Origin of the sequence: Streptomyces prunicolor, from assembly GCF_045162825.1 — a bacterium.
Lineage (GTDB): Bacteria > Actinomycetota > Actinomycetes > Streptomycetales > Streptomycetaceae > Streptomyces > Streptomyces prunicolor.
Map to the genome: position 1 here is coordinate 9,649,475 of NZ_CP108676.1, position 115,343 is coordinate 9,764,817.

General features: G+C 70.0%; 92 protein-coding genes, 1 tRNA gene, 2 pseudogenes and 1 riboswitch (2 of these 96 running past the window's edge). Of the genes and pseudogenes, 63 read left to right on the plus strand and 32 right to left on the minus strand.

Annotated elements, in window-relative coordinates; translation table 11 throughout:
* Window positions 1-842, minus strand: partial view of a 5-dehydro-2-deoxygluconokinase gene (gene iolC / locus OG588_RS43720; RefSeq protein WP_405952103.1) — the 5' portion only. It extends 127 nt beyond the left edge of the window; the window shows 842 of its 969 coding nt (coding positions 1-842); the start codon lies at window positions 840-842; the stop codon falls past the left edge of the window.
* 287 nt (window positions 843-1,129) lie between these two features.
* On the opposite strand from iolC, the gene OG588_RS43725 reads away from it, so the two are divergent.
* Genes OG588_RS43725 through OG588_RS43745 form a run of 5 tightly spaced genes read left to right on the plus strand, consistent with a single transcriptional unit; the run spans window position 1,130 to window position 6,119 of the window.
* Entirely contained in the window at window positions 1,130-2,149 is a 1,020-nt protein-coding gene (locus tag OG588_RS43725) for a sugar ABC transporter substrate-binding protein (RefSeq protein ID WP_405952104.1), read from the plus strand.
* A complete protein-coding gene (locus OG588_RS43730; protein WP_405953362.1) occupies window positions 2,149-3,225 on the plus strand; it encodes an ABC transporter permease in 1,077 nt (358 codons plus the stop codon). The genes OG588_RS43725 and OG588_RS43730 overlap by 1 nt, the downstream gene beginning before the upstream one ends.
* 5 nt (window positions 3,226-3,230) lie before the next feature.
* Complete coding sequence (locus tag OG588_RS43735; RefSeq protein ID WP_405952105.1) at window positions 3,231-4,145, plus strand: ATP-binding cassette domain-containing protein; 915 nt, start codon at window positions 3,231-3,233, stop codon at window positions 4,143-4,145.
* Window position 4,146: 1 nt separating this feature from the next.
* Entirely contained in the window at window positions 4,147-5,055 is a 909-nt protein-coding gene (locus OG588_RS43740) for a sugar phosphate isomerase/epimerase family protein (protein WP_405952106.1), read from the plus strand.
* Between the two features lie 44 nt (window positions 5,056-5,099).
* On the plus strand, window positions 5,100-6,119 hold the full coding sequence (locus tag OG588_RS43745; protein ID WP_405953363.1) for a Gfo/Idh/MocA family protein: 1,020 nt from the start codon (window positions 5,100-5,102) through the stop codon (window positions 6,117-6,119).
* A 52-nt stretch (window positions 6,120-6,171) separates the two neighbouring features.
* On the opposite strand, the gene OG588_RS43750 is transcribed toward OG588_RS43745, so the two are convergent.
* From OG588_RS43750 to OG588_RS43765, 4 genes are all read right to left on the minus strand, one after another.
* Window positions 6,172-7,194 (minus strand): Gfo/Idh/MocA family protein, encoded by a 1,023-nt coding sequence (locus tag OG588_RS43750; RefSeq protein WP_405952107.1) that lies wholly within the window; start codon window positions 7,192-7,194, stop codon window positions 6,172-6,174.
* Window positions 7,191-8,195 carry a Gfo/Idh/MocA family oxidoreductase gene (locus OG588_RS43755; protein WP_405952108.1) on the minus strand — a complete coding sequence of 335 codons (1,005 nt, stop codon included), beginning with the start codon at window positions 8,193-8,195 and terminating at the stop codon, window positions 7,191-7,193. Before OG588_RS43755 ends, OG588_RS43750 begins: the two co-directional genes overlap by 4 nt.
* Before the next feature lie 79 nt (window positions 8,196-8,274).
* Complete coding sequence (locus OG588_RS43760; RefSeq protein ID WP_405952109.1) at window positions 8,275-9,063, minus strand: SDR family oxidoreductase; 789 nt, start codon at window positions 9,061-9,063, stop codon at window positions 8,275-8,277.
* A gap of 8 nt (window positions 9,064-9,071) precedes the next feature.
* A complete protein-coding gene (locus tag OG588_RS43765; protein WP_405952110.1) occupies window positions 9,072-10,247 on the minus strand; it encodes a phytanoyl-CoA dioxygenase family protein in 1,176 nt (391 codons plus the stop codon).
* Between the two features lie 107 nt (window positions 10,248-10,354).
* Here OG588_RS43765 and OG588_RS43770 point away from each other — a divergent pair, with 107 nt between their 5' ends.
* Window positions 10,355-11,386 carry a LacI family DNA-binding transcriptional regulator gene (locus OG588_RS43770; RefSeq protein ID WP_405952111.1) on the plus strand — a complete coding sequence of 344 codons (1,032 nt, stop codon included), beginning with the start codon at window positions 10,355-10,357 and terminating at the stop codon, window positions 11,384-11,386.
* A 23-nt stretch (window positions 11,387-11,409) separates the two neighbouring features.
* Here OG588_RS43770 and OG588_RS43775 read toward each other — a convergent pair whose 3' ends face one another.
* A complete protein-coding gene (locus OG588_RS43775) occupies window positions 11,410-11,754 on the minus strand; it encodes a cupin domain-containing protein (RefSeq protein WP_033279190.1) in 345 nt (114 codons plus the stop codon).
* A 122-nt stretch (window positions 11,755-11,876) separates the two neighbouring features.
* On the opposite strand from OG588_RS43775, the gene OG588_RS43780 reads away from it, so the two are divergent.
* On the plus strand, window positions 11,877-12,407 hold the full coding sequence (locus tag OG588_RS43780) for a hypothetical protein (RefSeq protein WP_405952112.1): 531 nt from the start codon (window positions 11,877-11,879) through the stop codon (window positions 12,405-12,407).
* Window positions 12,408-12,493: 86 nt separating this feature from the next.
* Here the strand turns inward: OG588_RS43780 and OG588_RS43785 are convergent, their stop codons facing one another.
* Entirely contained in the window at window positions 12,494-14,464 is a 1,971-nt protein-coding gene (locus OG588_RS43785) for a helix-turn-helix domain-containing protein (protein ID WP_405952113.1), read from the minus strand.
* 203 nt (window positions 14,465-14,667) lie between these two features.
* Between OG588_RS43785 and OG588_RS43790 the strand changes: the two genes are divergently transcribed.
* From OG588_RS43790 to OG588_RS43800, 3 genes are read left to right on the plus strand one after another with little or no spacing between them, the layout of a single operon-like run.
* Window positions 14,668-16,413 (plus strand): FAD-dependent oxidoreductase, encoded by a 1,746-nt coding sequence (locus tag OG588_RS43790; RefSeq protein WP_405952114.1) that lies wholly within the window; start codon window positions 14,668-14,670, stop codon window positions 16,411-16,413.
* 41 nt (window positions 16,414-16,454) lie between these two features.
* Window positions 16,455-17,312, plus strand: a complete 858-nt coding sequence (locus OG588_RS43795) for an intradiol ring-cleavage dioxygenase (RefSeq protein WP_405952115.1) — start codon at window positions 16,455-16,457, stop codon at window positions 17,310-17,312.
* Window positions 17,309-18,379, plus strand: a complete 1,071-nt coding sequence (locus OG588_RS43800) for a maleylacetate reductase (protein WP_405952116.1) — start codon at window positions 17,309-17,311, stop codon at window positions 18,377-18,379. Before OG588_RS43795 ends, OG588_RS43800 begins: the two co-directional genes overlap by 4 nt.
* 72 nt (window positions 18,380-18,451) lie before the next feature.
* Here the strand turns inward: OG588_RS43800 and OG588_RS43805 are convergent, their stop codons facing one another.
* A complete protein-coding gene (locus OG588_RS43805) occupies window positions 18,452-19,030 on the minus strand; it encodes a TetR/AcrR family transcriptional regulator (RefSeq protein WP_405952117.1) in 579 nt (192 codons plus the stop codon).
* 148 nt (window positions 19,031-19,178) lie between these two features.
* Here OG588_RS43805 and OG588_RS43810 point away from each other — a divergent pair, with 148 nt between their 5' ends.
* From OG588_RS43810 to OG588_RS43830, 5 genes are all read left to right on the plus strand, one after another.
* Window positions 19,179-20,639, plus strand: a complete 1,461-nt coding sequence (locus OG588_RS43810; RefSeq protein ID WP_405952118.1) for an MFS transporter — start codon at window positions 19,179-19,181, stop codon at window positions 20,637-20,639.
* Between the two features lie 26 nt (window positions 20,640-20,665).
* A complete protein-coding gene (locus tag OG588_RS43815; RefSeq protein ID WP_405952119.1) occupies window positions 20,666-21,436 on the plus strand; it encodes an NUDIX domain-containing protein in 771 nt (256 codons plus the stop codon).
* A gap of 69 nt (window positions 21,437-21,505) precedes the next feature.
* Window positions 21,506-22,420, plus strand: a complete 915-nt coding sequence (locus OG588_RS43820) for a YceI family protein (protein WP_405952120.1) — start codon at window positions 21,506-21,508, stop codon at window positions 22,418-22,420.
* Window positions 22,421-22,480: 60 nt separating this feature from the next.
* Window positions 22,481-22,554: transfer RNA gene (locus tag OG588_RS43825), tRNA-Pro, on the plus strand.
* A gap of 280 nt (window positions 22,555-22,834) precedes the next feature.
* On the plus strand, window positions 22,835-23,434 hold the full coding sequence (locus OG588_RS43830) for a hypothetical protein (protein ID WP_405952121.1): 600 nt from the start codon (window positions 22,835-22,837) through the stop codon (window positions 23,432-23,434).
* Window positions 23,435-23,901: 467 nt separating this feature from the next.
* On the opposite strand, the pseudogene OG588_RS43835 reads toward OG588_RS43830, so the two are convergent.
* Both OG588_RS43835 and OG588_RS43840 read right to left on the minus strand, forming a co-directional pair.
* Window positions 23,902-24,483, minus strand: a pseudogene (locus OG588_RS43835) (carbohydrate binding domain-containing protein); the annotation flags it as partial.
* A gap of 340 nt (window positions 24,484-24,823) precedes the next feature.
* The gene (locus tag OG588_RS43840; protein ID WP_405952122.1) at window positions 24,824-25,129 is read right to left on the minus strand and encodes a hypothetical protein; all 306 of its coding nucleotides are present in this window, start codon (window positions 25,127-25,129) and stop codon (window positions 24,824-24,826) included.
* 252 nt (window positions 25,130-25,381) lie between these two features.
* Between OG588_RS43840 and OG588_RS43845 the strand changes: the two genes are divergently transcribed.
* From OG588_RS43845 to OG588_RS43880, 8 genes are all read left to right on the plus strand, one after another.
* Entirely contained in the window at window positions 25,382-25,807 is a 426-nt protein-coding gene (locus OG588_RS43845; RefSeq protein ID WP_405953364.1) for a hypothetical protein, read from the plus strand.
* On the plus strand, window positions 25,807-26,463 hold the full coding sequence (locus OG588_RS43850; protein WP_405952123.1) for a hypothetical protein: 657 nt from the start codon (window positions 25,807-25,809) through the stop codon (window positions 26,461-26,463). The genes OG588_RS43845 and OG588_RS43850 overlap by 1 nt, the downstream gene beginning before the upstream one ends.
* Before the next feature lie 42 nt (window positions 26,464-26,505).
* Window positions 26,506-31,221: a putative T7SS-secreted protein gene (locus OG588_RS43855; protein WP_405952124.1), complete on the plus strand. Its 4,716-nt coding sequence runs from the start codon at window positions 26,506-26,508 to the stop codon at window positions 31,219-31,221.
* 17 nt (window positions 31,222-31,238) lie between these two features.
* Entirely contained in the window at window positions 31,239-31,634 is a 396-nt protein-coding gene (locus tag OG588_RS43860; RefSeq protein ID WP_405952125.1) for an Imm7 family immunity protein, read from the plus strand.
* Between the two features lie 228 nt (window positions 31,635-31,862).
* Entirely contained in the window at window positions 31,863-32,792 is a 930-nt protein-coding gene (locus OG588_RS43865; RefSeq protein ID WP_405952126.1) for a hypothetical protein, read from the plus strand.
* Between the two features lie 78 nt (window positions 32,793-32,870).
* Window positions 32,871-34,679, plus strand: coding sequence for a carbohydrate-binding protein (locus OG588_RS43870; protein WP_405952127.1), 1,809 nt, complete (start codon window positions 32,871-32,873; stop codon window positions 34,677-34,679).
* Window positions 34,680-34,921: 242 nt separating this feature from the next.
* A complete protein-coding gene (locus OG588_RS43875) occupies window positions 34,922-38,482 on the plus strand; it encodes a choice-of-anchor D domain-containing protein (protein ID WP_405952128.1) in 3,561 nt (1,186 codons plus the stop codon).
* A 111-nt stretch (window positions 38,483-38,593) separates the two neighbouring features.
* Window positions 38,594-40,567 (plus strand): discoidin domain-containing protein, encoded by a 1,974-nt coding sequence (locus OG588_RS43880; protein WP_405952129.1) that lies wholly within the window; start codon window positions 38,594-38,596, stop codon window positions 40,565-40,567.
* A gap of 39 nt (window positions 40,568-40,606) precedes the next feature.
* Here OG588_RS43880 and OG588_RS43885 read toward each other — a convergent pair whose 3' ends face one another.
* The 3 genes from OG588_RS43885 to OG588_RS43895 all read right to left on the minus strand — a co-directional run bounded on the left by OG588_RS43885 (window position 40,607) and on the right by OG588_RS43895 (window position 44,834).
* On the minus strand, window positions 40,607-42,259 hold the full coding sequence (locus OG588_RS43885; protein WP_405952130.1) for a glycosyltransferase: 1,653 nt from the start codon (window positions 42,257-42,259) through the stop codon (window positions 40,607-40,609).
* Between the two features lie 143 nt (window positions 42,260-42,402).
* Entirely contained in the window at window positions 42,403-43,404 is a 1,002-nt protein-coding gene (locus OG588_RS43890; protein WP_405952131.1) for a LacI family DNA-binding transcriptional regulator, read from the minus strand.
* A gap of 77 nt (window positions 43,405-43,481) precedes the next feature.
* Window positions 43,482-44,834, minus strand: a complete 1,353-nt coding sequence (locus OG588_RS43895; protein ID WP_405952132.1) for a GH1 family beta-glucosidase — start codon at window positions 44,832-44,834, stop codon at window positions 43,482-43,484.
* 363 nt (window positions 44,835-45,197) lie between these two features.
* Between OG588_RS43895 and OG588_RS43900 the strand changes: the two genes are divergently transcribed.
* Both OG588_RS43900 and OG588_RS43905 read left to right on the plus strand, forming a co-directional pair.
* Window positions 45,198-47,459 carry a glycoside hydrolase family 9 protein gene (locus OG588_RS43900; protein ID WP_405952133.1) on the plus strand — a complete coding sequence of 754 codons (2,262 nt, stop codon included), beginning with the start codon at window positions 45,198-45,200 and terminating at the stop codon, window positions 47,457-47,459.
* Between the two features lie 114 nt (window positions 47,460-47,573).
* Window positions 47,574-48,608 (plus strand): glycoside hydrolase family 6 protein, encoded by a 1,035-nt coding sequence (locus OG588_RS43905; protein WP_405952134.1) that lies wholly within the window; start codon window positions 47,574-47,576, stop codon window positions 48,606-48,608.
* A gap of 54 nt (window positions 48,609-48,662) precedes the next feature.
* On the opposite strand, the gene OG588_RS43910 is transcribed toward OG588_RS43905, so the two are convergent.
* The gene (locus tag OG588_RS43910; protein WP_405952135.1) at window positions 48,663-50,624 is read right to left on the minus strand and encodes a DUF2264 domain-containing protein; all 1,962 of its coding nucleotides are present in this window, start codon (window positions 50,622-50,624) and stop codon (window positions 48,663-48,665) included.
* A complete protein-coding gene (locus OG588_RS43915) occupies window positions 50,621-51,658 on the minus strand; it encodes a LacI family DNA-binding transcriptional regulator (protein ID WP_405952136.1) in 1,038 nt (345 codons plus the stop codon). Before OG588_RS43915 ends, OG588_RS43910 begins: the two co-directional genes overlap by 4 nt.
* A gap of 313 nt (window positions 51,659-51,971) precedes the next feature.
* Between OG588_RS43915 and OG588_RS43920 the strand changes: the two genes are divergently transcribed.
* From OG588_RS43920 to OG588_RS43930, 3 genes are read left to right on the plus strand one after another with little or no spacing between them, the layout of a single operon-like run.
* Window positions 51,972-53,462 (plus strand): ABC transporter substrate-binding protein, encoded by a 1,491-nt coding sequence (locus tag OG588_RS43920; RefSeq protein WP_405952137.1) that lies wholly within the window; start codon window positions 51,972-51,974, stop codon window positions 53,460-53,462.
* A 9-nt stretch (window positions 53,463-53,471) separates the two neighbouring features.
* Window positions 53,472-54,467 (plus strand): carbohydrate ABC transporter permease, encoded by a 996-nt coding sequence (locus tag OG588_RS43925; RefSeq protein WP_405952138.1) that lies wholly within the window; start codon window positions 53,472-53,474, stop codon window positions 54,465-54,467.
* 54 nt (window positions 54,468-54,521) lie between these two features.
* Window positions 54,522-55,391: a carbohydrate ABC transporter permease gene (locus tag OG588_RS43930; RefSeq protein WP_266864936.1), complete on the plus strand. Its 870-nt coding sequence runs from the start codon at window positions 54,522-54,524 to the stop codon at window positions 55,389-55,391.
* Window positions 55,392-55,433: 42 nt separating this feature from the next.
* Here OG588_RS43930 and OG588_RS43935 read toward each other — a convergent pair whose 3' ends face one another.
* On the minus strand, window positions 55,434-56,462 hold the full coding sequence (locus tag OG588_RS43935) for a glycoside hydrolase family 43 protein (protein ID WP_405952139.1): 1,029 nt from the start codon (window positions 56,460-56,462) through the stop codon (window positions 55,434-55,436).
* Between the two features lie 142 nt (window positions 56,463-56,604).
* Between OG588_RS43935 and OG588_RS43940 the strand changes: the two genes are divergently transcribed.
* The 19 genes from OG588_RS43940 to OG588_RS44030 all read left to right on the plus strand — a co-directional run bounded on the left by OG588_RS43940 (window position 56,605) and on the right by OG588_RS44030 (window position 79,229).
* On the plus strand, window positions 56,605-58,422 hold the full coding sequence (locus OG588_RS43940; protein WP_405952140.1) for an ABC transporter ATP-binding protein: 1,818 nt from the start codon (window positions 56,605-56,607) through the stop codon (window positions 58,420-58,422).
* Between the two features lie 225 nt (window positions 58,423-58,647).
* Window positions 58,648-59,997, plus strand: a complete 1,350-nt coding sequence (locus OG588_RS43945) for an extracellular solute-binding protein (RefSeq protein ID WP_405952141.1) — start codon at window positions 58,648-58,650, stop codon at window positions 59,995-59,997.
* A complete protein-coding gene (locus OG588_RS43950; RefSeq protein ID WP_405952142.1) occupies window positions 59,994-60,995 on the plus strand; it encodes a carbohydrate ABC transporter permease in 1,002 nt (333 codons plus the stop codon). The genes OG588_RS43945 and OG588_RS43950 overlap by 4 nt, the downstream gene beginning before the upstream one ends.
* Window positions 60,992-61,870 (plus strand): carbohydrate ABC transporter permease, encoded by an 879-nt coding sequence (locus OG588_RS43955; protein ID WP_405952143.1) that lies wholly within the window; start codon window positions 60,992-60,994, stop codon window positions 61,868-61,870. The genes OG588_RS43950 and OG588_RS43955 overlap by 4 nt, the downstream gene beginning before the upstream one ends.
* Before the next feature lie 32 nt (window positions 61,871-61,902).
* The gene (locus OG588_RS43960) at window positions 61,903-63,432 is read left to right on the plus strand and encodes a glycosyl hydrolase family 28 protein (RefSeq protein ID WP_405952144.1); all 1,530 of its coding nucleotides are present in this window, start codon (window positions 61,903-61,905) and stop codon (window positions 63,430-63,432) included.
* Window positions 63,433-63,608: 176 nt separating this feature from the next.
* Entirely contained in the window at window positions 63,609-66,881 is a 3,273-nt protein-coding gene (locus tag OG588_RS43965; protein WP_405953365.1) for an alginate lyase family protein, read from the plus strand.
* Window positions 66,882-66,908: 27 nt separating this feature from the next.
* Window positions 66,909-68,159 carry an alginate lyase family protein gene (locus tag OG588_RS43970; protein ID WP_405952145.1) on the plus strand — a complete coding sequence of 417 codons (1,251 nt, stop codon included), beginning with the start codon at window positions 66,909-66,911 and terminating at the stop codon, window positions 68,157-68,159.
* Window positions 68,160-68,299: 140 nt separating this feature from the next.
* On the plus strand, window positions 68,300-68,413 hold the full coding sequence (locus tag OG588_RS43975; protein WP_019060122.1) for a putative leader peptide: 114 nt from the start codon (window positions 68,300-68,302) through the stop codon (window positions 68,411-68,413).
* A gap of 68 nt (window positions 68,414-68,481) precedes the next feature.
* A complete protein-coding gene (locus tag OG588_RS43980; RefSeq protein ID WP_405952146.1) occupies window positions 68,482-69,366 on the plus strand; it encodes a glutathione S-transferase C-terminal domain-containing protein in 885 nt (294 codons plus the stop codon).
* A 77-nt stretch (window positions 69,367-69,443) separates the two neighbouring features.
* Window positions 69,444-69,551, plus strand: a riboswitch (SAM riboswitch).
* 334 nt (window positions 69,552-69,885) lie between these two features.
* A complete protein-coding gene (locus OG588_RS43985; RefSeq protein ID WP_405952147.1) occupies window positions 69,886-70,866 on the plus strand; it encodes an amino acid ABC transporter permease in 981 nt (326 codons plus the stop codon).
* Complete coding sequence (locus OG588_RS43990) at window positions 70,863-71,660, plus strand: amino acid ABC transporter ATP-binding protein (protein ID WP_405952148.1); 798 nt, start codon at window positions 70,863-70,865, stop codon at window positions 71,658-71,660. The genes OG588_RS43985 and OG588_RS43990 overlap by 4 nt, the downstream gene beginning before the upstream one ends.
* Before the next feature lie 62 nt (window positions 71,661-71,722).
* Window positions 71,723-72,748: an ABC transporter substrate-binding protein gene (locus tag OG588_RS43995; RefSeq protein WP_405952149.1), complete on the plus strand. Its 1,026-nt coding sequence runs from the start codon at window positions 71,723-71,725 to the stop codon at window positions 72,746-72,748.
* Between the two features lie 79 nt (window positions 72,749-72,827).
* Window positions 72,828-73,583, plus strand: coding sequence for a GNAT family N-acetyltransferase (locus tag OG588_RS44000; protein WP_405952150.1), 756 nt, complete (start codon window positions 72,828-72,830; stop codon window positions 73,581-73,583).
* A 47-nt stretch (window positions 73,584-73,630) separates the two neighbouring features.
* A complete protein-coding gene (locus tag OG588_RS44005) occupies window positions 73,631-73,720 on the plus strand; it encodes a putative leader peptide (RefSeq protein WP_405952151.1) in 90 nt (29 codons plus the stop codon).
* A gap of 113 nt (window positions 73,721-73,833) precedes the next feature.
* Window positions 73,834-75,054 (plus strand): LLM class flavin-dependent oxidoreductase, encoded by a 1,221-nt coding sequence (locus tag OG588_RS44010; RefSeq protein WP_405952152.1) that lies wholly within the window; start codon window positions 73,834-73,836, stop codon window positions 75,052-75,054.
* Window positions 75,055-75,073: 19 nt separating this feature from the next.
* Complete coding sequence (locus OG588_RS44015; protein WP_405952153.1) at window positions 75,074-76,447, plus strand: NtaA/DmoA family FMN-dependent monooxygenase; 1,374 nt, start codon at window positions 75,074-75,076, stop codon at window positions 76,445-76,447.
* Window positions 76,444-77,526, plus strand: a complete 1,083-nt coding sequence (locus OG588_RS44020; protein ID WP_405952154.1) for an LLM class flavin-dependent oxidoreductase — start codon at window positions 76,444-76,446, stop codon at window positions 77,524-77,526. Before OG588_RS44015 ends, OG588_RS44020 begins: the two co-directional genes overlap by 4 nt.
* A 15-nt stretch (window positions 77,527-77,541) precedes the next feature.
* Window positions 77,542-78,681, plus strand: coding sequence for an LLM class flavin-dependent oxidoreductase (locus tag OG588_RS44025; RefSeq protein WP_405952155.1), 1,140 nt, complete (start codon window positions 77,542-77,544; stop codon window positions 78,679-78,681).
* 98 nt (window positions 78,682-78,779) lie between these two features.
* Window positions 78,780-79,229 (plus strand): GNAT family N-acetyltransferase, encoded by a 450-nt coding sequence (locus OG588_RS44030; protein ID WP_405953366.1) that lies wholly within the window; start codon window positions 78,780-78,782, stop codon window positions 79,227-79,229.
* Here the strand turns inward: OG588_RS44030 and OG588_RS44035 are convergent.
* The 5 genes from OG588_RS44035 to OG588_RS44055 all read right to left on the minus strand — a co-directional run bounded on the left by OG588_RS44035 (window position 79,226) and on the right by OG588_RS44055 (window position 83,893).
* On the minus strand, window positions 79,226-80,290 hold the full coding sequence (locus tag OG588_RS44035; protein WP_405952156.1) for a phosphotransferase enzyme family protein: 1,065 nt from the start codon (window positions 80,288-80,290) through the stop codon (window positions 79,226-79,228). The two genes, OG588_RS44030 and OG588_RS44035, sit on opposite strands and share 4 nt — an antisense overlap.
* Window positions 80,287-81,048: an ABC transporter ATP-binding protein gene (locus tag OG588_RS44040; RefSeq protein ID WP_405952157.1), complete on the minus strand. Its 762-nt coding sequence runs from the start codon at window positions 81,046-81,048 to the stop codon at window positions 80,287-80,289. The genes OG588_RS44035 and OG588_RS44040 overlap by 4 nt, the downstream gene beginning before the upstream one ends.
* Window positions 81,045-81,818, minus strand: coding sequence for an ABC transporter permease (locus OG588_RS44045; RefSeq protein WP_405952158.1), 774 nt, complete (start codon window positions 81,816-81,818; stop codon window positions 81,045-81,047). The genes OG588_RS44040 and OG588_RS44045 overlap by 4 nt, the downstream gene beginning before the upstream one ends.
* A complete protein-coding gene (locus OG588_RS44050) occupies window positions 81,815-82,843 on the minus strand; it encodes an ABC transporter substrate-binding protein (protein WP_405952159.1) in 1,029 nt (342 codons plus the stop codon). The genes OG588_RS44045 and OG588_RS44050 overlap by 4 nt, the downstream gene beginning before the upstream one ends.
* Window positions 82,844-82,972: 129 nt before the next feature.
* Window positions 82,973-83,893 carry an ABC transporter substrate-binding protein gene (locus OG588_RS44055; protein WP_405952160.1) on the minus strand — a complete coding sequence of 307 codons (921 nt, stop codon included), beginning with the start codon at window positions 83,891-83,893 and terminating at the stop codon, window positions 82,973-82,975.
* 388 nt (window positions 83,894-84,281) lie between these two features.
* Between OG588_RS44055 and OG588_RS44060 the strand changes: the two genes are divergently transcribed.
* Window positions 84,282-85,166 (plus strand): sulfurtransferase, encoded by an 885-nt coding sequence (locus OG588_RS44060; protein WP_405952161.1) that lies wholly within the window; start codon window positions 84,282-84,284, stop codon window positions 85,164-85,166.
* Between the two features lie 154 nt (window positions 85,167-85,320).
* Here the strand turns inward: OG588_RS44060 and OG588_RS44065 are convergent, their stop codons facing one another.
* Window positions 85,321-86,436 (minus strand): M12 family metallopeptidase, encoded by a 1,116-nt coding sequence (locus OG588_RS44065; RefSeq protein WP_405952162.1) that lies wholly within the window; start codon window positions 86,434-86,436, stop codon window positions 85,321-85,323.
* Window positions 86,437-86,533: 97 nt separating this feature from the next.
* Between OG588_RS44065 and OG588_RS44070 the strand changes: the two genes are divergently transcribed.
* Entirely contained in the window at window positions 86,534-88,429 is a 1,896-nt protein-coding gene (locus OG588_RS44070; protein WP_405952163.1) for a LuxR C-terminal-related transcriptional regulator, read from the plus strand.
* Between the two features lie 87 nt (window positions 88,430-88,516).
* Here the strand turns inward: OG588_RS44070 and OG588_RS44075 are convergent, their stop codons facing one another.
* A complete protein-coding gene (locus OG588_RS44075) occupies window positions 88,517-91,120 on the minus strand; it encodes a CHAT domain-containing protein (RefSeq protein WP_405952164.1) in 2,604 nt (867 codons plus the stop codon).
* 109 nt (window positions 91,121-91,229) lie between these two features.
* On the opposite strand from OG588_RS44075, the gene OG588_RS44080 reads away from it, so the two are divergent.
* From OG588_RS44080 to OG588_RS44090, 3 genes are read left to right on the plus strand one after another with little or no spacing between them, the layout of a single operon-like run.
* Window positions 91,230-92,666 carry a S8/S53 family peptidase gene (locus tag OG588_RS44080; protein ID WP_405952165.1) on the plus strand — a complete coding sequence of 479 codons (1,437 nt, stop codon included), beginning with the start codon at window positions 91,230-91,232 and terminating at the stop codon, window positions 92,664-92,666.
* Window positions 92,663-93,301 (plus strand): RNA polymerase sigma factor, encoded by a 639-nt coding sequence (locus tag OG588_RS44085; RefSeq protein WP_405952166.1) that lies wholly within the window; start codon window positions 92,663-92,665, stop codon window positions 93,299-93,301. Before OG588_RS44080 ends, OG588_RS44085 begins: the two co-directional genes overlap by 4 nt.
* A 5-nt stretch (window positions 93,302-93,306) precedes the next feature.
* A complete protein-coding gene (locus tag OG588_RS44090) occupies window positions 93,307-93,849 on the plus strand; it encodes a hypothetical protein (protein ID WP_405952167.1) in 543 nt (180 codons plus the stop codon).
* An 86-nt stretch (window positions 93,850-93,935) separates the two neighbouring features.
* Here the strand turns inward: OG588_RS44090 and OG588_RS44095 are convergent, their stop codons facing one another.
* Together OG588_RS44095 and OG588_RS44100 are read right to left on the minus strand one after the other, a co-directional pair.
* On the minus strand, window positions 93,936-95,159 hold the full coding sequence (locus tag OG588_RS44095) for a cytochrome P450 (protein ID WP_405952168.1): 1,224 nt from the start codon (window positions 95,157-95,159) through the stop codon (window positions 93,936-93,938).
* Window positions 95,160-95,232: 73 nt separating this feature from the next.
* A complete protein-coding gene (locus OG588_RS44100) occupies window positions 95,233-96,057 on the minus strand; it encodes an N-formylglutamate amidohydrolase (RefSeq protein WP_405952169.1) in 825 nt (274 codons plus the stop codon).
* An 84-nt stretch (window positions 96,058-96,141) separates the two neighbouring features.
* Between OG588_RS44100 and OG588_RS44105 the strand changes: the two genes are divergently transcribed.
* A complete protein-coding gene (locus OG588_RS44105; RefSeq protein ID WP_393037063.1) occupies window positions 96,142-96,483 on the plus strand; it encodes a DUF5713 family protein in 342 nt (113 codons plus the stop codon).
* Window positions 96,484-96,561: 78 nt separating this feature from the next.
* Here OG588_RS44105 and OG588_RS44110 read toward each other — a convergent pair whose 3' ends face one another.
* A complete protein-coding gene (locus tag OG588_RS44110) occupies window positions 96,562-98,781 on the minus strand; it encodes an NADP-dependent isocitrate dehydrogenase (RefSeq protein WP_405952170.1) in 2,220 nt (739 codons plus the stop codon).
* A gap of 210 nt (window positions 98,782-98,991) precedes the next feature.
* On the opposite strand from OG588_RS44110, the gene OG588_RS44115 reads away from it, so the two are divergent.
* Window positions 98,992-100,536, plus strand: coding sequence for a M1 family metallopeptidase (locus OG588_RS44115; protein ID WP_405952171.1), 1,545 nt, complete (start codon window positions 98,992-98,994; stop codon window positions 100,534-100,536).
* Between the two features lie 42 nt (window positions 100,537-100,578).
* Here the strand turns inward: OG588_RS44115 and OG588_RS44120 are convergent, their stop codons facing one another.
* Complete coding sequence (locus OG588_RS44120; RefSeq protein WP_405952172.1) at window positions 100,579-101,706, minus strand: mechanosensitive ion channel family protein; 1,128 nt, start codon at window positions 101,704-101,706, stop codon at window positions 100,579-100,581.
* 302 nt (window positions 101,707-102,008) lie between these two features.
* Between OG588_RS44120 and OG588_RS44125 the strand changes: the two genes are divergently transcribed.
* From OG588_RS44125 to OG588_RS44165, 9 genes and pseudogenes are all read left to right on the plus strand, one after another.
* Window positions 102,009-102,281, plus strand: coding sequence for an ankyrin repeat domain-containing protein (locus tag OG588_RS44125; protein WP_405952173.1), 273 nt, complete (start codon window positions 102,009-102,011; stop codon window positions 102,279-102,281).
* Window positions 102,269-102,601, plus strand: a pseudogene (locus tag OG588_RS44130) (ankyrin repeat domain-containing protein); the annotation flags it as partial. The gene OG588_RS44125 and the pseudogene OG588_RS44130, both read left to right, overlap by 13 nt.
* 211 nt (window positions 102,602-102,812) lie before the next feature.
* The gene (locus tag OG588_RS44135) at window positions 102,813-104,252 is read left to right on the plus strand and encodes an FGGY family carbohydrate kinase (RefSeq protein WP_405952174.1); all 1,440 of its coding nucleotides are present in this window, start codon (window positions 102,813-102,815) and stop codon (window positions 104,250-104,252) included.
* Window positions 104,249-105,652, plus strand: a complete 1,404-nt coding sequence (locus OG588_RS44140; RefSeq protein ID WP_405952175.1) for an NAD(P)/FAD-dependent oxidoreductase — start codon at window positions 104,249-104,251, stop codon at window positions 105,650-105,652. The genes OG588_RS44135 and OG588_RS44140 overlap by 4 nt, the downstream gene beginning before the upstream one ends.
* 92 nt (window positions 105,653-105,744) lie before the next feature.
* Window positions 105,745-106,974, plus strand: a complete 1,230-nt coding sequence (locus OG588_RS44145) for an NAD(P)/FAD-dependent oxidoreductase (protein WP_405952176.1) — start codon at window positions 105,745-105,747, stop codon at window positions 106,972-106,974.
* Window positions 106,975-107,065: 91 nt separating this feature from the next.
* The gene (locus OG588_RS44150) at window positions 107,066-108,235 is read left to right on the plus strand and encodes a low temperature requirement protein A (protein WP_405952177.1); all 1,170 of its coding nucleotides are present in this window, start codon (window positions 107,066-107,068) and stop codon (window positions 108,233-108,235) included.
* A 121-nt stretch (window positions 108,236-108,356) separates the two neighbouring features.
* On the plus strand, window positions 108,357-109,556 hold the full coding sequence (locus OG588_RS44155; protein ID WP_366096879.1) for an MFS transporter: 1,200 nt from the start codon (window positions 108,357-108,359) through the stop codon (window positions 109,554-109,556).
* A 13-nt stretch (window positions 109,557-109,569) separates the two neighbouring features.
* Window positions 109,570-109,944, plus strand: coding sequence for an ester cyclase (locus OG588_RS44160; RefSeq protein WP_019060084.1), 375 nt, complete (start codon window positions 109,570-109,572; stop codon window positions 109,942-109,944).
* A 99-nt stretch (window positions 109,945-110,043) separates the two neighbouring features.
* Window positions 110,044-111,675, plus strand: a complete 1,632-nt coding sequence (locus tag OG588_RS44165; protein WP_405952178.1) for an FAD-binding oxidoreductase — start codon at window positions 110,044-110,046, stop codon at window positions 111,673-111,675.
* A 68-nt stretch (window positions 111,676-111,743) separates the two neighbouring features.
* Here the strand turns inward: OG588_RS44165 and OG588_RS44170 are convergent, their stop codons facing one another.
* The 5 genes in view from OG588_RS44170 to OG588_RS44190 are tightly spaced (at most 43 nt apart) and all read right to left on the minus strand, a layout consistent with a single transcriptional unit that may run on beyond the window.
* Entirely contained in the window at window positions 111,744-112,577 is an 834-nt protein-coding gene (locus tag OG588_RS44170) for an SDR family NAD(P)-dependent oxidoreductase (RefSeq protein ID WP_405952179.1), read from the minus strand.
* 17 nt (window positions 112,578-112,594) lie between these two features.
* On the minus strand, window positions 112,595-113,044 hold the full coding sequence (locus OG588_RS44175; RefSeq protein ID WP_405952180.1) for a VOC family protein: 450 nt from the start codon (window positions 113,042-113,044) through the stop codon (window positions 112,595-112,597).
* Window positions 113,045-113,049: 5 nt separating this feature from the next.
* Window positions 113,050-113,421, minus strand: a complete 372-nt coding sequence (locus OG588_RS44180) for a nuclear transport factor 2 family protein (protein ID WP_405952181.1) — start codon at window positions 113,419-113,421, stop codon at window positions 113,050-113,052.
* 43 nt (window positions 113,422-113,464) lie between these two features.
* Complete coding sequence (locus OG588_RS44185) at window positions 113,465-114,283, minus strand: ester cyclase (RefSeq protein ID WP_405952182.1); 819 nt, start codon at window positions 114,281-114,283, stop codon at window positions 113,465-113,467.
* Between the two features lie 10 nt (window positions 114,284-114,293).
* Window positions 114,294-115,343, minus strand: partial view of a GMC family oxidoreductase gene (locus OG588_RS44190; RefSeq protein WP_405952183.1) — the 3' portion only. It continues 600 nt past the right edge of the window; the window shows 1,050 of its 1,650 coding nt (coding positions 601-1,650); its start codon lies beyond the right edge, outside the window — the gene reads right to left on this strand; its stop codon occupies window positions 114,294-114,296.

Genomic DNA, 115,343 nt, shown 5'->3' on the forward strand with positions numbered 1-115,343 from the left:
AAGTCCCAGCCGGCCAGCAGCCCGTGGCACAGCGAGCCGCCGAACGCGTCGCCCGCGCCGAGGCCGTTGAGGACCTCCACGGGGACCGGCGGTACCTCGGCGGTGGTGCCGTCGCGGTGGAGGGCCAGGACACCCTTGGGGCCCTGCTTGACGACGGCGAGCTCCACGCCCGCGTCGAGCAGTGCCTGGGCGCAGGCGCGGGGCTCGCGGACGCCGGTGGCGACCTCGCACTCGTCGAGGTTGCCGACCGCGACCGTCGCGTGCCGCAGGGCCTCCGCGTAGTACGGGCGGGCCTCTTCCGGGTTCTTCCAGAACATGGGGCGCCAGTCGAGGTCGAAGACCGTGGTGCCCGCCTTGTCGCGCGCCTTGAGGGCGGCGAGCGTGGCGGAGCGGCTCGGCTCCTCGCTCAGACCGGTGCCGGTGATCCAGAAGACGCGGGCCTGGCGGATCGCGAAGTAGTCCAGCTCCTCGGTGCGGATCTCCAGGTCGGGCGCCTTGGGCTGCCGGTAGAAGTACAGCGGGAAGTCGTCCGGCGGGAAGATCTCGCAGAACGTGACCGGCGTCGGGTAGTCCGCGACGGGCGTGACCCAGCGGTCGTCGACCCCGAAGTCCTTGAGGGCCTCGTGCAGATACGTCCCGAAGGGGTCGTCGCCGGTGCGGGTGATCACCGCGGTGCTGCGGCCGAGCCGGGCGGCGGCGACCGCCACATTGCTCGCCGAACCTCCGAGGAACTTGCCGAACGTCTCCACACGGGCCAGCGGTACGCCAGACTGCAACGGGTAGAGATCGACCCCGATGCGGCCCATGGTGATCAGATCGAAGGACTGGGCTGACTCGGCCATGCGCGACACTCCTCTGAGCTGCTGGGGGTGGGCGGGTCCAGAGGCCTGCCGCCTCCCAGGTGTAGGTCTCGGAGGGGCTCCCTGTCAATAGTTTGTACTTACATTCGGACCTGCTCGTGAAATGATGTCTTAACAAAGTATTGACAGCGGACGCGACCGGGGATTTGATTCCGTCCCAGCGCAACAGCCGTGTTTCGCGGCAAACGACCCGGGGCCGACAGGCCCCGAGCCCGGATTTCTGCGATCATGACTCCCTTTCCCCTGAAGCACAGTGAGGTGCAGGAAAGATGGACCGTTCCACTTACTCCCGCTCGCGCAGAATGGCCCCCATCGTGGCGGTGGCCGCGGCAGCGGCCCTGACCCTCGCCGGCTGCTCCAGCAGCTCGGGCGGCAAGAAGTCCACCGAGGACTCCTCCGGCGCCTCCGCGGGCAAGGCGAGCACCCCTCGTATGACGGTCGCCCTGGTCACGCACCAGGCGCCCGGCGACACGTTCTGGGACATCGTCCGCAAGGGCGCCCAGGCCGCCGCCGCCAAGGACAACATCAAGCTCGTCTACTCGGCCGACCCGAACGCGGGCAACCAGTCGAACCTGGTGCAGAACGCGATCGACCAGAAGGTCGACGGCATCGCGGTCACCCTCGCCAAGCCCGACGCCCTGAAGGACGTCATCGCCAAGGCGAAGACCGCGAACATACCCGTCGTGGGCCTCAACTCCGGTCTCAGCGACTGGAAGAAGCTCGGACTGCTGGAGTTCTTCGGCCAGGACGAGACGGTGGCCGGCGAGGCGCTCGGCAAGCGGCTGAACTCGGAAGGCGCCAAGAAGGCCGTCTGTGTCATCCAGGAGCAGGGCAACATCGGTCTGACCCAGCGCTGCGCCGGTGTGAAGAAGACCTTCACCGGCACCACCGAGGTCCTCAACGTCAACGGCACGGACATGCCGTCGGTGAAGTCGACGATCACGGCCAAGCTCACGCAGGACAAGGCCATCGACTACGTCGTCACCCTGGGCGCTCCGTTCGCCATGACGGCCGTGCAGTCGCTGTCCGACGCGGGCAGCAAGGCGAAGGTCGCGACCTTCGACCTCAACAGCACCCTGACGGGCGCCATCAAGGCCGGCACCGTCCAGTTCGCGGTCGACCAGCAGCCGTACCTCCAGGGCTACTTGGCGGTCGACTCCCTGTGGCTCTACAAGAACAACGGCAACTACAGCGGCGGCGGTGAGCAGCCCGTACTGACCGGCCCGGCCTTCGTCGACAAGACCAACGTCGACGCCGTCGCCAAGTACGCCGCCAACGGAACCCGGTGATCAGTATGACCCAGCACGCCGAGCCGGCGGTGACCTCACCGCCGGCCCCCGGCCCCAAGGAATCCGACGGGCGGACCGTCGAACGGCCCCTGGCGCTACGGCTGTTGGCCCGCCCCGAGGTGGGTGTCTTCCTCGGTGCCGCTGCGGTGTACGTGTTCTTCCTGATCGCTGCTCCGCCGGTGCGGGACGGCGCCTCGATGGCGAACATTCTCTACAGTTCGTCGACGATCGGGATCATGGCGTTGCCGGTGGCGCTGTTGATGATCGGTGGGGAGTTCGACCTCTCCGCCGGTGTCGCGGTGATCACCTCGGCGCTGACCGCGAGCATGCTCAGCTATCAGCTGACCATGAACGTGTGGGTCGGTGTGGTCGTCGCGCTGCTGGTGTCGCTGGGGATCGGGTTCCTCAACGGGTGGATGGTCGTCAAGACCGGGCTGCCGAGCTTCCTGGTCACCCTGGGCAGCTTCCTGATCCTGCAGGGTGTCAACCTCGCGGTGACGAAGCTGGTCACCGGGAACGTCGCGACCGACGACATCAGCAACATGGATGGTTTCGGCCAGGCCAAGAAGGTTTTCGCGGCGTCCTTCGACATCGGCGGCGTCGATGTGAAGATCACGATCTTCTACTGGCTGGTGTTCGCGGCGATCGCGACCTGGGTGCTGCTGCGGACGAAGTACGGCAACTGGATCTTCGCGGTCGGTGGGAACAAGGACTCGGCGCGGGCGGTCGGTGTGCCGGTGGCGTTCACGAAGATCTCGCTGTTCATGCTGGTCGGTTTCGGTGCCTGGTTCATCGGTATGCACCAGTTGTTCACGTTCAACACGGTGCAGTCCGGTGAGGGTGTGGGCCAGGAGCTGATCTACATCTCCGCGGCGGTGATCGGTGGTTGTCTGCTGACCGGTGGTGCCGGTTCGGCGATCGGTCCGGTCTTCGGGGCGTTCATGTTCGGCATGGTGCAGCAGGGCATCGTCTATGCCGGCTGGAACCCCGACTGGTTCAAGGCGTTCCTCGGCGTGATGCTGCTCGGCGCCGTCCTCATCAATCTGTGGGTCCAGCGCACCGCGACCCGGAGGTGACCTTCATGGCAAGCAACGAATCCGGCACCCACGGCGCCATTCTCGAAGACACGGCGCCGAGCGACGCGGACGCGCCGATCGTCCAACTGCGCAACGCGGGCAAGTCCTACGGCAATGTCCGTGCCCTGCACGGTGTGGACCTCGCGGTCCGTCCGGGCCAGGTGACCTGCGTGCTGGGTGACAACGGCGCGGGCAAGTCCACGCTGATCAAAATCATCTCAGGGCTGCATCAGCACACGGAGGGCGAGTTCCTCGTCGACGGCGGGGCGGTGCATCTCACCACCCCGCGTCAGGCGTTGGACCGTGGCATCGCGACGGTCTACCAGGATCTGGCGGTCGTGCCGCTGATGCCGGTGTGGCGCAACTTCTTCCTCGGCTCGGAGATGACGAAGGGCCCCTGGCCGTTCCGCCGTCTCGACATCGAGCGGATGAAGAAGACCGCGGACGAGGAACTGCGCAACATGGGCATCGTCCTGGACAACCTGGACCAGCCCATCGGCACCCTGTCGGGCGGCCAGCGCCAGTGTGTGGCGATCGCCCGTGCCGTCTACTTCGGCGCCCGGGTCCTGATCCTGGACGAGCCGACCGCAGCGCTGGGTGTCAAGCAGTCCGGTGTGGTGCTGAAGTACGTGGCCGCGGCGCGGGAGCGCGGGCTCGGGGTCATCTTCATCACCCACAACCCGCACCACGCCTACATGGTCGGCGACCACTTCAGTGTGCTGCGCCTGGGCACCATGGAGCTCTCCGCCGAGCGCAGCGAGATCACCCTCGAAGAGCTCACCAACCACATGGCGGGCGGTACCGAACTCGCCGCGCTCAAGCACGAGTTGTCCCAGGTCCGCGGCCTCGACGTCGACGAACTCCCGGACGAGAAGGCCCTGAAGGCGCCGGTGAGCGCGTCTCCTGAAGGGACCGCCTGACATGTCGGACCGCCCCTTCCTGGACCGCATCCGGGTCGGTTCCGCCCCGGACTCGTGGGGCGTGTGGTTCCCGGACGACCCCCAACAGGTGCCGTGGGAACGGTTCTTGGACGAGGTCGCGCAGGCCGGCTACTCCTGGATCGAGCTGGGCCCGTACGGCTATCTGCCGACCGACCCGGCCCGGCTCACGGACGAGCTCGCCCGACGCGAGCTGAAGGTGTCCGCGGGCACGGTCTTCACCGGCCTGCACCGCGGCCCCTCCGTCTGGGACGCGACATGGGAGCACGTCAGCCAAGTCGCCGCGCTCACCCAGGAGATGGGTGCGCGGCACCTGGTCGTCATCCCCTCCTTCTGGCGGGACGACAAGACCGCCGAGATCCTGGAGCCGCCGGAGCTGACCGGCGAACAGTGGGCCCACTTGACCAAGGGCATGGAGCGGCTCGGGCACGAGGTCAAGGAGGCGTACGGACTCGACCTCGTCGTCCACCCGCACGCCGACACCCACCTCGACACCGAGGACCACGTCGAGCACTTCCTGGACTCGACCGACTCCGAACTGGTCAACCTCTGCCTGGACACCGGGCATTACGCCTACTGCGGCGGCGACAGCGTCAAGCTGATCGAGACGTACGGCGAACGCATCGGCTATCTGCACCTCAAGCAGGTCGACCCGGAGATCCTCGCCGACGTCGTCAAGAACGAGGTGCCGTTCGGACCGGCCGTGGCACGCGGAGTGATGTGTGAACCGCCGTCCGGCGTACCGGAGTTGGAGCCGGTGCTGATCGCGGCGCAGCGCCTGGGTGTGGAGTTGTTCGCGATCGTCGAGCAGGACATGTACCCGTGCGAGCCGGACAAGCCGCTCCCCATCGCGGAGCGCACCCGCAAGTTCCTCCGTTCCTGCGGTGCCTGACCCTTCCCGCGGTGCCTGACGACCCGAAAGGACGGCCGATGGCCATGAACCCGCGCGACCCGCTCGGAGTGGCAGTCGTCGGAACCGGAAAGATGGGAGCCGACCACGTCCGCAGGATCCAGGACGTGGTCAACGGCGCCCGGGTGAGTGCCGTCGTGGACGTCGACGCCGAACGCGCCAAACGGATCGCGTCCGGTGTCGACGGCTGCACGGCGTACACCGACCCGGCCGCGGCGATGGCGGCGGCGGACGTCGACGCGGTCCTGATCGCCTCACCGGGCCCGGCCCACGAGGCGGCCCTGCTGACGGCCTTCGAGCACGACCTCCCGGTCCTGTGCGAGAAGCCGCTCACGCCGGACGCGGCCTCGGCGCTACGGGTGATGGAGGCGGAGGTACGCCTCGGTCACCGCCGGGTGCAGGTCGGCTTCATGCGGCGCTACGACGCCGAGTACATGAAGCTCAAGTCCCTCCTGGGAACAGGCCAGTTGGGCAGACCGCTCATGCTCCACAACCGGCACCGCAACGCCGCCAGCCCGCCCTTCTTCACCAGTTCCATGCTGATCAGCGACTCGGTGGCCCATGAGACGGACGTGACGCGCTGGCTGCTGGGCCACGAGATCACCGCCGTCCAGGTGCTGCGCCCGCGCCCCTCGGCGAGCGCCCCGGACGACCTCCAGGACCCGCAGTTCGTCGTCTTCGAGACCGACGGCGGCGCGATCGTCGACGTCGAGATGTTCGTCAACTGCGGCTTCGGCTACCAGGTCCAGGCCGAGGTCGTCTGCGAACGCGGCACCGCCCGCATCGGCGACGGCCACGCCATGGTCACCAACATGGCCGGCCGCTGGGGCGGCACCATCGCCCAGGACTTCGTCGAACGCTTCGCCGACGCCTACGACCGCGAGATCCAGACCTGGGTCGACGCCACCCGCCGCGGCGAGGTGACCGGCCCGAGCGTGTGGGACGGGTACGCGGCGGCGGCCGTGTGCGAGGCGGGGGTACGGGCGTTGGAGGACGGGGTGCGGGTGGAGGTCGAGCTGGTGGAACGGCCCGCGTTCTACCCGTGACCGACTTCGTCGGGGGCGGCACGTGCGACCACGTGCCGCCCCCGACGTGCGTCTACGACAGAATCGGCACGCGCGGCCGTGCCTCGAACCCCGCCGCGCGGTAGGCCTCGTCGATGAGTGTCATCGTCGCCACCGCGTCGTCCGGGCCGAGAGGCAAGGGTGCGCCCTCCCTCAACCTGGCGGCGAACGCCTCCAGTTGATAGGTGTACGACGACCGTCGGCCCAGCCGTTCCGTGCGCTCGCCGTCCGTCGTGCGGATGACGATCCGGTCGTCCAGCTGGGGGAGCACGAAGTTCGGCGCGAGCGCCTCACCCCGGCTGCCGATGATCCGGCAGCTCATCTCCAGTTTGTCGTACGCCATATGACAGCGGGCGGAGCCCGTGGCGCCGCTGGGGAAGGCGAGGTCGGCGTCCAGCCACTCGTCGACGCCCGGGGCGCCCGCGCGTTCGCCGGCGCGGGCCTTCACCAACTGCGGGGCGCCGCCCGCCCACGGGGCCAGCATCCGCTGGGCGTGCAGGCTGTAGCAGCCCAGGTCCATCACGGCGCCGCCCGCGAGGTCCAGGGACCAACGCGGGTCGGTGTCCGGCGGGGCCGGGATCGCGACGAGCGTCTCGATGTGCCGCAGCTCGCCGAGTTCACCCGAGGCCAGCAGCTCGTGCAGGCGCCGGGTGACCGGGTGGAAGAGGTAGTGGAAGGCCTCCATGAAGACCGTGCCGGACTTCGCGGCGGCCCTCCTTACTTCGGCGGCCTCCTCCGCGTTGCTCGCCGACGGCTTCTCCGACAGGACGTGCTTGCCCGCCGCGAGCGCGGCGAGGTTCCACGGTCCGTGCAGGCCGTTGGCGAGCGGGTTGTAGACGACCTGCACCTCAGGGTCGGCGATCAGGTCGGCGTAGGAGTCCGCGACCCGCTCGACGCGGTGCGCGGCGGCGTACGCCTCCGCCCTGGACCGGTCCCGCGCGGCCACCGCGACAATGCGGTGGCCGGTCGTCCGGGCCGGACCGATCAGGGACTGCTCGGTGATCCGAGCCGCTCCCAGTACTCCGATGCGCAGTGGTTCCCGGCCCGGACCGCTCATGCCTCCCGTACCTCCTGGATGGTGACCGGGCGGTGCTCGTGCAGGGACAGGGTGCAGGCGTCGGCGATCCAGCCGGCCTCCAGGGCGTCCGCGACCGTGCACGGCGAGGTGCGGGTGCCGGCCACGACCTCGGTGAACGCGGTGAGTTCGGTGCGGTAGGCGGCCGTGAACCGGTCCATGAAGAAGTCGTGCGGGACGCCCGCCGGGAACGTCACGCCGGGCTCGACCGAGCGCAGCGGCAGCTTGTCCTCCAGGCCCACCGCGATGGAGTCCGTGAAGCCGTGGATCTCCATGCGGACGTCGTAACCCCGGGCGTTGTGGCGGGAGTTGGACACCACCGCGATGGTGCCGTCGTCGAGGGTGAGGATCGCGCCGGTGGTGTCGGCGTCGCCCGCCTCCTTGATGTACTCGGCACCCCGGTTGCCGCCGACCGCGTACACCTCGGTGACCTCGCGGCCCGTCACCCAGCGGATGATGTCGAAGTCGTGGACCGAACAGTCCCGGAAGATGCCCCCGGACGCGGCGATGTACGCGGCCGGCGGCGGCGCCGGGTCCAGCGTCGTCGAGCGCACGGTGTGCAGCTTGCCCAGCTCGCCGGACTGCACGGCGGCACGCGCGGCGACGAAGCCGGCGTCGAAGCGGCGGTTGTAGCCGATCTGGATCGGCACGCCGCTGCCCTCGACGGCCTTGAGGACCTGGACACCCTCGGCCATCGTCTTGGCGACGGGCTTCTCGCAGAAGACCGGGATGCCCGCCTCGACGGCGGCCAGGATCAGGCCAGGGTGGGCGTCGGTCGCCGCGGCGATCACGACACCGTCGATCCCGGCCGCCAGCACGGCCTCGGGGGAGTCCGCGACCTCCGCGCCGAACCGCTCGCCGGCCTTCTTCGCGGCCTCCGCGAACGGGTCGGCGAAAACGAGGGACTCGACGACGTCGAGTCCGGACAGGGTCTCGGCGTGGAAGGCGCCGATGCGGCCGAGGCCGAGGATTCCGATGCGCATGAGGGCTCTTGCTTTCTTGAGGGATGCGGGTTTCGTGCGGCAGTTTTCTTGCGGCGGGTCAATTGCCGGGCGGTGACGGTCAGTCGAGGGCGCCCAGGACGTTCTGGTCCCAGTCGATCACCGAACCGGTGACCACCCCGGACCGGTCGGACAGCAGGAACACCACGAAGTCGGCGATCTCGTCCGGTTGGCCGAGCTTGCCCATCGGCTGACGGGCGGCGGCCTGCTCGCGCCAGTCGTCGCCCGCGCCGTGGAAGGCGCGTTGGGTGGCGTCCTCGCCCTCGGTGTCGGTCCAGCCGATGTTGACGGTGTTGATGCGGATCCGGTCGAAGCGATGTGCGTGCGCGGCGTTGCGGGTGAGCCCTGCCAGTCCGGCCTTGGCCGTGGAGTACGGGGCGAGGTAAGGGGGCCCGCCGTGGGCGCAGTTGGAGCCGATGTTGACGATCGTGCCCGGTGCCTTGCGTGCGGTCATGTCGGCCACCGCGGCCTGCATCGCGAAGAACGGCGCCTTCAGGTTGATCGCCATGTGCTGGTCGAACAGTTCCGGAGTGGTGTCCAGCAGCGAGCCGCGTGACGTCAGCCCCGCCGCGTTGACGAGGCAGTCGACGCGCCCATAAGCCTCTACGGTCTGTACGACGCTGTCGCGTGCCTGCGCCGGATCGGAGAGGTCCGCCCGCAGGAAGCGCGCATCCGTGTCCGCGGCGAGCTTCTCGCCCACTTCGGCGCGGCGGCCGGTGAACGACACCACCGCGCCTTCGCGCACCGCCGCTCGGACGATCGCGGCGCCCACACCCTGGCTGCCGCCGTTGACGAGGACGACCTTGCCGTCGAGGAGCCCCGTGAGCCCTGTACGTTCCGTGGATCCCATGGTGGTTCTCAGCTCTCGCGCCGCTCGGCACCGGCCCGCAGTTCCCCGCGCAGGGCCTGCGGGTCCCACCCCTCACGCACCGCGCGCCGCACAAGGTCGGCCTGCGAGGGCGGGGCCAGCCTCTCGACCGGCGGGTCGTTGTCGAGGTTGGTGGGGAACGGGTAGCCCTCGGCGCTCGCCGCGACGACCGTGTCCAGCCACTCCTCGCCCACGCCCTCGGCCTTGCGCTTGAGCAGCACCGGGAAGACGGCGTTGGTGACGGCCTCGCGGTCCACCGTCTCCATCGCCCGCCCGAACGCGGAGGACACCTGGAGCAGGTTGGCCATGCGCCGCACGTCCGCCGTGCGGTTGGTGCCGGCCGCGTGGAAGAGCGCCGGGTTGAAGAACGCGGCATCGCCCTTGGCGAGCGGGAGTTGGATGTAGTTCGCTTCGAAGTAGGCCTGGAATTCCGGGAGTCGCCACGCCAGATAGCCCGACTCGAACTTCTGGGAGTGCGGCAGATACATCGTCGGCCCCGACTCCACCGGCATGTCACAGTGCGCGACCGCCCCTTGGAGCGTGAGCACGGGGGAGAGCCGGTGCACGTGCGCCGGATACTCGGCGGCGACCTCGTTCGTGAGGAACCCGAGATGGTAGTCGCGGTGCACGGTCTGCGCGGCGCCGCCCGGGTGGACCACGTTGATCTGCGAGGTGACCTGGTAGCCGGGGCCGAGCCAGGCGGTGGAGACCAGGGCCAGGATGTCGTTCGCGTAGTAGTCGGCGAACGCCTCAGGGTCGTAGAGCGCGGCCTTCTCCAGCGCGTTCCACACCCGGTCGTTGGCCCCGGGCTTCGCGAAGTGGTCCCCGGCGCCCGCGCCCGAGGCGCGCTGCTCGGCGATCAGTGCCTCGAACACCTCTGTGGAACGGTCCACGACCGACAGGTCGGGGAAGGCACCCTGCAGGACCACGATGCCGGGCCCCTCGGCGAACGCCCGCACCAGCTCGGCCTGCACCTCGCGGTGCTCACCGGCCGCCACGGACTTGCGGAGCCGGTCGCTGTCGTAGACGAGGACGTTCCGGTCGACCGAGGACGCGTACGGGAAGTCGGCCAGGTCGGTCGGCTGCTCGACGAGGGTGCGGAAGGCGTCGAGGTCGCAGTCCTGCTCGGTGAGCCAGGCGCGGGTTTCTGCTGATGTGAAGGACATCGTCGTCCCCTCGGGTCACGGAGCGGTGCGGTCCTGTCATTCTTGTCAGTACAAACCCTTCGAACAACCAGCAGCAAGCCATCAAAAACCCCTCAAGGAGACGACCGGTGGGCCACCCCTTCCCCATCCGCGAAATCGCACGTCAGGCGGGTCTCAGCGAGGCCACCGTGGACCGGGTGCTGAACGGCAGGGGTGGTGTGCGCGAGAGCACCGAGCGTGAGGTACGGCAGGCCATCGCCGATCTCGACCGGCAGCGCACCCAGGTCAGGCTCGTCGGCCGTACGTTCATGATCGACATCGTGATGCAGACGCCGGAGCGCTTCTCCACCGCCGTACGGAACGCGCTGGAGGCCGAGCTGCCCGACCTGCACCCGGCCGTCGTGCGCTCACGCTTCCACTTCCGGGAGACCGCGCCGGTGAAGGAACTGGTCGGAACCCTGGACCGGATCGTCCGGCGCGGCTCGCAGGGCGTCATCCTCAAGGCGCCGGACGTCCCCGAGGTCACCGCCGCGGTCGGCCGGCTCGTCGCCGCCGGTATCCCGGTCGTCACCCTGGTCACCGACCTGCCCGCGAGCGCCCGGCTGGCCTACGTCGGCATAGACAACCGGGCGGCGGGCGCGACGGCCGCCTATCTGATGGGCCAGTGGCTCGGGGACCGCCCCGGCAACGTCCTCACCAGCCTGAGCAGCGGTTTCTTCCGCAACGAGGAGGAGCGCGAGATGGGTTTCCGCAGCACCATGCGCGCTCGCTACCCGGAACGCGCCCTGGTGGAGATCACCGAGGGCCACGGCCTGGACGCCACCCAGTACGAGCTGGTCCGGGCCGCCCTCAAGCGCGACCCGGACATCCGCGCGGTCTACTCGATCGGCGGCGGCAACATCGCGACCCTGCGCGCCTTCGCCGACCTGGGCCGCGAGTGCGCCGTGTTCGTCGCGCACGACCTCGATCACGACAACACCCGGCTGCTGCACGAGCAGCGCCTGTCCGCGGTCCTCCACCACGACCTGCGCCAGGACGTCCGCGAGGCCTGCCGCATAGTGATGCGCGCCCATGACGCGCTGCCGCCCGCGGGGCCGACCCTGCCGTCCGCGATCCAGGTCGTCACGCCCTACAACTTGCCTACGGCGCAGCCGCGTTGACCCCGTTCAAAGACTGAGCCCGCTCACAGATTGATCGCGTACGCCTTGCGCAGTGTCTCGTGCACCGTCCACGTCGTACGGTCGCCCTCGCGCAGCACGGCCATGTCCCCGGGGCCGACGGTCAGCGTCTCGCCGCCCTCGACCTCGATCGTGGCCGAACCGCTGATCACGACGAACAGCTCGTCCGCCTCCGTGTCGGTGACCACACCCGGGGTGATCTGCCAGATCCCGCGGACCTGCTTGCCGTCCTCGGACTCCCACACCACCTTCCCGGTGACCTCGGGCGTACCGGAGACGATCTGCGCCGGATCGAGCGGCTCGGGTTCGAGCTCGGCGTCGGGGATGCGGACTACGAAACTGTGCGTCATGCCGAGACCCTAGCCGGGGTGGACCGGTCCAGGCGTGGACACTGTGTGGGGTATCGGCCCAGGTCGGAGGACACTTCGTCGCGGAGTGGCGGCCCGGGCGGGGCCGGGTGATCGTGGAGGGCATGGCGCAGACCACGGCAGCCGTCCCCGAGCCGCACCCACACTCGCAGCCGCACCCCCACGCAACCCGGGAGAACATCCTCTTCGGCGGCGTCTACGGCGCCGTCCTCGCCTGCTCGATGGTCGCCGCGCTCACCCAGTACGGCCACACCGACAGGTCCAGCCGCCGCTACGACGCCCTGTGGCTGCTGGTGACCGCCGCCGCCTCGGCACTCGCCCACGGATACGCCCACTACATCGCCGAGCGCGCCCCGCACCGCCGCTGGGACGCCCTGCGCACCCTGCGCGACGAGTGGCCCCTGGTCGCCGCCGCGCTGCCCACCGTGCTGCTGCTCGCCGGGGCCGGCTGGGGCTGGTGGCCCGCGAACGGCGTCGAGTACGCGGCCTTCGTCCTCAACATCGCGCTGCTGTTCTGCCTGGGGCTGGTCACCGCCCGCTGGTCGGCGCGGAGTTGGGCGGCGGCCGTTGCCATCGGGGCGGTGGACGCGCTGCTCGGGGTGGTGGTCGTCGTGGCCAACGCCCTGATCAAATAAGCTCGTTCGGCTCGTTCGGCTCGTTCGGCTCGTTCGGCTCGTTCGGCTCGTTCGGCCCCTTTGCCCGTTCGGCAAACCGCGATCGCCTACGAGATGCCTTGGTAACCGCGCAGCTTGCGGTACAGCGTCGCCCGGCCGATCCCCAACGCGGCAGCCGCCCGCGCCTTGTTGCCCCCGTGCCGGCGCAACGCCGCCAGGATCGCGGTGCGTTCGGCGTGTTCCATCGGGCTGAGCCGCCGGGCCGCGGGCCGCTCCCGGACGGGGTCGGGAAGCTCGGCCCGCCGCACGGGCCCGGTGACCCGCCGATGCTCCGCCAACGCCCTGACGACATGCGCGAGTTCGGTGACGTTCCCGGGCCAGGGGTGTTCCTCCAGGGCGCGCAACGCGTCCAGCGTCCAGGTGAGCGGCGGCTGTCCCGGGGCCGGGCGGGGCGCGAGGACCGGCAGCAACTCCCGCACGTCCTCCGGTCGTTCACGCAGCGCGGGCAGGGTCACCGACCGGGCCGCCAGGGTGTCCAGCAGGCGCTGGAAGCACGGGCCCGGGGGAGTACCGGGCGTGTAGGTGACCAGCAAGTACACGTCGGGGTGTTCGTCCAGCAGGGAGTTGAGCGCGGCGACGTCCGGCTGGGCCAGCCGTTCGGCGTGCCGCAGGAGCAGCGGGCGGCCGTCGGCCAACTCGCTGTACTTCACGCCGAGTTCGGGTGACTCGGCGGCATCGGCGACCAACGGCTCCCGCTCGCCGAGCAGTTCACGGGCCAGCGCGGTCTTGCCGCTCCCGCGCTCACCGGTCAGCAGCAGCGGCTCAGGGACCCGAGCCAGCTCCACCGCCCGGGCGACCGCGTGTCGCCACGGCACCGAACCACCCGCGAGCGCCAGCGCGGGGCGCGGCACGAGACGCGGCACCGGCACCTCGGCGGCGCGCGCTTCCAGTACGGCGACGATCCCGAGGACGCGGCCCTCATGCCGTACGGGAGTGATCTCGGCGGTGCACCCGGCACCGTCGGGGAGCGTCAGGTCGTAGGGCTGCTCCTGCACCGGACTGCAACCGGCGTCGTGGGACCGTTCCAACGACGGACCGCACCCGGTGCCGTGGGACCGTTCCACCACGGGACCGTCCCCGGCGTCGGGCGACCGCTTCCGGCTCGGACCGCCCCCGGCGCCGTTGGACCGCTCCACCACCGGACCGCACCCGGCGTCGTGGGACCGTTCCACAACCGCACCGCACCCGGTGTCCTGAGGCGGCCGTGAGTCGTGGGGCAGCCGTGAGTCGTGGGGCGCCCGTGCGCCGGAAGCTCGCTCGCTCGTGCTGGACCGTTCCAGCGCGGCCAGTACCTGAGGTGTCGCAAGGCGCACCGCGGCCTCGCTGACGAGGCGGTTGCGGCCGTCGAGGGCGACGACGGCGCGGTCCGGGCCATGGGCGGCTGCCCGGGTGTAGGCGTCGAGGAGCACCCGTTCGGCGGTGTGGGAGCGGGCGAGCAGTTCCGCCTCCACCGCCGTGGCCGCCGCCTCGGCGAGGGCGGCCCCGGGGTGCGGGCCGCAGCCAGCGCACAGGGCGGACGCGACGGTCACCGTGCCCAGTACCTGCCCGGAATCCGGGGCGAGCAGCGGCACGCTGACCGCGGACACGTCCTGCCACACGTCGAGGAAGTGCTCGGGGCCGTGCACCTCGGCCCGGTGCCGGGTGCGCAGGGCGAGGGCCGCGCTGTTGTGGCCCACCTCCCGCTCGGACAGGTCGCGGCAGCGGTCGTCGCCGGGGACCTCGCCCGTGGTCCACAGCACTCGCAGCCGCTCGTCGGTGAGGAGCATCGCCGAGTGGCCGAGCGCCGGCGCGATGCGCTCCAGTACGGGCCGTGCGGCCTCCAACAGGGCTGAATCGGCCGGGAGTTCGGGATCGTGGACCGGTCCATCGAGGTCGTGCCGTACGCCGAAGAAGCGGGCGCGGCGCCAGGCCGCGAGGACCTCGTCCGGGACGTCGTCGGGCAGCGGGCGGTCGCTCAGGAACCGCTCGCGCGCCTGGCGCAGCGGGGCGAGGGCGGGGGAGTGCTCCACGGTGGTCATGACGCCTCTCACCGTATCGGGCCCGTGGCGGCGACCGCCGCGGGGCTGTAACTGTCTCGTAATGAGACACCCGCGCAGGTCCGGCCCGCATCATGATCGTGAAGAGTCGGTGCCTTTCTCACCTCTGCCTCACCTCTGTCTCAGCCTGTCTCCACCTGCCCCACCTCCGTCGTACCCCCGCCTCACCCCTGGAGCGTCCCGCCGTGCACGTTGTCGAGACCGACGTACTGATCGTGGGCAGCGGCCCGGCCGGCGCCTGTGCCGCGCTGGCGCTGAGCACCTACGGCGTGCCCCACATCGTCGTCACGCGCTACTCGCGCCTCACCAGGACGCCCCGCGCGCACATCACCAATCAGCGCACGATGGAGATCCTGCGCGACCTCGGCGTCGAGGACGAGGTGCTGGCCCAGGCGACGCCGCAGCATCTGATGGGCAACACCACGTTCTGCACCAGCCTCGCCGGCGAGGAGCTGGGCCGGATCCGCTCCTGGGGCAACGACCCGCTCGTGCAGGCCGCCCACGACCTGGCCAGCCCGACCCGGATGTGCGACATGCCGCAGCACCTGATGGAGCCGGTACTGATCGACGCGGCGCTAGCGCGCGGCTCCAACGTCCGCTTCAGCACGGTCTACAAGTCCTTCGTCCAGGACGAGGACGGCGTCACGGTCACCGTCGAGGACCGGCTGCGCGGCGACGAGTACCAGATCCGCGCCAAGTACGTCATCGGCGCGGACGGCGGCCGTTCCCAGGTCGCAGAGGACGCCGGCCTGCCGATGGGCGGTCAGATGGGGGTCGCGGGCAGCATCAACATCGTCTTCGACGCGGACCTGTCGAAATACACCGCTCACCGGCCCTCCACCCTCTACTGGGTGCTCGCCCCCGGCGCCACCGTCGGCGGCATCGGCGCGGGCCTGGTGCGCTGCGTCAAGCCGTGGAACGAGTGGCTGATCGTGTGGGGCTACGACGTGAGCGCCGGCGCCCCCGACCTCACCGAGGAGTACGCGCTGTCCGTCGTACGGCAGTTGGTCGGTGACGACGAGATCCCGGTGACCATCAAGTCGTCCTCGGCGTGGACGGTCAACGAGATGTACGCCGAGACGTATGCCAACGGCCGGGTCCTGTGCGCCGGTGACGCCGTGCACCGCCACCCACCGTCGAACGGGCTCGGCTCCAACACGTCGATCCAGGACGCCTACAACCTGGCGTGGAAGCTGAAGCTGGTCCTCGACGGCACCGCCACGCCGAAACTCCTCGACACCTACGACGCCGAACGCGCGCCCGTCGGCAAGCAGATCGTCACCCGCGCCAACAAGTCCATCGGCGAGACCGCCCCCATCTTCGAGGCGCTGGACGGCCTTTCCCCGCAGACGCCCGAGCAGTTGTGGGCCAACATCGAGGCCCGCAAGGACTCAACCGCCGCCGCGGCCAAGCAGCGGGCCGCGTTGCGCGAGGCGATCGCCTTCAAGGTGTACGAGTTCAACGCGCACGGCGTCGACCTCAACCAGCGCTATTCCGCGGAGAGTTCGACCGCGGTCGTGCCCGACGGCACGCCCGACCCCGGTTTCGAACGCGACCGCGAGCTGTACCACCAGCCAAGCTCCCGCCCCGGCGCCAAGCTCCCGCACGCCTGGATCACGTCCGGCACGCGCACCGTCTCGACCCTGGACACGGTCGGCAAGGGCCGTTTCACCCTCCTCACCGGCATCGGCGGCGAGGCCTGGGTGCGCGCGGCGCAGGCGCAGTCCCTGGACATCGCGACGGTCGTGATCGGCCCCGGCCAGGAGTACGACGACCCGTACGGCGACTGGGCCCGCCTGAGTGAGGTGTCCGAGGCGGGCGCCCTCCTCGTCCGCCCCGACGGCTATGTCGCTTTCCGCCACGCCGACGCGGCCGAGAACGCCGAACAGTTGCTCACGGACGCGTTGCGACGCATCCTCGGGCACGGCTGACATTTCACACAGGGGCAGTTCGCGCAGGATAGGGAGCCGTAATGACCACTGACGTCACCGTCACGGACGAGGCCGTCGCCAGTCTGGAGGGGACGGCCGATCCCCGCCTGCGTGAACTGCTGACCGGCCTGATCCGGCATCTCCACGCGTTCGCGCGGGAGACCGGCCTGACCCAGGCGGAGTGGGAGCGGGCGATCGGCTTCCTGACGGAGACCGGGAAGATGTGCACGGACACCCGGCAGGAGTTCATCCTCCTGTCGGACGTGCTCGGCCTGTCGATGCTGGTGGAGACGATCAACGGGGACCGAGCGGCCGGTTCCACCGAGTCGACGGTGCTGGGCCCCTTCCACATGACCGAGTCCCCGGTCCGCGAACTCGGCGCGAACATCGACCTGGTGGGCGGCGGCGAGCCCTGCGTGGTCAGCGGCCGGATCGTCTCCGGGGACGGCACCCCGCTGCCGGGCGCGGTCCTCGACGTGTGGCAGGCCGACGGCAACGGCTTCTACGACGTGCAGCAGCCGGACGTCCAACCTCCGGGCAACGGACGGGGGTTGTTCACCGCGGACGCCGAGGGCCGCTTCTGGTTCCGCACCTGCGTCCCGAGCCCGTACCCCATCCCCACGGACGGCCCGGTCGGCGAACTCCTCAAGGCGACCGCCCGCCACCCCTACCGCCCCGCCCATATCCACTTCATCGCCTCGGCCGAGGGTCATGCCCCGGTCACCACCCACATCTTCGTAGCGGGCAGCGACTACCTCGACTCCGACGCCGTCTTCGCCGTCAAACAGAGCCTCGTCGAGGACTTCACCCCGACTGACGACTCTTCCCTGGCAAGGGAGTTCGGCATCGAGAACCCCTTCCGCCACGCCCGCTTCGACCTCGTCCTGGACCGCGCGTGAAGAACTTCCTGGACTTCGCCTACGACGCCCAGCCCATGCGCGTCGTGTTCCGCCCCGGCGCCGCGCTCACCGCGACCGCCGGAGAGGCCGAACGGCTCGGTCTGCGGCGGGTGTTGGTGCTCTCCGGCGCGCGGGGTGCCGACACAGCGCAGGTGGTCGCCGACTCGCTGGGGGAGGCGTGCGTCGGACTGCACGCGGAGGCGAAGATGCACGTCCCGGTCGAAGTCGCCGACCGCGCGGTCGAGTTGGCGCGCACGCTGGGGGCCGACGGCTGTGTCGCGGTCGGCGGCGGCTCGGCGGTCGGCCTCGGCAAGGCGATCGCCCTGCGCACCGGCCTTCCGCTGATCGCCGTCCCCTCCACCTACGCCGGCTCCGAGATGACCCCGGTCTGGGGCCTCACCGAGAACGGCGCCAAACGCACCGGCCGCGACCCCGCCGTCCTGCCCCGCAGTGTCGTCTACGACCCCGAACTCACCCTGGAACTCCCCGTACCGCTCACGGTGACCAGCGGCATCAACGCGATCGCGCACGCCGTGGAGGCCCTGTACGCCCCGGACACCTCGCCTGTGATCGCCCTCATGGCGGAGGAGGGCGTAGGCGCGCTGGCGGGCGCACTGCCCGAACTGGCCGCCGAGCCACGGTCGTTGGAGGCCCGGAGCCGTGCGCTGTACGGGGCGTGGCTGTGCGGTTCCTGCCTCGGCGCCACGACCATGGGCCTGCACCACAAGCTGTGCCATGTCCTCGGCGGCACCTTCGGCCTGCCGCACGCGGAGACGCACACGGTGGTGCTGCCGTACGCGCTGGCGTACAACGCGCCCGCCGCACCGCTGGCGGGCTCCGTCGTGGCCCGCGCGCTGGACGCCGAGGACGCGCCGCGCGCCCTGTGGGATCTGGCTCGGCGGCTCGGCGCACCGCGCTCGCTCGCCGAACTCGGCCTGAAGGAGGGCGACTTGGCGACGGCGGCCGCGCAGGCGGTGAGCCAGGCTTACGCCAACCCCCGGCCGGTCACCGAGGAGGGCGTACTCGCGCTGCTGCGCGCGGCGTACGCGGGAACGCCCCCCGCGTAAACGGCTGTTCAGCGGTCCGCGCGGTCAGTCGTTCGCGCGGTCAGTCGTTCGTGCGGTCAGTGGTTCGTGCGGTCAGTGGTTCGTGCGGACGCCGTCCAGCGCGATCGCCAGGACGCGGTCGCGCTGGGCGTCGTCCACGAACTTCGTCCCGGTGATGCCGGCGGCCATCCGCAGCAGATCACCGAAGTCCATGTCCGTGCGGGCCACGCCCGCCTTCTGCGCGCGCTCGAACAGCGGGCCGCCCGCCGAGAACATCGACTCACGGCAGGTCTCGAAGATCTCCGACTCGTTCTCCAGCGCCTGGCGCACCGCCTGCTTGGTCAGCACATAGCCCGCGAAGCGGTTCAGCCACGCGGTCAGCGCCTCCCACGGCTCCCGGTCGGCGACGTCCAGGGCGAACTGGCACAGCGCGTTCACCTCGTTCGCGTAGACGCTCTCGAAGAGGATCCGGCGGGTCGGGAAGTTGCGGTACAGGGTGCCGATGCCGACGCCCGCGCGCCGCGCGATGTCCTCCAGAGAGGCCTCCGAGCCGTGTTCCGCGAAGGCCTCGCGGGCCGCGGTCAGCAGGGCGTCGTAGTTGCGGGCGGCGTCCTTGCGGTGTGGTCTCTGGGCCGCGACGATCTCGCTGACGGGGAACGGCTGGGCCGTCACGGGTGCCTCCCTGGGGTGGGGCCCGGTTGAACCGGAGGTGTGCCTCCGTTATGGTGGAGGGGTACCTCCACTTTAGCAGTGTGGGCGCGTTCCGCCGTAGAGCCATGCGCGGGCGCACCCCCGTTCGCTTGTTCCGGAGAGGCTCTCGATGCCCCGCAAGTCCTCCCGCCTCACCTTCGCGGTCCTCGCGACCGGTGCCGGCGTGTTCTCCATGCTGCAGTCGCTGATCGCGCCGGCCCTGCCGACCGTCCAGCACGCGCTGCACACCTCGCAATCCACCGCGACCTGGGTGATGACGGCCTATCTGTTGTCCGCCTCGGTCTTCACCCCGATACTCGGCCGCGTCGGCGACCTGGTCGGCAAGAAGCGCACCCTCGTCGCCGTCCTCGTCGCGGTGCTGGCCGGCTGTCTGGTCGCCGCACTCGCGCCCAACATCGGCGTGCTGATCATCGCCCGGGTCGTCCAGGGCGTCGGCGGCGCGCTGTTCCCGCTGTCCTTCGGCATCATCCGGGACGAGTTCGACGCGTCCCAAGTCCCCGGCAGCATCAGCAACTTGTCCGCCGTGATCGCCGCGGGCGGTGGCGTCGGCATGGTGGCCGCAGGGCCCATCGTGACCGCGCTCGACTACCGCTGGCTGTTCTGGTTCCCCGTCGGCATCGTCGCCGCCACCACCCTCATCGCCGTGCGCTACGTCCCCGAGTCGCCCAACCGCGCCCAGGGACACGTCAATTGGCTCGGCGCCGTACTCCTCTCGGGCTGGCTGGTCGCCCTGCTGCTCCCGCTCAGCCAGGCAAGCATCTGGGGCTGGGGCTCCGTGCGGGTCGTCGGCCTCTTCGCCGCGGCCGTCGTACTCTTCGCGGCCTGGCTGCTCTCGGAGGCCCGCTCCAGCAGCCCGCTCATCGACCTGAAGGTGATGCGCCTGCCGTCCGTGTGGACCACCAACACCGCCGCGCTGCTGTTCGGCGCCGGCATGTACGCGATCTGGTCCTTCCTGCCCGGCTTCGTCCAGACCCCCTCGTCCGCCGGCTACGGCTTCGGCGCCAGCGTGACCGCGTCCGGACTCCTCATGCTCCCGATGCTGCTCGCGATGTTCGTCTCCGGCGTGCTCAGCGGCCGCCTGGAACCGATCTTCGGCGCCAAGGCCCTGCTCACCACCGGTGCCGCCCTCGGTGCGCTCGCCTGCGCGATCCTCGCCCTCTGGCACGACCAGCAGTGGCAAATAGCCCTCGTCGCAGGCATCTTCGGCCTCGGCATCGGACTCGCCTTCGCCTCCATGGCCAACCTCATCGTCGGCAGCGTCCCGCCCGAGCAGACCGGCGCCGCCACCGGCATGAACGCCAACATCCGCACCATCGGCGGCTCGATCGGCGCCGCGGTCACCAGCGTCCTGGTCACCGGCCACCTCCAGCCGTCCGGCCTGCCCTACGACTCCGGGTACACCCACGGGTTCACGCTGCTGGCGGTGCTGCTCCTCGGCGCCGCGCTGGCCGCGCTCCTGGTGCCGCGACGGTCCGGCCGTAGCGGAGGAACGACCGTCGGCGGGTCCGGGTCGGCGCTCCTGAAGGCGGAGGAGGAAGCGTCGGTGATGGCTCCCGGTGCCCTCAACTGACGTGGTCGGTATGCCAGCATGAGGTGATGATCGAACAGAGCGCACGGGGTTCTGGCGGGGAACTCCTTGACGTGCAGCGGCTCCGGCTCGTCGAGACCGCTGCTCCTCGGCTCACGCCCGAGGAGCGGCAGGCCATGAACGAGGTGTGGGACGGGTTGGTACGGGTCAACCCGAGCTTCTTCGACGGGCCCGTCCTGGTGTGCGCGGGCACGGAGCGGGAGGGGCCGGACGACCTGACCGTCTCCTGGGTCAGGACGACGTACCGGCACTTCGCCCTCCGCCGCGTCCCGGGTTCCACCTCGTGGCTGCCGTCGTTCTTCGTCGCCGTTCTCCAACCGGCCGACGACGGGCGCCTGTTGGTCGGTCGAATGTCGAACTCGACGGCTGCACCCGGGCGTTGGCAGTTGCCCGGCGGTTCGCTCGAACCGCCCGAGGGCGACGAGCCGCTCGACATGAGGGCCCTGCGCCGCCACGCCGCACGGGAGTTGATCGAGGAGACCGGCATCGACACCTCGCCCGAGGACCTCACCTTCTGGAACGTCACCCGCGCCGGGAACGGCAGCATCGGCGTCCTGTTCCGCGCCCCGTCCCTCCCGGAGGCCGGGCTGCGCGAGCGGTACGAGGCCATGGCGGCGGCGGAGAAGGCCCAGGGACGCGAACCGGAGCTGGACACCATCGCCCTGATCCACTCGGCGGCCCAACTCCGGCTCCTGGTGGGCCCGCACGCGGACTACCTGGAGCCGATCGTCACCCGCTACGAGAAGTCGGGAGGCGGCGGAACGGGTGTCTCGATTTGAGACACCCGCAGGGGCGCCGAAACCTTCATGATCGGCAGCGTACGACTGCTGTGAAGAAAGGTGATCACCATGGCCCTCGCACTGCTCAGGCGCTGGCTGCCCCAAGGCGGCTCCGCCGCGGCGGCGGGCCTCTCGCTCCCCCTCCCGCCCGGCGCGGGCGGCCTCGGCCGTGAGATCGTCGACCCGATGGGCTCGCCCATGGCCTCCGCCGAGGTGACGGTGACGGCCCTCGACTCGCATCGCGTCGCCGCCTCCGGTACGACCGACCCGTACGGCTTCTTCCTCGCGGCGCTGCCGCCCGGCCGCTACAGCCTCCTCGTCTCGGCCCAGGGACTCCAGCCGCACCAGGAGACGCTGGAGATCGTCGCCGGAATAGCCGAACCCACGGAACGGATCTGGCTCCAGCCCGGTCGCGCCCAGGAACTCCCGCCGCCCGGCACCTGGCTCTTCGACCCGCCGCACACCGCGATCCGCTTCATCGCCAAACACGTCGGCATGGCCCATGTGCACGGCCGGTTCGAGCGGTTCCAGGGCGGTATCCAGATCGCCCAGGAGATGACCGACTCCCGGGTCCACGTCCGTATCGACGCGTCCAGCATCACCACCGGCAACACCACGCGGGACAACCACCTGCGCTCCGGTGACTTCCTCGACGTGGAGCGCTACCCGTACATCGACTTCGTCAGCACCCGGTTCGCCTACCGGGGCGGCAGCAAGTGGACGTTGCAGGGTTCGCTGACGATGCACGGCGTGAGCCGCTCGGTGAACCTCGACACCACCTACCTGGGCACGGTCAACGGCGGCTACGCCGAGGAACTCCGCTGCGCCGCCCTCGCCACGGCCGAACTGCACCGCGAGGACTACACCCTCAACTGGCGCAGCATGCTGGCCCGGGGCATCGCCGTCGTGGGCCCCACCGTCCAGCTGGAGTTGGACATCCAGGCGATGTACCGCACCCACGACACCCCGACGCCACCGAAGTGACCCGGCGGATGCGGTAGGGTTTACCTGCGCGTTCACCCGAACTGTCGGGTGCGGCGCGAGCGGGACGTGGCGCAGCTTGGTAGCGCACTTGACTGGGGGTCAAGGGGTCGCAGGTTCAAATCCTGTCGTCCCGACTTTTCGAAGTCGTAGGTCAGAGGCCATTTCAGACAGGTTCTGGAGTGGCCTTTTGATCATTTCCGGGGACCGGGTGGGGACCAGTGCCACTTGGACGCGGCCGAAGCGCACCTTGACTCAGTCAAGACGGGCTGTACAACTCGTTCGCTGAGCACGGCTTCGTACCGTGAGGGCGCGTCCGCCTCTGTCCCTGGCTGAAGGGCACGTTCCTTGCCGCTTTTCCGAGTGTGCGAATCCTTTCCCGATGCTCCGAGCGCGCTGACGCGGGCACGCGCGATCATGCGTGATCTGGCCGACTGGAACAGCATTCCCTGGCCCCAACTGGAGCCGGTCAGCACAGCCGAGCAATACGCACACGCCCTCGGTTCCTTCGACACCGCCCGCATCGTCGGGGACAGGGAACCCGGCGCCGTACCGTTCCTGGACGAGCTGCGGCGCCGCGGTGTCGTCACGTTCGACGCGGAGCAGCCGTATTCCCGGTTGTTCATGGCGGACCTGCGGCTAGGCCCTGACCTGGCCGATGTCTGGCCGCTGCCCGAGAGTGTGACCCTCAGTCTGAACCGGACCCCGCCCTTTGGCGGGCCCGACAGCGAGCCCGAAGACGACTGCACCGAGGAGGAACTGGACCGGATGGTGGCCGTGCTCGGCCCGCTCATGCTGACCGCCTCGTGGCACTGCGGCTGGCGCGGAGTGCCCGAGTTCAAAGACTGCGGCGTGAAAATCTGTCTGAACAGCGTCTGGCTGGATCAGGCCGCCGAGCCGTCCCCCGGCGAGTTCGGTGTCTGGATCGCCCTCGGCTCCCGCGTCGCCTGGACGCCCGAGGGCGAAGTCTGGTGCCGGGACTCGGGGCTCCTGCTGGGCGAGGAGCAGCAGAGGTGATGGCCCGACGCGACGCTCCAGTCTCCTGCGTCCCGGTGAAGGCGAGGCGTACGCGCCACTCGCGCGGAGCGGCCGGGGCTGGGCAGGTCGATCCGGCGGGAGATCTCGGTAAGCGGCAGGCCAGATCGAAAAGACGGTCGGCGTGATCATCCCGGGCGAGGCGCTCGCGGGAACCGGCCACCGTGCTGCGACGTGAGCCGGGAGCGTCCAGTTCCATGGCCAGGGCATATGTGAAATCGATGCGGCAGTGGACCGCTTTCACTGCCTGACGGTCCGACGGACCGAGCGGGATTCCCTCGCGAGAGGCCAACGCCCGTCCTCAACCCCACTCCCGTGGGGACCAGTTGGGGACCGCGCGATGCTCGTGACCCTGAACAGCACACGCGGGGACGTGCGTTCAGCACCTCAGTTCTGCCCCTTCGGTGTCTCTGCTGTCCGTGGTTCGACGTGCGGGTGTGGGATCACTTGAGGGTGATGTCGTCGGCGTAGTAGCTGCCCTGTGCGTACCAACCGTGCACGTAGATGGTCGCTTTGGTCTGGGTCGGGCCTGTGGTGAAGGAGACGGTCAGCCGGGTGTAGGCGGAGGGGGAAGTGGCCCAGGTGGAGGTGGAGCCGTTCACGCCCAGGTAGACGTAGGAGCCGCGGACCCAGCCGCTGAGTGAGTAGGCGGTGTTCGGCCGTACCGCGACGGTCTGGTCGCACTGCGCGGTGTCGCTCGAACTCACCGCCCCCTGGAGGGCTTTGGAGCCCGCGTGGACGGGGGAGGTGACGATGGAGCCCGGGTTGCCGGCGCAGTTCCACGGCGCGACGCTGCCCGACTCGAAGCCGGGGTTGGTCAGTTGGTCGGCTGCCCCGACCGCGCTCGGGGCAGCCGACGACGGGGCCGCTGACGATGGGGCGGCCGACGCGCGCGCCGACGGGGCGGCGGGGGTGGCCTCGGTGGGGCCGGGGATCAGGAGGGAACAGCCGAAGCCGGCGACGGCTGCCGCGGTGACCGCGATCACCAGGGCCGCGCGGCGTTGTCCGGGCCGTAGGCGCGGGCGGCCCACGGGGCGCGGCGGACGGGCGTTGCCGTCGGATGCGGGGAGTTTCTCCTTCCTGTCGCCGGGGACGGGCGGGAGTTCCGCTGTCTCGGCGTCGGTCGGAGGGGGTGGGACGGGGACGGTCACGGCCGCGTGGGTGCGGTAGTTCTTGTCCTGGCGTATGTCGTCGAGCAGCTGGGCCAGCGCGTCGGTGTTGCGCGGGCGCAGCACGCGGATGGGCTCCAGCGCGGTGCGGTCGTCCGGTGCGTCGGACGTGGGGGGTGTGGGCACGGTGCTTTCCTTCCGTCCCGTGGCAGAAACCCGAGCTGTCCCTGCGGAGTTGATACGCAGCGCTCGCTCCGGAGGTTCAGCCGGTGCCGCGTCCGGGGAAGCCGAGCTCGACGCCCGTGAGGTCAGGGAGAGTCGTACGGCGGCAGCCCCGCACCGAGCACGACCCTGTCCCCGGCGCCGACGTGACAGCCCACAGCGGCTCTGCCGCTCCGCGGGTCGGCGGCCCTGGCGCTTCAACAGGGCGTCCAGGCGCGGGTATACGGCCCGGGAAGACGTCGAGGAGGAGGTCGATGCCGGGCTGGTGGTAGACGCAGGTGTCGAAGTGGACGTTGTAGACGTTGCCCAGGACGTGTTCCTCCAGCGGCGGCCTGCCCAGTGCCATGGGCAGTCCGCAAAACCGGCCCCAACGCTCAACTCCCGCCCCACACGCAGCCGTCGGGACCGATCCGCCTCGTTGCCTCAGCCGTCGTAAGTGCGAGCCTGGTGAGTATGCCGGTTCATGCGGGGGAGATGCGTCCGAAATGTGGGGGAGATGCACCGAAGGCCGTACCGCACGCAACCGGCTGTGCCGGCACGGCGTGTTCGCCTACGGTGCTGGAGGGTGTCGTGTTGTCGAGCGGGCGTGGGGGAGGTCGTGGTGGGCGACGGTGCGGGGGCGACGCTTGCGGAGCGCATCGCCAGGTACAGAGGCGGGGTGGGGGATCCTCGGGCGATGGTCGGGGAGTTGCGGCGGGCGGCGCTGTTGGTACCGCTCGACGACGGCGGTGGGATGTGGACGGGGCACCTGGGCGGTGTGCGGTGGATCTTCGCGTTCACCGGTGAGGAGTCCCTCGCCCGATTCGCGCGCAGTCGCGAGGACAGTCAACGGGCTTGGGAGTACGCCGAGTTGCTCGGGGCGCGGCTGCTCGACGAGGTCGTGCCCGGTATGGGGGAGCCCGCCGGGATCGCCGTCGACGTGGCCGACGGGGACGGGGCCATGCTCTTTCCCCCGGTGCTCGGGATCGTGCCGGAGTCGGCCGCGGTGGACCGGGATCCCGACGCCCTTGGGGAGGTGGGCTGATGGGTGACGAGGCGGCGGATCTGCACATCGATCCGGACAGTGTGCGACGCATCACTACAGGTCTGAACGAGGCGATCGGGGAGCTGGGCGAGGTGGGTGATGCCACCGGCTCCGTGCTCGGCAAGGGGTTCTCGCAGCTGGCCATGACGGGCATGGAGGCCGGTCACCACGGTCTGTCCGTCGACTTCGAGGACTACTGCGAGCGCTGGGAGTGGGGCGTGCGCGCCCTGGTCCAGGACGCCAACACGATCGCGGCGAGACTGGGCCTCGCGGCGGGCCTGGTCTGGGAGGAGGACAGGTACGTCGAGACCACGCTCAAGTACGGCCTGAACGCGGTCGCGGGCGGCAACCCGTACGCCTCCGAGGACGAGATCGGCAAGCAGAGCTGGGGAGATGTGGCCAAGCCCGACTGGCTCGACCCCGACTACAGCGCCAAGTCCTTCGAGCAGGCCGGCGACGAGGCGGCGCAGACGTGGAAGGACACCGGCCGCTCGCTGCTGACCGAGGGCAGGGGCGGGATGCAGTCCGACCTGCTCAACGACGCGTTCGGCGTCGACCAGCAGCAGTTCGACCAGGCGGTGGACGACACCTTCGGGCCCTCGCCCGAGGAGCGGGCACAGCAGGCGCAGCAGGGCAGTGCCGACGGGGGCAACTAAGCGATGACGCGGGCAATTGAGCGATGACGGGGGCAACTGGCTGTGGGCATCGGCGACTTCATCAAGGACCTCACGCCCGACTCGGTGGAGGACGCGGTCGAGGACGGTGTCGAGTGGGCCGGCAACCGGGTCGAGGACGTCGGCAACTGGACGGCGGACCGGCTCGACGACGTCGGCTGGGAGTCGGGTGCCGACTGGGTGCGCGAGAAGTCCCGCTCGGTGGCCAACCGGATGGGCGCGGAAGTCGACGAGATGGACCTCGGACAGACCGAGGACAAGACCAAGCTGATCTACGGCAGCCCCGGCAAGCTGCGGTCCACGGCGGCGCATCTGCGCGATTTCCAGCGGGCGTTCGACAACGTGGGCCTCGGACTCGAAGGGCTCGACTCCGACACCCTCAAAGGTCAGGCGGCGGACGCCTTCCGCGCGACCGTGAAGATCGAACCGCCCAAGTGGTACAAGGGCGCCGACGCCTTCGAGGAGGCGGCGAAGGCCCTGGAGGCGTTCGCCGACACGGTCACCTGGGCGCAGGGCCAGGCGCAGACCGCGATCGACAAGTGGAAGGCCGGGACGGAGGCGTCCGAGAAGGCCGCCGACGAGCACAAGAGCAAGGTCGACAGCTACAACAAGGCCGTCGACCAGTACAACGCCAAGCCCGCCGACCAGCGTGACCCGTCCCAACTTCCGCCCAAGCCGGGGGAGTTCACCGATCCCGGCAAGCAGTCGATGCAGGAGGCGCAGGACATCCTCGCCGAGGCGCGCAGACAGCGCAACGCCGCGGCCGAGACCGCGCGCGGTGCTGTCACCCACGCCCGCGACGCCGCCCCGCCCAAACCCTCCTACGCCGAGCAGGCCCAGGACGGGCTCGACGAGTACGAGCTGATGAAGACCCACTTCGGCGCGGGCATCCTCAAGGGCACCGCGGGTCTCGTCAACTTCGCGCGCGGGCTCAACCCGACCGATCCGTACAACATCACGCACCCCGCCGAGTACCTGACCAACCTCGACAGCACCGTGGCCGGGCTCGTCACCGTCGCCAACGACCCCTGGGGCGCGGGCAAGCAGATGGTCACCGACTTCATGAAGGACCCGGCCGAAGGGCTGGGCACGCTCGTTCCCGACGCTGTGCTGGCCGCCGCCACCGGCGGCGCGGGCGCCGGGGTGAAGGGCGCCAGGCTCGCCGAGGAGGCGGCCGACGCGGCGAACGCGGCCCGGCGCGCGGAGGGCCTGGCCGACGACGCGGAAGGGGCGGGACGACGCGCCGACGACATGCGCGACCCGGCCCGGCCGCCGAACTGCAAGTGCTCCGGGCGCGAGCCGGTCGACTTCGCCACCGGGCGGATGTTCCTGCCGCAGGTGGACGTGGACCTCCCCGGATCGCTGCCCCTGGTCCTGCGGCGCGACTACGAGTCCTCCTACCGGGCGGGCCGCTGGTTCGGGCCCACCTGGTCCTCGACGATCGACCAGCGACTCGAAGTCGACGCGATCGGCGTCGTCCTCCACGGTGAGGACAACCTGCTGCTGCCCTATCCGCATCCCGCGCCGGGCACTCCGGTACTGCCCGAGGCCGGGCCCAGCCGCCTCCTCGAACGCCACCCTGACGGCAGCTACACCCTCGCCGACCCCGCATCCGGTCTGACGTACACCTTCCACGCCCCCGAAGGCGCCGAGCCCGGCGGCGACGGCACCGCCCTGCTCGCGTCCGTCAGCGATCGCGCCGGGCGTACCGTCACCGCCGAGTACGACGCCGACGGGGCGCCCCTCGCGCTGGTCCAACACGGCGGCCGGCGACTGGAGTTCACGGTCCACGAGGGTCGGATCACCGCGCTGAGCCTGGCCGGCGCGGGCCCCGGACCGCTCGTCCGCTACGGCTACACCGACGGTCACCTCACGTCCCTCACCGACTCGGCGGGACACACCACCCGGTTCACGTACGACGACGAGGGGCGCGTCACCTCCTGGACCGACACCAACGGCTCCCGCTTCACGTTCGGCTACGACGAGCGGGACCGCTGCGTCACCCAGACAGGCGTCGAGGGCCATCTGTACTCCGACTTCCACTACTCGGACCCGGACCCCGCCACCGGCCTGACCACGACGACCGTCACCGACTCCCTCGGCCACACCTGGCGCTACCTCGTCAACGAGCGCCTCCAGGTCGTCGCCGAGCAGGACCCCACCGGCGCCACCGTGCGCACCACCCGCGACCGCCGCAACCGGCTGCTCTCCCGCACCGACGCGCTGGGCGGACAGACCCTCTTCGCCTACGACGGTGCGGACCGGCTCGTCTCGGTCACCCGGCCCGACGGCAGCGTGCAGCGTGCCGCCTACGACACACAGGGGCAGCTCGTCGAACTGACGCTGCCCGGCGGCGCGCGCTGGCGGCAGGAGTTCGACGAGCGGGGGCTGCGCCGCAGTGTCACCGATCCGGCGGGCCGCACGACGCGCTACACCCACGACGAGCACGGCCATCAGACGTCGGTCACCGATCCGCTGGGCGCGGTGACCCGGCTGTGCCACGACGGGGCGGGACTGCTCGTCGAGCGCGTCGACCCGGCGGGCGGCGTGAGCCGTCGACACCGCGACACCTTCGGCCGGATCGTCGAACTCACGGGCCCACGCGGTGACTTGACGACATTCGCCTGGACGCCCGAGGGACGCCTGGCGAGCCGCACCGGCCCCGACGGCGGCACCGAGTCCTGGACGTACGACGGCGAGGGCAACTGCCTGACGCACACCGACCCGGCAGGCCGCACCACCCGCTTCGAATACACCCACTTCGATCTGATCGCCGCCCGCACCGACCCGGACGGCACGCGCCACACGTTCGTCCACGACACCGAACTGCGACTCGTCGAGGTGGCCAACCCGCAAGGACTGCACTGGAGTTACACCTACGACCCGGCCGGACGACTGGTCGGCGAGACCGACTTCGACGGCCGTACCACCCGCTACGACAACGACCCCCTCGGCCGCGTCGCCGCCCGGCGCACCCCGCTCGGCGAGACCGTCCGCTACACGCGCGACACGATGGGCCGCGTCGTGCGCAAGGACGCGGCGGGCGCGGTCACCACGTACGAGTACGACCAGGCGGGACGACTCGCCCACGCGGCGGCGCCCGGCGGAACACTCACCTACCAGTACGACCGCTGCGGCCGGGTCAAGACCGAGCTGACGGACGGCCGCGCGCTCGCCTTCACCTACGACGCGGCGGGCCGCCGGACCCGCCGGATGACGCCGAGCGGGCGGACGACGACGTACGACCACGACGAAGCGGGGCGCACCGAGCGGCTCGGCGTCGCGGGACGTGAGATCGACTTCACCTACGACCCGGCCGGCGACGAGCTGACCCGGAGTTTCGGCGAGGCGCTCACGCTGACCACCCAGCGGGACGCGGCGGGCCGGATCACCGGGCGGGACCTCGCGCACGCGGGCCGCGCCGTGCACCGCCGCGGCTACGCCTACACGCCCGACGGGCAGGTGGCGGCCGAGGAGGACAGCCTGCGCGGCCCGCGCCGCTACACCCTCGACGACACGGGCCGCATCACCGCCGTCACCGCCGAACACTGGCAGGAGACGTACGCCTACCAGGGCGCGGGCAGCGCGACGGCCGACGCGGACTGGCCCGAACGGCACCCGGGCGCGGATGCCGCGGGCGCCCGCGACTACCAGGGCACCCGGGTCATGACGGCGGGCGCCAACCACTACGCCTACGACGACGCCGGCCGCCTGGTCCGCCGTACCCGAAAGCGCCTCTCGCGCAAGCCCGACACCTGGACGTACGCCTACGACGCCGAGGACCGCCTCCAACAAGTGCGCACCCCCGACGGCACGCTGTGGCGCTACCACTACGATCCGCTCGGCCGCCGCGTCGCCAAGGAGCGGCTCGGCCCCGACGGCGAAAGCGTCGTGGAGCGCACCGAGTTCGTGTGGGACGGCCCGGTGCTCGCCGAGCAGAGCACCGCGCCGAACGGCCAACTGCCGTATCGCACCACGCTCACCTGGGACTACGACGGCCTCACCCCGATCGCACAGACCGAGCGGCTGACCGACGAGGTCACGCAGGCCGAGATCGACGCCCGGTTCTTCGCGATCACCACCGACCTCATCGGTACCCCGACCGAACTCGTCGACGAACAGGGCCGGATCGCCTGGCAGTCACGCGCCACGCTGTGGGGCGTCACGGCGTGGAACGCGGACGCCGACGCGTACACACCGCTGCGGTTCCCCGGCCAGTACTTCGACCCGGAGAGCGGCCTCCACTACAACCACCACCGCTACTACGACCCGCTGACCGCCCGGTACACGACACCGGACCCGCTGGGCCTCGCCCCGGCGCCCGACCCGGCCGGTTATGTGCACAACCCGTGCACGACCAGCGATCCGCTCGGGCTCGCCCCGTACGAGAACAACGGCGGTCTCGGCGAACTCCAGAAGGTCAACAAGCCGGACCCGGCCGCCGACAAACTCGCCGAGAAGCTGGGCGGCGAGTCGCGGCTGAAGTTCGAGAACGATCCGTCGGGCCGGGAGTTCGACGCGATCAGCGACGACTACGTGGCCCAGACGAAGCCCGAGGGCATGCAGATGGGCAGCGCCTTCCGCAACCAGGCCAAGGCGACCTTCGAGCGATCGATAGAATCCGGCCGCACCCCCTACTTCCACTTCGAGGGCGAGCCGACCCCCGAGGTCATCAACAAGCTCAAGGACTACGGCAGGCGATACGGGATCGAACCCGTCATCGACATCAGCCCTCTGTGACACACCGAAAGAGGACCATGTACGAGTTCCACGGCTGGTTCGGCATCGCGGAGTCGCCGGAGGAGGCCGACACCGGCACCCTGGACCAGGGCATCGCCGAGCTGCGCGAACGCGTCGAGGCGCTCGACTGGTCGACGGGCGAGGCCGTACTGCGCGCTCACAACGGCGAGTGGTTCGTACGCGCCGACGGGCTGGTCAACCGGCGGCGCGACGAGGCCGACGAGCTCGACGCCCTGATCGCCTTCATCGCGGGGCGCTTCCCCGGCGCGTGGGGCCTCCTGTACGAGCGCTCGGACGACCTTCCGACACCGCCGGGGCCGGGCGCCTTCCGGGTGCGGGTGCTGGCACGTGGCGAGGTGACCGTACGCCTCGATCCCTTCCTGTCGCCGGTACGGCCGCTCATCGAGGACTGACCGGGCGAGCGCCGAGAGTCGCAGCTGAAGGGGCGGTCCCGGAGAAATCCGGGACCGCCCCTTCAGCGTGCCCGCCGCCTGTGCCGTTATCGGTGATTTGCGGATCTGAGCAAGAAACTTGCAGTGGCTTGCGCAATTAATTCTTTACTTCGTCGGAATCTAGCGGGCTGGATGGGGTCTCTGTACGGTCGGGGCGCCGGTTCCCCCCACCCCGTGAAGGAGCATCAGATGCTGACGATCCCCAGACCCCGGCGACTGGCGGCGGCCGCCGTCGCCGCGGTCGGCGCGCTCTGCGTGTCCGTTTTACCGGCCGCCGCCACCCCACAGCAGGCGCCGTCTGCCAAGGCGGCAGCGAGCGTGGCGAGTACGGCGAGTACGGCGAGTGCGGCGCTGGGTGCGATCACGCCGTTCTCCGTCTATGAAGCCGAGGGAGGAACTCCCGGCGGCGGCGCGGCCGTTCGGGCGTTGACCTCGGCGCCGACGACGCAGTACTCGAGCGCAGTCCTGGAGGCCTCGGGCCACTCCTACGTCCACCTGGACGGCACGGGCCAGTCCGTGCAGTGGACGAACACCACCGGGCAGCCGATCTCCTTCCTCAACGTCCGCGCCAGCATCCCGGATTCGGCGTCCGGCGGCGGCATCACCGGGACCCTGGACCTGTACGTCGACGGGGTGTTCCGGCAGGCGCTCAACCTCAACTCGAAGCAGAGCTGGGTGTACGAGGGCAACGGCAACTACAACACGAGCGACGACCAGAACCCGGCCGACGGCGACCCGAGGGTCTTCTGGGACGAGTCGCACACCTTCGTCACCGGGGCTCCGATCCCGGCGGGCGCCACGTTCTCGCTGCGCAAGGACTCCGACAACAGCGCGTCGTTCTACGACGTGGACTCCGTCGACGTGGAGAACCCGCCCGCGCCGCGGACACAGCCCGCGGACTCGATCTCGATCACGAGCTGCGGCGCGGTGTCGGACGACACCCCGACCAACGGCGCGGCCGACAGCCGGTCGGTGGACAGTCGGGCCGCCATCCAGAACTGCATCGACCAGGCCGAGCAACAGGGAAAGACCCTTTGGATTCCGCAGGGCACCTTCTATGTGAAGGGCACCGCGGGACTGGACGCACAGGGCATCACCATCGCGGGCGCGGGCCTCTGATACAGCACGGTCTACCGTGACGTACCCGTCCCCAACTCCACCCCTCTGGCAGCCCTGTTCGACCTGACCTCGTGCACAGTGCGTGACTTCCACATCGACGCCAACGCCGTCAGCCGGAGCACCATCGGCGGGGACGGCGGCGCGATGGACACCACCGGCACCGACTGGTCGGCCGACGGCATCTGGACCCAGCACACCATGTCCGGCTTCTGGGCCTCCGGCACCGGCGGGACGGTCGAGAACAGCAGGCTGACGTCGATCTGGGCGGACGGGATCAACGTCAACAACGTGTCGCTGAACGCGGACACCGGGAACGATCTGACGGTCACGAACAACTTCGTGCGCGGCACCGGGGACGACGCGATCGCCATCAACTCGGTTGCCTACAACCCCAACAGCGACGGTTCCCAGACCCACTACAACCCGATGACCGACGTCACCGTCAGCAACAACACCTCGATCGCGCCGTGGGGCGGCAAGGGCATCGGGATCTACGGCGGCAGCGGCCACCAGGTCAGGAACAACTACATCAGCGACACCGCCCGTTACATCGGCCTGGGCGCCGGGCGCTTCGGGGTCAACGGCAGCGATCTGCTGTCCGCGACCGTGACCGGCAACACCGTGGTCCGCTCCGGCGGCAACGCCTACAGCCAGGGCCAGCCCGCGCTGCACATCGGCAACGGCGGCGACGGACAGAACACCGGGACCGTCGACAAGGTCACGGTGACCGGCAATACCGTCACCGACTCCCTCTACGACGGCATCGCCTTCTCCACCTCGACCAACACCCTGCTCCAGGACAACACCGTCAACGCCCCCGGCCGCAACGGCATCGCGATCTCGCCGCCGTTCTACCCCGCGCCCACCGGCTCCGCGACGATAACCGGCAACACGGTCACGGGACTTGGCTCCGGTACCTCGGCCTTCGTCAACAACTCCACCGGTTTCGTCGCGACGTTGAGCGACAACCACTGGCCGCCGCCCGCTCCCGAGGGCCCCTTCGGCGGCACCCCGGCCGCCGTGCCTGGAACGGTCCAGGCGGAGAACTACGACACCGGTGGGCAGGGGGTCGGGTACAACGTCACCTCCGTCAACGGCAACGCCAACTCCTACCGCGCCGACGGCGTCGACCTGGACAACACCTCGGACACCGGCGGCGGTTACAACCTGGGTTGGACCGGTCCAGGACAGTGGTTCCGCTACACGGTCGATGTCGCCGCGGCCGGCACCTACACCCTCGACCTGCGCATCGCGGCCCCGTCCGCGGTGCCCGGCGCGCTGCACCTGTCGGACGCCTCCGGCACGAACCTCACCGGCGCCGTCGACCTGCCCGCCACCGGCGACTGGCAGACCTGGGGCACGGCGACCGCCCACGTGACCCTGCCCGCCGGCCGGCAGATCCTGACCCTCAACCAGGACAGCGGCGGCTGGAACATCAACTCCCTTGGTTTCACCGCGAGTTCCGACACCCCCGCGACCAACCTCGCCGCGGGCAAGCCCACCACCGAGTCCAGCCACACCGACGTCTACACGTCGTCGAACGTGACGGACGGCAACCAGGGTTCCTACTGGGAGAGCGCCAACAACGCTTTCCCGCAGTGGGTCCAGGTCGATCTCGGCTCGGCCCGGAGCGCCTCCCGCGCGGTCCTGCAACTGCCCGTCACCTGGGGCGCCCGCAGCCAGACGCTGTCGCTGTCGGGCAGCGCTGATGGCACCACCTTCACCACCCTGAAGTCCTCGGCCGCCCAGACCTTCGACCCGGGCGCCAAGAACACCGTCACGCTCACCTTCCCGGCCGCGCTCCGGCGCTACTACCGCGTCACCATCGCCGCCAACACCGGCTGGCCCGCGGGCCAGCTCTCCGAATTCCAGGTCTGGGCCGCCTGACCGCTCCGCCCCTTCCACACGGTGCCGCCGGACATTCCGTCCGGCGGCACCGTCATGTGCGCGGGGCACATGAGATCTTGCAAACTCTAAATTTGTTTGTTGCAGAGTTCTGTCTAGTTATTGCGTGATCATGTCAACGTCATTACGGTCCTCCATGCATCGTCACCAGCCCCCCGTCTCCCCTCCCTCTCTGGCGGCGCCAGCGCGACAGTTCCGGCATTTCATTACGTAAGGAGTGGCACGTGTTCCATTCCATCCGAGATCTGAGACGAGCCCTCGTCTGGTCGGTCAGCACCGCGATGTTGACCGCCGTAGGCGTCTTCGCTCTCGCCGTCCCACCCGCCGCGGCGGCGTCCACCGCCACCGGCGGCAGCGGCGCGAGCCTCCCGTACGTCGAGGTGCAGGCGGAGAACTCCGCCACCAACGGCACGAACATCGGCCCGAGTTACACCGCGGGCCAGCTCGCCGACGAGGCGTCGTACCGCAAGGCGACGACGCTTCAGGGCACCGGCCAGTACGTCACGTTCACCACGCCGGTGGCGACCAACTCGATCAACTTCCGCTACAGCATCCCCGACACCTCGGGCGGCTCGGTCTACACCGCAGCACTGTCGCTGTACGTCAACGGGGTCAAGCAGCCCGACTTCACGCTGACCAACGCCTACAGCTGGTACTACGGCAGCTACCCCTTCACCAACACGCCGGGCAGCAACCCGCACCACTTCTACGACGAGGCCCACCGCCTGTTCTCCACCACGTATCCGGCCGGAACGACCTTCAAGTTCCAGGTCGACGCGGGCGACACGGCCTCCTCGTACACGATCGACTTCGCCGACTTCGAGCAGGTCGGCGCCGCCCTGGCCGCCCCCTCGGGCGCGGTGTCGGTGACCAGTAGGGGTGCCGACGCCACCGGAGTGGCCGACGCGACCAGCGCGTTCAACGCCGCGATCAGCTCGGCGGGCCCCGGCGGCACCGTGTGGATCCCGCCGGGCACCTTCAACATCCCCGGCCACATCAGCGTCAACAACGTCACGATCGCCGGCGCCGGCATGTGGTACTCGACCGTCATCGGCACGGCCCCCGGCTTCTACGGCAACTCCGCGCCCAACGCGAGCACCGACGTACGCCTGCAGAACTTCGCCATCTTCGGCAATGTGCAGGAACGCGACGACAGCGCCCAGGTCAACGGCATCGGCGGCGCGATGAGCGACTCGACCGTCACCAACCTGTGGATCGACCACATGAAGGTCGGCGCCTGGATGGACGGACCGATGGACGGGCTGACGTTCACCGGCATGCGCATCCGTGACACCACCGCCGACGGCATCAACTTCCATGGCGGCGTCACCAATTCGAAGGTGACCAACAGCGAGATCCGCAACACTGGCGACGACGGCATCGCCACCTGGGCGGACTCCGCCCTCGGCGCCGACGCCAACGACACGATCTCCAACAACACCGTGTCCCTACAGATCCTCGCCAACGCCATCGCGATCTACGGCGGCCACGACAACACCGTCAGCGGCAACCGCGTCGTCGACACCGGCATTGCCCAGGGCGGCGGTATCCACGTCGGGCAGCGCTTCACCTCGACGCCGGTCGGCACCACCACGATCTCCGACAACACCATGGTCCGCGCCGGCAGCCTCGACCCCAACTGGCAGTTCGGCGTGGGCGCGTTGTGGTTCGACGGCAGCCAGGGCGCGATCACCGGCCCCATCAACGTGACCAACGCGCTGATCCAGCAGAGCCCTTACGAAGCGGTCCAGTGGGTCGAGGGCACCATCAGTGGCGTCAACCTCAACAACGTCACCATCGCCGGCACCGGCACCTTCGCCCTCCAGGAACAGACCGGCGGCGCCGCCAAGTTCACCAACGTCACGGCCACCGGCGTCGGTTACTCGAACCCGGTGTACAACTGCTCGGGCGGCAACTTCGTCATCACCGACGGCGGCGGTAACTCCGGCATCAGCGGCACGCCGTACTGCGGCGGTTGGCCCGCTCCGGTCTACCCGCCCTACCCGTCGGAGGGCGTGACGGCCACCCCAGGCGCGCTCAACTTCGGTTCCGTGGCGACCGGTTCGACGAGCGCCGCGCAGACCGTGACGGTCTCCAACCCGACCAACAGCGCCGCGTCCGTCTCCTCGATCGCCACCAGCGGCGACTACTCCCAGACCAACACCTGCGGTTCGTCGATCGCGGCGAACGGCTCGTGCACCGTCAGCGTGAAGTTTGCGCCGACGGCGACCGGCAGCCGTAACGGATCCCTGACCGTCAACGCGGGCGGGACCACCAACACGGTCAGCCTCTCCGGTACCGGCACCGCGCCCGGCCCGGTGCTGAACACCGACCCGGGGAGCCTGTCCTTCGCCGGTACGGTGGTCGGCTCCTCGGCGACCGCGCAGACGGTGACGGTGACCAACTCGGGTACGGCGTCGGCGAGCATCTCCGCCGTCGCGGCGACCGGTGACTTCAGCCAGACCAACAACTGCTCCACCCTGGCGGTCGGCGCCTCCTGCACGGTGAACGTCGGCTTCAAGCCCACCACGGGCGGAGCGCGCGCGGGCACCCTGACCGTCACCAGCAACGCCAACAACAGCCCGACCACGGTCTCCCTGACCGGCACCGGCATCGACAGCACCACCAACATCGCCGCCGGGCGTCCCGCGTCGGCGAGTTCGGGCAGCAGTCCGTACGTCGCCTCGAACCTCACCGACACGGACGCGTCCACGTACTGGGAGGGCACGCTCGGTTCGTTCCCGCAGTGGGCCCAGGTCGACCTCGGCCAGAACTACGGCGTCGGCAAGGTCGTGCTCAAACTCCCGCCGGCGACGGCGTGGTCGGCCCGCACGCAGACCCTGTCGGTGCAGGGATCGACGGACGGCTCCAGCTTCTCCACGCTGAAGGCCTCGGCCGGGTACACCTTCGACCCGAGCGCCAACGCCAACACCGTGACCATCACGTTCAGTTCGGCCACGGCGCGCTATGTGCGGGTCAACATCACCGCCAACTCGGGCTGGAACGCTGCCCAGTTGTCGGACTTCGAGGTGTTCCCCAGCGGCGGCGGCTCGTCACCGGCGACCCTGTCGGCCGACCCGACGTCGTTGTCGTACGCCACTCAGGCGCTCAACACCGCGAGCAGCGCGAAGACGGTCACGGTGACCAACACCGGTACCGCCGCCGCGACCGTCTCCGGCATCACCGTCACGGGCGACTTCGCGCAGACCAACACCTGCGGGACGTCGATCGCGGCGGGCGCCTCCTGCACGGTGAGTGTCACGTTCACGCCCACCGCGTCCGGCACCCGCGCCGGTGATCTCAGCATCGCCAGCAACGCGTCCAACGGCACAACCACGGTCGCGCTGACCGGAGTTGGCGCGGGAACCGTAAGCCGGAACCTGGCGGCCGGCGCGGCCACCACCGAGTCCAGCCACACGGACGTGTACGCGTCGTCGAACGTCACGGACGGCAACCAGGGCACCTACTGGGAGAGCGCCAACAACGCCTTCCCGCAGTGGGTCCAGGTGGACCTCGGTTCAGCGCAGAGCGCGAGTCGGGTAGTTCTGCAGCTCCCCGCGACCTGGGGCGCCCGCAACCAGACGCTGACCCTGTCCGGCAGCACCGACGGCGCCACCTTCAGCACCCTCAAGTCGTCGGCGACGTACACCTTCGACCCCACCACCAACAACACGGTCACCCTCACGTTCACCGCGACCACCCAGCGATACCTGCGGGTCAACATCACGGCGAACAACGGCTGGCCGGCGGGTCAGATCTCGGAGTTCCAGGTCTGGAACACCTGATCAGACCCTATGGTGCCGCCGAGCGCGAGCGTGAGCGCGCTCGGCGGCACCGCCCACCAAGCGGAGTCAACAGGCGTCAACAAGCGTCAACAGGAGTGCGGAGGAGTCCAGATGGGTGTCACACGCAGAGTCTTCCTGAGAGCCGCGATCGCGGCCACGGCCGTGGGAACGGTGGGAGCGACCGAGACCGTATTCGCCCCGACCGCGTCGGCGGCCAGCGCGCCCGGCGACGTCGTCGGCAAGATCACCGTCGGCTACCAGGGCTGGTTCGCCTGCAGCGGCGATGGCGCGCCCATCAACGGCTGGTGGCACTGGAGTCAGGACTGGGGCCAGACGCCGTCCCCGACCAACACCAACATCAAATGCTGGCCCGATGTGCGCGACTACACCAGCACGTACCAGACGTCGTACGCCGCCCTCGGCAACGGCCAGCCCGCCAAGCTGTTCTCCTCCTACGACCAGCAGACGGTGAACACCCACTTCCTGTGGATGCAGCAGAACAGCATCGACACCGCCGCGCTCCAACGCTTCAACCCCACCGGCGGCGAGGGCCCCACCCGCGACGCCATGGCGACCAAGGTGCGCAGCGCCGCCGAGTCGTACGGGCGGAAGTTCTACATCATGTACGACGTCTCCAACTGGACGAACATGCAGTCCGAGATCAAGGCGGACTGGACGAACAAGATGTCCGCGCACACCGCGAGTTCGGCCTACGCGAAGCAGAACGGCAAGCCGGTCGTCTGCATCTGGGGCTTCGGCTTCGACGACCCCAACCACCCCTTTATCGCCGACGCCTGCCTTGACGTCGTCAACTGGTTCAAGAATCAGGGCTGTTACGTCATCGGCGGCGTCCCGCGCGAATGGCGGACGGGCACCGGGGGCTCGAAGTCCGGCTTCCTGGGCGTCTATCACGCCTTCAACATGATCTCGCCGTGGATGGTCGGCGCCATCGGCAACGTCACCGAGGCCGACAACGCCTACGCCACCTACACCGTCCCCGACCAGGCCGACTGCAACGCCAACGGCATCGACTTCCAGCCCTGCGTCCTGCCCGGCGACGTCTCCGGGCGGCAGCGCGCGCACGGCGACTTCATGTGGCGGCAGTTCTACAACATGGTGCGGGCCGGGGTGCAGGGCATCTACATCTCCATGTTCGACGAGTACAACGAGGGCAACCAGATCGCCAAGACCGCCGAGACCCAGGCCTGGGTGCCCACCAACTCCGGTTTCCTCGCCCTCGACGAGGACGGCACCGCCTGCTCCGCCGACTACTACCTGCGCCTGACCGGCGACGGAGGCCGCATGCTCAAGGGCCAACTCGCGCTGACCCCGACTCGCCCCACCCAGCCGGTGGTTCCGACCGGCGGCGACACCACACCGCCCGCCGCGCCAGGAGCGTTGACCATCACCGGGCACACCAGCAACTCCGTCTCGCTGAGCTGGAACACGGCGACCGACAACGTCGGTGTCACCGGCTACCGGATCCTCCAGATGTCCGGCTCCACCAGCACCCAGGTGGGCACGACCGGCTCAACCTCCTTCACCGTCACGGGACTTGGCGCCTCCACCGCGTACACCTTCGACGTCGTCGCCTACGACGCGGCGGGCAACGTCTCGCAGCCCTCCAACCAGGCCACCGTCACCACCGACCCCCCGTCCAGCACCACCAACTTGGCCCTCCACCAACCCACTTCGGAGAGCAGCCACACCCAGATCTACGGCTCCGGCAATGCGACCGACGGCGACACGAGCACGTACTGGGAGTCCGCCAACAATTCCTTCCCCCAGTGGCTCCAGGTCGATCTGGGCGCAGCGACCGGCGTCAAGCGGATCGTCCTCCGCCTTCCGCCGGCGACCGCCTGGGCGACCCGCACCCAGACGATCACCGTGCAGGGCGGCACGGACGCCGGCACCACCACCCAACTCCTCGCGCCGGCGGGCTACACCTTCGACCCGGCGACCGGCAACGCGGCGACCCTCACGCTCCAGTCCACCGTCACCACCCGCTACCTACGGCTCACCTTCACCGCGAACACCGGCTGGCCGGCCGGGCAGGTCTCGGAGTTCCAGGTCTTCGGCGCCTGACGGACATGGGGCCTCGCCCCTACGGCCCCCGTGCCCCCGCTATCCGAGCATCCAGCCCTCCGCCCGCCGCGCGGTGGCACGGATGTTCTTGCGTGCGCCCGGTGGCAGGCGCCGCAGCACCTCGCGGACGCCGTGGCGGAGGCGGTGGTCGGCGGTGGTCCGGAGCAGGACGCGGCGGGTGGTGCCGATCCGGCCGGGGTCGCCGACGGTGAGCCGGAGCTGTCCGCCCGGGCCGGCCCAGGTGGGGGAGACGAGACGCGGAGGTGTACCGACCGCGACGGTGCCGAGGGCGATACGGGTACTGCCCGGTGCGGGAGCCAGCCGGGGGCGCCGACCGACACCCAACAGCTGGGCGCTGCCCCAGACTTGATAGGCGCCGGTGCTCATGGGCGCGTCACCGCTGAGGGTCAGCGGGTCGATGACCGACTCACCGGCGACCACGACCCGGTGACGGCCGCCGCCGAGCGGTTCCAGCGTCGGTGTCAACTCCCCGTCCGGGTACCACCAGTGGTTGTCGGCGGTGTCGTGCACGATGAGTTCCCCGTACGCGTACGAGAAGGGGTCGGGAACCTCCCAGTCCTCCGCTCCCCTTATGCCGTCCAGGAGTTCGGGGTCGAGCAGCATCCGTCCGCCGCGCTCCACGACGGTCAGCGGCTCACCGTCGCCCCGGACCATGCCGATCCGGGTCCGCAGCACCAGCTCGTCGTTGCGCCAGCGCATGTCGTCCACCTCGACGTACGCCTTGATCTGCTCGGTACGGCGGGCGAGTTCGACCAGGGAGTCCAGCCGGTCCCGCACGAGCAGCTCCGCCCGCAGCCGGCTGATCGCCGGGAGCCCTTCGCTCACCCCCGGCGGATAGCTCGTCATCGCCATCCGGCGGACGGTGGTGAAGTACTCCTCCAAGTCCTTGCCGGTGCGCCGCAGTACACGCGGTTCGCTCACCGGCCGTAGCAACTCCACGCGGTACGAGCGGCGCAGCAGTCGGTCCTGGAGGTCGCCCGGCGGTGTGCCCTCCTTGATCGCCTCCACCACCTTGTCCAGGTGGCCGTAGTAGTCGTCGGCGGTGATCCGGCGGCTGCTGTTGTTGCCGCCGTCCTCGCGCCGATTCCATTGGTAGCAGGGGTAGTTGCCGAGTATCGACACCGTCCTGGCCCGCACGTAGGTGCGCGCCATGAACAGCTGGTCCTCCAGCCTGACCCGCCCCTCCGGGAAGCGGATCCCGTGTTCCCGCAGGAAGTCCCGGCGGAACATCTTGTGCGGCGTCAGGCTCTCGAAGAGCGGCGCGTCGGCGGCGGTGCACCGCTCGACCGTCCGCTTGAACACATTGCTGGGCCCCTGCATCGTCCCGTGCACCTTGCCCAGCACGATGTCCGACCCGTTGCGCTCGGCCAGCGCGTACAGCCGCTCCAGCGCCTCGTACGACAACTCGTCGTCCTGGTCCACGAATTGGACGTACTTCCCCTTGGCCCGGTCGACCCCCACGTTCCGCGGCTTGCCCGGCCAGCCGGAGTTCTCCTGCCGGTACACCCGGACGTGTTCATGCGCCTCGGCCAGCCGTTCGAGGCGTTCGGCGGAGTCGTCCGTCGAGCCGTCGTCGACGTACACGACCTCGTACGCGGCGGCCCCCAGGCTCTGGTTGACGAGTGACGGCGCACAACGGTCGATGTAGGAACCGGCGTTGTAGACAGGCACGACAACGCTTACCTTGATCAAAATATCCCCCCCGGGACAAGTGTTGTTGCCCTACGAGACACTTGTTGTTGGGGATTAGTTGTACGGCTCTTGGGGTGAGCCTTACTGAATGTGCGAAGGCCCGGACGACCGGGACCGCCGCGCTACGCGGATTCCCTGATCACCAGTTCCGTCGGCAGGATGAGCGGCGTCGGCTCCTCGCCGGCCAGCACGCGCACCAGCATCCGGGTCATCTCGCTGCCGAGGGCCACGATGGGCTGGCGGATCGTCGTCAGGGCGGGCTGGGTGTGCCGGGCGGTGAGGATGTCGTTGAACCCGACGACCGCGACGTCCCCGGGCACGGACCGGCCGCGCTCGCGCAGGACGTGCAGAGCGCCCGCCGCCATCGCGTCCGAGGCGACGAACACCGCGTCCAGATCCGGGTGTTCGTCGAGGAGACGGGCGGTCGCCGTGGCCCCGCCCAGCTCGCTGAAGTCGGCGTGCGCCACGCGATGGTCCTCCAGGCCGGCCAGGGCGACCGCCTCGCGGAAGCCCAGATAGCGGGAGACACCCGCGTGCATGTCGAGCGGACCGGTGACGGTGCCGATGGCACGGCGGCCCGTCGCGATCAGATACTCCACGGCCTCCCGGGCGCCACCCCGGTTGTCGGCGTCCACGTACCAGCGCGGGGGCCGTTCGAGGGAGCGGCCTCCGTGGACGACGGGGACGTTCCCCGCCTCGGCGACCTTCGCCAGCGGGTCGTTCTCGCGCAGGGCCAGCAGCATGACGCCGTCCGCACCCCGGGACTGAAGGATGCGGGTGAGCCGGTCCCGGCCCCGCTCGCTCGCGGCCAGGATCAGCAGCAGTTCGAGGTCGGTCTCCTCCATCACCGCGTTCACCCCGGTGATGACCTCCGCGAAGAAGAGGTTGGCGAAGAGCGCCGGATCGTCGCTGGAGATCGCCAGCACCACCGCGCCGCGCCGCTGCGAGGCGAGCGAGCGGGCCGCCACATTGGGCACGTAGCCCAGCTCCGCCACGGCGCTCTCCACCGCCTGCCGCGCCTTCTGGCTGACGTGCCGGCGGTTGTTGATCACCCGCGAGACGGTTCCGACGGACACCCCGGCGCGCAGCGCCACCTCGTCGAGCGTCGGCGGCCGTGAGGTCATGGGGGGCGACTCCAGTTCGTGCGGAGGGGCGGGGTAGCCGGGGGTGGGCGGTAGCAGCACTGTAAGCGCTGACGGCGTCACAGGCCGCCGCGTCGGATGACCTCCGCGTACCAGCGGGCGCTGTCCTTCGGCGTACGGCGCTGGGTCGCGTAGTCGACGTGCACGATGCCGAAGCGGGGGCCGTAGCCGAAGGACCACTCGAAGTTGTCGAGCAGCGACCAGACGAAGTAGCCCTTGAGCGGCACACCGTGGCCGATCGCCTCCGCGCAGGCACGGAGATGACCGTCCAGGTAGGCGATCCGGTCCGCGTCGTGCACCACCTCGTGCTCCCCGTCCTGCTCGACCACGTCGTCGAAGGCGGCTCCGTTCTCCGTGATGTACAGGGGTACGGCCGGGTAGTCGTCCTTGAGTCGCAGGAGGAGGTTCAGGAGTCCGCGCTCGTCGATCTCCCAGCCCATCGCCGTCTTCGGCCGACCGCCGTCGGCGACACGGGTCAACGGCGAGCCCACGTAGGCGGATTGGGTCGGTGTCGTGCTGCCCGCGACCAGCATCGGCGCGTAGTAGTTGACGCCCAGGTAGTCCAGCGGAGCCCCGATCCGCTTCAGGTCGCCGTCGCGGATGTGGCCCGTGCCGGTCACCTCACTGAGGTCGTCGAGCACGTCCTCGGGATACGCGCCGCGCAGCAGCGGGTCGAGGAAGAGGCGGTTCTGCATCCCGTCGATACGGCGGGCCGCGTCCAGGTCGGCGGGCTCGGCGCTGAGCGGGGTGACATGGGTGAGGTTGAGCGTGATGCCGACGCGTGCGGAGTCCCGTATCGCCTCCGAGGCCAGGCCGTGGCCGAGCAGCAGATGGTGCGCGGCGCGTACGGCGGCGGCGGGTTCGCGGCGGCCGGGGGCGTGCCGGCCCGTGCCGTAGCCGAGGAAGGCCGAGCACCACGGCTCGTTGAGGGTGGTCCAGCGGGCGATGCGGTCACCCAGCGCCTCGTGCGCGAAGGCGGCGTACTCGGCGAACCGCTCGGCCGTGTCCCGCACCGGCCAGCCGCCGGCATCCTCCAACGGCTGGGGCAGGTCCCAGTGGTAGAGGGTGGGCCAGGGCTGGATGCCGTGGTCGAGGAGGGTGTCCGTGAGCCGGCGGTAGAAGTCGAGGCCGCGCTGGTTGACCGGGCCGGAGCCGGTGGGCTGGATCCGGGGCCAGGCGAGCGAGAACCGGTAGGCGCGCAGGCCGAGTTGGGCCATCAACGCGATGTCTCCGGGGAAGCGGTGGTAGTGGTCGGCCGCGATGGCCCCGGTGTCACGGCCCCGGACCGCGCCCGGAGTGGTCGCGAAGGTGTCCCAGATGGAGGGGCCCCGGCCGTCCTCCGTGACCGCGCCCTCGATCTGGTAGCTCGATGTGGCGGCGCCCCACAGGAAGCCGGGATCGAACGTGCTCACTGACTCGACCTCACTGACTTGAACCTCCGTCTACGGGATATTCCGAGAGCGGTGACAATCGGAGTGTCCGCGTCCTCGATCCGAATGTCGCTGCTGACCTGGGATGGAACTGGGTTGACGCCACAGCCCGGCCGGTTCCTGTGCGATGCCTCCGTAAGAAACTGGAAGCGCTAACAGTCGCAGACTAAGAGTGGAACGTTCGGTCTGTGAAGGGTCCGGACGTGGAAAGACTGTGGATGTGGCTGTGGAAGTGGCTGCGGAAGAGACTCCTGTGTGTGAAGTCTTGACAGCCTCGCCGCCCCCGCCCACCATCTGGCACTGACGCCGCACCGAGCCGGGACCCTGTCACCGAGAGGGCCCGGTATGTTCCGCAGCACCAGATTCCGCAGGACCAGATGGGGCGCGGTCGTCCTCGCGCCCGCCCTGACCGTCGTCACCCTGGCCGCGACCCCCGTGCTTCCCGTGACCTCCGCGCAGGCCGCCGACGCGCCCTACGAACGGGTGCTCAACGGCACGTTCGACAACGGCAAGACCTCGTGGTGGAGCAGCGGCAACACACCGTCCGCGGTCAACCTGGGCCGCCTGTGCGCCGACGTCCCCGCCGGGACCGTCAACGTCTGGGACTCGATGATCGGCCAGAACGACATCCCGCTGGAGGCGGGTCAGCCCTACACCCTGCGCTTCACCGCCTCCGCCACCCGGGACGTGTCGATCCACGCGGTGCTTCAGGTGCCCGCCGCCCCGGTCACGACGACCTTCAACAGGACCGCCGCGCTCACCACCACACCGAAGACCTTCCAGTTCACCGGCAACTCCACCACCGCCAACCTGCACGCCCAGCTCTCCTTCCAACAGGGCGGCGCCACCCAGCCGTTCACCCTCTGCCTCGACGACGTCTCCGTCACCGGCGGCGCGATACCCCCGGGCGGCGGACGCGACTTCGGTTCTCCGGTGCGGACGAACCAGTACGGCTACGCGGTGCACGGCCCCAAGAAGGCGTCCATCGTCAACTCCTCGACGAAGCCCGTGCGTTGGCGTCTGCTCGACGACTCGGGTGAGGTCGTGAAGTCGGGCCGCACCGACGTCCAGGGCACGGACGCCGCCTCCGGCGACCACGTACACATCGCCGACTTCAGCTCGGTACGCAAGGCCGGTACGGGCTACACGCTCGTCGTCGGCGACGCGACCAGCTATCCGTTCGCCATCGCGGAGAACCCCTACACCACCCTGCGCAAAGACTCGTTGGGGTACTTCTACGACGTCCGCAGCGGTACGCCCATCGAGGCGCAGTACGCCGGCGACGCCTACGCCCGGCCCGCCGGACACATCGGCGTGGCCCCCAACAAGGGCGACACCGACGTGCCCTGCCTGCCCGGCACCTGCGACTACTCCCTTGACGTCCAAGGTGGTTGGTACGACGCGGGCGACCAGGGCAAGTACGTCGTCAACGGGGCCCTCGCGGCCTGGCAGTTGATGGACTCCTACGAACGCTCCCGCGCCGAGGGCGACACCGCCGGGCTGCGCGACGGACTGCTGAGCATCCCGGAGAACCACAACGCCGTCCCGGACGTCCTCGACGAGTCCCGCTGGGAGACGGAGTTCCTGCTGAGCATGCAGGTCCCGGCGGGCGAACCGCTGGCCGGCATGGTCCACCACAAGGTGCACGACCTGGCCTGGAGCGCCCTGCCCACCCAGCCCGACAAGGACTCCCAACCCCGTTACCTGCACGCGCCGTCCACGGCCGCGACCCTCAACCTGGCCGCCGCGGGCGCCCAGTGCGCCCGGGTCTGGGCCCGCTACGACGCGGACTTCGCCCGCACCTGCCTGACCGCCGCCGAGACCGCCTGGAAGGCCGCGCTCGCCCACCCCGACATCTACGCCCCGAGCAGCGACAGCGTCGGCGGCGGAGCCTACGCCGACACGGACGTGAGCGACGAATTCTCCTGGGCCGCAACGGAGTTGTACGCCACCACGCACGACCGCGCCTACCTGTCCCGCATCGACACGGAGATCACCCCGGCCGGGTTCTCCTGGCGGGACACCGGCGCACTGGCCGACCTCACCGTCGTCCGGCTGCCGAACCGCTTCCCCGCCCGCATGGTCGCCGCCGCCCGCAAGCGGGTCCTCGCCGTCGCCGACGGCTTCGTACGCGATGAACGCTCGCAGGGTTACCCGAACCCCAACCTCCCCACCGACGGCGCCTACGTCTGGGGCTCCAACAGCGTCACCGCGAACAACGCCATGGTCATCGCGACCGCCTACGACCTCACCCACCGGGACAGCTACCGCAGCGCCGTCCTGGAGTCGATGGACTACCTCCTCGGCCGCAACGCCCTGAACCAGTCCTTCGTCACCGGCTACGGCACCCAGGCCAGCCACAACCAGCACAACCGCATCTGGGCCCACCAGATAGACCCCAACTTGCCCAGTCCGCCTGCGGGTTCACTCGCCGGCGGCCCCGACTCCGCCCTCCAGGACCCGGTCGCGCAACAGAACCTGGTCGGCTGCGCCCCCGCCACCTGCTACATCGACGACATCTACTCGTACTCGACCAACGAGATCGCCATCAACTGGAACTCCGCGCTCGCCTGGGTGGCCACCTTCGCCGCCGACTCCGCGCGCTGAGCGCCACTGCCTGAACGCACGAACCGCCGTGGCTCCGGCCGCGCTTGGACGAGCGCGGCCGGAACCGAGCCGAGGGGCCCACGGCAGCCCCGACCCAAGAGATAGGGACGCACCATGCGTTGGAAAGCCCTGCTCAAAACCAGCCCCCGGGGTACCGCCTCGCTCACAACCGGCCCGCACAAGACCGCCTCGCTCAAAACGGTCTCGCTCCGAACTGCCCTGATCTGTCTGCTCGTCGCGCCGCTGTCGCTCGTGGCGACCGTTTCGGCGGCAGCGGCCAGCCCGGTCTCCCTGACGAGCGGTTTCTACTCGAACCCCGACTCCGGCCCGGCCGTCTGGGTCCGCAACAACCCCTCCGACTCCCGTGCCGCACGCATCCAGTCGGCCATCTCCTCCCAGCCGATCGCCCGTTGGTTCGCCAACGAGAGCGCGGGCATCGGACCGGCCGTGTCCGGCTACGTCGGCGCGGCCGACAGCCACGACAAACTGCCGGTCCTGGTCGCGTACAACATCCCGGGCCGGGACGCGTGCGGTGGCGAGTCGTCCGGCGGCGCGGGCAGCGTGGCCGCCTACCGCACCTGGATCTCCACCTTCGCGGCAGCCGTCGGCACCCACCCCGCCGTGGTCGTCATCGAGCCGGACGCCCTGTCGGACTTCAGCTGCCTGACCAGCGCACAGATCACCGACCGCCTCGCGATGCTCTCCTACGCCACCCAGATGTTCCAGCAGAAGGCCCCCAACACCTGGGCCTACCTGGACGCGGGCCACACCAACTGGGTCGCCCCGGCGACCATGGCGAGCCGACTCAACTCCGCGGGCGTGGCCAACATCCGCGGCTTCTCCCTGAACGTCTCGAACTTCTACACCACCCCGTCCTCGGAGACCTACGGCAACTCGATCAACTCGGCGCTCGGCGGCACCTCCCACTTCGCCGTCGACACCAGCCGCAACGGCAACGGCTCCAACGGCGAATGGTGCAACCCGGCCGGGCGGAAACTCGGTGTCACCCCGCGTGTGGGCGGCGCCGAGGACCTGCTGCTGTGGGTCAAGACACCGGGCAACTCCGACGGGCAGTGCGGCATCGCACCGACGGTGCCCGCCGGACAGTTCAGTCCCGATCTCGCCGTCAGGCTCATCGACGGCACGTGATCCCGGTGTGGGGCGCGGGCCCCTGACAGCCCGCGTCCCACACCGTCCAGTTCATCAACTCGGCGGCTCCAGGCGGACATTGTCCTGGGTGCCGTCGGGCCAGGTGACAGACGCGAGGGCGGTGCCGTCGCCGTCGTAACAGACCTCAAGTCGTACGGCTTCGGCGGCACCCGGCCCCTCGACCACTCCGGAGAGACAGACCAACGCGGCGTAGACCGTGCCCAGTTGGACCTCTGTCGTGGTGGCGAGCCAGGGTGTCGCCGAGTGTGACCCGAAGGCGTTGGCGTCGCGCGCGGTGGCGACGCCCGCCTCGTCGAAACCGCGCAGGCCGACCACCGTGCTGGACAGGCCGGTTGGGCTGCGCGCCCATGCCGCGGGCTGTGGCTCCAGGTGCATGGCCGGCGGTTCGGCGGCGGCCAGGCAGTAGCCGCCGAGGCGCAGCCGCAGCGGTTCCTGGACCGGGCCGTCGACGCGCGTGAGCCGTACCTCCAGCGGGCCGTTCAGCACGGACGCCGTCGTGATCCATGGACCTGTACGGAACTCGGGCGCGGGATCGTGGGCGTACGGGGCGGGCACCGGGCCGACCGGCCAGTGCGCGCGATGGCGGGAGACGGCGGTGCGCACGCCGAGGTGCAGGCGGGTCAACGGGCGCCGGTGGGACGGCCGTTCCTCGGTGTCGAGCAGTGCGATGTGCGAGTCGATCGGGTCGTTCAGGCTCGCCTCGGTGCTGTCGGGCGCGGCGTGGGTGGCGTAGGCGAGGCGGCTGTACACCGGATCATCCGCCTCGGGGGCGGTGCCGTCACCGAAGGCGTGGTCGCTGCCGTGGTTGACGACGCGTACGACACCGTCCGCCGCCGTGCCGGAGACGAGCCACCCCGGGGCGGTCAATGTCCGCCGTACGTCCCGGGTTTCGATGGGCGACGCCTCCTCCTTCTCCGACCAGACCGGATGCTCGGCCGACAGCACCAGCCCGGCGAAGCCCTTGCTCGACCAGTACGGCGAACCGGGCCCCGAGTACGGCTGCCGGATGGCGGTGAACTTCCCGTGCCAGCCCAGTGGTTGGAGCCCGCGCTCGTCGAAGCAGCCGACGTCGGTGAAGTGCCGTAGGACTCCGCTCGCGAGGCGGCGGGTACGGCCTGCCGGCAGGGGAGTGGCGTCGAAGACGGCGCCCGCCCACAGCGGGCAGAGCGTCGCGTAGCGGTACGTGAGGGAGCGGCCCTGGAACAGCGGGGCGCCGTCGGCCGCCACCAGGTGCTGGGCATCGTCCAAGTAGCGGCGCAGCCGGGCCCGGTAGCGGGGGAGGAGAGCAGGGTCCGCGTCGGCGCCGGAGATGCGGCAGTACCAGAGCGGGTAGTAGTGCATGGCCCAGCCCGAGTAGTGGTCGAAGTGGCGGAGCGGGCCGCCGGTGCCGCTCCCGTCGGAGTACCAGCCCTCGCCCGCGTACCAGGTCTCGGTGCGCGCGATCGCGTGGTCGATGTCGGGCGCGCTCCACGGGGCGCCGACCGAGCGCAGGAACGCCGACACGATCGCCCTGAACCAGACCCAGTTGTTGTCGGGGACCTCGCTGCCGAGCAGGTCCGTCATCCAGGCGACGATCCGTTGCTTTACGGCGTCGTCCAGCCGGTCCCAGATCCAGGGCCGGGTCTCGTGCAGTGCGATCGCCACCGACGCGCACTCCACCTTGGCCTGCCCGCACTCGCGCATGCTCGGCCAGTGGTCCGGCGAGTGCGGGTCGGTGCCGGCGGTCAGGCCCTCGGCGTACCAACTGGCGTGTCCGTACGGGTCGTTGTCGCCGGAATGGGCCAGGCGGAAGCCCGCGAGAAGGAAGGTGCGCGCGAAACCTTCGAGGCCGTCGCTGTGCCGGCCGTTGCGGCTGGCGGGACCGGGCAGGTGGAGCAGGGCGTGCCGGTTGGTGGCGTACGGGCGGACGGCGGTCAACTGCGCGTCGGCCAGCGCCTCCCAGTGTGTGCGCGTCCAGCCGGTGTACGGGGAGAGGAGCCGGTCCTCCGGTATCAACTGTCCACCTTTCCAAGGGTGTTGAGGCGGGCCGGGGGCGCCACCGACTGCCGTACGACGACGTGCGAGCCGAGCACCACCCGGCGGCTCGGCGGATCCATGGGGCGGCGGTGCAGGGCGAGACGGGTCGCGGAGCGGCCGAGCTCCTGCTGCGGGACGTGCACGGTGGTCAGCCGGGGGTAGAGGTCCTCGGCGAGCGGGATGTCGTCGAAGCCGACCACGGAGAGGTCGTCGGGGACCGAGCGGCCCAGGTCGCGGGCGGCGGCGATGGCACCGGCGGCGCTCATGTCGCTGGCGCAGAAGATCGCGGTCGCGTCGGTGTCGGTGAGGAGACGGCAGGCCGCCTCGTAGCCGGACTCCCGCGTCATGTCGCTCTCGGCGACGAGTGCCGGGTCGGGCTTGACGCCGTGGGCGCGCAGCGCCCGTTCGTATCCTTCGAGGCGCTGGCCCGCCACGCTGAACTCGTGCGGGCCCGCCAGGTGGGCCACCCGGGTGTGCCCGGCGGAGAGCAGATGGCTGGTGGCGGCGAAGGCGCCGCTCTCCATGTCGCACTCCACCACGTCCACCGGCGCCTTCGCGCCGCCCTTCCACGGCCGGGCGCAGAGCACCAGACGGGAACCTGCCCGCTCCAACCCCTCGGCGGCGGCGGTGAGTTGGGTGAGATGCTCCTCGGTCTCGGCCATGCCGCCGACCAGGATGATCGCCTCCGCACCTCGCTGACGCATCAGCTCGATCACCGACAACTCGCGCTCAGGGACACCCTGGGTGGAACAGACCAGGCAGACGCGACCGTCGGCGACGGCCTGTTCCTCCACCCCGGAGGCGACGTTCATGAAGAACGGCGAGGTGATGTCGTTGACCACCATCGCGATCAGCCCCGAAGTCGTGTTCAGGGAGCGGGCGTTGGCGTTGACCACGTAGTCGAGGTCCTGCACGGCCTGCATGACCCGCTCGTGCGTCGCCGGAGGTGCGGTGTACGCCCCGCTGAGAATCCGCGACACGGTGGCGACGGAAACGCCCGCGCGCGACGCCACGTCACGGATCGTCGCCCGACCTGCGGAACCCCGACCTTGAGCCATGCTCTGCTTCTCCTCGCCCCGGTGAACAGCCGATGTAAGTAACACCGATGAAAAAGTTACACAACTGGCGAGGGTTTCTCTACGCCCAAGGCGCAGGTACCTGTTGGGACTTGTCCAGGATCGCCGAACCTCTTGACGGCTGCGAGACCTGCCCTTAACGTCCCGGTTACTGTAAACGGTTCAGTGAACGTTACATGCCGCTCGGCAGCCGTCGGCATTCCCTTCGCATCCCACTGCCCCCTTCTTCTCCGCCTCGGAGGAACACCAGATGACTTCGTCGAACGTCTCCAGACGCGGCCTCCTGCACACCGCCGCACTCGGCGCCGGCACCCTCGCCCTGGGCGGCGGCCTGAGCGCGTGCGGCTCCGGCTCCCCCTCCTCGGCGGCCGACGCGCTCACCTACTGGGACTGGTACGTCACCCAAGCCCCTTGGGTGGACAAGGAGATCGAGCTCTTCGAAAAGGGCCACAGCGACGTCAGCGTCAAGAAGACCACCCAACAGAACGCCAAGTACCCGGACTTGGTCGCGCTCGCCAACCGCAGCGGCAACCCGCCGGACGTCTTCATGATCCCGCAGGTCCCCAGCGTCGCCGAGCAGGTCGCCAAGGGCTGGCTGCACCCGCTCGACGAGTGGGCGACCCCGGCATGGCAGGCGCGTTTCCCGGAGGGCACCTTCCTGGAAGGCGCCAACGTCTTCGGCGGCAAGGTCTATTCGGCTCCGCTCAAGGGCTCGGGCCCGCAACTCCAGCTCTACGTCCACCACGGCGTCTTCAAGTCCGCCGGCCTGACGAACCCGGACGGAAGCGTGAAGCTGCCCCGCACTTGGGACGAAGTCACCAGCGCCGCCCAGACGATCACGAAGAAGAGCGGCGGCAAGGCGTACGGCTTCGGCTTCGGCAACGCCGACGGCATCGGCGTCCTCGCCTGGTGGCTGGACCTGTTCGTCCGCGGTGCCGGCGCACCCGGCGGCGCCCCCACCGTGCCCGGCACCGGCATGGACTACCGCGTCGGCAAGTGGACGTTCGGCACCGACCGGGCGTACGCCGACTTCCTGGAGCTGTTCGTCGAGTGGAAGAAGCGCGGCTTCTTCCACCCCAACTCCGTGAGCCTGTCCGACGAAGCGGCCCGCGCCTTCTTCGAGCGCGGCAAGTTCGGCATGACCGTCGGCGGTGTGTGGAACCAACCCGAGTGGACCCAGCACAAGTTCACCGACTACAGCCTGGTCACCCTGCCCTCGCCGACCGCGACCCCGAAGGGCTACTACTACGCCGACCCGGTCGGCAACGGCACCTTCGCCGCGGTCTCCGCCAAGAGCAAGAAGGCGCACGAGGCGTTCCAGTGGCTCGACGCGCTGACGTCCCCCGCCGCCGGGCGCCGCTGGGTCGAGGACCTCAACGGCGTCTCGGCCCACCCCGCGAACAACAACCCGGACGGCATCGACTCCAAGCCCTTCGCCGCCTTCATCGGCATGACCGAGCAGGTACTGCGCGGCCCGGTGCCCCTCGTACGCAACCCGGAGCTGGCCGGCGTCGCGCCCAGCGTCCCCAAGCCGGACATCAGCGATGTGGTCACCGGCGTCTACACGGGTCAAATCAAGGACGTCCAGGGCGCGTTGAGCAGCCTGGCCGACAAGAAGTACCAGCTCCTGTCCGACGCGGTCGCCGCCGTGGCCAAGCAGGGCAAGAAGGTCAGCATGTCCGACTACGTCTTCGCGGACTGGGACCCCACCAAGCCGTACACCACGAAGAAGAAGGCGTGAGCCGTCACCATGTCACTCCTCGACACCCGCGAGCGCAAGCGAGCGTCCCCGACCCCACCACCCGCCGCCGCCCACCCCGGCCTCGGCCGCCGCATCCGCGCCGCCAAGTGGTCGTACCTCTATCTCGCCCCCATGGCCGTACTCCTGCTGGCCTTTGTGGTCTACCCGATCTTCGCGTCCTTCGGCTACACCTTCTACCGCTGGAACGGCATCGGCGCACCCGGTGACTACGTGGGCCTGGCCAACTTCCGGCAGATCCTGCACGACAGCATCTTCTGGGGCGCGGTCGGGCACACCTTCGTCTACGCCTTCGTGCTCGTCCCGGTGCAGCTGCTCCTGGCGTTGGCGCTCGCGCTGGTGCTGAACAACCCGAAGCTCAAGTTCGCGCTGTTCTTCCGGACCGTCTACTTCATCCCGGTCGTCACCTCGGCCGCGGTCGTCGGCGTCGTCATCCAGCTCATGCTCGCCAACTTCGGTGATTCGGCGGGCAGTCTGCTCGCCAAGACCGGGATGACCAACGGCCACATCGACTGGCTCGGCGACCCGCACACCGCGCTGGCCGTGATCATCGCGATCGGCATCTGGCACACCCTCGGCTACAACCTCGTCTACTTCCTCGCCGGACTCCAGACCATCCCGGCCGAGTTGTACGAGGCGGCGAAGCTCGACGGCTGCGGCCCCGTGCAGTCCTTCTTCCGCATCACCATCCCGATGCTGCGCCAAGTCGGCGTCGTCATCGTGGTGTTGGCGTTCATCGGCAGTTTCCAGGTCTTCGACCTGGTGCAGGTCCTCACCGGCGGCGGCCCGTACTTCGCCACCGAGGTCGTCAACACGTACATCTACCACCTGGCCTTCGGCGGCTCCGCGGGCGCCGCCGCCGAGCCCGACATCGGCCTGGCCTCCGCCGCCTCGTTCCTCTACGGGCTGCTGCTCATCGTCTTCTCCGCGCTCCAGGTTCTCGCCCTGCGCGGGATCAGCCGTCGGCGCGCGGCCGCAGACCAATAAGACGACCAATAGGCCGACCGATCAACGGCCGCCAACCAGCAAAGGGTCACGTCGATGTCCACACTGTCCCAACGTCCGCGCCCGCGACCGCGGTTGAGCCTGCGCCAGGGCCGGCGCGGACTGCTCTATCTCGCGCTGCTCGGCGGCGGCCTCATCTGGCTCTACCCGTTCCTGTGGGCGCTCGGCAGCTCACTGAAGAGCACCGACGGCTTCTTCTCCGGCGGGCTGAACCCGATCCCGTCCGAGTTCCACTGGTCCAACTACAGCGAGGCCTGGACCCAGGCGGACTTCAGCCGGTTCTTCGTCAACACGGTCCTGTTCGCGACCGGCACGGTCATCGTCACCCTGCTCGCCACCTCCATGGCGGGCTACGTCCTGGCCCGCACCGAGTTCCCCGGCAAGAAGATCTGGCTGGGCCTGGTCGGGGTGACGCTCTTCCTGCCGCACGGCTACACGATCATCCCGGTCTTCGACCTGATCCAGCGGCTCCATCTCCTCAACACCCTCTGGTCGGTGGTCATCGTCCAGTCGGCGGGCGGGATGGTCTTCGGCACCTTCCTCTTCATGGGCTACTTCACGACGATCGACCGGGGGTTGGAGGACGCGGCCCGCGTGGACGGCGCAAACTTCCACCAGATCTTCTGGCGGATCATGCTCCCGCTGTCCGGACCGATGCTGGCGACCGTCGGCCTGTTCGCCTGCATCAACGCCTGGAACAGCTTCTTCATCCCGCTGGTCTTCACCCTCTCCCGCCCCGAACTGCACACCCTGTCCGTCGGCATGTTCAACTTCATCGGCCAGAACTCCACCGCCTGGACGCTGGTGTGCGCGGGGTCGGTCATCACGCTGCTGCCCATCGTCCTGATCTTCATCGTGCTCCAGCGGTTCTTCATCAACGGGCTGGCCGGCGCGGTCAAGCAGTAACGAGGATCGGGTGTCGGGGAGTTGAGGGCAGCGGTCGACGGATCATCCGCCGCCGTCGAGGTCCTTCCGCTGTCGCAGCACCCGCAGTTCGTGACCGACGATCTCCATGTCGTACAACTTCCCCCGCGCGTTCTCGAACGGCCGGTGCAGGATCATCATCAACCGGCCTTCGAACGTGTGGAACAGCATGCCGTGACCGCTGTCGTTCCGGACCAGCGGTCGCTGTTGCTGCCAAGGCCCCTTTACCTCACCGGACTTGGAGACCGCGTAGGTCTGCACGTAGCCACCGGTGAGGCTGCCGTCCGCGCCGACCACGTTCTTCTCGTACGTCGACCACAGCATGAGCAGCGACCCGTCGGGGGTGCGGTACAACTGCGGGCCGTCCGTGACGTAGGGCGGGAGTTGGTGCGGTACACCGGCGGGGATCTCCTCGCCGATCCACGGCGCGTCCGAGGCCTTGAAGAGGAAGACCGGGTCGCCGATCGTCCCGGTCAGGTCCGGGGCCAGCCGGATCGCCTCCATCGTGCCGTCGACGGTCTGCACCCACTCGTGCGCGTACACCATCCACGGCTGCCCGGACGGGTCGACGTACACCGTGCCGTCCAGGGTCATGAGGTGCTCGGGCGGGGTGGGGCGCGCGGGGTCGACCGAAGTGAAGGGGCCCAGCAGGGATTCGGACACGGCCGTGATCGTGCCGCGCCGGTGGTTCGCGAGCTGGAACGGCGTGCCCCAGCGGCCAGTTGGAGGCACCGGGAGCGTGCTCCTCTCGTCGTGCAGAGTGGTGAACAGGTAGTACCTGCCGTCCCAGGCGTGCACCTCCGGCGCCCAACCGCCGTCCCCTGCCCAGAGCTCGGCCTGCTCCGCGGCCAGGAACACCACCACGGGACGCGCCCAGTCGCGCAGGTCACGGCTGCGGTAGACCATCGTGCCGACACCCTGCACACCGGACACGGACGGGTCGTTGGACGTGTAGAGGTGATAGGTGCGGGTCACGTCGTCGGCCACGACGAACGGATCGTGCAACGGCATGTCGGCAAGCCGCATCGGCTCGCTCACTGGATCGGTCGCCATGGTGTCACCGTAGGGCCCGCAAACCCCCTGCGCATCACAGCTGTTGAGGGAAAAACGCTTGGACCACGCGGGCGTGGACGCGGGACACTGCCACTTCCGGCCTGCCCTTTCACCGGGCTGCCGTCGACACCACGGGGTGGGAATGGGATCGCCTGAATCGCGCGACACCGGACCGCGCAAAGGCTCGGTGTTACTCGCTCTTCGTTACTACGGACGGGAGTTGGCCCGGCTCCGCCGCTGGACCGCGCCCGCCACACTGTTGCCCGCGGTGGGCAACATCGGCATCAACTACATCGCGCCGCTGATCGTCGCCAAGCTCGTCGGCCGTATCGCCGGCGACGCGGGCATCAGCGTTCGCTCGACACTGCCGTACGTCCTCGGGTTCGCCGGTGTCCTGCTGCTGGCCGAGGTGTTGTGGCGCCTCGGACTGCACTGTCTGAACCGGCTGGACGCGCTCGGTATCGAGCACCTGTATGTGATCGGCATGGACGAACTCTTCGCCAAGGACGCCGCGTTCTTCCACGACAACTTCGCCGGGTCGCTCACCAAGCGGGTGTTGAGCTTCGCCTCCCGCTTCGAGGAGTTCGTCGACACGATGACGTTCCAGGTGGTGGGCAGCCTGGTGCCGCTGCTGTTCGGCTCGGTCGTGCTGTGGCGCTACGAACCGCTGCTCGTCGTAGGCCTGTTGGCGATGATCACGCTCACCGCCCTGGTCGTCGCGCCTCTCATCCGGCGCCGCCAGGCACTCGTCGACGAGCGCGAGGAGGCCATCGCCCGGGTGTCCGGCCATGTCGCCGACAGCCTGATGAACATGGACACGGTCCGCGCGTTCGCCGCCGAGGAACGCGAGGCCGCCGAACACCGCTCCCGCGTCGCACTGTCCAGGCGCCTCACCCTGCGCTCCTGGGACTACGGCAACCTGCGCATCGACACCCTGGTCGCACCGCTGTCCGTGTTCACCAACGCGCTGGGCCTGCTGCTCGCCGTCGCGCTCGGCGGAGGAACACACGGTGTGGAGGCGGTGGTTGTCGCCTTCACGTACTACAGCAACGCGACCCGGATCATGTTCGAGTTCAACCAGATCTACCGGCGGCTGGAAAGCTCGATGACCGAAGCCGCCCAGTTCACCGAGCTGTTGATGGCTCCGCCCAGAGTGGTCGACCCGGCCTCGCCGGAGCCCTTGCTGCCCCGGCCCGCGTCCGTCCGCTTCGAGAACGTCACCTTCGCCCACGCGGGCGCCGACACCCTCTTCGACGGACTCGACCTGACCGTGCCCAGCGGCACGAAGATCGGCCTCGTCGGCCGGTCCGGCGGCGGCAAGACCACCCTCAGCCGACTGCTGCTGCGGATGACGGACATCGACGCCGGCCGCATCCTGATCGGCGGCCAGGACATCAGCAGGCTCCGCCAGGCCGACCTGCGCAGCCTGATCGCCTACGTACCGCAGGACCCGGCGATGTTCCACCGCACCCTGCGCGAGAACCTCACCTTCGCCCGGCCCGACGCCACCGACGCCGAGGTCCGCCGGGCCGCCGAGGCGGCGCACGTCACCGAGTTCGCCGACGCGCTGCCGGACGGCTTCGAGACGATGGTGGGGGAGCGCGGGATCAAGCTCTCCGGCGGCCAGCGCCAACGCGTCGCGCTCGCCCGGGCGATCCTGCGCGACGCCCCGATCCTGCTGCTCGACGAGGCCACCAGCGCCCTCGACTCGGAGAGCGAGATCCTCGTCCAGGAAGCGCTGTGGCGGCTCATGGAGGGCCGGACCGCACTCGTCGTCGCGCACCGGCTGAGCACCGTCGCCGGCATGGACCGGCTGGTCGTCCTCGACCGCGGCCGGATCGTCGAACAGGGCACGCACCAGGAGCTGTTGGCCGCCGAGGGCGCCTACGCGAAGCTGTGGCAGCACCAGTCGGGCGGCTTCCTCGACGAGAGCCCCGAGCAGCCCGCCGACCTGCACTGACGGCCCGAACACCGGCCGGATTCCCGGGACTTCAGCCATCGGATTCCCGGGACTTCGGCGATGCCTGATGGACAACCGGTTTCTAATCGACCACATTCCAGCGCCGTCTCGCCGAGGTTACCCAGTCTTTTCGAAAGTTCGCCCAAGGTCTTGACGCCGTTTCCAAGCCGGAAGAAGCTCTGCCCCAACGCGTGACAACCGGTTTCTATTGGAGGTGGTGCGGTCATGCACCCACGTGCTGGTGCGCCCCTGGGCCGCCGACGATTTCTCGCCCTCGCGGCAACCGGTGCGGGAGTCGGCGCGGCGGCGCTGAACGGCTGCGCCCTCCAGGTGTCGACCGGCGTCAGCGGAGCGGGCGAGACCATCACGGTGATGGCGAAGGCCGACGACCTGGGCCCCGACCTGGTCAAGCAGGCCAAGAAGGACACCGGCATCTCGATCGAGCGGGTGGACTACGACATCACCAAGCTGATCGCGATGCTCACCAGCGGCAGCCCGCCGGACCTGGTGCGCGGGGTCGGCGCCGTGGACGCCGCGTTCTACGCCGCGCGGGACGTGATGCAGGAACTGGACTCCTACTTCGCCACCAGCAGCGTCCTGCGGCCCGACGACCTCGACCCCGTCAACGACCTGTGGCGCTACGACGGCAAGGTCCAGGGCAGGGGCCCCCGCTACGGAATGGCCAAGGACTTCTCCCAGGACTCCATGTACTGGTACAACACCGCGGCCTTCGACAAGAAGCACGTCGCCTACCCGTCGGAGACCGAGCCCATCACCTTCGAGGAGTGGCTGGACCATGCCCAGCACCTCGTACAGCGTTCGAAGGGCCAGACGACCGTCTTCGGCGGCAGCTACAACGGCCTGGTCAAACTCACGCTCATGGCGACCATGACCGCCTCCGCCGGCGGCAGCCTGTTCGCCGACGACTTCACCAGGGTCGACTTCACCACCCCCGAGGCCCGCAAGGTGCTGGCCTGGTACCTGGACTACTGCCGGCTCAAGGTCGGACCCAGCCCCGTCCTGCCCGACCCCAACGGCTGGGACGGCCCCACCTATCAGGCCGGCCGCATGGCCATGTCCAACAACGGCTACTGGATGGGCGGGATGATCGGCGCCGACAGGAAACTGGCCGAGGTCTCCCGGCTCGCCCCCGCTCCCGTCTTCGCGGGCGGCCCCCGGATCAGCGCCTGCCAGGGCGGCACCGGCATGTGGATGCCCCGCAAGGCGAGGAACAAGGACGCCGCCTGGCGGATCTTCGAGTGGTTCTTCGGCGAGGCACCGGCCAAGGCCCGCGCCTCCAGCGGCTGGGGCATCCCCAGCGTGAAGTCCCTGCGATCCCTGATGCCCCATCAGGAGGACTTCCAGAAAAGGACGTTGGGCGCCCAGCAGAACGAGCTGAAGCACTTCTCGGTGGTCGCCCTCTCCCCGTACATCTCGGGCGACGGCTTCGAGGCCCTCTTCAACCAGGCCGCCACGCCCGCGATGAAGGGCGAGATGTCCGTCGACCGCCTCGCCGGACGCCTCAACTCGGTCATCAACCAACAGATCAAACGCGGGAAGGAGCAGGTGGGATGACGGTCGATCAGGCATCCTCGCCGGCCGTCGGACGGCCGTACCCGACCGCGAAGACCGGCCGGACCCGGTCCACCGCGCGCACCGGGCCGTCCATGACGACCCGCAAGCACCGCGCGTTCTACATGTTCGCGTCGCCGTGGATCATCGGCTTCTCGCTGCTGACCATCGCGCCCATGGCGTACGCGCTGTGGCTGAGCTTCACCACCTACGACGGCATCTCCCCGCACTGGCACTACGTCGGCCTCGGCAACTACCGCGAGCTGATGGGTGATTCGGTAACCTGGGACGCCCTGGGCCGGGCCGGCCTGTTCGCGCTGACCTCCGTGCCGCTGTCGATCATCGCCGGACTCGCGCTCGCCGTCCTCGTCAACCGGCCCCTCAAGGCACGCGGACTCTTCCGCACCCTGCTCTATCTGCCCGCCGTGGTACCGCCGGTGGGCGCGGGCATCGCCTTCAAGAACCTCTTCGACCAGAACTCCGGTGCCGCCAACGGCGCCCTGACCTTCTTCGGCTTCGACGCGATCGGCTGGCTGGCCGACCCCTACGCCCGCTACGTCCTCGTCATGACGGTGCTCTGGGCCGCCGGCAACATCATGATCATCTCGCTGGCGGGGCTCCAGGACGTCCCCCGCGAACTCCACGAGGCGGCCCGCATCGACGGGGCGAGTGCCTGGCGCACCTTCCGCAGCATCACCGTGCCTCTGCTGTCGCCGGTGCTGCTCTTCCAGACCGTGACCGGGGTGATCGCCTCGGTGCAGACCATCATGCCGATGCTGCTCGCCCCCACGGCCGGCACGGGCGGGCTCACGTCGATCCCGCAGTCCAACTACACCTACATGATCCACGTGTTCGCGGAGTACTTCGCGCTCGGCCGCTACGGATACGCCTCCGCGCTGCTGTGGGTGCTCTTCCTCCTGATCCTCATCGCGACCGGGCTCATCTTCAAGTTCACGTCGGGCGTGGTGTTCTACAACGTCGACCCGGAGGCGCAGAAGTGACCGCCACCAGCGTGCACCCCAAGTCCCCGGCCCGCGTGTCTCCGGCCCGCGTGCGGATACGCGTCAACCGGCTCGTCCTCTACACGGCGCTCGTCGTCCTCACCGGCCTGTTCCTCGGCCCGTTCGGCTGGCTGATCCTCACCGGCCTCAAGGCCCCGGCCGAGCTGGCGGCAGCGCCGGTGCACTGGGTGCCGACGCACTTCGAGTGGCACAACTTCGTCGACGCCTACAAGGCCATCGACTTCCTCGGCTACGCCCGCAACTCCCTGATCATCGCGACCATTTACGCGACCCTCGTCACCCTCAGCTCCGCCTGGGTCGGCTTCGGCTTCGCCCGGCTGACCGCGCCCGGCAAGAAGGTCCTGTTCGGCATTCTCATCGGCTCGATGATGCTGCCCCAGATGATCACCCTGCTGCCGACCTACCTGATCTTCGCCAAGTTCGGCATGGTCGACACCTACTGGCCGTGGGTGCTGTGGGGCCTGTCCTCCGCCCCCTATCTCGTCTTCCTCTTCCGGCAGTTCTTCGCGGGCCTGCCCCGCGAGCTGGAGGAGGCGGCCATCGTCGACGGCTGCGGATACGGCGCGATCTTCTGGCGGATCTTCCTGCCGCAGTCCTGGCCGGTGCTCTCGGCGAGCTTCGTCATCGCCTTCACCTGGACCTGGGGCGACTACATCGCGCCCCAACTCCTGCTGTCCACCGACCACTCCACCCTCGCGGTCGCGGTGATGACCACCTACGTCTCGGCGGCCGGCACCCCCAACACCAACCTCCAGGCCGCGGCCTCCGTGATGTACGTCGTCCCCATCCTCCTGATCTTCCTCGTCGCCCAGCGCGGGTTCGTCGCCGGGATGTCGACGAGCGGCCTCAAGTAGTCCTTTTTCCCCTGTTGCAAGGAGTGGTAGGTATGAACACGCCCCTGTCCCGTCGTACGGCCCTGCAATCCGCCGGTGCCACCGCGCTCGCCGTCGGGCTGACCGGCCTGACCGCGACGGCGGCCCACGCCTCCGGCGGCCACAACTCCCGCCCCAAGCTGGTCACTTACCCGCGCCCGACGACCATGCCGACCAACACCAGCTTCCAGGTGCGGGTCCGCAGCACTCCCGACGGCACCTGGCAGACCCTCGACATCTACCGGCCGCAGTTCGAGGAGATCAACGCCACCACCGGGTCGGGCAAGGTCTACAACTCGTCGATGGTGTACTTCGACTTCAACGGCTCGGTCGAGATCGAGGTGACCTACCTCAAGGGCGGCACCACCAAGGCCCGGGTGAGACCGGACTCGTACGGCATCACGCCCGAACTCCTCGGCGACACCCTGCGGTTCACCCTGGCCGAGCCGAAGGACGTCGTCGTACAGATCAACGACGAGACCTTCGACGCCCTGCACCTCATCACCAACCGCGTCGAGCACCACGCCCCGTCCGCCGACGACCCGAACGTCCTCTACTTCGGCCCCGGCGTCCACACCGTCACCGGCAACATCCTCACCGTCCCCAGCGGCAAGACCGTCTACCTCGCGGGCGGCGCCGTGCTGACCGCACAGGTCTACTTCAAGGACGTGGAAAAGTCCCGCCTCATCGGGCGCGGGGTGCTCTACAACAACCCCGGTGGCGCCATCCTCTGCGAGGGCAGCAAGAACATCCGGGTCGAGGACGTCATCATCCTCAACCCGGCCGGATACGCGGGCACGTTCGGCGAGAGCAAGAACGTCCACATCACCAAGGCGCGCGCGTTCAGCTCGAAGGGCAACGGCGACGGCTTCGACGTCTTCTCCTCGACCGGGATCACCTTCGACGGCTGCTTCATGCGCAACTCCGATGACTGCATCGCCATTTACTGCCACCGCTGGGACTACTACGGCGACACCCGCGACATCACCGTCAAGAACTGCACCCTGTGGGCCGACGTCGCCCACCCGATCAACGTCGGCACGCACGGCAACACGGACGCGCCCGAGACGATCGAGAACCTCGTCATCAAGAACATCGACATCCTCGACCACCGCGAACCCCAGATGAACTACCAGGGCTGCATCGCCCTCAACCCCGGCGACTCCAACCTGATCAAGAACGTCCGCATCGAGGACGTACGGATCGAGGACTTCCGCTGGGGCCAGGTCATCTACATGAAGGTCATGTACAACACGAAGTACAACACCTCGGTCGGCCGCGGCATCGAGGACGTGTACGTCAAGAACCTCAGCTACACGGGCACCCGCGCCAACCCCTCCCTCTTCCTCGGCTACGACGCCGAACACGCCATCAACAACGTCACGTTCGAGAACCTGGTGATCAACGGGGTAGTCGTCGCGGACTCGATGAAGAAGCCGACCTGGTACTACACCACTGACGAGATCCAGTGGTTCTACAACGAGCACGTGACGAACCTGAAGTTCCTCACGACTGCCGAGGCCGAGGCGGCCGCCGCGTCATGACGACACCTGCATCGCGCTCCGCTGGAGGGGCGGGGAGGGGTCGTCTGCTGGCTGCGGCGCCGTCGTGGCTGGTCGCGCCGTTCCCCGCGCCCCTTAAGGGTGTTGCCGAACCGGAGTCGACAGCACCGGGTCCGCTCAGCCGCCGCGGCTTTCTCGGCGGCACCGCGGCCGTGCTGATGGCCACGGGTGCGAGCGGGCTGCTCGTGCCCGGCCGGGCGGCGGCGTCCGGCAACGACTCCGAGGTGACCTTCTCCCACCCCGGGCTGCTGCACACCGCCGATGACCTCGCCCGTATGAAGGCGGCGGTCGCCGCCAAGCAATCCCCGGTCTACGACGGCTACTTGGCGCTCGCGGCACACGCCCGCTCCTCCGCGTCGTACGCCGTACAGAACACCGGCCAGATCGCCACCTGGGGCCGCGGCCCCGCCAACTTTCAGAACCAGGCCGTCGCCGACTCGGCCGCCGCCTACCAGAACGCCCTCATCTGGTCCGTCACCGGAGACACCGCGCACGCCGACAAGGCCCGCGACATCCTCAACGCGTGGTCCGCCTCGCTCACCGCCATCACCGGAGCGGACGGCCCCCTCGGCGCCGGCCTCCAGGCCTTCAAGTTCGTCAACGCCGCCGAACTCCTCCGCCACACCGGCTACGACGGCTGGACTGCCGCCGACATCGCCCGCTGCGAGGACTCCTTCCTCCGCGTCTGGTACCCGGCCCTGTCCTGTTACACCCTCTACGCCAACGGCAACTGGGACCTGACGGCCCTTCAATCCCTGCTGGCCATAGGCGTGTTCTGCGAGGAACCCACCCTCTTCTACGACGCGCTCCGCTTCGCCGCGGCCGGCGCCGGCAACGGCAGCGTCCGCCACCGCATCGTCACCGACGCGGGCCAGGGCCAGGAGAGCGGCCGGGATCAGGGTCACGAACAGCTCGCGGTCGGCCTGTTGGTGGATGCCGCGCAGGTCGCCTGGAGCCAGGGCGTCGACCTCTGGGGCTTCGACGACAACCGCATCCTCGCCAACGTCGAGTACGCCGCCCGCTACAACCTCGGCGGCGACGTCCCCTTCGTCCCCGACCTGGACCGCACCGGCAAGTACATCAAGCTGGCTGTCTCGGCCACTTCGCGCGGCAGCCTTCCACCCATCTACGAGATGGCGTACGCGCATTACGCCGGTGTGCGCGGTCTCGACACCCCGTACACAAAGAACGCCGTCTTCCGAGGCGCCGGCGGCACCCGGATCGTCGAGGGCAGCAACGACGACCTGCCGAGCTGGGGCACCTTCGCCTACGCCGGTGCCACGGCCCCCTCACCGACCGTGCCGACACCACCGGCCGGTGTCACAGCGGTGGGCAACGACCGTTCCGTGACGGTGACTTGGCTGCCGTCGACCTGGGCCGACTCGTACACGGTCCTGCGGGCGACCGACGTGGACGGCCGTTACGAGAAGATCGCGTCCGGGGTCGACCGGCCGACGTACACCGACCGGAAGGTGCACGCGGGCCGGACGTACTACTACACGGTCGCTGCCTCCAACAGCCTTGGAGTGAGCGGTAGTTCCGTCTGGACGGCAGCGTCCGCGGGTCTCCCCGGCCCCTGGTCGACCCAGGACGTCGGGGCAGTGAAGATCCCCGGCTCGGCAGCCTTCGACGGTGAGCGCTTCGTCCTGGAAGCGAGCGGCACCTCCGACACCCACCGCCTCGTCCACCTCCCACTGCGCGGCGACGGCACGGTCACCGCACGGATCGTGTGGCCGCTCAGCTCGCAGTACTCCAAGATCGGGGTGACCGTCCGGGCCTCCCTCGACGCGAACGCGGCGCATGCCTCGATGCTCATCCAGGGCCTGCCGCTGCACACTTGGAGCGGGGTGTGGACGGCACGCCCGTCGACCGGCGCGCAGATCTCCGCGACGGGCAGTACGTCGGTTCCGCCTTCTCAACAGCAGGCGATCACGGTGAACGCCGCCTTCCCGATCTCCAACCTCGGCACGCTGCCGGAGTCGGCAACACCGCTGGAGGCGCCGTACGTCGAAGGCGCGGGCGACGGCTACCGGCTGCGGAAGCCTTACTGGGTACGCGTGACCCGGAAGGGCGCGCGCTGCACCGGCGCCATCTCGCCGGACGGCATCCACTGGACCGAAGTCGGCTTCACCGATGTCGAGTTGGGCCGCACCGCGTACGCGGGCCTCGCCCTCACCTCCTGCCTCGGCGTCGACGAGGACTACGCCGAGACCGGCACCGGCGCCTTCGACAACGTCAGCGTGACCTCCTCGTCCGGCACGGCCTGGTGTGTACCCCGCCCTGCCCGCACCGCCACGGACCTACGGGCCGAAACCGGCGCCGACGCAGTCGAGTTGACCTGGACCGACCCGGACCTGTCCGCCGAGTACACGGTGCTGCGCGCCACGCGGAACGGGGGACCGTACAAGGCCCTTGCCACGCGCGTCAGCTCGGTCGGCTTCGGCACCCGCATCCGGTACACCGACGCGACGGGGACGCCGGGGACGACGTACCACTACATGGTCGCGAAGACCAACGCCGGTGGACGTGGGCCGCGTTCGACAATGGTGCAGGCCGTGATGCCGACTCCGGCGCAGCCCCAACTCACCTCTACCACCGGCGCGTTCACCAACCAGAGCACCGCCTTCCGGTATCTGTTGCGCGCCTCGCACGAGCCCGGACGGTTCACGGCGGACGGACTGCCCGGCGGCCTCCGCATCGACCGGCGCACCGGCCTGATCTCCGGAACCCCAACGGAGACAGGCGAGTTCACGGTCGCGACAACCGCCGCCAATGCCTCCGGTACCGCGACCGGCACCCTCGCCCTCACGGTCGGCACCGCGCCGCCCGCACCGTGGACGTACGGCGATCTCGGCGACACAGTGCTCGACGACCGTACCTTCGGGACGCTGGGCGTGGTGGCGATCACCACGCCGGGCAGCACGTCGTACGACGGCGGCATCTTCACCGTGCGGGGCGCCGGTGTCGATCTCAACGCCAACGGCCAAGGAATGACGGGGCAGTTCGGACGACGGCCCGTCAGCGGTGACTGTGAGGTCGTCGCCCGGATCGTCTCCCGCACTGGCGTGACCACCGACCGGGTGGGGCTGCTCATGGCGAAGTCGCTGTCGCCGTTCGACCAGGCCGCCGGAGCGATCGTCACCGGCGGGACGAGTGCCCAGCTCATGCTCCGCAAGACCGTGGCCGGTGCCTCCGCCTTCGCCGGCGGAGCCGCTGTCACCCTCCCCACCCTGCTGCGGCTGAAGCGCGTCGGGACCGCCTTCAGCGCGGCGCTGTCCACCGATGACGGTGTCACCTGGACCCCCCTCGCCGACGGAGAGATCCCCGGCTTCGGTGACGCCCCCTACTACGTCGGGCTGGTGGTCTGCTCGCGCAGTCAACTGGTCCGCTGCACCACCGAGTTCGACGAGGTGAGCATCACGCCCACCTGATCCTTCATGGATTGGAGATGCACCGCAATGAGCCGCACGTCCCCCCACGAGCACCTCCGCAGAACAGAGTTGAGCCGCCGCGGTCTGTTGAAGACCGCCGGCGGACTCACCGCGGCCGTCGCCCTCGGCGGCGCCACCGTGGCCACCACCGCGCACGCGGCCCCGGCCACGTTCACCCACCCCGGCATGCTGCACAACGCCGGAGACATCAACCGGGCCAAGGTCAGGGTCGCGGCGGGAACCGACCCCTGGCTGTCCGGCTGGAACAGGCTGACCGCCAACTCCCACTCCCAGTCGACCTGGACGAACCGGGCCACCGCCACCATCATCCGCGGCGGCGACGGCCAGAACTACAGCCTGCTCTACAACGACATCGCCGCCGCCTACCAGAACGCCCTGCGCTGGAAGGTCGGCGGCACCGAGGCGAACGCCGTGTGTGCCGCGAACATCCTCAACGCCTGGTCGTCGACGCTGACTTCGGTCACCGGCAACGCCGACAGGTTCCTCGCGGCCGGCCTCTACGGCTGGCAGTTCGCCAACGCCTGCGAGCTGATGCGGGACTACAGCGGGTTCCATCTCGCCGCCGCGCAGCAGATGCTGGCCAACGTCTTCTACCCGCTCAACAACAGCTTCCTGACCAACCACAACGACGCCTGCATCACCAACTACTGGGCCAACTGGGACCTCTGCAACATGGCCTCGATCCTGGCCATCGGGATCCTCAACGAGGACAGCGCCAAGTACGACCAGGCCGTCTCCTACTTCAAGTCCGGTGCGGGCAACGGATCCATCGCGCATGCCGTGCCGTATCTGTACACCGACTCGGACGGGTACGCGCTGGGCCAGTGGCAGGAGTCCGGCCGCGACCAGGGCCACACCGTCCTGGGCATGGGCCAGATGGGCGCGGTCTGCGAGATGGCCTGGAACCAGGGCGACGACCTCTACTCGTACGACAGCCGTCGCTTCATGAAGGCCGCCCAGTACGTCGCGAAGTACAACAGCGGCAGCGACGTGCCCTACACCACCTACACCTGGGGCACCGGGCAGAGCTGCGCCCAGTCGTCCCAGACGGTCGTGTCCGCCGCCTCGCGCGGCCAGATCCGGCCCGTGTGGGCGATGCTCCACTTCCACTACAACCGGCGGATCAGCCTCGACGACAAGTACATCTCGGCCATGTACTACAACCTCGTCGCGCCCGAGGGCGGGGGAGGTGACTACGGCTCCGACAGCGGCGGCTACGACCAGCTCGGCTTCGGCACCCTGATGTACGCGAAGTAGCGGCGCCGACGTAGGAGAAGCAGCGGCCGGTTATGTCCACGGGCCGGGCATCGGTGCCCGACCCGTGGACGCCCTCTTGACCCCGGGCGACAGCGGATCGACACTCCAGTAGGGAATCCTAGTGAACAGGTAGGGAAACAATGGGGCGCCTTGAGTCGGTCATCACCAGCCGCGTGGACCGTTCGCCTCTTCTGACCTCCCGCCGTCACATCGACCTGCTGCGGGTCTGCAGCGCGATCAGCCCCCTGCGCTGAGCCCCCGTCCTCCGCTCGACGACGCTTCCGCCGCGCGTACGTCCACGCGCCCGTACCCGGGGAGTCCCATGTCCAGCACGCCTCTCGCCGCCATCCCCTCACCCAGGTCCGCCCCCACGTTCCGGGGCCGGATCGGCCGCGACGCGCGCAGCGGGCACTACGCCGTGCCGCGCCGCTACCGCCTCCATCTCTCCACCGCCTGCGCCGACGGCCTGCGCATCGCCGTCACCCACAGCCTGCTAGGCCTCGACGAGAGCTGTCCGGCCGTGTTCCTCTCCGCCGTACCCGACTGTCCGAGTGGTGGACACTCCGCGCTGCGCCCGCTCTACGAGGCGAGCGCGCACCGCTACTCAGGACCGGCCGCCGCGCCGGTGCTCAGCGACGACTGGTCCGGCCGGATCGTCAGCACCCACGCCCCCGACATCACGCGCGACCTCGCCCGGCACTTCGGTGAGGGCGGACCCCAGCTGTACCCGTGCGGCGCCGAGTCGGAGATCGAGGCCGTCGAGCGGCTGTGCGCCGAAGGCATCGAGGACGCCGCGCAGCGCGCCGGCGCGGCCGGTGTCGAACAGGACGAGCGCGACGAGGCGTTGGGCCGGCTGCTGGAGACGCTCGGTTCGCTCGACCGCTGGCTGGACGGCCGCGAGCACATGATCCGCGACGAACTCACCGCCGCCGACATCGAGTTGTGGGTGTCACTGGTCCAACTCGACACCGTGCACCGCAACCACCTGGACGCCGCCGCCGTGCAGCGCATCGCCGACCACCCCCACCTGTGGGCCTACGCCCGCCGGCTGGCCGCCCACCCGGCCTTCGGTGCCCACCTCGACCTCGACGGCATCGCCCGCCGCCACCACGCCCATTGCCGGGGCCTGGAGGCCGCCGGCGCGGCTGTCCAGATCCTGGACTGGGCGGCCCACGCGGCGGACGAAAGTGGAGCTTGCCGCAGCTGAGCGCGTTCTGTGGCGTCCAGTTGCTGGACGGCCATTGACATACGTTCGGACAATTGTCTTAACTTGCGACCCAGAACGGTCATGAGTGTCAGCGACAAGCCCTGGCTTGCTGACCGGCAACCCTCGCACGCGGTGGGGTGCCCCAGGTGACGACCGGACCGGATGACGTTCGGTAAGCGCGAAGCCCTGCGGGGCCGGAACAGTGACAGGTGACGCCATGTACGCAGCTCCCAGGACGGCCACATGCCGCCCGCAGGGCTGCGTGCGGTCGTACGCCAACCTGTTCGTCGCCGACCGCGCTGTCGATCTGCTCCGGGTCAGCAGCGCACTGTGTACCGCGTCGGGCCGCGCCCGCTGTCGGGTCTGACGACCAGTCGGCCGACGCACTTCTGACGCACACCCGATCCCGTCGGTGTGCCTGCCCCCTCCCCGCCCCCGGTCCCGTGCACCCGCGTGTGCCGTCCGCCGTCGCGCGTCCACCGCCACGGACCGGGGTCTGTGAACCTGCCGGAGCCCACCATGAGTGAACCCCCAGGCACCACCGTGTCCCTGGCCGATGCCCCGTCGACTGATGCCCCGTCAAAACCCCTCACCGCACAGCGAGTTCAGCCGCTGCGCCGACCCGGCCGGTGGATCGTCACCCTGGTCGTGCTGGTGCTGGTCGCCCAGTTCATCCACGGACTGGCCACCAACCCCTTCTACCAGTGGAGCCGCTTCGGCTACTGGTTCCTGCGCCCGACGATCCTCGACGGACTCGTCGTCACCCTCGAAGTGGCCGCGCTGAGCGCGGTGTTGGGCCTCCTCGGCGGCATCCTGCTCGCCCTGGCCCGGCTCTCCAAGAGCCCGGTACTGCGCGCGGCGAGCTGGACCTACGTATGGGCACTGCGCTCGATCCCGCTCATCGTGGTATTGATCTTCCTCTACAACTTCAGCGCTCTGTATCAAACGCTCAGCATCGGCGTCCCCTTCGGCCCCGCCTTCTTCTCCTTCGACGAGTCGAAGCTCGCCACCGACATGGCCGTAGCCGTCGTCGGCCTCAGCCTCAACGAGGCGGCGTACGCGGCCGAAGTGGTCCGCGGCGGCATCCTCTCCGTCGACCAGGGCCAGCACGAGGCGGCCGCCGCCCTCGGCCTGCCGAAGGGCTACCAGTTCCGCAGAATCGTCTTCCCGCAGGCGCTGCGCTCCATCACCCCGAACTACGTCAACCAGCTGATCGGCCTGATCAAGAGCACCTCCCTGGTCTTCTACGTCTCGCTGCTCGACCTGTTCGGATCCGCGCAGACGATGGGCTCCACCTACCCCGGCGACATCGTGCCGCTGCTCCTGGTCGTCACCGTCTGGTACCTGATCCTGACCAGCGTCGTGTCCGTCGTCCAGTTCTACGTCGAGCGGCACTACGCCCGGGGCGCCACCCGCTCCCTGCCGCCGACCCCGATCCAGAAACTCCGCGCCGGTGTCACCGAACTGCGGGCCCGCATCCGCAGGGAGGCCTCGATATGACCGTGAAGACAGCCGAACCGCTCGCGGACATCACGCCCGCCGCCGTAGAAGTGCACGACGTGCACAAGTGGTACGGCGCCCACCGGGTCCTGGACGGCGTCGACTTGACGGTGCGGCCCGGCGAGGTCACCGTGATCCTCGGCCCGTCCGGCTCCGGCAAGTCCACGCTGCTGCGGGTCATCAACCACCTGGAGAAGCCCGAGATCGGCTATGTCAGCGTCAACGGCGAGCTGATCGGGGTGAAGCAACAGGGCGGCAGGCTCAAGGAGTTGAGCGAGCGGGCCATCCTCGCCCAGCGTGGCCGGATCGGGTTCGTCTTCCAGAACTTCAACCTCTTCCCGCACCTGACCGTCCTGGAGAACGTGGCCGCCGCCCCGGTCGCCACCGGCAGGCTCGGCAAGCCCGAAGCCCTGCAACTGGCAAGGGAGTTGCTCGGCCGCGTCGGTCTCGCCGAGAAGACCGGCGCCTACCCGAGGCAGCTGTCCGGCGGCCAGCAGCAGCGCGTCGCCATCGCGCGGGCCCTCGCCCTGCGTCCCGGCGTCATCCTCTTCGACGAACCGACCTCGGCCCTCGACCCCGAACTCGTCGGCGAAGTCCTCGCCGTCATCAAGGACTTGGCGACCAGCGGCACCACCCTCGTCATCGTCACCCACGAGATCGGCTTCGCCCGCGAGGTCGCCGACCGGGTCGTCTTCATCGACGGCGGAAAGATCGTCGAGCAGGGCCCGCCGCACGAGGTCCTCGACAAGCCACAGCACGAGCGGACCAGGGACTTCCTCAGCAAGGTCCTCTGAGCCCCGCCTCCACTTTCACCAGCCCCTTTCACCAGCCCCGAACACCGAGCCTAGGAACAGCCATGTCTACGCCCAGCCTTCGCAGCAGACTCACTCGCGGACTCACCGCGGGAACCGTCCTCGCTTCCCTCGCCGGCGGGCTCGCGGCCTGCGGCGGCGACAGTGACGCGGCCACCACCACCGACAGCGCCGCCGGTACGGTCACCGTGGGCGCCCTGTCCAACGGCGCCGCCAAGGAGGCCACGCTCAAGGTCGCCGAAGTGAAGTCGATCAGCGCCGAGTTGCCCAAGTCCATAGCGAAGAGCGGCACGTTGGAGATCGGCGTCGGCTTCCTGCCCGCCGGTTCCCCGCCGCTCGGCTACGTCGGCTCGGACCAGAAGACCCTCACCGGCTCGGAGACCGACATAGCGCGCCTGGTCGCCGCCGTCCTCGGTCTCAAGCCGGAGCTGAAGAACTCCACTTGGGAGAACCTCTTCATCGGACTGGACAGCGGCAAGGTCGACGTCGCCTTCTCCAACGTCACCGACACCGAGGAGCGCAAGGCGAAGTACGAGTTCGCCTCCTACCGCGAGGACAACCTCGGCTTCGCGGTGAAGGCGAGCAACTCCTGGAACTTCGAAGGCAATTACGAGAACCTCGCCGACAAGACCGTCGCCGTGGGCGCGGGCACCAACCAGGAGCGGATCCTCCTGGAGTGGAAGAAGAAGCTGGCCGCCGAAGGCAAGAAGGCGCTCACCGTCAAGTACTTCCAGGACAACAACAGCACCTACCTCGCGCTGGCCGCCGGAAAGATCGACGCCTACCTCGCCCCGAACCCCTCGGTCGCCTACCAGGTCTCCTCGACCAAGGGCTCCGCGAAGGCGGTCCGGAACGCGGGCACGTACTCCGGCGCCGGATCCTCCCTCCAAGGTCTGATCGCGGCCACCGCGAAGAAGAACAGCGGCCTCGCCAAGCCCCTCGCGGACGCCATCAACTACCTGATCAAGAACGGGCAGTACGCCAAGTGGCTGGCCGCCTGGAACCTCTCCAACGAGGCCGTCGCCAAGTCCGAGGTCAACCCGCCCGGACTGCCGGTGACCGACTCCTGACCCACCCTCTCGGCAAGGGGACCCCACCACGTCACGGCGGGGTCCCCACCCGCGCGACCAGCACTGGAGCCGTCACCCGATGTCTTCCACCGCCAGCATCGAAACCACCACGTCCAAGTCCATGTCCACGTCCCACGTGCTGGACAACCCCGCCTGGGCCGCGCTCACCGGCCCGCACGCCCACTTCGCCGAACGCGTCGGCCGCGCCGCCCGCTACCCCGTCGACGTGGCCGGCTTCAACGCCATCACCGACAACGACGACCCACGCGCCTGGGCGGACCTGGCCACCCTCGTCGGCCCCGGCGGCACCGCCGCCGTGCGCGGGGTGAGCGAGGTCCCCGACGGCTGGGAGATCGTCCGCTCGGGCCAGGGCGTCCAGCTCGTGGACACCGCACTGCGGGCCGAGCCCGACCCCGAGGCCGTACGCCTGGGCCCGGACGACGTACCCGAGATCCTCGACCTGGTCGCCCGCACCGAACCCGGCCCCTACCTGCCCCGCACCGTCGAGCTGGGCACCTACCTCGGCATCCGCGAGGAGGGCCGGCTGATCGCCCTGGCCGGCGAACGCCTCCACCCGCCCGGCTGGACCGAGATCAGCGCCGTGTGCACCGCCCCCGACCACCGCGGCCGGGGCCTGGCCACCCGCCTGGTCCGCGCGGTCGCCGCCGGCATCAAGGAACGCGGCGAGCACCCCTTCCTCCACGCGGCGGCCACCAACACGAACGCGATCCGGCTGTACGAGTCGATCGGCTTCACCCTGCGCGCCCGCACCGTCTTCTCGCTCGTCCGGCACACAGGTCCGACTGCCGCCGCCGATCCGGAAGAAACGGCATAGCTGTGCCGTTGCCCCTTATGAAGCCGGAATCCGTGGAGGTGGAGCACATGTGTGGCGCATCCGTCCTCCACGTGCGACTCACCACGCGGCAGCACATAGACCTGCTGCGCGTGGCCGGCGCGCTCTGTCGCCCCTGACCCTCCCCCAACCTTCGGCCGGGGGGACCCCCATTCGCTGCGCTCCTCAGCCGCCGTGTGCCCAGGTCCATGGGCCGGCGATCTCGTACGGACTTCCAGGAAGGCACCCACTCGTGTCATCGACCTCCCCTTCTCCCTTGCATCTCGCCGTCGCCCTAGACGGCACCGGCTGGCACCCGGCCTCCTGGCGCGAGCCGGCGGCCAGGCCCCGGGACCTGTTCACCGCCGCATACTGGGCCGACCTGGTCGCCGAGGCGGAGCGCGGACTGCTCGACTTCGTGACCTTCGAGGACGGCCTCGGCCTCCAGTCCTCGCACTACGGTGAGCTGGACGGCCGTACCGACCAGGTCCGCGGTCGTCTCGACGCGGTACTCATCGCGGCCCGTATCGCACCGCTCACCAGCCACATAGGTCTGGTCCCGACGGTGGTGTCCACGCACACAGAGCCGTTCCATATATCCAAGGCGATCGCGACCCTCGACTACGTCAGCACCGGCCGCGCGGGCCTGCGCGTGCAGCTCTCCGCCCGCCCGCACGAGGCCGACCACTTCGGCCGCCGCACCTTCCCGCCGATCAGCCTGGAGAGCCTGCGGACCGAGTCCGGACAGGAACGACTCGCCGAGCACTTCGACGAGGCCGCCGACTACATCGAGGTCGTTCGCCGCCTCTGGGACAGCTGGGAGGACGGCGCCGAGATCCGGGACATCGCCACCGGCCGTTTCGTCGACCGCGACAAGCTGCACTACATCGACTTCGAAGGCCGCCACTTCAGCGTCAAGGGCCCCTCCATCACACCCCGCCCGCCGCAGGGCCAGCCGATCGTCAGCTCCCTGGCCCACCAGACGATCCCGTACCGGCTGGTGGCCCGCGCCACCGACGTCGGCTACGTCACCCCGCACGACACCGACGACGCGCGGGCGATCGTCGCGGAGATCCGCGCCGAGCAGAAGACCGCCGGACGCGCCGACGAACTCCTGCACATCTTCGGCGACTTGGTGGTCTTCCTCGACGACGACGAGGCCACGGCGGTCGCCCGCCGCGAACGCCTCGACGCCCTCGCGGGGGAGCCGTACACCAGCGACGCCCGCATCTTCGCCGGTACACCCGCCCAACTCGCCGACCTGCTCCAGGAGTTGCAGTCGGCAGGGCTGACCGGCTTCCGGCTGCGGCCCGCCGTCGCAGGACACGACCTCCCGGCGATCACGCAGGGCCTGGTCCCCGAACTCCAGCGCCGGGGCGCCTTCCGCCAGGCCTACGAGGCCGACACCCTGCGCGGACTACTGGGGCTCGCCCGCCCCGCCAACCGCTACGCCGCTGCCGCAGCCACCGCCTGAGCCGGAGGGACCGTACGACATGAGCAAGCCCCTGAAGCAGATCCACCTGGCCGCCCACTTCCCCGGCGTCAACAACACCACCGTGTGGAGCGACCCCGCGGCCGGCAGCCACATCGAGTTCAGCTCCTTCGCGCACTTCGCCCGGACCGCCGAGCGCGCCAAGTTCGACTTCCTTTTTCTCGCCGAGGGGCTGCGGCTGCGCGAACAGGGAGGCAAGATCTACGACTTGGACGTGGTCGGCCGCCCCGACACCTTCACGATCCTCGCCGCGCTCGCCGCCGTCACCGAACACCTCGGCCTGACCGGCACCATCAACTCCACCTTCAACGAGCCCTACGAGGTGGCCCGCCAGTTCGCCAGCCTCGACCACCTCTCCGACGGTCGCGCGGCCTGGAACGTCGTCACCTCCTGGGACGCGTTCACCGGCGAGAACTTCCGGCGCGGCGGCTTCCTGCCGCAGGACGAGCGCTACTCCCGCGCCAAGGAGTTCCTCGCCACCACCCAGGAGCTCTTCGACTCCTGGCACGGTGACGAGATCGTCGCCGACCAGGCGAGCGGCACGTTCCTGAGCGATGCCAAGGCCGGAGCCTTCGTCCACCAGGGCCAACACTTCGACATCCAGGGCCAGTTCAACGTCCCGCGCTCCCCGCAGGGCCGCCCGGTGATCTTCCAGGCCGGCGACTCCGACGAGGGGCGCGAGTTCGCCGCGGCCGGCGCGGACGCCATCTTCAGCCGGTACAGCACCCTCGGCGACGGCCAGGCCTTCTACACCGACGTCAAGTCCCGCCTCGCCAAGTACGGCCGCAGGTCGGACCAGTTGCTCATCCTCCCGGCCGCGACCTTCGTGCTCGGCGACACCGACGCCGAGGCCGAGGACCTGGCCAAGGAGGTACGCCGCCAGCAGGTCAGCGGCGCCACGGCCATCAAGCACCTGGAGTTCGTCTGGAACCGGGACCTGTCGTCCTACGACCCGGACGGCCCGCTGCCCGAGGTGGACCCGGACGTCAGCGAGAACCACATTTCCAAGGGGCGCGCCCAAGTCCGCATGTACCGCGATCCGTTGGCGACCGCCCGTGAATGGCGTGAGCGTGCGGAGGCGAACGGCTGGTCCATCCGTGACCTGGTCATCGAGACCGGCAACCGGCAGGCCTTCATCGGCTCCCCGTCCACGGTCGCGAAGACCATCAACGACTTCGTGCAGGCCGACGCCAGCGACGGTTTCATCCTCGTCCCGCACATCACCCCGACCGGCCTCGACCCCTTCGCCGACAAGGTGGTCCCGCTCCTCCAGGAACAGGGCGTCTTCCGCACCGAGTACGAGGGCCCGACCCTGCGCGACCACCTCGGCCTCGCCCACCCGGACGACGTGCGCGAGGAACGGGCGGCATCGTGAAGTTCCTCGCGATCACCCTCATCGTCCACCGCCCGGACCCGACGACCGGCGTCCAGAAGTCGACGCACGAACGCTTCCGCGAAGTCCTCGACAACGCCCTGCTGGCCGAGGAGTTGGGCTTCGACGGCTTCGGCGTGGGGGAGCGGCACGAGCGCCCCTTCATCTCCTCCTCGCCGACGGTGGTCCTCAGCCACATCGCCGCGCTGACTCGCCGCATCCGCCTCTTCACTGCGGTCACCACGTTGAGCCTCCTCGACCCGGTCCGGGCCTACGAGGACTACGCGACCCTCGACCATCTCTCCGGCGGACGCCTCGACTTGATCATCGGCAAGGGCAACGGCACCGCCCAGCGCGAGCTGTTCCACGTCACGCCCGAGGACCAGTGGGAGCGCAACGCCGAGAGCTACGAGGTGTTCCGGCAGCTCTGGCGTCAGGACAAGGTGACGGCGAGGACCCGCTTCCGCCCGGAACTGAAGGACGCGGAGGTGTGGCCGCGGCCTTACCAACACCCCATCCGGGTCTGGCACGGCAGCGCGACGAGCAAGGAGAGTGTCGACCTCGCGGCCCGCTACGGCGACCCGCTCTTCTCCGCGAACGTCACCAACCCCATAGAGCCCTATGCCGAGTTGATCCGCTACTACCGCGAACGCTGGGAGCACTACGGCCACAACCCGGCGGACATCGCGGTGGGCGCGGGCACGGCCGGCCTCTACGTCGCTCCGACGACCCAGGAGGCGCTGGCCGTCTACCGGCCGGTCTTCGAGAGCAACCTCGCCTTCCAGAAACAGGTGGGCCTGCCCATTGTCTTCGAGACCCTGGAGGACTACGTCGAGCGCAGCTCCGCACTGATCGGCAGCCCGCAGCAGGTCATCGACAAGGTGCACCGCTACCACGAGCAGTTCGGCCACACCGTGCTCCATCTCCACGCGGACGCAGGTGGCTTGACGGACCGTCAGCACCGGGACTCGCTTGAGCTGTTCCAGTCGGCGGTGACTCCAGTACTGCGCAAGGACATCCCGGACCCGCCGTTCGACTGGGGGCCGGTCCTGCCCGAGCACGCCTCCGTCGCCGACCACTGAGGAATGAGTGAGCACATGTCTCCCGGCACCCCCCTCGGCGTCCTCGACCTGGTCCCGATCTCCTCCGGCTCCACCGCGCCCGAGGCCCTTCGCAACTCCATCGAACTCGCGCGCAGGGCCGAGGAGTTCGGCTACACCCGCTACTGGTTCGCCGAGCATCACCTCAACCCGGGCGTCGCGGGCACGTCCCCCGCGGTTGTCCTGGCGCTGACGGCTTCCGCCACCTCCACGATCCGGCTCGGCTCCGGCGCCGTACAACTCGGCCACCGCACCGCCCTGTCCACGGTCGAGGAATTCGGCCTGATCGACGCGCTGCACCCCGGCCGCTTCGACCTGGGCCTGGGCCGTTCCGGCGGCCGACCGTCGCCCCCGCTGCCGACGGCGACCCCGGTCATCGACGGCCGGGCCCCCAACGGCCTGCGCATCCCACCCCGTTTCTCCTTCGAACGCCTCCTCGGCTCACCCAGGATCGCCCTCCAACGCAAGCTGCTCCTGCTGCCCGAAGCCAAGTCCCAGGACTACGGCGAGCAGATCGACGACGTCCTCGCCCTGCTGGCCGGTACCTACCGCTCCCCGGACGGCATCGAGGCGCACGTAGTACCGGGCGAGGGCGCCGATGTCGAGGTGTGGATCCTGGGCAGCAGCGGTGGCACGAGCGCCGAGGTCGCGGGCCGCAACGGGCTGCGCTTCGCGGCGAATTACCACGTCAGCCCGGCCACCGTCCTTGAGGCGGCGGACGGTTACCGTGCCGCGTTCCAGCCCTCCGACGCCCTCGACAAGCCGTACGTCACCGTCTCCGCCGACGTCGTCGTCGCCGAGGACGACGAGACGGCCCGCGAACTCGCCACCGGCTACGGCCTGTGGGTGCGCTCCATCCGTACGGCGGAGGGCGCCATCCAGTTCCCGACGCCGCAGGAAGCCCGCGCCCACGTCTGGACGGACGAGGACCGCGAACTGGTCCAGGACCGCATCGACACCCAGTTCGTCGGCTCGCCCGGCCGGGTCGCCGACCAACTGGAACAACTCCAAGAGGCCACGGGTGCCGACGAGTTGCTCATCACCACCATCACCCACGACCACGCGGACCGGGTGCGGTCGTACGAGCTGCTCGCACAGGAATGGCGCCGCCGGGGTCACTCCTCCCAGTCGAGCTGATGCTCCGGAGTCCCCACCGACCGCCCGTACGCGACCGCTTCGGCGCGGCCGGCTTCTGCTTCCTCGACTCGGTACGGCTCTCTGTCATGATCGACGCCATGGACGTCCGTATCGAACCCGCCGATGTCACCGACCTCCACCAGGTCTTGGAGGACCACGCACGCTACTGGGGAGAGCGTGACCTTCGCGCCCTTCATCTCACCGCGCTGGTGCAGGAGTTCAGGTCCACCTGTCTGGTCGCCCGCGCCGACGAAGGCATCCGGGGATACCTCCTCGGGTTCGTCACGCCTGACCACACCGGTTACGTGCACCTGGTGGCGACCCGGGACGACGCACGCGGCACCGGGCTAGGCCGCCGCCTCTACGCGGCCTTCGTCGAGGCCGCCGGACGGCAGGGCGCGGTCCGCCTCAAGGCCATCACCTCGGTCACCAACGAGGGTTCGATCGCCTTCCACCGCGCCCTCGGTTTCGACGCGCGCACCGTGGAGGACTACGACGGCCCGGGCAGGCCACGTGTTGTCTTCACCCGGGAGCTACTGCCCCACTAGCGCCGCAGCAGATCCAGCAGGCGCCGCCCGCTCTCCCCGGCGAACCACTCCGCGTGTCCCACGTAATACTCGTACGCCAGCCGCGTGTTCTCCACCGACCGCGTCACACCGTGGAAGTAGCCCAGCTCCGAGAGCGCGAACTCTGCGTGGACCAGGGGGAGTAGCGCGGGGAGCGCCGCCGACTCGGCGGGGCTCAGCGGGCGTACCGATTGATAGCCGTTCAGAAGAGCGAGCGCATCCTCCTCGCGCACCGGGAAGCCCGGCTGGAGCCACTGGACGGTGTTGCGTTCGATGGCCGTGGCCAGGTCGTGCAGGGCTGTCGTGCGGTCGCTCATGCCGAAGTCGAGGGCCGTCGCGACCGAACCGTCCCCGTTCCAGAGGAGGTTGGAGGCGTGCCAGTCGTTGTGGGTCCAGAGAGGGGTGAGGCCCGGGAGGTGCGGGGCCAGTTCCTCGTACAGGGGAAGCAGGGCGCGGCGCGTGTCCTCCCGCCAGGGGAAGTCCGCGAGCCCCTTTGCCAGTTGGGGGCGCTCCTCGACGTAGCGCTCCAGCTCCGCTTCCGGGTCGTCCGAGGCGAACACCGTGAACGACGCGACCAGCGGCTGCACTTGGCGGCGCGGCGCGTCGAAGCCCTCCGCTGCCAGGTGCAGGCGGGCCAGCGCCTCGCCGGCCGCTCTCGCGTGGGCGGGGGAGCGGAACGGGGACCAGGACAGGGCGTCGCGGTAGAGGTCGGTACCGGCTCCGGCCGAGTGCACCTCGTACGTCCACTCGCCGCGCGTCGCCGCGTCCAGCACCTCGACGACCGGGGCGCCGCGCAGCCGCAGGTGTCGTAGGAAGGTGTGTTCCTCGGCCAGGCCCTCTGTCGTGCGGACGGAGGTGTGGTGGCGTTTCACGAAGAGGCGGCGGTTGGACCGTTCCACGACGGCCGCCGCTGACAGCGGGCGCGGGCTGCGCCACACCACCCGGGCCGGGCCCACGATGTCCGTGACCTCGGTGTCCGTCAGGGGTGGCCAGTCAGGTGCGACCGGGTCGGTGCCCAGGCCGTGGGCGAGGAGTGAACTCATGCTGTGCGCACCGCCGTTGTGCCGCGCAGGGCGTCCAGGACGCGGCGTTCCGTCGACGCGAAGTCCGGGTCGGTGAAGTCGTCGGCGCCGCGCGGGCGGGCCAGCGGGACCTCGACGCGGTCGACGATCGTGGCCGGGCGGGGGGACAGGACGTGCACGGTGTCCGCGAGCAGAACCGCCTCGCGGATGTCGTGGGTGACCAGGACCACCGTCCAGCGGTGGCGCTGCCACATGCCGGCCAGCCACAGCTGCATCTCGGTGCGGGTGAGGCTGTCGAGCGCGCCGAAGGGTTCGTCGAGGAGCAGGACGGGTCGCTCCAGAACCACCGTACGGAGCAGGGCCGCTCGCTGTCGCATGCCGCCGCTGAGTTGGGACGGGTAGGCCTTCTGGAAGCCGTCGAGGCCGAAGTCCGCGAACAGTGCGTCGGCCCGTCGCCGTGCCTCCTTCTTCCCAACTCCCTGTGCCTCAAGGCCCAGTGCTGTGTTGTCGAGCACCGTCCGCCACGGGAAGAGGAGGTCCTTCTGGGGCATGTACGCCACCTTGCCGGACTCCACCCCGGCCGGCTCGCCCTCCACAAGGACCCGGCCGGTCGTGGGGCGGTCCAGCCCGGAGACCAGGTTGAACAGGGTGCTCTTGCCGCTGCCGCTCGGGCCGATCACCGCCGCGAACTCTCCTGGCTCCACGGCGAGTTCGAGATCCTGTAGAACCTCCAACTCCCGGAAGGACTTGCCGACACCCTCGATACGCAGACTGCTCATGACGACCTGTCCTCCTTCAACGCCCGCTCCCACGGGAGTACCAGCCGTTGCAGCAGATAGGTCGCCCCGAACAAGGCGATGCTCAGCGCGGCCGTCACCGCGACCGCCGCGAACACCAAGTCCGTGCGGAACGCGCTCTTCTGTGCCTGCATATAGATCCCAAGGCCCGCTTCCGCGCCCGCGTACTCGGCGAAGACGGCGCCGACGACGGCGTAGGTGATGCTCACGCGCAGCCCGGCGAAGAAGTACGGCATTGCGCTCGGCACCCGGACCAGCCGGAAGGTCCGCCAGCGGCCCGCGCCCAGGGAGCGGAGCAGCCGCATTGCCTCCCGGTCGGTCGCCGCGAAGCCCGCCGCGAGGTTCGCGGCGAGCGGGAAGAACGTCGTCAGGGTCACCACCAGCATCTTCGGCAGCAGCCCGAAGCCGAACCAGATGATCAAAAGCGGTGCCACGGCCACGATCGGGATGGTCTGCGAGGCGACGAGCAGCGGGTACAGGCCCCGGCGGGCCGCCGAGGAGAAGTCGAGGAGCACGGCGACCAGCCAGGCCGCCGCGAACGACAGCGCGAAGCCGAGCAGTGTCTCCTGGAGGGTCGGGAGCGTCTGGTCCCACAGGTCCTGGCGGTTCAGCCAGCCCTGTTCCACGACCCGGGCGGGGGAAGGGAGTGTCGTGGGGTCGACTCCGGCGGCGGTGGCGTAGAGCTGCCAGCCGCCGAGGACCACGGTCAGGACGAGGAGCGGCGGCCACAACGACCGCAGAAGCGGCCTCACTTGGCGTCCGGGAGGTACGCGTTGGTGAAGAACGTCGACGCCTTCGGGGCGGACGTCAGCTTCTTGCCGTTGGCGTCGACCAGGAGGCCCGCCTTGTACTCGAAGTCCGCGAAGGCCTGCCAGCGGTCCGCGCTCTGCGTGCCGATCGAACCGTCCGCGCCCTTGTAGTACTCCTTGGCCAGCAGCGCCTCGCTCTCCTTCACCAGCTTGGTGTTGGTGAGGACGCTCTTGTTCTGCGAGATGAGCAAGTCGGCTGCCTGGGAAGGGTGTTCGGCGGCGTAGCGGTAGCCCTTGTCGACCGCGGCCAGGAACTTCTTCGCGACCTCCGGGTTCTTCTTCAGGAACTGGTCCGAGGACGCGACGAGGGTCGAGTAGATCGCCGGGAAGCCGTAGTCGGAGAGCTGGAAGTTCTTCAGCGGCTTGCCGCTCAGCTTCGCCTCCAGCCCTTCCCAGGTCGGCATCGGCATCGCGAAGTCCGCCTTGCCCGCGTAAAGCGCGGCGTACGCCGAGGTGTTGAGGGTGACCTGCTTGAACTCGCCCTTGCCGCCCGTGTTCTGGATCACCTTCTGCAGCAGCGGCTTCTCGTACGGGGCGCCGAATCCGGCGTACGTCTTGCCGTCCAGGTCCTTCGGCGAGGTGATGTCGGACCGGTCGGCGCGCACCGCGATCGTCACGTCCGTCTTCTGCGTCACCGCGTAGACGGAGGTGATGTCCTGGCCCGCCGCACGCGCGGTGGTGATGCCCTCCTGGTACGAAATCCCGAAGTCCGCCTTGTGGTTGGCGATCAGCGTCTCGGGCGCGGTCGAACCGTACGGCACGATCTTGACGTTGATCCCGGCGGCCTTGAACCAGCCCTTGGCCTGGGCGACGTAGATCCCGGTGTGGTTGGTGTTGGGCGTCCAGTCCAGGGCGAGGGTGACGGTCGTGGTGCCGTTCTTCGTGGCGGCCGTGGAGTCGGCGGAGCAGCCGGACACAGCGAGGAGGGCGGCTGCGGCTATGGCGGACAGGGCGGTACGGCGATGCATGTCGGGTCCTTCGAGGGGTGGGAGGGCTGGCGGGTCGGTCCGGTCAGGGCCGACACAGCGCGCTGCCCACCCGCATGAAATCGACGGCGAGCCGCCGGGTCAACGTTCGCGCCTGGCAGGCCAGGGCTCTCATGTGGCCACGTCCAGCAGGCCGTTGGTGAAGGACTTCGCCCAGTCGCGGTCGTCCGGGATCGCGCCGTTCTCGGCGAGCCAGTGCGCGTACGGACCCATCCGGCCCTCGTCGATCACACCCCAACGGCCGTCCACGTCCGTCCAGGTGGGCGCGATCAGCGCCAGGGAACGGGCGATCAGCGGACGCGGGAAGTACGGGATGACCTGCTCCAGCAACTCCAGGGTGGCGTCTGGCTCTTGGGCGGCGGCCGCGTAGCCGCGAGCCGTCACGGCGAGGAAGTCCCGTACGAGAGAAGGGTGTTGGTCGAGCAGCGTCTCGTTCGTGCCGAGCAGGTAGCTGTGGTAGCGCGGGGCGCCGATCTCGTCGACCGGCCAGGTCACCCGCTGCTCCTCGGGCAGGTCGCCGCGCAAGGCGTCCCACGACCAGTAGTTGCCGAAGGTCGCGTCCGCCTCGCCCGCCGCGATGTCGTCCACGGTCAGCTCGCGGCTGCCCGCGTCCACGCTGATCACGGTGTCCGGGTCACCGCCGTCGGCCGCCACCAGGTGACGCACCATGGCCCGGCCGCGCGGGGTCGGGTTGAAGGCGATACGGCGGCCGGACAGCTCGCGGGGGCGGGTGATCCCGGTCGACGTGGTGGTCTGGATCGCTTCCAGGCCCCGGTGATTGATCGCGGACACCGCGATCAGCGGCTGGCCGTGCTCCGCGCGCCGGGCCAGCAGCCGGTTCGGCGGGAAGATCCCGAAGTCCACCTCACCCCGGGCCAGGTACTCCAGCGTGTCCCCGCGTCCCGGATCCTGGACCACCAGCTCGACATCCAGACCGGCCTCGGCGTACCAGCGGCGGGCACGCGCGACGTACAGACCGGCTGAATTCGGCCAGGGGTGGAAATAGTCGAGCATGACCCGTATGTGCGGCATGGGGGTACTCCGGAATGTGCGCAGGCGTGACGGCGCCTGAAGGGAGGTGAGGGAGGGGGCGCGCGGAGGCGGTGGATCAGTGCGTGCGACAACAACAGGAGCTGCGCGCCGGGGTGTTGACCACCGGATGCTGGGGCTCGACTGCTGCAGACACGTGAACTCCTACGCGGGCGCTGAGGCGCGAGTGGTGCGGTCGGCGTCCCCATGGGGGCCGGACTCTCGACGAGCCGGTCCCAGACGCCCTCTCAGCCCAACCGGGTAGGGGCTCCCGCGTAGATGGCCGAACGATAACCGCACTACCCGGATTCTGTGCAAGCAGGGTCCGATATCCGAGACGGTCATGACCGAGGCATGAGACGCCCAGCTCGCGGGCGTACGATCGGCCGCCATGACCACCTCCCTGCTGCCCGGCCCGCTGGTCGACGACACCTGGCTCGCCGCGCATCTCGACGATCCCCGGCTGGTCGTCCTCGACGCCACCGCGCTGCTGCCCTCACCCCGCGAGGACGGCGACTACCGCTCCGCGAGCGGGCGCGCGGCATGGGCCGAACGGCATCTCCCCGGATCGCGACACGCCGACCTGACCGGCGAGCTCTCCGACCACGACGCGCCGTACCACTTCGCCGTGCCGTCCCCCGAGGCCCTCGCCGCCGCACTGGCCCGGCTGGGCGTGGGGGAGGGCAGTGAGGTCGTCTCCTACGACAGCGGAGGCGGCATCTGGGCCGCGCGGCTGTGGTGGATGCTCCGGGCGATCGGGGTACCGGCTGCGGTGCTGGACGGCGGTCTCGAAACGTGGGAGACGGCCGGCCGTCCGCTCGCCTCCGGCGATGACACCGCCCCGGTCCCGTCCGTCCGTCCCGTGACCCCCGTCGTACGGCCGGACCTGTGGGCCGGCATCGAGGACGTGGCCGCCATCAGCCGCGGCGAACGCCCCGGCACCCTCGTGTGCGCGCTGCCCTCCGGCGGTTACGACGGCTCGGCCCCCACGCGCTACAGCCGTCGCGGGCACATCCCCGCCAGCCGCAGTCTCCCGGGCCGGGGTCTCCTCGACGAGGCCGGACACGTCCTGCCTCCAGAGGAACTCGCGGCCAAGGTCGGCGCGGTCCTCGACGCCGACGACTCACCGGTCGTCCTGTACTGCGGCGGCGGCATCTCGGCCGCGGGCGCCGCACTCGCGCTCACGCTGCTCGGCCGTACGGATGTGTCGGTCTACGACGGCTCGCTGGAGGAGTGGTCCAAGGACCCCGCGCGGCCACTGGAGTTGGGGAACTAGAGCCCAAGACCTTGTGAGGCCAGGGGAGTTGGAAGCGTTGAACGCAACGCTGTGGCCGGAGCTCGTATCCCTCCCCCGAAGGCTACGAACTCCGGCCGCTTCCCCCGGCGCCGGACAGTGGTCCGTCCGTCCGCGTGCGGCTGTACCCATGCTGTTACCAGCACATCACCGCGGTGTCCCCCGACCTCCACGTGGAGTACAGGCGCACACGGACGAAGTAGCGGCGGCCCTTGACGAGCCTGACCTTGAGTGTGGCGTTGCGCGGCGTGCCCCCGTCGTCCTGCCCGGCGAGGAAGCGCGGTTCGCCGTCCCGTTCCTCGAAGACCACGACGACCGTGTCGCTGTCCCCGAAGGTGCCGACGGCGTACTCGCGCGTCTGGGTCGGCTCGATCGCGAAGTCGGCCTGCTCGCCCGGTCCCAGGCGCAGTGGCGCCGACCGGAACGGCACCAGCTCGCCCGGCCGGGGAGGGCCGACGGGCGGGTACCAGCGCAGGACGAACTCCTTGTCGGAGGGGGAGAGGCTGCCGTTCGGGTGCAGACCCGTGCGGTACTCCTCCGGCTCCAGGATCAGTCCTGACGCGAACGGGAACTCCATGACCGACTGCGGATCCCAGACGGAGCCATTGACCTCGTCCGGGTCTAGCTTGCGCAGGATGTTGAAGCGCGTCCTGTCCCGGCTCCAGAAGTTCGGTGGGCCCGCCAACTCGGCGTAGACGGCCTCGTCGTCCCAGTGGATACCGGCGAACGGGCTCTGGTGCTCGTGCAGCAGCCCCAGGGCATGCCCGATCTCGTGCAGGGCCGTGCCGCGCTGTCCGGGCGCGGTGAGGTCCCAGCCGAAGTTCATGGTGCGGTCGGACAGGCCGACCGTGAGCGCGTCGCGGCCCACCGACGACCAGGAGCCGTCACCGGGCTGGAACCCGATACGCAACTCCGCCTCCGAACGGTCCCCCACCTCGGCGAAGTCGACACCGATACCGAGGCCCTGCCACTCACCGAAGCACTCGCGTACGACGTCCTGCTGCTCCTTGGCGCCGCCCCACGGCACCCGCCGCATCTCGCCGGTCCCGGGAACCGGGATGACGGAGGCGTCGGTGACCGCGGTGTTCTCGGCGCTCTCGGGGTGCTCGGCGTCGAAGAAGTAGTAGTGCAGGACCGTGCCGTTGACCCACATCCGGCTTCCGCCGACGAGCGCACCGCGCCGCTCGGCAGTCAGTCCCGGTCCGAACTCCGGGGCCGACTGCTGCGCGAGGGAGCAGTAGCGAGCGGTCATGCGACCAGATTGCCGGTGACCGTAGCCGGGCGCCTGAGTCGAGGGCTACTCAAGTCACCCTGTATCAGGCGTGAGTAGCCGCACTCATATCTGTGTGATGACTTGCGAACAGGACGCGAAGACCCTGGAACTGCCCTGGCCGTTCACCGGCCGGGAGGACGAACTGGAGCTGATCCGCGGTTCGTTGTCGGCCGGCCGGCCCGGCATCGTGGTGACCGGTCCGGCCGGCCGCGGCAAGACCCGCCTGATGACCGAGGCCGTCCGGGGCAGCGACTGCGCCAGGGTCACCGGGACACCCGAGACCCGCTCACTGCCCTTCGCCGCGTTCGCACACCTGCTCCCCGAAAGCGTCACCCTGCACCGCGCGGTACAACTCCTGTCCGGTGTACGGCTGTTGCTGGTCGACGACGCCCATCTGCTCGACGACTCCTCGGCCGCGCTCGTCCACCAGCTCGCCGTCCACGGCCGGACCCGCCTGGTGGTCGTGGTGGCCGACGGCCACCCGGTACCGGGTGCGGTGTCGCGCCTGTGGACGGGGGAACTGCTGCCGCGCCTCGCGCTGGAACCGCTGCCCCGGGAGGAGACGGCGCAGTTGCTCGCTCTGGGCGCCGGCGGCCCGCTGGAACCCCTCACCGTGAACCGCCTCTACGCCCTCTGCCAAGGTGATCTGCGCCTGCTGCGCGACCTGTTCGGCGCGGTGCGCGAGGGTGGACTGCTGACCCGGGCGACCGACTCCGACGAGTGGACGTGGCGCGGCCCGGTGCCGGTCACCGCGACGGTCCGCGAACGCACCGCCCAAGTCCTCGCCCACACCGGCCCCGAGGAGCGCGAGAGCCTCGAACGCCTCGCGTTCGCCGAGCCGTTGGCGGCGCCCCTGGACGACTTCGACCTCGCCCTCCTCGAACGCCTGGAGACCGAGGCCCTGATCCGCGTCGACGACCAGGGCGCCGTCCGCCTCGCCCACCCCCTGCACGGCCCCGCACTGCGCGCCGCGGCCGGCCGGCTCCGGGCCCGCCGCCTGGCCCGCACCCCGGACCAGTGCACCTCGGCCCTCGCGGCCGAACGCGCCACGCTGACCGACCGCATCGACCGTACCGATGTACGCCCGCTGCCGACGCCCGTGGGGGAGTGGCTGGTGGCGGAGGGCGCACCGGTACCGGCCGGGTACGCCGCCGTCCGCGCCCGGTTCGCGCGACTGCGGGGCGAGCTGCGCGAGGCGGCCGCATGGGCGCGCGAAGGGCTGCGGCAGACCGCGGGCAACCGGGCCTGCGGGGTCGAACTCGCCCTGGCCGCCGCCCAGTCGGGCGACGTACCGGCCACCGACGAGGCCCTCGCCCACCGCCCCCCGTCCGCCGACGCGGGCAGTTGGCTCGCGGCGGCCCGGGGCGATGTGGAAGCGGCCCGCGAGATCGTCGACGGCAGGTGGAGCGAGAGCGAGGAGAGCCGCGGCCTCCCCGCCGAGGACGGCAGGCCCGCCGCCTACGTCCTCTACGACGCCGTACGCCTCGGCGCTCCCGAACGCGTCGCCGGCCGGCTCGCCAAACTCCCCGGCGACGGACCGGCCGTCCTCGCGAGGCACGCGGAGGCGTTGGTCGAGGGCGACGGCCCCGCGCTGGACAAGGTGGCAGGGGAGTTGGAACAGCGCGGCTTCCTGCTGTTCGCGGCCGAGGCGCACGCCCAGGCCGTACGCGCGCACCGCGACCCCCGCGCCGCCCGCATGTCCCGCACCCGCGCGGTCGCCCTGGCCCGCCGCTGCCAGGGCGCCCGGACTCCGGCCCTGTCCGGCCTCGTCCTGGGTGAACTCACCGCCCGCCAGCGCCAGATCGTCACCCTCGCCGCCGCGGGCCTCAGCAACCGCCAGATCGCCGACCGCCTCACCCTCTCCGTCCGCACCGTCGGCAACCACCTCTACAGCGCCTACGCCCGCCTCGGCGCGAGCGACCGCGGCGCCCTGCCGTGGCTGGTGGAACTGCCGGCGGCGCAGTCGGCGTGAGGGTGCAACGGTCCGATCCGCCCGTCCGGCGGGTCAGACCGTCCTGAACCTCCAACTCGGGTCCTTGGCCACCGTGTTCAGGCCCGCTCAGGCCGCCCCGAACGCCGTGAACGCCCACCCCGTCGCGCGATGCATAGCGTCCCCCGGCAACGCCGCCCGTGCGTCGCGCAGGGCCTCCGCCAGGGACAGGCCCGTGCTGAGTCCCTTGTGCAGGGCGAGCATCAGCGGGACAACCGCCGCGTCGTTGACGGGGGCGCTGCTCGCGATCACGCCCGCTGTGCCGAGGGGGAGCAACGCCGTGACCAGGCCAAGGAGTTCATCGGCTCCCACCGACGCGAGGCGGGCGGTGTCGCAGCTGGAGAGGATGATCCGGTACGGGCTGCGGGAGAGGCGTTCGAAGTCGTGAACGATGAGCGGACCGTCGGCCATGCGCAGGGACGAGAACAGGGGACTGTCCGCGCGGAACGTACCGTGGGCCGCGATGTGGGCCAGGGTCGCGCCGTCCAACTCGGCCAGCACACGCGGGACTTCGGCGTCGTCGTGCTCCAGGACCGTGGGCCTGCCGTACCGGTCGGCCAGGTTCGGGACCTCGGCGCCGTTGGTCGCGAGACCGGGCCCGCGCACCAGGACGTGCCGTCCGTCGGGCGGCGGTTCGGTGTCCAGGGCGCGCAGCCAACCGCCCGCCGACGGCGACACGCTGAGCACCCGATCGCGCAGCGAGGGCAGCAACGCCCAGGGAACGCGGTGGAGTCGGCCCGGCGGGACCACCACCACCGGGCCTGAGCCCAGGTGGTGAGCCGCCTCGCCGAGGAGGAGTTCCTCCAGGCGTCGGCCCGCCGCCTCCACCACCGGAAGCCTCGCGTCGGCCCCGGGATGCGCCAGGCGCCGTAGACCCGCCTGTATATGTTCCGCCTCGGACATCGCCTCCGCGAGCAGGCCTGCCTCAAAGCGGCGTACCCGGCCCTCCCCGCACAGCAGGGCGTGCACCCGGCCGTCCACTACGGCGAGTTCGACGAGCCGTCCCGCACCGAGGCGCGCCAGCAGGCGAGTCGGGTCGAAGCGGTCGCCCTCGCCGGGGGCGTCGCCGCGCATGTGGAGGGTGCGGGAGCGGATCTCCCGTTCCAGGCGCCGCTGTTCGCGTTCCAGGGCCGGTACCGGGTGGCCCTCCATGCGGGCCTCCTCCGCGCGGGCGGCGATCTCGCGGAACGCCGTCAGGTCGCTGAGCAAGATCGGGTCGGCGGGTGGCCTGGTCGGCGGGGTGGAGAGGGCGGTCGCCCGCCAGCGTTCGCTCCACACCAGGAGGCGTCGGGGGCCACCGGAGGCGAGGCTCGCCCGCTGGGCCAGTGCGGCCAGTTCGGCGCCCTGCGCGGTGGCCCGCGCCCGCAACTCCGAGGCGCCCAGGGTCGTACGGTGATCGTCGAGGACGTCGAGGCCGCGTCGGCACGCCTCCAGAACCCCGCGACCGGAACCCGCGGCCTGTGCGCGCAGGGCCTGTGCCGCCCAGCCGGTCATCCGGGCCAGCGGCGGGCCGCCGCGTCTGCTGCGGGCGGCCACCGCCAAGTGCCGTTCCGCGTCCGCCGTCCAGCCGAGGGCCAGTGCGATGCGGCCCGCCAACAACGAGGCCTCCGGCGCGGACGGGGAGCCGAACGCGGCCAGTCGGTCGGCCACCGCGGCGGCGTCCGCCACCAGCCGTCCCGACGCCCGCCCGGCCGCCAACCTGGCCTCGATCAGGACCAGTTGGGCGTGCGTCTGCCACCAGGTGCGCCGCTGCGCGGCGAACAGCCGTACCGCCACGGCCGCCCGTGCGATCGCCGTGTGCGGATCGTCCGCGAGCCGCGCCGCCCGGGCCGCGACGAGCAGCAACTCCGCCTTGCGGGTGGACTGTCCGCCGATGCCGTCGAGCAGCCCGACCGCCGTGTCCGCCTGCGCCAGCGCCTCCCCGGCCAGCCCCGCGCTCATCAACACCTCGCAGCGGCGGATGGTGAGCATGAACGTCGGGGTGGTGAGCTTGGCGTACATCTCCGCCGCCTCGTCGAGGAGTTGGAGCGCCACCGGGATGTCTCCCGACCGGAACGCGGCGAGCCCCCGGCTCTCCACCGCGTCCGCCTTGTCGTGCTCCTGGCCGGTGGTCTCCCACAGCAACTCGGCCGCCGCGAAGTCGGCATCGGCCCGGTCCACCGCACCCAGCGCGAGATGCACAGTCGCACGCAGGGTGATCGCCCGCGCGGTCCAGATCACGTCATCCACCTGACGCAGTACGGGAATTGCCCGCCGTACGTCCTCGAGCGCCTCGCGGTGCCGACCCAACACCCACCAGACGTACGCCCGTCGGTACAGCACCCGTGCCCGGGTCTGGCCCGTGCCGCGGGCGATACCCCGCTCGAAGGCCTCCAGGCCCTGCCGGGTGCGGCCCGCGTGCACCAACGCCACGCCCAGCGTGCCGAGTACGTCCGCCTCACGGTCCGCCGAATCCGCGCGGGCCGCCAGGTCGCGGGCGAGCCGCAGATGGTGCAGGGCGAGCCGGAGATCGCCGAAGTCCCGCTGCCACATGCCGATCGCGTGGTGCGCCACGGAGGCCCGGAACGGCGTCGGATCGCCGTCGAGAACCTCCCGCGCACCGGCCAGCGCCTCGCTCGGAGCCGCGAACACCATCGGCAGCAGTTCGAGAATCGAGTCGCTTCCCGCTGTCACTTCTCCCATGCTAGTGGTCCCAGGTGCAGACCACACAGGTTTGGGGCTGTATCAAGGAGCGGTCCCGCGGCTCTGATTGACGACCGCCGCCGCAGTGGGAGGACACGCCATGGCACCTCAGCGATTCCACGAGCAGTTCGACCAGATCCAACGCTCGATGCCCGACGTCCCGCTGGCGATGGGCCCGGACGACTCCGCCGAGTTCTTCTACGAGAAGGGCGTCGTGCTCGCCCGCGACGGCGAGGAGGCCCGCGTCGTCGAGGACACCGTCCGCACGCACTTCACCGCGGTCACCGGCCTCACCGGAGACTCCGTGCGCCGCGCGGGCCCCGAGACCAACCGGTCCGGCATCACCCGTATCCAGGTCGGCGACCCGGGCGTGGGCGACCGGCGCGGCGACCACGCCGTGGCGAACGCGCTGCGCGCCCTGCGTGAGCCGGAGGGCCGCGCCGGACGCCGACTGGTCAGCCGCAACCACGTGGTGTCCATCGCGGTGAACGCGTGTCCGGGCGACGAGCCCGTGCCCGCCCCGCTCACCGAAGGCTCCAACCCGGCGCCCGCGGAGGCCGGTTACGACGCCGACACCGCCGTGGGCGTCCTCGTCATCGACACCGGCCTCATGCACGACTACCGGTCCTACCCGCTGCTCGCCCACGTCCAGGGCGACGCCCAGATCCGGGAGACGGACGACGCGGGAGTGCTCCAACAGTACGTAGGACACGGCACGTTCATCGCCGGGCTCGTCGCGGCCGTCTCGCCCAACACCGAGATCACGGTCCGCAACACCCTCAACGACGCGGGAGCCATCCTCGAATCGGACTTCGGCGAGGCCCTGTTCGCGGCCGTCGACCAGAACGGCTGGCCCGACGTCATCAGCCTCTCCGCCGGCACCTCGAACGGCCGCACCGACGGACTCCTCGGCGTCGAGGGCTTCATGCAGGAACTCCGGGGTCAGCGCACCCTGTTGGTGGCCGCGGCCGGCAACAACGCCAGCGCCACCCCCTTCTGGCCCGCCGCCTACGCCGACCTGCCCGACTACCAGGACGTCGTCCTCTCGGTCGGCGCGCTGCGCAGCGACGGCGAGTTCGGCGCCTGCTTCAGCAACCACGGCGCCTGGGTCAAGGCCTACGCCCCCGGCGAGCGCCTCACCGGCCCCCTCACCGGCTTCGGCGCACCCACGCCGTACGCCTACCAGCACACCACCTACGACGCCTGCCGGTTCGGCTTCACCTACTCCTGCACCTGCCAATCGCCCACCCACAAGGGTGTGTTGAGCCAGGCCGGGGACACCGAGCCGGGAAGCCCGGACCAGGTGACGTTCGACGGGCTCGCGCGCTGGAGCGGAACCTCGTTCGCCGCGCCCGTCGCCGTCGGTATGGTCGCCGCCTTCATGACGGCCAACAAGGAGACCGACGCGCGCGCCGCCCGCACCCAACTCCTCGCGGGCAACACCGAGTACGCCGAAGTGCGCGGGGCGCACGTACCGGCGCTGCGCCCACCCACCTGGCGCCCGGTGCCCGTCGTACCGCTCGCCAGTCCGGCATGAGGGCCGGAACCCTCCCCTCCACGGCGTACGATGACATGCCGTACACGAGGGGTGGCACTGTGGACCGTGCAGAAGTCGGCGCGCTCGTCCAGTCCGCCGTCGACGGCGACGCAGCGGCCTGGAAGGCGCTCGTGGAGGGTTTGAGCCCGCTGGTCTGGTCAGTGGTGCGCTCCCACCGGCTCTCCGACGCGGACGGCCACGAGGTCTACCAGACCGTGTGGTTGCGCTTCTCCCAGCATCTGCGGCGCATCCGCGAACCCGAGAAGGCCGGCTCCTGGCTGGCGAGCACCGCGCGCAACGAATGCCTGAAGGTGATCAAGTCGCTACGGCGGCTCATGCCGACGGACGATCCCCAACTCCTCGACCGTGTCAGTGAGGAGCGCACCCCCGAGCAGTCGTTGATCGACGCGGAGGAGGCCGCCTCCGACGCCGAGCGCATCCGGCGGCTGTGGCAGGAGTTCGAGGAACTGGGCGACCGGTGCAGGCAGTTGCTGCGGGTGCTGATGGCCTCGCCGCCGCCCAGTTATCAAGACGTGTCCGCCGGTCTGGGGATCGCCGTCGGCAGCATCGGCCCGATGCGCCAGCGCTGTCTGCGCCGGCTGCGGGCCCGACTCGACGCTCTGGGGGCGCTGTGAACGGCATGCACGACGACGGCCTCGACGCGTTCGACGCCTTCGGCCAGGACCCTTTGAATGACGAGGAGTTCGCCGGGCAGGAGGGCGAACTGGACGACGGCGCCGGGGAGTTCGAGGACGGACTCCTGGAGGAGGAGTTGCGCCAGGCCGCCGCCATCCTGGACCCGGTCCCCGCCGAGCTGCGCCAATTCGCCATGGACGCCTACGCGTTGTACGACCTCGACGCCCGGCTCGCGGAGCTGACCTTCGACTCCCTGGTCGACGCGATCCCGATCAGAGGGGTCACGGACGCACCGCGCATGCTCACCTTCACCGCGGGCGAGCTCAGCATCGACGTGGAGGTGACGAGCGAGGGCCTGATGGGCCAGGTGATGCCACCCCAGCCGGCCGGCATCGAGGTCCTGGGCGGGCCTCAGGTCCTGCACCCCACCACCCTCACGGCCGACGCCATGGGCCGCTTCACCAGCGACGAATCCCCGACCGGCCCCTTCGCGCTACGGTTGCGGGCCGGCGGCGAGGTAGTCGTCACGGAGTGGCTGCGGGCGTGAACGCCGGTGCACGAGGCGGGTGTTGGGGCTGCGGGTGTTGAGGCCAGGGCGCCCGTCCTCGCGCACGATGCCGCACGTGTTGCGGTCTACCAGGTCACCGGCAGCGTCAGCGGTCCCCGGATCATGGTCTTCCGGCGCCAGACGATCTCCTCGGCGGGGACGGCGAGTTGGAGCCTCGGGAGGCGGTCCAGCAGGGTGTCGACGAGGAGTTCGGTCTGGAGGCGGGCCAGCACGGCGCCGGTGCAGTAGTGCGAGCCGTTCCCCAGCGCCAGGTGCGGGTTCGGATCGCGATCGACGTCGATACGGTCCGGGTCCGGGAACACGGCCGGGTCGCGGTTGGCGGCGAGATAGGAGACGTAGACCGGGTCGCCCGCGCTGATGCGCAGCCCGTGCAACTCGACCTCCTCCAGGGCGATCCGGGCCAGGCCGACCGAGGAACGGTGCGGGATGAACCGCAGGAGTTCGTCCAACGCGGCCTCCCTGCACTCGGGTTGGGCACGCAGGCGCTCCAGCAGTTCGGGGCGGGTGAGCATCAGGTACAGCATCTGCCCGCAGTTGTGGGTGACCGCCTCGCCGCCGATCTGCAGCGGGCCCGCCACACCGGACGCCTCCGCCTCGCTGATCTCACCCCGGGCCACAGCGCCGCCCAGCAGCGAGTACACATCGGTGCCGTCGCTCTCGGCGCGGGCGCGGATGGTGTCGGTGATCCACGCGTACATGCCCTGCTTGGCGCGGTCGGCGGCCTCGGCGCCGCCGGACATGGAGATGATCTGCCGCGTCCAGGCGTGCACCTGCTCCCGGTCCTCGTCGGGCACCCCCATGACCTCGCTGACCACGGCGATCGGGAAAGGCTCCAGAACCCGCTCGATCAGGTCGGCCGGCGGCCCGTCCGCCACGACCCCGTCGACCAGGGTGTCGAGCAGCGACTGCGCCCGGGGCCGCAGCCGCTTCATCGCCCCGACCGTGAACGCGCCCGCGATCGCCTTGCGCAGCCGGTTGTGGTCCGGCTGGTCGGCGAACGCCAGTGACCCCGGGCGGGGCTTGAAGTGCGGTGCCATGCGCGTCACTTGACGTGTCGTCACCTCCGCGCGGCCGAACCGCGGATCATTGGTGATCATCTTCACGTCGTCGTAGCGGGTGGCCAGCCACGCCCACCCCTCGCCGTGCGGCAACCGGATCCGGGTCAGCGGCCCCTCGCGCATCAGCTCCGCGAGGACCGGGTCGAACTCCGTCCCGGTCAGGTCGAGCGGGGGCCAGTCCCGGACGGGGGGCGGGGCCTGGCCGGTCAGCGTGGTGGTCTCCTCGGTCATGCGTCCACCCTCGTACGCCCCCGACCGCCTGTCCTGCGGGAGTGCTCCAGCCGGAGGGCCGGAGGGTCGGGCGCTATGCGGATACGGCGTCCACGAGCGTCGTCAGCGCGGAGGCGAGCCGGGCGACCCCCGGGCCGTCGGGCGGACCGCCGGGCTCCGTCATGTAGGTGTCCCGGCGGATCTCCACCATCAGCGCGCCGACCGCCGGCTCCTTGCCGTAGAACTCCAGCGGCACGTAGGTACCGATGAACGGGCTGTCGAGCCCGATCTCCCCGCACTCCGCGAACGCCTCCCGCGCCGCCGACAGCAGAGCGGGCGGGGTGTGGAGGGTGTCGGTGCCCAGGCAGACGGCGGGGCGGGGGTCGGTGCCGTGGAGTTCGTAGGGGAGCGGGGCGGTGGGATAGGAGTGCAGGTCGATGACGACGGCCCGGCCCGTCGCGGCCAGCCGGTCGGCGACTGCCTCCGTCATGGCGCGGGCGTACGGGCGGAAGTAGCGGTCGATCAGCGGCTCGGGGTCGTGGTCGGCGGGCCGTAGGTCGGCGTGGTGGGTGGTGCGGGTGTAGACCGCGCCCATGCCGACGGCGAGCATCTCCTCGCGCTCGTCCGGGAAGCGTTCCGGATCGACGACCAGGCGGGAGAGCCGGTTCACGAACAGCCACGGGGTGACCGCACACGCGCGTGCCGCCTCGGCGGCGATCCGCGCGGTGTGGCTGTCGGTGATGTGGTCCAGCTCGCGCTCCAACGCCGGGTCGTCCAGCAGGATGTCCGCGCGGACGTCGGCCGGTATCTCCCGCGCGGAGTGCGGCACATGGAGGATCACGGGCGAGTCGGCGGCGCCGGGCAGCAGCTCGAAGGACGGCGAGGAGGACGGCCCGGAGGTCGGCGCGGTGGGGGACACAGGCGGCTCCCGGAGGCGTTGTCAGTGGCGTGGTGCAGGATCAAGGTATCCGCAACGACGATCACGGACCGGGGGAGCACCACCATGCCCGTCAGCAACCAGCAGATCACCGAGCACGCCTTCCTGCCCGCGCTGTACCGGGACGACTACTTCCCCGACCACGTCCTGGATCTCGGCAAGGCGATCCTGCTGCGCCTGTGCGAGCGTATCGAGACCGAGCGTCCCGCCGACCTGCCCGCGCTGTACGCGCTCACCGAGGTCGCCACCGAGGAGTTCAACGCGCTCCAGGACGACTTCGAGGCGGCCGACAGCGACATCGAGACCGTGGCGCGCGAGGAGATAGCCGAGGACTTCTGGTTCGTGGCCAACGCGTACGGGTTCGCGGACGCGGACGTGGAGGAGCTGATCGCCGCGCGGGACTGGTGAGCGGCCGGCTGTCGTGGGCGAACGCAGCCGCCCCGGCCGGAGATCCCGGCCGGGGCGGAGTGACTCGGAGAGCCTGCGTCAGCTCAGGGAAGCCAGCGCCTCGTTCCACGTCGTCGACGGGCGCATGACCTTCGCGGCCTTGGCCGGGTCGGGCTGGTAGTAGCCGCCGATCTCGGCCGGGCTGCCCTGCACCGCGCCGAGCTCCTCGATGATCTGCTGCTCGGCGCCCGCGAGGGTCTCGGCGAGCGGGGCGAAGGCCTTCGCCAGGTCCGCGTCGTCGGTCTGCGCGGCCAGCTCCTGGGCCCAGTACAGGGACAGGAAGAAGTGGCTGCCGCGGTTGTCGATGCCGCCGACGCGACGGGTCGGGGACTTGTCCTCGTTGAGGAAGGTCGCCGTCGCGCGGTCGAGGGTGTCCGCGAGGACCTGCGCGCGGGCGTTGCCGGTGAACGTCGCGTACTGCTCCAGGGAGGGGACCAGCGCGAAGAACTCACCGAGGGAGTCCCAGCGCAGGTAGTTCTCCTTGACCAGCTGCTGCACGTGCTTCGGCGCGCTGCCGCCGGCGCCCGTCTCGAAGAGGCCGCCGCCCGCCATCAGCGGGACGACCGACAGCATCTTGGCGCTGGTGCCCAGCTCCAGGATGGGGAAGAGGTCGGTCAGGTAGTCACGCAGCACGTTGCCGGTCACCGAGATCGTGTCCTCGCCGCGGCGGATGCGCTCCACCGACAGCTGGGTCGCCTCGACCGGGGCGAGGATCCGGATGTCCAGGCCCTCGGTGTCGTACTCCGGCAGGTACGCGTTGACCTTGGCGATCAGCTGGGCGTCGTGCGCGCGGGTCTCGTCCAGCCAGAACACCGCCGGGTTGCCGGTGGCGCGGGCGCGCGTGACGGCCAGCTTCACCCAGTCCCGGATCGGGGCGTCCTTGGTCTGGCAGGCGCGGAAGATGTCGCCCTTGGCGACCGACTGCTCCAGGACGACATTGCCGGCCTGGTCGACTAGGCGGACCGCACCGGCCGCCGGGACCTCGAAGGTCTTGTCGTGCGAGCCGTACTCCTCGGCCTTCTGCGCCATCAGACCGACGTTCGGCACCGAGCCCATGGTCGAGGGGTCGTAGGCGCCGTGGGCGCGGCAGTCGTCGAGGACGGCCTGGTAGACGCCGGAGTAGGAGGAGTCCGGGAGCACCGCGAGGGTGTCCGCCTCGGCGCCGTCCGGGCCCCACATGTGGCCGGAGGTGCGGATCATGGCCGGCATCGACGCGTCGACGATGACGTCGGACGGCACGTGCAGGTTGGTGATGCCCTTGTCGGAGTCGACCATCGCGAGCGCGGGGCCCTCGGCGATCTCCGCGTCGAAGGACGCCTTGATCGCGTCGCCCTCGGGCAGCGCGGCCAGGCCCTTGAGGATGCCGCCGAGACCGTCGTTCGGGGAGAGACCGGCAGCGGCGAGCGTGGCGCCGTACTGCTCGAAGGTCTTCGGGAAGAAGGCGCGGACCACGTGACCGAAGATGATCGGGTCGGAGACCTTCATCATCGTGGCCTTGAGGTGCACGGAGAACAGGATGTCCTCGGCCTTGGCACGGGCGATCTGCGCGGTGAGGAACTCACGCAGCTCGGCGACGTGCAGCACGGAGGCGTCGACGACCTCGTCCTTCAGGACGGGTACGGAGTCCCGCAGTACGGTTGTGGTGCCGTCCTCGGCGACCAGCTCGATCTTCAGCGCACCGGGCTCGGCGATCGTCACGGACTTCTCGGTGGAGCGGAAGTCGTTCTCGCCCATGGTGGCGACATTGGTCTTGGAGTCCGCCGACCAGGCGCCCATGCGGTGCGGGTGGGTCTTCGCGTACTTCTTGACCGAGGCGGGGGCACGGCGGTCGGAGTTGCCCTCGCGCAGGACCGGGTTGACCGCGGAGCCCTTGATCTTGTCGTAGCGGGACTGGATGTCCCGCTCCTCGTCGGTCTTCGGGTCGTCCGGGTAGTTCGGCAGCGCGTAACCCTGCCCCTGCAGCTCGGCCACGGCGGCCTTGAGCTGCGGGATGGACGCCGAGATGTTCGGCAGCTTGATGATGTTGGCCTCGGGCGTCTTCGCCAGTTCGCCCAGCTCGTGCAGGGCGTCCGGGATCCGCTGGTCCTCGGTGAGGTACTCCGGGAACACGGCGATGATGCGCCCGGCCAGCGAGATGTCCCGCGTGGTCACGGCGACACCCGCCTGCGAGGCGTACGCCTGGACCACCGGCAGGAAGGAATACGTCGCCAGGGCCGGGGCCTCGTCAGTGTGCGTATAGATGATGGTCGAGTCAGTCACCGGTGCTCCGCTCCACGTCTGCAACATTGCTCGACATCAAGATATCTCCTGATCGGGTCCGGCTCGACAGCGGTCCGCCCCCACCCCGGATTCACGCCATTCCTCGCTCAGAGTCATACGAACCCCGTGCTCGCGCGGTCCAGGAGGTCAGAAGACCTCTCACACCCGATGGCCGGTCCGATCGTCCGGCCGCCCGAGCGAAAGCGGATCATGAGATATCGCACCCGAGTGACAGCCCCGGCGGCGGCCCTCATCGGCACGGCCGCGGCCCTGACCGTGGGTTCCCCCGCCCTCGCGGCCCCGCGCGGGCGGGGCACGGAGGGCGCCGAGACCCTCGGCGACCCGGTCTACCCCACCCTCGGCAACGGCGGCTACCGCGTCCTCGCCTACGACCTCGACCTCACCTACGACCCGACGACCAAGCTCGTCGACGGCACGGTGACGACAGAAATCCGCACGACCGAAGCCCTGACCCGCTTCTCCCTGGACGCCCGGGGCCTCGACATTCGCACGGTCCGCGTCCAGGGCCGCCGGGCCGAATTCGAGCAGGCCGACGAGAAGCTGCGGATCACGCCCGCCAGGCCGCTCCCGGCGAAGGCCCGCGTCACCGTCTGCGTGGAGTACTCCGCCGACCCGGGCCGCGCCGCCGCGCCCACCGGCGGCTGGGTCCTCACCCCCGACGGTTTCGCGGTGTGTGGCCAGCCGAACCTGGCGCACACCGTCTTCCCCTGCAACGACCACCCCACCGACAAGGCCGACTTCACGTTCCGGATCACCGTCCCGAACGGGCTGCGCGGGGTTGCGAACGGTCAACTGGTGCGCACCGAGCGGCTGGACGGCGACCGGACCGCGTTCAGCTACCGCTCGCGTTCGCCGATGGCGACCGAGCTGGTGCAGATAGCGGTCGGCGACTACGTGGTCAAGGAACGGCCGGGCCCGCACGGACTGCCGCTGCGCGACATCGTGCCCACCGCGCGCGCCGCCGCCCTCGAACCGGCGCTCGCGCTGACCCCCGGCCTCGTCGACTGGCTCGAACAGCGCCTGGGCGCCTACCCGTTCGAGACGTACGGACTGCTGCCGTGCAACTCGGACGCCCCGGACGCCTTTGATTTCACGGGACTTGAGACCCAGACCCTCACCCTCTACAAGCCGAACTTCCTGCTCCAGGAGGAGAGCAAGATCGGCTCGCACATGATGCACGAGCTGGTCCACTCCTGGTTCGGCAACAGCGTCAGCCCCGCCACCTGGGCCGATCTCTGGCTGAACGAAGGTCACGCCGACTTCTACGGACTGCTCTACCGTTACGAGCGCGGCTGGACCGACTCCCTCGGCCTGACGACGATGGAAGCCCGCATGAAGGACACCTACGCGCGCGGCGACCAGTGGCGCCACGACTCCGGCCCGGTCGCCGCCCCGAACGCCGTCAACCTCTTCGACAGCCAGCGCTACGTGGGCGGCGTCCTCGTCCTCTACGCGCTCCGTCAACTCATCGGCGAGGACACCTTCAACGCCGTGGAACGCGCCTTCCTCGCCCGATACCGCGACTCCGCCGCGACGACGGAGGACTACATCGCCGTCGCCTCGAAGGTCTCCCGCCAAGACCTGTCCGGCTTCCTGCGGGACTGGCTCTACGGTACGGCGACACCGCGCATGCCCGGCCATCCGGACTGGACGGTGACGCCGGTGAACCCGGCACTCACCGTCCCGCACCGCCGGACTGGCGGGCACCACCACGACAACTCGGCGACGCTCTGAGGGAGTTGACCGGTCAGGGTCGGTCGAGCCGGACTTGATCCGTCAGTCGAGCCGGGTGGAGGGGACTTCGCCCGGTTCGTCCTCCGGGGTGCGCTGTTGCGGTATGGCGACCGCCCCCTGAGGGACCGCCCCTTGTGGGAGCGACCCCTGCTGCAACGCCACCGTCCGCGTGGGCGCCGGAATCCGGATGCCCTCCTGCCGGTACCGCTTGTGCAGGCGCTTGATGAACTCGTGCTTGATGCGGAACTGGTCGCTGAACTCCCCGACGCCCAGGATCACCGTGAAGCCGATCCGGGAGTCGCCGAAGGTGTGGAAGCGGATCGCCGGTTCGTGCTCCGGGAGCGCGCCGGTGATGTCGTTCATGACCTCGGCGATGACCTCCATGGTCACCTCCTCGACATGCTCCAGGTCGCTGTCGTAGCCGACGCCCACCTGGACCAGGATCGTCAACTCCTGCTCGGGACGCATGAAGTTGGTCATGTTCGTCTTGGCGAGCTGGCCGTTCGGTATCACGACAAGGTTGTTGGAGAGCGCCCGTACCGTCGTCTGGCGCCAGTTGATGTCCTCGACGTAACCCTCCTCGCCGCTGCTCAACTTGATGTAGTCGCCGGGCTGTACGGTCTTCGAGGCGAGGATGTGGATGCCCGCGAACAGGTTCGCGAGGGTGTCCTGAAGAGCGAGTGCGACGGCGAGACCGCCGACGCCCAGGGCGGTCAGCATCGGCGCTATCGAGATGCCCAGCGTCTGCAGCATCACCAGGAAGCCGATGGCCAGGACCAGTATCCGGGTGATGTTGACGAAGATCGTGGCCGAACCGGCGACCCCGGAGCGGGAGTTGGTGACCGCCCGCACCAGTCCGGCGATCACCCGGGCCGCCGTCACCGTGACGACGAAGATGAGCAGCACCTGGAGGGACTGGTTGACGTGGTGCTGGACGCTCCCGGTGAGCGGCAGCACCGCCGCGGCGGACGCGGCGCCGGCGATGATCGCCGACCAGGGGATCACGGTCCGTACGGCGTCCACGATCATGTCGTCGCCGCTCCACCGGGTGCGGCTGGCGTGCTTGCCCAGCCAGCGCAGCAGCAGACGCAGCAGGAAGCCCGCCAACAGGCCGGAGATCAGCGCTATTCCGGCGAGTGTGAGGTCGTCCAGGGTCAGCGCGCGGGTCATCGGTCACCGCCGGAGGGGGAAACCACGGCGAAAGGGGCCGCCGAGGGCCGGATGTGAAGAGTCGTCACGTTGCTCCACCTGCTCGAAGTACGGGCATTGCCGGAACTGCCGTCGCGCCGGCCGGAACGATTCCCCGCACCGGCGCGACCGCTCATCCTGCCGTATCCGGACGGGGAGTTCGTACCTCGCCCGGGGCCGTGAGCACGGCTTTCAGACGATTCCCTCGGCGAGTTCGGCGGGGTCGCGGTCGGAGCCGTAGGCGGCCGTGGTGTATCCGGCCACGGACTGAGTCTTCAGTCCGCATGATCGCTACCGTCTGCCAGGCTGTCCCCGTGGAGGGAACGGGAACGGGACGGCGTACAGCTCTGGATCCAGCCGTGTGGACTGGCCACGACGACGTGGTGCGGCAACTGCTGGACGCTGGAGCGGACCCCGACCAGCGCATTGGCGAGCATCAGGAAATGGTTCCCCTGCTGTTTGCCGCAGTCCACGGCAGAACGCGCCTGGTCCGGCTGCTTCTGGAGAACGGGGCCGCTCCTGAAGGTGGTGCGATCCGAAAGAAGCCACCCCGCTGATGATGGCCGTCGCCCAAGGGCACACTGAGATCGTCGAGATGCTGGTCGACGGCGGCGCCGACATGAACCGGCGCCAGGGGGTGCACTGGGACGCGGTCCATGCGTCCGCGGCAGCGGGCCGGCCCGACATCGTCCGGCTTCTGCGGGCAAAGGGGGCCGTGTACTCCCCGTGGCACCTGAAGGCTGCCGAAGAGAGCATGGCGAAGCACCGGAGACTCAGCCAGGTCCCATATTACCAAGACCATTTTCCCCCCGACCGGATGGCGGGTCACAGGGCGACGATCATGTTGCTTCGCGAACTGCTGGGGTTGACCTCGTAGGGTCGTTCGGCCCAAAGCCGCACTCCTCGACGTCACCACCCAGTTGGCATCGGGTGCGGCGGCGGCAGTCCTCTGTCGAGGTGCCCCCGGCAAGGTTGGACCATCCCCAACTCGACAGATATATCTGCGATTTGACCGATGATCAGAAACGCTTGACGTGCGGTGCGGACCGACGGCAGGCTGTCGCGAAGTGATCTACGGGAGGGGTGGTATGACGGGTCCGGTACTCGCCGTCGACCAGGGAACATCCGGCACGAAGGCCCTGGTGATCTGTCCCGAACGCGGCGTGATCGGCACCGGGTTCGTCTCGGTGGGAACCCGCCGGGGACCGGGCGGCCTGGTAGAGGCCGACCCCGAGGAACTGTATGAATCGGTGATCACCGCCGGCCGCCGCGCACTTGCCGAGGCCGACGAACCCGTGACGGCACTCGGCCTCGCCAACCAGGGCGAGACCGTGCTCGCCTGGGACCCCGACACCGGAATGCCGCTCACCGACGCACTCGTCTGGCAGGACCGGCGAGCGGAGAGCGTCTGCGCCGAACTCGCCGAGCACGCCGATGAGTTGCGCCGGCTGACCGGCCTGCCGCTCGACCCGTACTTCGCCGCACCCAAGATGGCCTGGATCCGCCGCCACCTAACCCGCGACGGCATGGTCACCACCAGCGACTCCTGGCTGGTCCACCGCCTCACCGGCACCCACGTCACCGACGCCGCGACCGCGGGCCGCACCCAACTCCTCGACCTCGACAAGGCCACCTGGTCACCCCGAGCCCTCGACCTGTACGGCCTGTCCGGCGAACGCCTGCCGGGTGTCGTCGACTGCGCCGAACTCATCGGTACGACAACGGCGTTCGGAGCGGAGATACCCCTCACCGGCCTCGTCGTGGACCAGCAGGCGGCCCTCCTGGCCCAGCGCATCACCGCACCCGGCGGCGCCAAGTGCACCTACGGCACAGGGGCGTTCCTCCTCGCGCACACCGGCGACACACCCCGGCGCGGTGACTCGGGTCTGGTCAGCTGTGTGGCGTGGCGGCTTGGCGGGCGGACCAGCTACTGCCTCGACGGGCAGGTGTACACCGCCGCGTCCGCCGTACGGTGGCTCACCGACCTCGGCGTCATCACCGGCGCCGCCGACCTGGACCGGGTGGGCGGCGCGGTACCGGACACCGGTGGGGTCACCTTCGTTCCCGCCCTCGCCGGGCTCGCCGCCCCCTGGTGGCGCGGCGACGTGCGCGGCTCGCTCACCGGCCTCGGCCTCGACACCACCTCCGGACACCTGGTGCGCGCCCTCTGCGAGGGCCTGGCCGCGCAGGTCGTGGAACTCGCCGAAGCCGCCGCGACCGACCTCGGCACCCCCCTGGACGTGCTCCGCGTGGATGGCGGCCTGACCCGCTCTGCGCTGCTCATGCAGACGCAGGCCGATCTCCTCCAACGCCCCGTCGAGGTCTCCGCGTTGCCGGATGCGACCGCCCTCGGCGTGGGCGCCCTGGCCCAACTCGGCGCGGAGCCCGGGCTGACGCTCGCCGACGCCCTGCCCGACTGGAAACCCGCCGCCGTCTACGAACCGCGCATCACCCCCGACCACGCGGCCGAACGCCTCGCCGCCTTCCGCACCGAAGTGACGGCACTGCTCGACCGGACCCCCGTATGACAGTCACGGTCAACGGACCGCTGCCACCCGGGAGTTACGATGTGGCGGTGGTCGGGGCGGGAGTCGTCGGCTGCGCCATCGCCCGCGAACTCGCCCGCCACCCGCGTCTGCGCGTGGCCCTCGTCGAGGCACAGGACGACGTCGGCCAGGGCACCTCGAAGGCGAACACCGCGATCCTGCACACCGGCTTCGACGCGGTACCGGGTTCGCTGGAAGCCCGCCTCGTCCGCGAGGGTTCACGCCAACTCACCGCGTACGCCGCCGAGTCGGGCATCGCCGTCGAGCCGGTGGGCGCGCTGCTCGTGGCCTGGGACGAGGAACAGCTCGCCGCGCTACCGCACTTGGCGGAGAAGGCCGTACGGAATGAGTACGGTGACGCTCGTCTCATCGACCGTCCCGAACTGTACGAACGTGAACCGCATCTCGGCCCGGGTGCGCTCGGCGCCCTGCACGTGCCCGGCGAGAGCATCATCTGCCCCTGGACGACGACACTGGCGTACGCGACACAGGCGGTCCACCACGGAGTCGACCTGCACCTCAACTCGCCGGTGAGTGAAGTCAGTTGGCGAGAGGGTGCTCACCTCCTCACCACCGCCCGGGGCGCCCTCCGCGCCCGCTGTCTCGTCAACGCGGCCGGTCTGCACGCCGACACCCTCGACCGGCACCTCGGCCACCACGACTTCACCGTCACCCCGCGCCGGGGCCAGCTGATCGTCTTCGACAAACTCGCCCGCGACCTGCTCCACCACATCCTCCTGCCCGTCCCCACGACACTCGGCAAGGGGGTTCTGGTCACCCCGACCGTCTACGGCAACCTGCTCCTAGGCCCCACCGCCGAGGACCTGGACGACAAGCGCGCGACCGGTTCCACGGCCGAGGGGCTCGCGCTGCTGCGGGAGAAGGGCGCCCGCATCCTCCCCGCGCTGCTCGACGAGGAGACCACCGCCGTTTATGCCGGACTGCGCGCCGCCACCGAACAGGGCGACTACCGCATCGCCGCCCACCCCGAGCAGGCGTACGTCACGGTGGGCGGCATCCGTTCCACCGGTCTGACGGCGTCCATGGCCATCGCCGCGCATGTCACCGGGTTGCTGGCCGATACGGGCCTCGACCTGGGCCCGGTGCGGGACTTTGGACCGGTCCACATGCCGAATCTCGGCGAGGCCCACCCGCGCCCCCATCAGAGCGCCCAACTCGTCGCCGCCGACCCGGAGTACGGCACCCTCGTCTGCCACTGCGAGCGTGTCTCACGCGGCGAGATCCGGGACGCGCTCGCCAGTACGGTGCCACCGCGCAACCTCGACGGACTGCGTCGCCGGACGCGGGCGCGGGCGGGGCGCTGTCAGGGGTTCTACTGCGGGGCGACTGTACGGGAGTTGTTCGAAAGGGCTGAGGCATGATCCATGCGACGCCCAAAGGGGCCGAGGCATGATCCACGCGACGCCCGATGGGGCTGACGCATGATCCACGCGACGCCCGAAGGAGCCCGGCCATGACTCGCCCGGAACGCGAAGTGGACGTCCTGGTGGTCGGCGCCGGACCCGCAGGACTCGCCGCCGCCGCGCGCCTCGCCGCTGCCGGAGTCGCCCGCGTCGAAGTCCTGGACCGGGAGCTGCAGGCCGGGGGAGTGCCCCGGCACTGCCACCACGGCGGCTTCGGCACCTGGACGCATCCGCTCACCGGGCCCGCGTACGCCCGCCTGGTGCTCGCCGCCGCCATGCGGGCCGGTGCCGTCGTCCGTACCGGGATCACCGCCCTCGACTGGGCGGGGCCGTTGGCCCTGGACACCGTGGGACCGCAAGGCCCGGAGACCATCCACGCGGCAGCCGTCGTCCTCGCCACGGGTGCCCGCGAACGGCCGCGCGCGGCCCGGCTGGTGCCGGGGAGCCGCCCCGATGGGGTGTACACCACAGGGGAGTTGCAGCAGGCGGTGCATCTCCACGGGCAGCGGATCGGCACCCGTGCCGTCGTGGTCGGTGCCGAGGGCGTCTCCTACGCCGCCGCCGACACCGTGCGGGCGGCCGGAGCCCAGGTCGTCGCCATGGTCACCGAGTTGGACCGTTCCCAGACGACCATCGCCCGCACCCACAACTCCCGCCTCCGCCACCGCATCCCCCTCCTCACCGACACCACGGTCACCGAACTCATCGGCCACGGGCGGCTGTCCGGCGTCCGCGTCCGGCACCGGGACGGCCGTACCGTCCAATTGGCCTGCGACACCGTCGTGTTCACCGGTGACTTCGTGCCCGACCATGAACTCGCCCGGCGGGGGCGCCTCGACCTGGACCCCGGCACCCGGGGCCCCGCCGTCGACGGGGCCCTGCACACCTCACGGCCCGGTGTGTTCGCGGCGGGTAGTCTCCTGCACCCCGTCGAGAGCGCGGCCACCGCCACCCGCGAGGGGATCCGGGTCGCCGCCGCCGTTCTGGAGAGCCTCGCCGGTGCCGAATGGCCCCGCCACACCGTGCCGTTGCTCGTCGAGCCGCCCCTGCGCTGGATCGCCCCGAACCGGGTCTTCCCGGGCGACGACCACCCGTACGTCCTGCGCACCTCGGCCCTGGTGAACCGGCCGGTCCTGCAAGTCGTCCAGGACGGGCGGCTGTTGCACAAGGAGTGGCTGGGGACAGTCGTACCGAACCGCACGCTGACCCTGACGGCGGACTGGACCCGGCTCGTCGACGTGACGGGCGGGCCGGTGCGGGTGACGCTCACCGAGCGCTGAAGTTCGGACAGCCGGGCGGTGAACTTGCCGCAATGGGTGGCTACTTCGCGCATTCCCTGTTTGTCGGGGCCCGCCGTGTCCCGATACGACGATGACCGACGCAACCGCGACAACGACCGTCCCGGCCGTTCAGGTGCGCGACCGGGCCACCTGGGCGGAGCTCTTCTTCGATCTGGTCCTCGCGTTCGGCGTGGGCCAGATCGCGCACCTGCTCGCCGGACACGCCACCTGGCCCGTGCTGGGACAGTGCCTGCTCGTGCTCGTCCCGCTGTGGTGGGCCTGGGTGGACGTCGTCATGGCGATGAACGCCGTGCACGAGACCAGTCTCCAGCGCGTGTTCCTGATGCTGACCGCACTCGCCGTCTACGGCATGGCGGTTGCCGCGCCACAGGCGCTCGACAACCGGGAGCAGGCCCTGCTGTACGCGGGCAGCTACCTTGCCCTGCGTCTGCTCATCGGCGAGGCCATCCGCAGAGAGTGCGCGCTCTACACCATCCACCCCTACCGCGCCGGACTCGCCTTCGCCCTCGTGCTGTTCGGCGCCGCGACCCTCCCCGCCCCCTGGCGCGAGGTGTGCTGGGCGGTCGCCGTGGTCGCCGAACTGGCGGCGCCTGTGCTCCTCAGCGGCCATCTGCGGCGACTGGCCTTCGGTGTCAACCATCTCCCGGAAAGATTCGGCCTGTTCATCATCATCGCGCTCGGCGAGAACATCTTCTCCGTCGGCGCCGGAGTCGCCAAAGGACCGCTCGACCCGGTCAGCCTGACCGCGCTTGTCCTCGCCTTCCTCATCGGTTGCGCCCTGTGGTGGCTCTACTTCCACCTCGTCGCCTCGGCCGTCGCCCACGCCCTGCGCACCCACCCCACCCCCGCGATCGTCGTCCGGGACGTGCTCAGCTACGGCCATCTCGTCCTGGTCGCCGGGCTGTTGCTGGTCTCCGTCGGCGCCGTACGCACCGTCCACGACCCGCTGCGCGTCCCGCACTCCGGCACTGCCGGACTGCTGCCGGTCGGCGCCGCCCTGATCCTGCTGACGTTCTGCTACACGCGCCGCCGGATGTTCGGCGCCGCGTCCGCCACCCGCTTCTACTGCGGCCTCGTGCTGCTGGCCGCCGCCGCGGTCGCACCCCTCCTGCCGGCCCTCGCGGTACTGGCCTCCACCGCCCTGCTGCTCCTGCTGGTCAACGCCGTGGAGCACTGGCTGATCAGCTCCGGCCGCAGCGTGCCGCTGGTGCTGCGCGCACGCGCTTTCGGCGCGACCTGACGTAGTGCGGGGACGGACCTCGGGCAGTGCCGGGGTCCTCCTCGCCGCGCGCGCGACGGTCCTTGGACCGCTCCTACGGTCACCGCATGCACCTTTCCCGCTCGGAAGAGGAGGTGGCGTGATGCCCTCCCGCAACAGCGCCTTACCGGCCTTGCTGTCACTCTCACTGGGCTACTTCAGCCTGGGGACGATCTCGCTGGCGGTCGTCGGCCTGAACGGTCCGATCGGGGACGATCTGCACGTCGAACCCGCCTCGGTGGGCATACTCGTCACCGTCTTCGCGCTGACCTTCGCGGTCTTCGCGCCCTCGGCCCCCATCCTGCTGCGCCGCTGGAACCGCAAGCGTGTCCTCCTCGTCGGCATCGGGCTGCTCACCGTCGGTGCCGCGCTCGGGGCCGTGGCGCCCAACTACGGCTTCCTGACGGCCACTCGGGTCCTCGCCGCGATGGGCGCCGCCGTCTTCGGCCCCGGCGCCTCGGCGGCCGGTGCGCTCATCGTCCCGACGGAGCGCCGACAGCGGGCCCTGGCCACCGTCTTCGGCGGGATGACGGCCGCCGCCGTGCTCGGTGTGCCGCTGGCGTCCTTCCTCGGCGGCAGCCTCGGCTGGCGTCCGGCCCTCCTCGGTGTGGCCGTGCTCTCCGCGATCGCCTTCGTGACGGTGTTCGTGTTCGTCCCCGAGATCCCGGCCGGCGAACCGCCCACCGTGCAGGCCTACCGGGGCGCGCTGCGCACCCCCGCCACCGTGGCCACCGTCTCGACGACCCTCCTGTTCATGGCCGCCCAGTTCACCGTCTACGGCATCGCGGGCGCCTATCTCAAGGACCGCTTCGACGCGTCGTCCGGGCTGATCTCGGTGACCCTGCTCGCCTTCGGTGTGATCGGTGTCGCGGGCAACGCGTCCGCGCCGAGGATCGCCGAACGGCTGGGCGGCGAACGGACGGTGGGCCTCGCCGTCATCGGACTCGCCCTGGGCTTCGCCCTGTTGCTGGTCGCCCCGCACTCCACCGCCGGGCTCGTGTTCTTCGCGTTCTGGGCCTTCTTCAGCCAGCTCTACCAGGCCCCGCAGCAGGCCCGACTGGTCGAACTGGTGCCGCTGCAACCGGGGTTGATCCTCGCCCTGAACGCCGCCGCGCTCTACCTCGGGATGAGCCTCGGCAGCTTCATCGGCAGCTCGCTGCTGCCGGGCGTGGGCGCGGGCCCCATCCCGGCCGCGGCCCTGGGCGTCCTCGTCCTCGCCGCGCTGGCCCATCTGCTGTCCGTCCGGCAGGCGTCGGCGGCCAAGGTCGCCGAGCAGTCCGCCACACCTGTACACATCAGTTAGCCAAGGAGAACTCATGAGCAGCCACCAGGTGCACTTCGTGCGCGACTACCTGGAGACCGTCTGGAACCAGGGGCAGACCGACCTGGCCGACAAGTACCTGGCCGCGGACCTCATCCAGCACAACCCGAACCTGCCCGACGGGCGCAAGCCGCTGGTCGAGTTCATCGAGGGCTTCCGCAAGCAGCTCCCCGAGGCACGGTTCGAGATCAAGCGCGCGGCGGGCTCGGGGGACCTGGTCTTCGTGCACACCCACTTCCGCGCCACCTCGACGGACCGGGGCTCGGCCGTCGTGGAGATCTTCCGGCTCGAGAACGACCTGATCGCCGAGCACTGGGACGTCCGCGACGAGATCCCGGAGACCACGGTCAGCGGACACGACGTCGTCTGACGCCGGCCCACCTCAACTCCTGCCGCCCAGAAGGCTCCTGGCCTCCTGGGCGGCAGTTTTTTCACGAGACGAGTTCTTCGCGAGACAAAGGAGACAGCAGTGACAAGACAGCCCCCCGACCGACGCCCGGCCGCCGGACTCACCCGGCGCGGACTCCTCGGTACCGCCACCGCCGCAGGGATCGCCGCGGCCGTAGTCCCCACCCGAGCCCTGGCCGCAGACAGCACGGTCACGGACACCACCACCCCCGCCGCGGTCACCGTCGGCGCCTCGGACGCCCGCTATCTCGACCTCACATCCCGCGGCTACAACGCGAGATTCGTCGCCGCCCCCGACTCGATACGCCTCGTCCACACCACCGCGCAGGTGGTGTCCGTCGTCCAGGAGGCGGTCGACGCCGGCAAGCGCATCGGCGTACGCGGCGGCGGCCACTGCCTGGACTCACTGGTCGACGACCCCGACGTACGGATACTCGTCGACATGTCAGAGATGGACGCGGTCCGCCACGACCCCGCCCGCCGCGCCTTCCTCGTCGAGGGCGGCGCCACCCTCGGCCACGTCTACCGCACCCTGTACCTGGAGTGGGGCGTGTCCCTGCCCGGTGGGACCTGCCCGACCGTCGGGGTCGGCGGACACGTCACCGGCGGCGGTTACGGCGCGATGTGCCGCCAGTACGGCGCCGTCGTCGACCATCTCTACGCCGTCGAGGTCGTCGTGGTCGACGCCTCCGGCACCGCCCGTGCCGTGGTCGCCACCCGCGAGGCCGACGACCCGCACCGCGACCTGTGGTGGGCCCATACAGGCGGCGGCGGAGGCACCTTCGGCATCGTCACCCGCTACTGGTTCCGCGCCCCCGACGCCACCGGCACCGACCCCTCCACCCTGCTGCCCCGGCCGCCCAAGACCCTGCTGAAGTCGACGGTCGCCATCAAGTGGACCGACCTCACGGAAGCCGCCTTCACCGCGCTGATCGCGAACCACGGCGCCTGGCACGCCCGCAACAGCGTCGCCGGCTCCTCCTACGACAGCCTCCACAGCGTCCTCATCCTCTACAACCGCGTCCAGGGCAGCCTCGTCCTCAACACCCAGATAGACGGCACCCGTTCGGACGCCTCGGCCCTCCTCGACGCCTACGTCGCCGCGGTCACCGGCGGCATCGGCGTGCCGTACACCGACGCCCGCTCCTCCTGGCCCTGGCTGAAGACGACCCTCAAGGACCCCTACGACACCGGCCTTTACAACCGCACGAAGTCCAAGGGCGCCTATCTGCGCCAGGGTTGGTCCGCCACCCAGGCCAAGACGCTCTACGGCTACCTCTCCGACGCCACCTACGACGGGCACGCAGGCATCCTGCTCTACTCCTACGGCGGCAAGGTCAACACCGTGTCGCCCACAGCCACCGCGCTCGCCCAGCGGGACTCGGTCCTCAAGGCCAACTTCACGACGTACTGGCCGGATCCGGCACAGGACGACCGGCACGTCGCCTGGATGCGCGCCCTGTACCGCGACCTGTACGCGGACACCGGCGGGGTGCCGGTGCCGAACGACACCAACGACGGGTCGTACATCAACTACCCCGACACCGACCTCACCGACCCGGCCTGGAACACCTCCGACGTGCCCTGGCAGACCCTGTACTTCAAGGGGAACCTCACCAAGTTGCAGCGGGTGAAGGCCATTTGGGACCCGGGCAACGTGTTCCACCACAAGCTGTCCGTCACCGCGAGCTAGCACCCGCACACCACGAAGCCCCCGCCTCGCGTGCACGAGGCGGGGGCTCGGTGTTGCCCAGCGCGGGGTCAGACCAGGTCGGCCGGGAAGCTCACCCCGGTCAGCGACTCGCTCAGTGCGCGCAGCCGGGCGCGGTCGCGCTCGTCGTAGGCCTGGGCACCCGCGCGGGACCGCTGGGTGCGGTTGAAGTAGGCGCCCGTGACGGTGTCGAGGGCCGGGTCGGTGATCATGCGCAGGGTGCTGTGCACGCCCTCCTCGACCGTGGACTGCGGGGTGAAGAGGTTCACGACCATCTTGGTCGGCATGTACGACGCCGGGTGCAGGGCGTTGGCCGTCACGCCGGTGCCGCGCAGCCGCTCGGCCAGGTCGAAGGTGAGGCTGATCTGGGCGAGCTTGGCCTGGCAGTACGCCTGCACCCCGTCCCAGTTCCGCTCCAGCATCACGTCACGGAAGTCGATCGGCGCCTGGCCCGCGGAGCTGACGTTGATGATGCGGGCCGGGGCCGAGCGCACCAGGAGTGGCGCGAGCCGGCAGCTGAGCATGTAGGCCGCCAAGTAGTCGACCTGGAAGGTGAGTTCCAGGCCGTCCTGGCTCTCCTGGCGGGCCAGTTCGACGCCGATGCCGGCGTTGTTCACCAGCGCGTCGAGCCGGTCGTGCGTGGAGAGGATCCGGTCGCCGAGCTTGCGGATGTCCTCCAGCGAGGAGAAGTCGGCCAGCTCGTAGCTGAGCCTGTCGTTGCCGGTGGACGCGCGCAGTTCGGACAGCTGCTCCTCGCCCTTGGTCGCACTGCGGCCGTGCAGGATCAACGACGCCCCCTGCGCGGCGAGTTCACGGGCCAGCTCACGGCCCATGCCGTCGGTGGCGCCGGTGAGGAGGATGGTCTGGTCGGGGACGGGCCTCATGGTGGGGGACTCTCCTGTCAGGCGTACGTGGCCAGTTCGTCGGTGGGCTGATCGGTGTATCCCTGGCTGACCTCCAGCACGATGCCGTCCGGGTCGGACACCCACACCGTCTTCCAGCCGGGGATGAACTCGTCGAAGGTCAACGGGCCGAGCAGCGGCTCCAGTTCGCCTCCGGCGGCGGCGAGGAACGCGTCCACGTCGTCGACCTGGAAGGCGAGATGGCGTGCCGTGCCGGGGTTGGCCGGGCCGTCCTTCGCCGTGGTGAACAGGGCGTCCGCGTCGGTCGCGAACAGCTCCAGATAGACCGGGCCATTGCGCAGGAACACCACGCGGACCCCGTCGGCCTCCACCACCCGGGCCCGGGCGAACCCGAAGTGCCGGGTGTAGAAGTCCTCTGTGGCCTTCTGGTCACGGCAGTTGAGGCCGACGTGCGACCAGCGCAGGCCGGCCGGGGCAGCGGTCGTCATCGCGCTCACGTCCCGGTGACCGCGGCGAACGGCACGCTGTCGTGGAAGTTCGCGAAGTAGGTGATGAGGCCGCCGGTGACGCGGAAGTAGTTGCACACCTTGGCCTCGACGGTGATGCCGTCGTGAGTGCGGCCGGTGATGTCGGAGACCACCGCGGCCTGTTCGCCGTCCACGACCACGTGCCGGGGGACGTTGGCGAAGGAGGCGTACATCTCCGGGAAGCCCTTCATCATCTCCCGGAGCGTCTCGCGGCCCTCGACATGTCCGGCCAGCTGCTCGTCCATGGTCTGGTCGGCCGCGAACAGGTCGCACCAGGCGTCCCACTCGCCGGAGTTGGCCAGCCGGTAGTACGCGTCGACCACTTCTCGGGTGTCCATGCGCCCGTCCTTTCTGTGGCTGTCTGAGGTGCGGGAGTGATGATCAGGGGAGCGGGACGCCTACCTGGCGCATCAGACCGGCGGTGTCGGCCTGCACCCAGCGCTCGACGACCTTGCCGTCCTCCAGCCGGTAGACCTCAAGGCTGGTCCAGGAGACCTCCCTGCCGGTCGGCTCCTGGCCGAAGAACGGGGCGATGTGCTTGCCGTGGAAGGTGATGTGCATGATCACCTTGTCGGGCGAGGCCGGGTACAGGGCGTCGAGGCCCACGGAGAAGTCGAGCCCGTCGTACGCGCCCTGGATGATCCCCTTCAGCTCCTCCAGGCTCTCGCAGCTCCACGCCGGGTTGTTGTCGTGGAAGGTCGGCCCGAACAGGTCGTCGAGGTCGTCCAGGCGGCGCTGGTTGACGGCGTCGCTGACCTGCTGGACGACGGCCAGGTTCAGGGCGTCCGAGGAGATCTGCTCGCGCAGGCCGAGCATGTCGTCCTGCGCCCAGCGCTCCACGAACAGGCCGCCCTGGACCCGCCAGATCTCGGTGGTGGACCACTCCACCTTGCGGCCCGTGGCCGGGAGGCCGAGCAGTGGCGCGAGATGCGTGCCGGTCAGCTTGACCCGGGTCAGGACCCGGTCCTCGCCTAGCGCCGACAGCTCGTCCAACTCGCCTTTCAGGTCAAGGGAGTTGTACGCCCCGCGGAGTGCCTCCAGGTAGGAGTCGATACCGGTGATGTCGAACCCGGGGTGGTGGTCGGTGAAATCGGCGGCGATGACCCGGGGGATCTCCGCCAGGTCACCGGAGTTGAACGCGTCGAGGAAGCGCCGGTACAGCGCCAGGTTCTCCTGCTGGGTCTGGTCAAGGTCGGACATGGTGCATCCCCTAGCTCAAGTGGACGTCGGACAGGGACGGTTGGGAGAGAGACGGCACGGACTCCGAAGGAGCGGACCGGGACGGGACGGCGGCCTCGCGGACGAACGCCGCCGCACGCTCGCCGATCATCACGGCCGGCGCGTGCGTGTTGCCCGCGGTGATCGACGGCATCACCGACGCGTCCGCGATCCGCAGCCCCGCGATGCCGTGCACGCGCAGCTCCGGGTCCGTGACGGCGTCCGCGCCCGTGCCCATCCGGCAGGTGCCGGCCGGGTGCCACAGGGTGGTCGCGTTCGCGGCGACGTACCCGCGCAGCTCCTCGGGACCGGTGATGTCCTTGCCCGGGCCCAACTCGTCGCCGCGGAACGGGTCGAAGGCCCGGGTGGCCGCCAACTCGCGGGCCAGTTGCACCCCGTGCACGAGAACGTCGAGGTCGGCCGTGGAGGTGAGGTAACCGGCGCTGACGACGGCGTTGGACTCCGGGCTGGCGTCGCGCAGCCGTATCCGGCCCCGGCTCTGCGGGCGCAGCGCGATCGGCGCGAAGGTGAAGCCGGGTCCCTCCCACTGGTCGGCGGGGGCGTCGGTCGGCAGGAACTTGATGGGGCCGAAGGTGAACTGCAGGTCGGGGGAGTCCTCCGGGCCCGCCTCGCGGGTGTGGGTGAACAGCCCCGCCTCGGACAGCAGTGCCCCGTCCGGGTGCTCCTGGAGTGACTGGTAGCAGATCGGCACGAACAGGTGGTCCTGGAGTCCGACGCCGACGCCCGGCAGATCCTGGACGCAGCGGATGCCGTGCTCCCGCAGGTGCGCGGCCGGGCCGATCCCGGACAGCATGAGCAGCTTCGGCGTCTCGAACGCCCCGGCGGACACGATGACTTCGCCCTCGGCGCGCAACTGCCGCCGTTCGCCGTCCTGGACGTACTCGATGCCCGTGACCCGTGTCCCGTCCAGCAGCAGCCGGGTGACCAGGGTGTCGGTGAGTACGGTCAGGTTGGAGCGGTCCAAGGCCGGCCGGAGATAGGCGTCGGCGGTGCTGCACCGGTGGCCCGCGTCGTCGCGGAA

Coding starts and splice junctions, on each gene's coding strand:
- OG588_RS43900 (WP_405952133.1), top strand. CDS start 45,198: ATGTTCCGCAGCACCAGATTCCGCAGGACCAGATGGGGCGCGGTCGTC.
- OG588_RS43725 (WP_405952104.1), top strand. CDS start 1,130: ATGGACCGTTCCACTTACTCCCGCTCGCGCAGAATGGCCCCCATCGTG.
- OG588_RS43850 (WP_405952123.1), top strand. CDS start 25,807: ATGGGTGACGAGGCGGCGGATCTGCACATCGATCCGGACAGTGTGCGA.
- OG588_RS43985 (WP_405952147.1), top strand. CDS start 69,886: ATGAGTGAACCCCCAGGCACCACCGTGTCCCTGGCCGATGCCCCGTCG.
- OG588_RS43925 (WP_405952138.1), top strand. CDS start 53,472: ATGTCACTCCTCGACACCCGCGAGCGCAAGCGAGCGTCCCCGACCCCA.
- OG588_RS44050 (WP_405952159.1), bottom strand. CDS start 82,843: ATGCATCGCCGTACCGCCCTGTCCGCCATAGCCGCAGCCGCCCTCCTC.
- OG588_RS43755 (WP_405952108.1), bottom strand. CDS start 8,195: ATGCGCATCGGAATCCTCGGCCTCGGCCGCATCGGCGCCTTCCACGCC.
- OG588_RS44060 (WP_405952161.1), top strand. CDS start 84,282: ATGACCACCTCCCTGCTGCCCGGCCCGCTGGTCGACGACACCTGGCTC.
- OG588_RS44080 (WP_405952165.1), top strand. CDS start 91,230: ATGGCACCTCAGCGATTCCACGAGCAGTTCGACCAGATCCAACGCTCG.
- OG588_RS44085 (WP_405952166.1), top strand. CDS start 92,663: ATGAGGGCCGGAACCCTCCCCTCCACGGCGTACGATGACATGCCGTAC.
- OG588_RS44155 (WP_366096879.1), top strand. CDS start 108,357: ATGCCCTCCCGCAACAGCGCCTTACCGGCCTTGCTGTCACTCTCACTG.
- OG588_RS43970 (WP_405952145.1), top strand. CDS start 66,909: ATGAGCCGCACGTCCCCCCACGAGCACCTCCGCAGAACAGAGTTGAGC.
- OG588_RS44035 (WP_405952156.1), bottom strand. CDS start 80,290: ATGAGTTCACTCCTCGCCCACGGCCTGGGCACCGACCCGGTCGCACCT.
- OG588_RS43980 (WP_405952146.1), top strand. CDS start 68,482: ATGTCCAGCACGCCTCTCGCCGCCATCCCCTCACCCAGGTCCGCCCCC.
- OG588_RS44140 (WP_405952175.1), top strand. CDS start 104,249: ATGACAGTCACGGTCAACGGACCGCTGCCACCCGGGAGTTACGATGTG.
- OG588_RS43765 (WP_405952110.1), bottom strand. CDS start 10,247: ATGTCCTTCACATCAGCAGAAACCCGCGCCTGGCTCACCGAGCAGGAC.
- OG588_RS44185 (WP_405952182.1), bottom strand. CDS start 114,283: ATGTCCGACCTTGACCAGACCCAGCAGGAGAACCTGGCGCTGTACCGG.
- OG588_RS43735 (WP_405952105.1), top strand. CDS start 3,231: ATGGCAAGCAACGAATCCGGCACCCACGGCGCCATTCTCGAAGACACG.
- OG588_RS43830 (WP_405952121.1), top strand. CDS start 22,835: ATGCGTGATCTGGCCGACTGGAACAGCATTCCCTGGCCCCAACTGGAG.
- OG588_RS43935 (WP_405952139.1), bottom strand. CDS start 56,462: ATGGCGACCGATCCAGTGAGCGAGCCGATGCGGCTTGCCGACATGCCG.
- OG588_RS44025 (WP_405952155.1), top strand. CDS start 77,542: ATGTCTCCCGGCACCCCCCTCGGCGTCCTCGACCTGGTCCCGATCTCC.
- OG588_RS43880 (WP_405952129.1), top strand. CDS start 38,594: ATGGGTGTCACACGCAGAGTCTTCCTGAGAGCCGCGATCGCGGCCACG.
- OG588_RS43950 (WP_405952142.1), top strand. CDS start 59,994: ATGACGGTCGATCAGGCATCCTCGCCGGCCGTCGGACGGCCGTACCCG.
- OG588_RS43865 (WP_405952126.1), top strand. CDS start 31,863: ATGCTGACGATCCCCAGACCCCGGCGACTGGCGGCGGCCGCCGTCGCC.
- OG588_RS43960 (WP_405952144.1), top strand. CDS start 61,903: ATGAACACGCCCCTGTCCCGTCGTACGGCCCTGCAATCCGCCGGTGCC.
- OG588_RS43905 (WP_405952134.1), top strand. CDS start 47,574: ATGCGTTGGAAAGCCCTGCTCAAAACCAGCCCCCGGGGTACCGCCTCG.
- OG588_RS43930 (WP_266864936.1), top strand. CDS start 54,522: ATGTCCACACTGTCCCAACGTCCGCGCCCGCGACCGCGGTTGAGCCTG.
- OG588_RS44180 (WP_405952181.1), bottom strand. CDS start 113,421: ATGGACACCCGAGAAGTGGTCGACGCGTACTACCGGCTGGCCAACTCC.
- OG588_RS43975 (WP_019060122.1), top strand. CDS start 68,300: ATGGGGCGCCTTGAGTCGGTCATCACCAGCCGCGTGGACCGTTCGCCT.
- OG588_RS44135 (WP_405952174.1), top strand. CDS start 102,813: ATGACGGGTCCGGTACTCGCCGTCGACCAGGGAACATCCGGCACGAAG.
- OG588_RS44070 (WP_405952163.1), top strand. CDS start 86,534: ATGACTTGCGAACAGGACGCGAAGACCCTGGAACTGCCCTGGCCGTTC.
- OG588_RS43940 (WP_405952140.1), top strand. CDS start 56,605: ATGGGATCGCCTGAATCGCGCGACACCGGACCGCGCAAAGGCTCGGTG.
- OG588_RS44175 (WP_405952180.1), bottom strand. CDS start 113,044: ATGACGACCGCTGCCCCGGCCGGCCTGCGCTGGTCGCACGTCGGCCTC.
- OG588_RS43795 (WP_405952115.1), top strand. CDS start 16,455: ATGACCACTGACGTCACCGTCACGGACGAGGCCGTCGCCAGTCTGGAG.
- OG588_RS44125 (WP_405952173.1), top strand. CDS start 102,009: ATGATCGCTACCGTCTGCCAGGCTGTCCCCGTGGAGGGAACGGGAACG.
- OG588_RS43890 (WP_405952131.1), bottom strand. CDS start 43,404: ATGACCTCACGGCCGCCGACGCTCGACGAGGTGGCGCTGCGCGCCGGG.
- OG588_RS43860 (WP_405952125.1), top strand. CDS start 31,239: ATGTACGAGTTCCACGGCTGGTTCGGCATCGCGGAGTCGCCGGAGGAG.
- OG588_RS43740 (WP_405952106.1), top strand. CDS start 4,147: ATGTCGGACCGCCCCTTCCTGGACCGCATCCGGGTCGGTTCCGCCCCG.
- OG588_RS43920 (WP_405952137.1), top strand. CDS start 51,972: ATGACTTCGTCGAACGTCTCCAGACGCGGCCTCCTGCACACCGCCGCA.
- OG588_RS43945 (WP_405952141.1), top strand. CDS start 58,648: ATGCACCCACGTGCTGGTGCGCCCCTGGGCCGCCGACGATTTCTCGCC.
- OG588_RS43780 (WP_405952112.1), top strand. CDS start 11,877: ATGGCGCAGACCACGGCAGCCGTCCCCGAGCCGCACCCACACTCGCAG.
- OG588_RS43750 (WP_405952107.1), bottom strand. CDS start 7,194: ATGAGCGGTCCGGGCCGGGAACCACTGCGCATCGGAGTACTGGGAGCG.
- OG588_RS43775 (WP_033279190.1), bottom strand. CDS start 11,754: ATGACGCACAGTTTCGTAGTCCGCATCCCCGACGCCGAGCTCGAACCC.
- OG588_RS44115 (WP_405952171.1), top strand. CDS start 98,992: ATGAGATATCGCACCCGAGTGACAGCCCCGGCGGCGGCCCTCATCGGC.
- OG588_RS44090 (WP_405952167.1), top strand. CDS start 93,307: ATGCACGACGACGGCCTCGACGCGTTCGACGCCTTCGGCCAGGACCCT.
- OG588_RS44065 (WP_405952162.1), bottom strand. CDS start 86,436: ATGACCGCTCGCTACTGCTCCCTCGCGCAGCAGTCGGCCCCGGAGTTC.
- OG588_RS43745 (WP_405953363.1), top strand. CDS start 5,100: ATGAACCCGCGCGACCCGCTCGGAGTGGCAGTCGTCGGAACCGGAAAG.
- OG588_RS44105 (WP_393037063.1), top strand. CDS start 96,142: ATGCCCGTCAGCAACCAGCAGATCACCGAGCACGCCTTCCTGCCCGCG.
- OG588_RS44095 (WP_405952168.1), bottom strand. CDS start 95,159: ATGACCGAGGAGACCACCACGCTGACCGGCCAGGCCCCGCCCCCCGTC.
- OG588_RS43965 (WP_405953365.1), top strand. CDS start 63,609: ATGGCCACGGGTGCGAGCGGGCTGCTCGTGCCCGGCCGGGCGGCGGCG.
- OG588_RS44005 (WP_405952151.1), top strand. CDS start 73,631: ATGTGTGGCGCATCCGTCCTCCACGTGCGACTCACCACGCGGCAGCAC.
- OG588_RS44030 (WP_405953366.1), top strand. CDS start 78,780: ATGGACGTCCGTATCGAACCCGCCGATGTCACCGACCTCCACCAGGTC.
- OG588_RS43995 (WP_405952149.1), top strand. CDS start 71,723: ATGTCTACGCCCAGCCTTCGCAGCAGACTCACTCGCGGACTCACCGCG.
- OG588_RS44120 (WP_405952172.1), bottom strand. CDS start 101,706: ATGACCCGCGCGCTGACCCTGGACGACCTCACACTCGCCGGAATAGCG.
- OG588_RS43785 (WP_405952113.1), bottom strand. CDS start 14,464: ATGACCACCGTGGAGCACTCCCCCGCCCTCGCCCCGCTGCGCCAGGCG.
- OG588_RS44150 (WP_405952177.1), top strand. CDS start 107,066: ATGACCGACGCAACCGCGACAACGACCGTCCCGGCCGTTCAGGTGCGC.
- OG588_RS44040 (WP_405952157.1), bottom strand. CDS start 81,048: ATGAGCAGTCTGCGTATCGAGGGTGTCGGCAAGTCCTTCCGGGAGTTG.
- OG588_RS44160 (WP_019060084.1), top strand. CDS start 109,570: ATGAGCAGCCACCAGGTGCACTTCGTGCGCGACTACCTGGAGACCGTC.
- OG588_RS43820 (WP_405952120.1), top strand. CDS start 21,506: ATGGCCCTCGCACTGCTCAGGCGCTGGCTGCCCCAAGGCGGCTCCGCC.
- OG588_RS44145 (WP_405952176.1), top strand. CDS start 105,745: ATGACTCGCCCGGAACGCGAAGTGGACGTCCTGGTGGTCGGCGCCGGA.
- OG588_RS44170 (WP_405952179.1), bottom strand. CDS start 112,577: ATGAGGCCCGTCCCCGACCAGACCATCCTCCTCACCGGCGCCACCGAC.
- OG588_RS44055 (WP_405952160.1), bottom strand. CDS start 83,893: ATGCCGCACATACGGGTCATGCTCGACTATTTCCACCCCTGGCCGAAT.
- OG588_RS44015 (WP_405952153.1), top strand. CDS start 75,074: ATGAGCAAGCCCCTGAAGCAGATCCACCTGGCCGCCCACTTCCCCGGC.
- OG588_RS43840 (WP_405952122.1), bottom strand. CDS start 25,129: ATGGCACTGGGCAGGCCGCCGCTGGAGGAACACGTCCTGGGCAACGTC.
- OG588_RS43810 (WP_405952118.1), top strand. CDS start 19,179: ATGCCCCGCAAGTCCTCCCGCCTCACCTTCGCGGTCCTCGCGACCGGT.
- OG588_RS44000 (WP_405952150.1), top strand. CDS start 72,828: ATGTCTTCCACCGCCAGCATCGAAACCACCACGTCCAAGTCCATGTCC.
- OG588_RS43760 (WP_405952109.1), bottom strand. CDS start 9,063: ATGGGATCCACGGAACGTACAGGGCTCACGGGGCTCCTCGACGGCAAG.
- OG588_RS43815 (WP_405952119.1), top strand. CDS start 20,666: ATGATCGAACAGAGCGCACGGGGTTCTGGCGGGGAACTCCTTGACGTG.
- OG588_RS43990 (WP_405952148.1), top strand. CDS start 70,863: ATGACCGTGAAGACAGCCGAACCGCTCGCGGACATCACGCCCGCCGCC.